Source organism: Shewanella marisflavi (assembly GCF_002215585.1).
Lineage (GTDB): Bacteria > Pseudomonadota > Gammaproteobacteria > Enterobacterales > Shewanellaceae > Shewanella > Shewanella marisflavi.
Map to the genome: position 1 here is coordinate 2,189,240 of NZ_CP022272.1, position 115,343 is coordinate 2,304,582.

The following is a 115,343-nucleotide window of genomic DNA, read 5'->3' on the forward strand; positions in this document are numbered from 1 at the left end:
TTCACCACGCTTCACTTCGATAACGATGCGCATACCGTCTTTATCAGACTCATCGCGCAGACCGCTAATGCCTTCAATCTTCTTATCTTTAACCAGTTCGGCGATCTTTTCGATCAGACGAGCTTTGTTAACCTGATAAGGTATCTCGGTAACGATAATCCGCTCACGACCATTATCTTCGGTTTCGACTGAAGCACGAGCGCGCATAACCGCTTTACCGCGACCAGTCTTATAAGCATCTTCTATCCCTTTACGGCCATTAACGATAGCGGCTGTTGGGAAGTCTGGACCTGGAATATGCTCCATCAGCTGCTCAATTGACAGGCTTGGCTCATCGATAAGCGCCAAACAGCCAGAGATCACTTCTGATAGGTTATGAGGGGGAATGTTTGTTGCCATACCCACGGCAATGCCCGATGAGCCGTTAACTAACAGGGCTGGAATACGGGTGGGCAATACGGCCGGGATCTGCTCAGTGCCATCATAGTTAGGCACATAATCGACGGTTTCTTTTTCTAAGTCAGCCAGTAACTGATGGGCTAACTTATCCATACGAATTTCGGTATAACGCATAGCCGCTGCAGCGTCACCATCGACCGAACCAAAGTTACCCTGGCCATCGACTAAGGTGTAACGCATTGAGAAAGGCTGCGCCATACGCACGATAGTGTCATACACCGCCGAGTCGCCATGGGGGTGATATTTACCTATCACGTCACCGACAACACGTGCCGACTTCTTGTAAGGCTTGTTCCAATCGTTCTTCAACTCGTTCATCGCAAAGAGTACGCGGCGATGAACCGGCTTTAAGCCATCGCGTACATCGGGTAACGCTCGGCCAACGATCACGCTCATGGCGTAATCTAAATATGAATTCTTTAATTCGTCTTCAATATTAATTGGTGTTATAGATGAAGCCAGATCAGTCATAAACTGCTCGATCCCTTGAAATTTAGCTGACAAAATACTGCTTAAAAACCAGGCAATATATCGTCAAGCCTGAAAACGTGATTTGGCATTCTAACACAGATATTTAAAGGCGCTAGACCCTATTGAAATTTCCCGCCAAATATCTGATTAGCGCGGTAAAGCCTGCTCGATTTAGCTTTAGATGAACGCTTTAACAGCAATCTCACCCCAGCGGTTAGATTTTCGATGGGATCTCCTTTGTTTATCTAGGGCTATGAGTATAATAGCCCTAACATTCTTTCCCCTTCAGAGGTTTGACCGTGCCTAACCAATCTGTGACTCACAATGTCAACGTTGATCCACAAGAAATTGCAAAATTTGAAAAGATGGCTGCTACCTGGTGGGATCCCGAAGGGGAATTTAAGCCTATTCATAAGCTAAACCCCTTAAGGTTGAATTTTATCGATCAGACAGTCGGTGGCTTGTTTGGCAAGTCAGTGCTGGATGTTGGCTGTGGCGGCGGGATTCTCTCTGAAAGCATGGCACGTCTTGGTGCCAAGGTAGACGGAATTGATATGGGCGCCGAGCCCCTTGATGTGGCGAAACTCCATGCCTTAGAAACAGGGGTTGAGATCAACTATATTCAGACCACTGCAGAGCATCACAGAGACAGCCATCAAGGTTTGTATGATGTGGTGACCTGCATGGAGATGTTAGAGCACGTGCCCAACCCAGCATCTGTGATCAAAGCTTGTAGCGACATGGTAAAGCCCGGTGGCTATGTATTCTTCTCAACCATTAACCGTAATCTAAGAGCCTATGTCGAAACGGTTATTGGCGCTGAGTACCTATTAAAGATGTTGCCTGTCGGCACCCATGACCATAAGAAGTACATAAAACCTGCCGAGTTGATAGGTATGGCCGAAAAAGTGGATCTAGAGTGCACTGACGCGACTGGCATTACCTATAACCCGCTGACCGATATCTTTCGTTATACCAAGAGCCTTGATGTCAACTATATGATTGCCACGGTTAAGCAACTTGATGACTAAAACCGGAATAATTAAAGCCGGAATGACTAAGCCGGAATGACTAAGCCAGAATGACTAAGCCAGAATTGATTAAAGGGGTGCTGTTCGATCTCGACGGCACCTTAGTCGATACGGCGCCCGACCTTGTTCAGGCGCTCAATTTGGCGCTGGCTGACTTTGGCTATCCGACTAAATCTTTGGTAGAGGTCAGAGACGCCGCCTCTAACGGCAGCCTTGCCCTGGTGAACGCCGCCGAGCCACAAATTGATGAGGCGGAAAAGACGGCAATTCAACAAGCTCTGCTGCACCATTATCACCAGGTCAATGGCGATCAAGCGCAGCTATTTGACGGTATAGCCCCCCTGCTTACCCACCTTTGTGAGCTAGACATTCCCTTTGGCGTGGTAACCAACAAGGCTGCACGCTTTGCGCGTCCCTTGCTTCACCGTCTCGAACTGGCCCATTTAATGCCAGCGATTATTAGTGGTGACTCGACAACCCAGAGCAAACCTAATCCCGCTCCGATGCGCTTAGCGGCCCAGCAACTTGGCGTACACTGCAATCGCATACTCTATCTTGGAGATGCCAGGCGCGACCTTGAAGCGGCGTGCAACAGTCAGATGCTCGGTGGGATCGCCCATTGGGGTTATATCGCAAACAATGACCAAGCAGAGCTCTGGCCCCATGATTATGGTTTTACCACCCCAATAGAAGTGATTGAATTGCTAAAGTAGAGTAAGTCGCTGTAAAAGGTGACAAATCGCACATCACCCTCTTCAGTTGTGTGAGTCTGACCAAATCTGAACTTATGGATGTGATTAAGATCCTTTTTCAACGGCGATCGATCCCAAGGATCTGAGCAATATTTTAGCTTTCGCGACACAACAAATCAGTCGCCTAAAAGTTGACCTAACGAGGCTATCGTAATTGAAAACAAGGGTTAAAGGTAAGCCGTTACTAACCCCATGCGTTACCCCCAAGATATCCACAACTTGTCCCCTAAAAACCCGCTTGCAATATCGCAGCAACCTCACTATCTTGTATCCTAACAAATAAAAAACACCATATATTGTGTATGGTCAGCGGTCGAAGCCACTAGAACAGCTGTAGTGCTCAGGTACTTTTTTAACATCTTCGATTGTTTTTACATGGAAACGTAGGGTGAACATCTCAGCTCACCCATAGCGATATTTAATTCAAGGCTTATCTTCAATGAACAGCAATATGCAAGTCACAAAGCGCAGTGGCGAACGTGAAACTATCGATCTCGATAAGATCCACCGAGTGATCACTTGGGCGGCCAAAGGACTGAATAACGTATCAGTATCAGAAGTCGAATTACGTTCTCACCTTCAGTTTTATGATGGGATTCCAACCGAAGCGATTCATGAAACCATCATTAAGGCTGCAGCCGATCTGATCTCTCCTGAGTCGCCGGATTATCAGTTCCTTTCTGCGCGCCTGGCAATCTTCCACCTGCGTAAAAAAGCCTTTGGCCAGTTTGAGCCGCCAAAGCTTTATGATCATGTCGTAAGACTGGTGGAGATGGGTAAGTATGACACGCATATTCTGAACGACTATAGCCGCGACGAACTTGACCAGCTAGACAGCTATATCGATCATTGGCGAGATATGAACTTCTCTTACGCCGCCGTGAAGCAGCTAGAAGGCAAGTATCTGGTACAAAACCGCGTCACCCACGAAGTTTATGAGAGCGCTCAGTTCCTCTATATTCTGGTGGCGGCCTGTCTGTTCGCTGACTACCCCAAAGAAACGCGTCTTCAGTATGTGAAAGATTTCTATGACGCGACCTCTACCTTTAAGATCTCGCTACCTACGCCTATCATGGCCGGGGTGCGTACACCTACGCGTCAGTTTAGCTCCTGCGTATTGATCGAGTGTGGAGACAGCCTGGATTCAATCAATGCCACGGCTTCATCTATCGTTAAGTATGTATCACAGCGTGCTGGTATCGGGGTCAATGCTGGCCGTATTCGCGCCTTAGGTAGTCCAATTCGTGGTGGTGAAGCCTTCCACACGGGTTGTTTACCTTTCTATAAGTATTTCCAGACCGCAGTAAAGTCTTGCTCACAAGGTGGCGTTCGCGGCGGCGCAGCGACCCTCTTCTACCCTATGTGGCACCTTGAAGTAGAATCGCTGCTGGTATTAAAGAACAACCGCGGTGTCGATGATAACCGTATTCGTCACTTAGATTATGGCGTGCAACTTAACAAGCTCATGTATCAGCGTCTGATCCAAGGCGGCATGATCACCCTGTTCAGTCCATCTGACGTACCGGGCCTATATGATGCCTTTTTTGAAGATCAAGCAGAATTCGAACGTCTGTACCTTCAATATGAGCAAGATGAGAGCATTCGTAAGAAGCAGATCAAGGCTGTCGAGTTGTTTTCACTAATGATGCAGGAGCGTGCCTCAACCGGTCGTATCTACATCCAGAACGTCGATCACTGTAATACCCATAGCCCGTTTGACTCTAAGGTTGCGCCCGTTCGTCAGTCAAACCTCTGTCTAGAGATAGCACTGCCGACTAAGCCACTCAACAACATTGACGATCCTGATGGAGAGATTGCACTTTGTACTCTGTCGGCCCTCAACCTGGGTGCGATAAAAAGCCTAGATGAGCTGGAAAACCTGTCAGATCTGGCGGTGCGCGCACTCGATAGTCTGCTTGATTACCAAGACTATCCCATCATTTCGGCGCACAAAGGCTCGATGAACCGTCGTACCTTGGGCATAGGCGTGATTAACTTTGCCAACTACTTGGCTAAAGAAGGCGTACGTTACTCAGACGGCAGCGCCAACGGCATCACCCATAAGACTTTCGAAGCTATACAGTATTATCTGCTGAAGGCATCGATGAACCTAGCGAAAGAAAAAGGTGCATGTCCAGCCTTCCACGAAACCAATTACGCTAAGGGTATCCTGCCAATCGATACCTATAAGCGGGACCTAGACAAGATCTGTGACGAACCACTGCACATGGATTGGGACGCGCTACGTGAGGAGATTAAGACTCACGGCCTGCGTAACTCTACTCTATCTGCACTGATGCCATCTGAGACCTCTTCGCAGATCTCTAACGCCACTAACGGTATCGAGCCACCACGCGGCTTGATCAGTGTTAAAGCCAGTAAAGATGGTCAGCTAAAACAGGTGGTTCCTGATTTCGACAAGTACCAATACAGTTATGAGCTGCTTTGGCAGATGCCAAGCAACGATGGTTACCTACAACTTGTCGGTTTAATGCAGAAGTTTGTTGACCAGTCTATCTCGGCCAACACCAATTATGACCCTAGCCGCTTCCCCGGCTCTAAGGTTCCTATGCAGGTGTTGCTTAAAGATCTGCTTACTGCATACAAATATGGTGTGAAGACACTTTACTATCACAACACACGTGATGGCGCGTCAGACAAATATGACGACATTACCGCCATCGAGAAAGAAGACGACAGTTGCGCAGGCGGCGCATGTAAGATCTAACTCTTAGTGTTTTAACCTTTTAACAGGGGGCAAGCGCCCCCTTTATCGGAAGATAGAAAAATGGCCTATTCTACATTTTGTCAAACACCTAATAATGCCCTGCTAGAACCTATGTTTCTCGGTCAGCCAGTTAACGTGGCTCGCTATGACCTACAAAAGTATGAAGTATTCGAAAAGCTTATCGAGAAGCAACTTTCTTTCTTCTGGCGCCCCGAAGAGGTAGACGTTAGTAAAGATAAGATTGACTATGCGGCGCTGCCAGATCATGAGAAGCATATCTTTATCTCGAACCTTAAATATCAGACGCTGCTGGATTCTATTCAGGGACGCTCGCCAAACGTGGCTTTCCTGCCGCTTGTGTCACTGCCTGAGTTAGAGACGTGGATCGAGACCTGGTCTTTCTCTGAAACCATTCACTCACGCTCTTACACTCATATCATTCGTAATATCGTCAACGATCCTTCTGTTGTATTTGATGACATAGTGCAGAATGAAGAGATCCTTAAGCGCGCCAGTGATATCGCCGATTATTACGACAAGCTGATTGAATTGAGCCAAGCCTATCACCTGATGGGCGAAGGCACCCACGAGATCAATGGTAAAACCATTATCGTCAGCAAGCGCGAGATAAAGAAAGCCCTTTACCTCTGCATGATGTCAGTTAACGTGTTAGAAGCGATCCGCTTCTACGTCAGTTTTGCCTGTTCTTTTGCCTTTGCCGAGCGCAAGGTGATGGAAGGTAACGCCAAGATCATCCGTCTCATCGCACGAGATGAAGCCCTGCACCTAAACAGCACCCAGCATATCCTCAAGATAATGCAAGGTGGCAAAGACGATCCTGAAATGGCAGAGATCGCCAAAGAGTGCGAACAAACAGCAATCGATATCTTCGTAAAGGCGGCCGAGCAAGAAAAAGAATGGGCTAAGTACCTGTTTAAAGATGGCTCTATGATTGGCCTGAACGAACAGATCTTATGTCAGTACGTTGAGTACATCACCAATGAGCGTATGAAGTCGGTCAACCTGACGAGTCCATACGCAGATCAGAGCAACCCGCTGCCTTGGATGAAAAACTGGTTAGAGAGTGATTCGGTGCAAGTCGCGCCACAAGAAGTGGAAGTGTCATCTTACCTGGTGGGACAGATTGACGCATCGGTAGATGAAAGTGAGTTCGCCGACTTTGATCTATAAAAACCTGGTTTATAAAGACGCGGTATTTAAGAAGGCTCCTATTGTGAGCCTTCAAGGACAACCCGTGCTCTTATACACCCAAGAACATCAGAGTCTGTTACAGGCATTGGAGCAAAAGAGCGTACGTATCTTTTCCGAGTGCCGTAACGGCTTTTGTGGTGCCTGTAAAACCAAGATCAACAAAGGGTCAGTTGTATATCACACTGAGCCTTTAGTCGAGCTCGAGGCAGATGAGTGTCTGCCCTGCTGTTGCCATCCAGAAGGCGATCTGGATCTCGCACTCTCGCCCCAAGGGGTTGACGTTGTGGTAAAATCGACGCCACACGCTTTAGCTGATTGCTCTGCCGATTGATCAAATGGCTTTCTTGGCCAGTTTGTGATGCAGTTTATTCACTTCCATCAAGGCAGCACTGCCATACCAAGGATGTAACTCCATCACCAACCTACCTGCTTTTATGGCCGGATCTGTTGCAGTCAGCGCTCTTGCCTCTTCGATATTGGTAACATTAAAAAGATAGATCCCTCGAAGCTCGCCCTCTTCGATAAAGGGTCCAGCAAGCACCAATTTACCTTCGTCGGCTAAGTGTTTAATGTTATCTAGATGTGCCCGCTGTAACCGTTTGGCCTCCTCTTCTGATTGACCGCGATTAGGGCCACGCTTTAAAAAGGCCATCACATACAGCTTCATGCCATATTCATCGGCGCCTACACGTTCGGCCAAAGCGGCATCGTAATCCTCAGCATACAGGGAGGACGCCGTAGCAAGACTCAGCACTATCCCAAGTGCCAGACCCATTAATTTTGTCATGTTCTTTTTCCTTGTTCTTTAAAGATTAAGGCTAAGGTAGGTCAAGGGCGAAAAAAAAGCTAACTCACTTGAGTTAGCTTTTTATCCTAAACCTGATGATGTTATATCTTGGCAGCAAGCTCGGCGCCTTGGCGAATCGCCCGTTTCGCATCAAGTTCTGCGGCCACATCGACCCCACCGATGAGGTGAACCGGCAGGCCTGTACTTTCCATCTCATCAACTAAAGTCCGATTCGACTCTTGACCGGCGCACAGCACCACATTATCGACCTCAAGGATCTGCGCCTGGTCACCTAGCTTGATGTGAAGCCCCTGCTCATCAAACTTCTCATAGCTCACACCGCTGAGCATCTCAACCTGATGGTGTTTCGCAACGGCGCGGTGGATCCAGCCAGTGGTCTTGCCTAGGCCCTTACCCATCTTGCTGGTTTTACGCTGTAACAGATAGATCTTACGACTCGTATGCTCAAGTTCAGGATCTGTCAATCCGCCGCGCTCGCCATAGGTTTTATCAATCCCCCACTGCTTGAGCCATTTCTCCGGCTTAAGTGTGGTTGACTCCTGCTCACCAAGGAAATGCGCCATATCGAATCCTATGCCACCTGCGCCAATCAAGACGACGCGCTCACCTACTTCAACCTCTCCACTGAGCACCTGCTGATAGTTAACAACTTTAGGATCGTCGAAACCTGGCAGCGTCAATGTGCGAGGGACAACACCAGAAGCAATCACTACTTCATCGAAAGGCTCATCTCTTACCACAGAAGCATCTAAGCGGGTATTCAGTCTCAGTTCAACCTGATGCTGTTTCATCTGCTCGGTAAAATAGCGAATGGTCTCATCAAATTCCTCTTTTCCCGGGATCTTGCGGGCAAGATTAAACTGACCACCTACCTCGGACTTAGCTTCAAACAGTACAACCTTATGCCCGCGACTGGCGGCATATATAGAAAACGCCATACCCGCAGGGCCTGCGCCCATCACGGCAATGCGTTTCTTATTAAGGGCCGGCGTGAAGTTTAATTCTGTCTCATAACATGCTCTGGGGTTCACCAGGCAGGTGGCACGCTTAAGGGCAAAGGTGTGATCTAAGCAGGCCTGATTGCAACCAATACAGGTATTAATAAGCTGGCTTTGGTCCGCCGCGGCTTTATTGACAAACTCGGCATCGGCCAAGAAGGGGCGCGCCATAGAAACCATGTCGGCCTGACCGGATGCGATGATCTGCTCACCTATCTCTGGTGTGTTGATACGATTGGTCGCAATAAGAGGCACTGTCACCTCTTTTTTAAGCTTTTCCGTCACCCAGGCAAAGGCACCGCGAGGAACACTGGTGGCGATAGTCGGTACTCTGGCCTCATGCCAACCAATGCCGGTGTTGATAATGGTTACACCAGCCGCTTCTAGCCATTTAGCCAGCTGCACAACCTCTTCCCATGAAGAACCATTGTCCACCAGATCCAACATAGAGAGTCTGAAAATGATAATAAAATCATCGCCCACCTTGCTGCGAATCGCTTTAACTATCTCGACGGGGAACCTAGCTCTTTGGCTGAAGTCACCACCCCACTCATCGCTACGCTTGTTGGTTCTACTGCAGATAAACTGGTTGATAAGATAGCCTTCAGAGCCCATCACCTCGACACCATCATAACCCGCCTTCTTGGCCAGCGAGGCCGAAGTGGCATAGTCTTTAATGGTTCCTTTTACCTGACGCGCCGACATCGCCGAAGGCGTAAACGGCGTGATAGGTGACTTAATCTTACTGGGCGCCAGCGAAAATGGATGATAACCGTAGCGGCCCGCATGGAGGATCTGCATGCAGATCTTACCGCCAGCCTGATGGACCGCCTGCGTCACAACCTTATGTTTAGCCACCTGCCAGGGAAAACTCAGCTGACAAGCATTTGGCGCCAAACGGCCTCTTAAATTAGGTGAAATACCACCGGTGACGATCAGACCAACGCCCCCTGCGGCGCGCTCTTGGTAAAATGCTGCCAGTTTCTCAAACCCGCCCTTTTCTTCTTCAAGCCCGGTATGCATCGAGCCCATGAGTACCCGATTCTTAAGCTGCGTAAAGCCGAGATCTAAGGGTTCTAATAAATGCGGAAACGACATTTAAACATCCTTTTTAAACAAGTGATTTAAATCAGCATACCCCGTGTTTCGATTTAGCTCAATACTCAAACCACTTCAGCCTTTAAGATTCATTTACAATTGTGTTTCGCCCCTCTGGTACTTTTCAGTTAGCATAGAGGGATCAGAGTCATAAAGGAGTGGATAATGTCCGCTAAACCCTCAATATTTAAACGGATCTTTTCTACCTTATGGAAAGTGCTCAATGGCACCCGTAAGGTGATCTTAAATCTATTCTTCTTCGGGTTCATTGCCCTGCTCGTGGTGATATTGGCAGGTGACGATGTGCCAACGATAGAAAACGGTTCGGCCTTAGTGTTAAACCTGTCCGGCAGTGTGGTTGAGCAAAAACGTCAGGTCGATCCTATCGAAGCGGCAATGAAGAGTGGAAATGGAGGAGATAGCGATGGCGAGATCTTACTCGCAGACCTACTAAGCGCAATCGATAATGCGGCCAGCGATCAGCGCATCTCCGCCATCGTACTCGATATTGGCCATCTGAGAATGACGGGGATCAGCAAGTTACAAAGCATCGGTGATGCACTTTCCCGCTTTAAAACTTCGGGTAAGCCAGTGATTGCCAAGGGTAACTGGTATGGTCAGAATCAATATTTCCTGGCGAGCTTTGCCGATACCATCTATCTCAATCCTCAAGGCTCAGTGGAAATTGAAGGCCTAAATCGCTACCGTCAGTACTTTAAATCGGCGCTGGATAAGCTCAAAATTAAGGCCCATGTGTTTAGAGTCGGTACGTTCAAATCTGCGGTCGAACCCTTTATGCGCGATGATATGTCTGACGCAGCAAAAGCCGCCAATAGTGAACTACTCGATGACATTTGGACCAGTTTTGAAGATACGGTAAGTCATAACCGCAGCATCAAACAGCAAGATATTATGCTCAGCGCCGATCGTTATATCGCCGAGTTAGATAAAGCCAATGGGCGCTCTGCTGAGATGGCCATCAATCTAGGTTGGGTCGATAAGCTGGCCTCAGCCGAACAGTTCCGTCTGGATATGGTGGAGCAATTAGGTCAAGCCAGTGAAGGCAACAGCTTCAAGCAGATAAGCTTTTATGATTATAACCACTTGATCCAAACCTTCCCGCCCATGCTGATGCATGATGCCGTCGGTATCATAGTGGCCAAAGGGAATATTCTTAACGGTCATCAGCCTGCGGGTCAGATTGGCGGTGAGAGTACCTCAGCCCTGTTACGCAAGGCCAGATTCGATGACAAAGTAAAAGCGGTCGTACTGCGAGTCGATAGCCCAGGCGGCAGCGCGTTTGCCTCAGAACAGATCCGTCAAGAAGTGCTTGCCCTCAAAGCCGCCAATAAACCGGTTGTTGTTAGTATGGGTACCTACGCTGCGTCGGGTGGTTACTGGATCTCAGCCAGCGCCGATTACATCTTTGCTACCCCAACCACGCTGACAGGCTCAATTGGCATCTTTGGCATGGTGGCGACTTTTGAAGACTCACTCGCCTCTCTTGGAATACATACAGACGGTGTATCGACCTCTGGCTGGACTAACTTCTCCAGTACACAAGGGATCAGCGAAGAGCTTAAAGCCATCATTCAACGTCATATCGAACGTGGTTATAAAGACTTCATTACTCTGGTGTCGACAGAGCGCGGCCTTGAGTTGAAAGAGGTTGATAAAATAGCCCAAGGGCGTGTTTGGTCAGGTAAGCGCGCCTTGGAAATTGGGCTGGTTGATGAACTTGGGGATCTACAACAAGCTGTCACGAAGGCGGCTGAGCTGGCCAAGTTAGAGAAATTCGATACTAAGGTGATCGAACAGGAACTATCACCGCAAGAGCAATTTATTCAGCAGATGTTTGCTCAGGCAGCCAGCTACCTGCCGCAGAGCAGCTTTCAAAACAGCGTGCTCGAGCAGTTACTTGGACAAGTCACTAAGGTCGTTGATGAACTCAATGCATTTGACGATCCTAACGGTGTCTATCTCTACTGTGATAACTGCAACTACTGATCGTCGATAAAGCCCGCATAAGCGGGCTTTTTTATTGTGCCTATCCCCAGTATAATCGCGCCACACCTGCAGCAACAAAGCTATTAGAATAATGAAAAAACCCTCAATCTATGTCGCCTATACTGGCGGCACCATAGGTATGCAAAAAACCAATAATGGTTTTGCACCAGTGCCAGGATTTCTCACCGACTGTGTTAAGGCAATGCCGGAGTTTTTTCACCAGGAGATGCCTGATTTTGTGATCCATGAGTATCACCCATTGATCGACTCCTCAAACATGGCACCGACAGATTGGCAGATGATCGCCAACGATATTAAAGCCAACTACGACAATTACGATGGCTTTGTGATCCTCCATGGCACAGACACCATGGCTTATACAGCTTCAGCGCTCTCCTTCATGTTACAAGGACTCACAAAGCCGGTTATCGTCACAGGATCGCAGATCCCACTTGCGCAGCTTCGCTCTGATGGCCAGACGAACCTGCTTAACGCCCTTTATATCGCCGCTAACTATCCGGTGGCTGAAGTCTGTCTCTTCTTTAATAACAAGTTATTTCGGGGCAATCGTACCACTAAGGCCCATGCCGATGGTTTTGATGCCTTCGCCTCACCTAACTTTCCCATGCTTTTAGAAGCGGGGATCAAAATTCGCCTAAAAGCCGGTCGCATCAGCGAGAGTAAAGCCAACACCCTGACGGTGAATAAGATCAGTCCTCAGCCAATTGGGGTTGTGACCCTTTATCCAGGGATCACCACTGAGATCATCGACAATATTTTGCAGCAACCGGTCAAAGCCCTCATCTTACTGACCTATGGTGTAGGTAATGCGCCGCAAAATCCTGAGCTACTTGATTGCCTGCGCCGCGCCAATGAGCGCGGTATCATCTTGGTAAACTTAACTCAGTGTCTACAAGGCAAGGTCAATATGGGGGGTTATGCGACAGGGAATGCCCTCGCCAAGGCTGGGGTGATCAGCGGTTTCGATATGACCACCGAAGCGGCATTAACCAAGTTGCACTATCTACTCTCTACCGATCTCAGTGCAACTGACATCAGGATTAGAATGCAACAGGATTTGTGCGGTGAACTGACCGAAGATTAAAAAAAGCCCCTGCATGCAGGGGCTTTCATTTTACAGATCTTGCTCTTTAAAAGCGGCGATGCTCTCGCCTTTAAATTGCCGTTTAAGTTCGGCCTTGGAGAGCTCGTTCACTTCACCTTGATTATTAATGGTGAAATGATCTCTTTGATCCAGTCGCCTTGCTTGGTAAAGCATAACAAGCTGTAGCGTCGATGCCTTTTGCTCTTCAGACAACACACTGCCATCTTCCCACTTACCTAGCTCAGCAGCGCTGAGCAATCTCTCATATACCTCTTGAGGCATATCATCGATCACTTTATTGATATCACTCATATGCTTTTCCGTTTATGTAATACGATTCGTATCCTGGCAATCAGATAACCCACGAAGCCAAAGACGAAACAGCCGCCGGCGACAGTTGCTCTTAGCCCCTGCGCTGGCTCGCCGCCCCAAAACCAGATGACAACGCCGGCAATAAACAGTGTCATGGCCAGGAAACTCTGATTCATTAACTGATTACTTCGCTTAATATGGCTGATTCGATTCAATGATTCTGTATTACCCGTCAGCCCTGACGCACAATGGGGGCAAGATTTCGCCACACTCGATATGCGCTTTTGACAACTAGGACACTCTACTAAGGCCATTGGCGTCTCCTATCGTAACTTGTCAACCACGGCGAGCATCGCCAGTAGTGACGCTTCACCTAGATAGATACAACGCTCTGGCGACCAACCCGACATAGGGTCAGGCATGTTAGCGTTATCTTTAAAAGGCATCTCCAGAGTATTAGAGAGACAACCGAATGTCTGTGCGACCCAGTTTGATGCCACGGTTAGGTTAGCTTGCCCTGGCTCATCCTTATCGTAACCAAACTCATCTTGAAAATCGGCGCTCGCCATCAGCAGGGCTTTGACAAAATCATCTTGTAAATTAGCCATCGCCTGAGTGTAACCCGGTACGCCTTCACAACCGGCAAGAAACACATAAGGCAAGCCTTCATCACCATGTACATCATAATAGAGGTCGACGCCCGTCTGTTTCATCTTATTAACCACATGGTACACCTCAGGGCTCTTCTCCAGCGATGGACTCTGCCACTCGCGGTTAAGGTTTACGCCCTTGGCATTGGTTCTTAGGTGGCCGCGCACGCCGCCATCTGGATTCATATTAGGTACTATATAGAAATTGGCTTTATCGAGCAGCGCCTTCGCGGTAGGACAATCACCATCGAGCAGATTGTTCAGCAGACCTTCAACCAACCATTCTGCCATGGTTTCACCCGGATGTTGACGAGCGGTGATCCAGATTTTAGCCTTCTCTTCATCGTCATCGCCAACCTTGACCAGAGTCATGTCGCGATCGTCTAAGGTACGGCCCAGATGTTCGATAGAGACCAGAGGATGCACCTGCACAGCGCTGATCAAATCTTGATGGCGCTCGTAGCTGTAGGGTGCAAAATAGGCAATCTGGATCATCTCGCAATCCAGCTCAACTTCTATGGTTAGCTTGCCATCTTGATATTGGGTCGGCAGGCGAAACCATTGCTGTCTGTCGTAGGTGGCGGCCGCTTGATAGTCTTCCCAGCCTTTGGTGTAAGAGGCGCTACCAGCATTAACTATGTTTAGGGTATAGCGCTGGCCGACTTCACCTTGTAAACGAAAATTAAACCACTGAAAAAATTCACCACCTTCATCGGGTCTAATGGCCAGTTGAACATCATTGATATCATCTTGATTGATAACTTCAATATTACCGCCGTCAAAATTGGCACTGATTAGCATATCCATTCCTTCATTGAGTTAATGCAGACGTCTTGGGTCTGCTGATCCCCTAAGGATAAACTAAATTGCCCCTTTTTCGCACCGCCAGAGCTAAATAAAACTCAGTTTATTTGCGACTGTCTTTTTGACTAGCAGATAAAGCTGTAACCCTGTCCCCTAACGGTATTGATGAGAGATTTGGGTAGACTAAAATTGGCCAATTTGCGCCGTGTGTTACTGATATGCATATCCAGATTGCGATCATACTGACCAAGATCTTTTTTCAGTACACTGCGCTGGAGCTCCTGCTTAGTGATCACCTTGCCCTTACGGTCTACCAAATACTTAAACAGCTTGAATTCGGTTTGGGTCAAGGCGACACGCCGCTCGGCGATCTCTACGCTAAAATCATTATGATTAAAGGTGACCTCCTTGATGGGCAAGGACTCTTGCTCAGCAACTTCGGCCTTAGCGATAGCTACCCTGCGCTTGAGTGCCTCCATTCTTGTCACTAACTCTCTAATGCTCACAGGCTTAGGTAAAAAGTCATCTGCGCCAAGTTGAAAACCCGTTACGCGTCGATCTTCATCATCTGTGGCAGAGATGAGAATAACAGGCAACTTGTCGCGGCGGGCTTGCAGAAAGGCAAAGCCATCGAAGTGGGGCATCTCAATATCTAAAATGATGAGATCAATGGCCTTCTCCCCAAGGAGTAAAAGCGCCTCTTGTCCATTGCTGGCACAACTGACTTGATAGCCATGGGCGACTAACCCTTGATATATGATCTCCCGGGCCATAGGATCATCATCAACCAGTAACACTCTTTCCATTTACAAACCTTAATGATAACGATTATCATTAAGGTTATATTAAACCTTTGTCACAATCCAGCCTTTTCGACGTTAAAGAATAAAATCTTGAACTAGATCGCGATGATCGCAATTGTCTCCCCTTAGCTGCCGTAAACCTTAACCCTCTTGAAAGATACAGCGTGACTCATAAAAGATCAGACTAAACGAATATCACTGTTCGCGGTGAGTGCAACAGCAAATAAATAGGGGCCTTTTAAGCGTTTATTGAGGGGAATAGAGTCTTACAAGAAAAAGGGCCGCATAAGCGGCCCTTTAATCCAAGTTACTCTTTGAGCATTAACTGGCGAATGTATTTCACCGGCGCACTACCGTAACTTAAGAACTGCTCATGGAATGCTTTTAAGTCAAAGGACTCTCCTTGCTTTGCTTTAAGCTCTTCTCGGAAGTCATAGATCTCACGATAACCGGTATAGTAACTGGTTAACTGCACCTGACTCAAAGTCGCTCGACGCCATTTTCCTTCAGCCTCAGCCGTCTGTTGAAACGCTTCTTCAGTCATCAGCTTTATGGCTTGCTCTTCTGTCATCCCCTTCACTTGAATGCTGTAATCCAAGAGGGTGTTGGCAATCACTCTGAGGTTCCATTTGTAATACATAAGCCACATCTCTGGCTCGAAATTACCATACCCCTCTTCCAGCATCATACGCTCAGCATAAACCGCCCAACCTTCTACCATGGCACCATTGCCAAATAGGCTCTTAATAAGACTTGGAGATTCGTTGGAGTAGACTAATTGAGTGTAATGCCCTGGGATCGCCTCATGAATATTGAGCACCTGCAAGATCCAATGGTTGTACTCTCTTAAGTAACTTTCAGCTGAAGCATCGCTCATAGCATCGAGTGGTGTCACGTTATAATAGGTGTTACCCGATTTTTCATAGGGTCCAGGTGCGCTAATGGAGGCCCCAGCAAAACCACGCATATATTCAGGAGTTTCTCTCACCACTAGGGGCTTGTTAGGGTCTAGAGTAATAAGCTGATTTTCATTAACGAATTTCACCAGCTCTGGGATCTGCGCCCTCACCTCAGCGACAAAGTCCTCACGCTTCACATGGCGAGATGACAGCTTATCGATCAACTGACGTGTGGCCACCTTGCTGTCACTTGGCATCTGTGAGTCAAAATATTTTGACCACAACTGCTGAGTGATCTTTGCCATCTCCCCCTGAACTCTCGCCTTGTCGGCTAGCGCCTTCTCATACAGTTCCTTGGCTGACATGCCAGATTGAATATCGAAAGCGAACTTTTGCTCATAGAGTTCCTCGCCAATCCTGAAACTACGGGCGCCTTTTTTTTGCAATTTCGCCTCTAAGGCCGTTAACCACTGAATATGTTGCTCAATGGCGGCAACAGCGAGCTTAAAACGTTCATTAAACAGTGCCTGCTCTTGCTGCGTTAAACCGGACGCCGCAACCTGCTTTAGTAAGTCATCAGAAAACACACTAAAGGCACCCTTATTTTGCATGATCGCCAGCTGGGTGTGCTCAAGTGTTGGCTGAGCAATATTGTCTTGCGCCGCGGCATAATAGGCAGGCACATTTTCCATACGCGCTAAGAAAGACCGCAGACGCTCGTCGAGTGGTGCAAAATTCTCATTGATCAATTGGGCGAAACCACCGGCTACATTATAATTGGCGGGGTTCCACTGCCAGGACTTAAAGGTCTCTATGTCCCATCGTTCCTGTAGCAACAGGTTTTCGATAAGCTTGTAATCAATCAGTTCGCTCGCCGTTAGGGCATTGAGATCATAACGCTTCAGAGCGCTTAGCTGAGCTGCAACAAATTCGAGTGATTGCTGACGGCTTTGCGCATCTGGCACCTTAAGCACACCATCATACTTGTGATAACCGCTATAAAGCGCCCAAGTTGGCGACTGTTGCCAAAAGGCATCGATAAATTGCGTAGAAAACTGCTGGAAGCTTTGTGCTTGTACCTCAGTCGCAACAATTTCTTGGGCTTGCTGAGTCTGACATGCGGTTAAACCACCCAAGCCAAACACTATGGCTGCGGCAATGACGCTTTTTTTCATAATGAGATTCCCTTAATTCTTATTATCACGCTTTGATTAAACGCGTTTTTCCTAATTGTTTTTCTTGTGGTAAAGCTGAACCATAGTAAATCATGTTGCAGAACAAAATGCAGCAAGGTGACAGAGTTAGACAAGCTTTGTTACAAACCTTGAGAAACTCCCTTGGCCAACCTCAGGACACGCTTTGACAAGCCATAGCTGACCACTACACTCAAATAATAGATCTAGTGAGGTACTTATGAGCTTAGGTCCTAGCTGGTTATCGTTTAATTGGCGCCATTGGGTAGTGCAATTTTTTTGTATCTTGCCGTTATCTCTCGGCGCGACTACGGCCATACCTTTTAAGGTAAGGGCTTTTGGCAATCAAAATAATTCATCACAAACCAGCCAACCAAGCCTAATCACTATCACGACTCAGGAGTGGGCCCCCTATCACACCCAGCGTAGAGATGATGCTGGCAAGTTACACACCCAAGGCTATGGGATCACAGCACTGGATTGTGTAATGGCAAAAATGAAGCAGCCTTATAAAGTGATTTTTCTACCTTGGGGCCGAGCACAAAATAGTGTTAAGAAACAAAAATATGATGCTTTCTTCTCGGCATCTCGAAACGAATGGCGTGACCAGTTTGCCGTACTCAGTAACACTTTTATCCAGCAGGAATGGAATTTCTACTTTCATAAGCATTATAAGATCCCCCAAACTGACTCACGCCTGAAAACCGATACAATCTTTGGCGCTCGAATCCACTCAAACAGTGCCCATTGGTTAATAAAACAAAAATTTCAGCGAGTTAAAACTTACCCGAGCATAACTGAATTGGTTAAACTCCTGATGGCAAGGCGTATTGATGCGGTAATGGAAAACGCCCTCTTGTTTGATGAACATCTGCGCCAATCGGGAATTGCATCGGACACCTTTGTGATGCGCCGCAATATACGTTTTGATTTAGGGGTCTATTTTGGTAAACATTTTCTGAAAAAATACCCAGACTTTCTCAGTCAATTTAACCGCTACACCAACGAATGTCGTTTTAGCTACCCTTAATGGACTGAAGGCTTGAGCCTAAACTCTGCCCAGATTGGATTATGATCGGAAGCCTGGCTATTAAGAGACTCGGCGGCAACCAAGTTCAAGCCACGATAATAGAGGTGATCAAGGGGCAAGCCAAACACGCGATGGCGTTGATCGACTTCGTAAACTGCCTCTTTCAACTTTAAGCTGTGGGCCAATTGATCAACATATGCCATACGTTGGCCTCGCCAGGTATTAAAGTCACCGCCTATGATCACCGGCCCATGATGTGAACTCACCTTGCGCACTATCTGCTGCCATTGACCCCGGAAGCTCTTCAGTTGCCAGTCGAAATTGATGCCATGTAGATTGACTACCAAAAGGGTTTGCCCATTAGAAAGACGATATTGTGACATGAGTGTGGATTTAGCAAAACGGATCCAAGGCTCAATTGCATGATAAGCACAGGCATCATGGGCCTGCTCAGTAGAAAGGTTCATCACGCCAACGGGTGACTTAAGCAATGAAAAGGCTTTGGCCATTACAAGATGTAAGCCTCCTTGTGTCAGGTATTGGCTCAACTTATCGTTAAGCTTAGCCTCTTGGAGTAAAAGCAAATCGCTGCGCTGCGTCATTTTACTGAGATCGGTCTGCCAACCCGCCTTTTGTTGCTTATAGATGTTCCAGACACCTACCCTCAGACGGCCATCTATATCTAAGGGTTTTGCCGTACCCGCAGCTAAACATTGAGAGACAAAAACCGGTTCAATCTCACTCATCATCACCTCTGGTTCGCCATTTAGGTAGCGCACTACAAACCCATAAACTGCTGCACTTACGAGTAATAATAGTAATGTTTTTCCCCCTAGCCGGATAAATGTTCGGGGCCGACCTGTGTTCAGAGTCACATATTCACCTTGTTGGAAATGAAAATAGCGCTTTAGTGCCAGCGAGATAGCCATTATGATATCAAACAGGCAAATTAAAGCCCTAGGCGATTATCACAGGCCTGGGCAACGACAATCTGGGCGCAAACCAAGTATATGGAAAATGTACATCAATTTCTCGCCATCGTGGGCGTTCTCATCTATTGGTTGCTTCTGGCGGCTATAGCACTGCGATTGGTGATCAAGCGCCGTACCATAGGTGTCTCTTTTTCCTGGTTACTGGTGATCTACTTCTTACCCTTGGTCGGTATTATTGCCTATATCCTCTTCGGTGAGCTGCATCTTGGACAAACCCGTGCCAGTCGTTCTAAAGCAATGTTTAAACCTTATAGCAAATGGTTTGCTGCCCTTTACCAACACCCCTTGCACACACCAGAGCGACAAAGCAATTATGCCAGAGCCATCAGCCAGTTATGTGACACCCAATTGGGGATCCCCTCCCTAAGTGGCAATCAACTCTGCTTACAACACACACCAGCCGATATTTTGCACTCTATCATCAATGATATTAACGCTGCACAAACCAGTATCGTGATGGAATTCTATATCTGGCACCCTGGTGGTATGGCCGACGATGTTGCTAAGGCCGTAATGGCTGCAGCCAAAAGAGGGGTTCATGTCAAACTCCTCTTAGATGCGGCGGGTAGCCGTACCTTTTTTAAATCCTCTTGGCCTTCTCAGCTTCGTAGTACAGGTGTCGAGTTATCTCAGGCCCTCACCGTCAGTCCACTAAGGATGTTTTTTCGTCGGCTCGATCTGAGGCTACACCGCAAGATAGTGGTGATCGATAATATCATTGCCTATACCGGGTCAATGAACCTGGTCGATCCAAGGTTCTTTAAGCAACGCGAAGGCGTTGGCCAATGGATAGATGTCATGGTGCGTATGGCCGGGCCCGCAGTGCCTGTGGTTAACGCTGTGGCCGCCTGGGATTGGGAGGTAGAGACTAGCCAGCGCCTACTGCCACAAGCTCCTGGAATCGCACATCAGTGTAATGGCGCGGATTCTTTAGTACAGGTGATCCCCTCTGGACCGGGTATGCCTGAAGAAGTGATCCATCAGGTACTGCTGCAAAGTCTTTACCAGGCACAGCACAAGATAGTGATAACTACCCCCTATTTTGTCCCGAGCGAGAATCTATTAGATGCATTAGTGACTGCGGCGGCTCGCGGTGTCGACGTCAACATAGTGATCCCACAGAAAAATGACTCAACCATGGTCAAATGGGCCAGCCGCTCCTTCTTTTCCGAGTTGCTTAAAGGGGGCGTTAAAATCCATAGGTTTAGAGGTGGGCTGCTACATACTAAGTCAGTGGTTGTGGATCAGGAACACTGCCTCATCGGCACAGTGAATATGGATATGCGCAGCCTATGGCTCAATTTTGAACTCACGCTGGCAGTCGATGATAAGGCTTTCGCCCAATCACTCAATTCACTGCAGCAAGAATACATGGCGAATGCCGAGACCCTTAACTACAAACGCTGGCAACAACGTCCCTTATATCAGCGATTCATCGAGCACTTGTTTTATCTGTTCAGCCCATTGCTATAGGGTCATTTGTTCTTGGAGATCTCTGGGTTATTGTTAGCCCAAGACAGCGCGCGGTAAAAACCAAAAGAGGGCAACAGCCACCAAGGACGGCCATCACTAACCTCGACATGTAGCGGGTTATCAATCTGTAACAATACAGGTTCATGCCATTTAGCTAGCGGAAATAGGTGGCCAGTTACCGGATGACGGCGCATTAACTCAAGAATTTCACCACTGTCGATGGCGCGCTCCAAGCCCAATTTCAAACGTTCCGCCAGATCAACGTTGGCTTTATCCACATAGAAGAACATATTAAAAGGATAGGCCAACAGCAGATCATCAAACAGCACTAAATCATTACCATTAATGACATGGTACTGTTCTATCTCGCTATACCCTTCATGTATCCCGCGTGGAAAATAGTCGCAGCGTCCTTTGGACAACATCAAAAAGTTAGATTCGAAACGGTTAACGGTTAACACAGGCAGCCCGGCAGACTTTAGAATATCGGTATCGGGCCAATGCTGCCCCTGACATGCCGTGTATTTGGCAAGATCCTCGATTGTTTGTATTTGAGTGAACTTGTAACGATCGCCTTTACGAATGATGAGTGAACGAACGCCCAAGATCCCGCCAAGGATATCAATAGGTATGGCACGATAATCTCTATTTCGCTGTGGCTGTGCACCAGCCCATACAACATCAAGATAGCGGCTATTTTCAAGCAGACGAAACCAACGCCCCTGAGTGATAGACTCGGTACTCACAACCAGTTGCGCCGGGCCAAATTCTGGCTCTGTCAGATCCAGTGATAAAGAAATTAATGCCGTAAAATAGGAATGTGCGGTGTCGTTAGCGGACTGTGCCGCACTGGTGCGGATAACCTGTGGTTGCAGTTGTTCGTCAGCACGAGAGTGTTTGCCCACCTCAATGACGATGAGCGACACAAGCAGCAAAAGGTAAACCCAGTAGTGCTTCATAACACTCACCCGTTATCTAATCTAGGGTTAATTTTAGACACGCTGTGTGGGTTTATCCATCGATTCGAAAAGAGTAGATAAAAAAATACCTACACACGGTAGGTATTTAGAGACGATCTGTGAAAACGCCTTAATTCTGTTTTCTAACAAACTTAGATTTCAGCATCATCTGGCCATGGCCATCAACCTTACAGTCGATATCATGGTCGGCATCAACAAAACGGTTAATCACAGCTTTGGTGCCCACTTTCAGCGTCAGCGAAGTACCTTTTACCTTAAGATCTTTGATCAGAGTAACCTTATCACCCTCTTCTAACAGATTACCTACGGCGTCTTTTAGGATGATGGCATCGGGATCGACAACCACTTCATTAGGGTTCCATTCATGAGCACACTCAGGACAGATCAATAATGAGCCATCTTCGTAAGCATAGGTTGACTCACATTTTGGGCATGGTGGAATTGTATCGCTCATAACTCTTTCTCTATTCATTAAAAAGGTAAGGATCAGTCGTGGCATTTGGCCCACTCACTATAAGTGGTGCAACCCGTGATGACACACAACTGGTCAAAATGATAATCGTATTATAATAAAATTATCATGAATCGGCTAGCTAAGATTCTAGCACGCACCTAGTGGCTACACTTTCACCTTGGGGTTCTTAGTAGGTTCAGCCTGACCATAACTGACCCCATGTTGCTCAAGATAACCGCGGATCAATTGCCTAACGACCTGGGATGGGGTTAGATCTTGAGAGGCGCACAGTTGTTCAAACGCCTGTTTCTTACTGGGATCAAGTAGTACGGTAAAGCGTGCTGTCTTATTTTCCATAGCCTATACCTTAAACAAACACATTATCATTTGATTATAATCATTAAGGCTATCTCTGCCTATAGTTAAGCATTCCAATTAAATAAGGTCATAAAGAAGAGATAGGAAAAACAGACACAAAAAAAGACGCCCTTAGGCGTCTTTCTCTTTGAATTTGGCGGTGAGTGAGAGATTCGAACTCTCGATACGTTGCCGTATACACACTTTCCAGGCGTGCTCCTTCAGCCACTCGGACAACTCACCGAATCGTCATTGCTTTTCCAAATGGAATCACATCAACGGAGCGGTACTTTACGCAAATCACTAAACAGGGTCAAGTTAAAAAACTGTCTGCTCAGGCATTTGCGTAATAGATAGCCAATTTGCCGACCAAGCGAGCTATTTAAACTTGCTTACCAGATCAGACATGGCGCTCACATCGTTAAGCAGTGACTCATTGAGTTGGCTGAGACGATCTGAGACCTCATGGGTATTGCGATAAATATCACTGATCTTCATCGCATTTTGGTTGACCTCTTCTGATACGGCCGACTGCTCATGTGTGGCCGCAGCGATCTGCTCGTTCATGCTATCGATCACGCTGACCTCACTGACGATACGGATCAGTTCCTCACCGGCTCGCTTAGACTCAAGTACACTTGTCTGTGCTTTACTTCGGCCACTTTCCATGGCCTTAACCGCGATCTTCGCACCACGCTCTAATCTTTCGGTCATGCTACGAATATCTTCGGTTGAGGTTTGCGCCCTTTGTGCAAGGCTACGCACCTCATCGGCTACCACGGCAAAGCCTCGGCCCATCTCACCTGCCCTCGCCGCTTCAATCGCCGCATTGAGCGCGAGTAAGTTGGTCTGCTCCGCAATACCGCTGATCACGCCAAGTACATCGACAATTCCCTTAATATCATCATCGAGGTTGTTAATGGCTTCGGCTGCACCGGCTATTTCATGTGCCAGTTCATTGATCGAATCTGCGGTGCGCTCTACCTCCAGGCTGCCCTCTTTGGCCTCCTTGTTGGCAAGCGCCGAGGCTTCTGAAGCTTGCACAGCGTTTTGTGCGATCTCTTGTACCGTGGCGCTCATCTCTGTCATCGCCGAAGCCACCTGATCCACTTCGCTATGACCACGAGCAACATCTTCTCGCATAACACGGGCGCAGCCTTCCATCTCCTGAGAGGCGGTAAGCAAGCCTTGCGTATTGGTTCGCACCATACCAATCACTTGTTCGAAATCGGCCATCATATGGTTAAATGCTTCACCAAGTTCACCAATCTCATCTTTACCATTGAGATTAACCCTCACACTGAGATCATAGTTTTTCTGAGATTCTGTCACCTTATGGTAGAGATGCCTGAGTGAGCCATGCAGATAGCGCCCTATAAAGAGAGATAACAAGATCACAACCAAGCCTGATACCAACATCACAATAATCACGCCAACCATGAATGATTGGGCTTTGGATAATGATTCACGGGTATCGCTAATCAGAATTTTGGATAACTTACCCTCAAACTCTCGAAGTGCATCAATACGGGCTGTCGACTTAGCGAACCAATCGGTAGAACTTTGAGAGCTGAGCGCGTTGGGATCTTGGCCCATAGCGGTTTCTCTTAGCGCAGAGACAGCCATAAAGGCAGGCGATGAGGCCACTCGCTGATAATCAGCCTTAACATCTTGGCTTGCGAGGGCCAAAAAACGCTCCTGATAGGTATTTTGCTCTGAAACCAGATTGACAAACTTAAGGTACATGCCGGGTTTAAAGGCGCTATTGCCGAAGGTAGAACTAAGTACAGCACGCTCGATACCCGCCCGCTCTTTCATCTGCAAATAGGCGGCAAAACTTGCCGACTCGACCGCAATTTGGCGACTTGCGCCTTGCTGGCTGGTTTGGTCAACAATGGCCAATAACAAGGCGTTGAGCTTAGAATAGTAAGCCACCTCTTCTGGCACAGTGATAGTCAAGCTATCAACCCGTCGGCGGATCTCACTTAACTGATCAATCATCTGATTGACTTGGCTCATTTGCTGAGTAAATGCTTTGGGTAAATCATGATTTGCTGTAAAGGTCTTAAAGTTATTGAGTTGCTCATCACTGAGCTGACGCTGCCTTGGCAGTTTATCGCCAAAGTTCTTACCCTTAGAGCCAAGGAACCCTGCACTCATGCCACGCTCTTTTTGCAATTCATGAACAAAATCACTGTTAACCACCGCCAACTCAGACAGGGTTTCAACCTGACGGAGCCCTTGATGCAGTTGATATTGGCCATACACAACAAACAGACCGAAAAACGTCGCCCCTAAAATAGGGGGTACAATCACCAGCAAAAGTTTGTTTCTTATTTTGAGATCACTGATCCATTGCATATTCATCTTACGTTATCCCTAACCGTAGCGGGTTGATATGACGATATCGAAAACCAATTAAGGCTTTCCAAGTAGCGTATATTTACAGTAGTAACACTAGCATAAAAAAATAATGTTTAAGCAAAAGTCGCTTTAAAACATGTACTAAAGGAATCAAATATTAGCAACTTTTGTTTTAGCATGACTCGTATGGCTTAACAATGCGCTTAAAGTCTAGTATAGGCTGTCGCTTACATGGTTAGAGATATAAAAAAAGCACCTTTAGGTGCTTTTATGCTGTTGTGTGAATGTGATCACACCCCTTTAGGCGTTGCCTTTCACCTGCATGTTAAGTGTTTTCGCAAAATCCAACATGCGATCAAGTGGCAGCAAGGCGCGCTCACGGAGCGACTCATCTACAAAAATTTCATGCTGCTCACTACCATCATTTAACAGCGCAGCTTCAATAGCCTTAAGACCATTCATCGCCATCCAAGGACAATGGGCGCAACTACGGCAGGTCGCACCATTTCCACCTGTAGGGGCCTCGATAAGCGTCTTATTAGGCGCCGCCTGCTGCATTTTGTAGAAGATCCCCTTATCTGTCGCCACGATAAAGGTGTCATTTTCTAGCGTCTGCGCAGCCTTAATCAACTGACTAGTTGACCCAACGGCATCGGCCATCTCTACAACGCTGGCTGGCGACTCTGGGTGCACTAACACCGCTGCATCAGGATACTGCTCTTTGAGTTGTTTCAGTGCCTTGGCCTTAAACTCATCATGGACAATACATTCGCCCTGCCACATCAGCATCTCTGCACCTGTCTGCTTAGCGATATAGCTACCGAGATGACGATCCGGTCCCCAAATAATCTTTTTACCCTGACTATCAAGATGTTCAACAATCTCAAGCGCAATACTAGAGGTCACCACCCAGTCCGCGCGCGCCTTAACGGCAGCAGAGGTATTGGCATACACCACAACCGTATGATCCGGGTGAGCATCGCAGAAGGCGCTAAAGGTCTCGATAGGACACCCTACATCCAGAGAACAGGTCGCGTCCAAGGTGGGCATAAGCACTGTCTTTTCTGGGCTTAAGATCTTTGAGGTCTCACCCATAAATTTAACACCCGCCACAATCAGTGTCTTGGCAGGATGGTCGCGTCCAAAACGGGCCATCTCCAGCGAGTCAGATACACAGCCGCCAGTCTCTTCAGCAAGAGCCTGGATCTCAGGATCTGTGTAGTAATGCGCCACCAATACCGCCTCTTTCTCTTTCAATAGCTGCTTGATGCGCGCCTTATAGGCCTGCTTCTCACTATCACTTAGGGGAATGGGCTTTGCTGGAAACGGGTATTGAATATTTTCGATGCTTGGTGCTACTTGACTCATGCTCAAACCAAAGAGTGGGACTAATTAGCGGCATTATACTTAATCTGGCGCGAAAGATTAACTCCAGATAAAAAAAAGAGCGCCATCGGCGCCCTTCTTAATAAGATTACGAAACAATTAGTACATCGCCAGCAGCATCTCTTGCGGAGACTCAAGGTACTGCTTCCACAGATTACAGAAGCGGGCAATGGTACCACCATCAATCACCCTGTGATCGCCAGACCAGCTGATCTGCATGATCTTACGCGCCTCAACCTCACCCTTGTCGTTAAAGCGTGGCAGAGTCTGCAGCTTACCCAGTGCGACAATGGCTACCTCAGGCTTGTTGATGATAGGTGTGGCCACTGTGCCGCCGAGCGCGCCAATGTTTGAGATAGAGATACTACCGCCTTTCAGGTCCGCAGGGCTTACACGTCCGCTTCGGGCATCTTTAGTCAAACGAGTGATCTCGCTAGCCACCTCAAGGATAGACTTTTGCTGCACATCTTTAACGTTTGGCACCAACAGACCCACTTTTGAATCTACCGCCATGCCGATATTGTGAGATGCGACGAAAGTCTGCTCGGTGCAATCTTGGTTCACTCGGCTGTTAATACCAGGGAACTGAGTAAGCGCCAATGACATCGCCTTCATAAAGAAAGGCATCATGGTGAGCTTAAGATCGTCACTCGAGTAACGCGCCTTCATCGACTCTCGCAGCGCGACTAGTTCAGTCAAATCCAACTCTTCACAGTAAGTAAAGTGCGGAATGGTAGACACAGATTCGGTCATCATCTTGGCCATCACCGCCTTCACGCCGCGGATAGGCTCAACGCGATCACCGGCTGAGGCCACTACAGACGCAGCGCTTGGCTCGCTTTGTATCTGCTCTTTTGCGGCTTTTGCTTTAACCGCCTCACCGCTGCGGAAACGCTCTACATCTTCTTTGTAGACACGACCGTGCTTGCCAGTGCCTGGAACCTGGCTTAAGTCAATATCATAGCTACGGGCTAAACGACGTACCGCCGGGCTTGCTAGCGCCTTACCGTTTGCTGCCGGTGCATGCAGTTCAGATTCGACCACCTCAGATTGCTCTGGTGCCTGCTCAGTCACTGGCGCAGCAACAGCGCCTTCTTCAGCATCGACTTCGATAGCAAACAGCGGGGTGTGCACCTGGGCAAGTTGTCCCTTACGGTAATGCAGTTTGACAACCTTACCGCTCTTAATTGCCGGGATCTGCACCAAGGCCTTGTCCGTCATTACATCGGCGATAGGCTGATCTTCGACCACCATGTCGCCCTCTTGAACTAGCCACTCGACCAGTTCACACTCGACAATCCCCTCGCCGATATCGGGCAGCAGGAACTCTTCTACACGCTTACCGGCAATGTTTTGCTGTGAATCAGATTGAACGGCTTTTTGATCGGCCGGTTCTGACGCTACGTCATCAGCGGCCTCTCCATCGATTTCAACCGAATACAGCGGCTCATGAACGATGGCGATATCACCTTTTTTATAGTGAAGTTTTTTGATGACACCAGCATGCACTGCTGGGATCTGAACTAAGGCCTTATCTGTCATCACATCGGCAATCGGCTGATCTTCAGTGACTGTGTCCCCTTCGGCCACTAACCACTCGACTAACTCACACTCAACCACGCCCTCACCGATATCGGGCAAAATAAAATCTTTAATCATGCCTGGGCTCCTAGTATTTCATCGATGCTTTGATCGCTTCAAAGGTCTTGAGCGCATCAGGCATATATTCTTTTTCATGGATCAGCGGATATGGCGTGTCTAAACCACACACACGACTAATGGGTGATTCAAGGTAGAGGAAACACTCCTGCTGAATGGTAGCGGCGATTTCGCCCGCAAAGCCACCGGTCAATGGCGCCTCATGGTTGATCACCAAACGTCCAGTCTTTTTCACCGACTCGGCAACCGTATCGACATCCCATGGTGCAAGAGTACGCAGGTCAATCACCTCGCAAGAGATCCCTTTCTTAGCCGCCATCTTAGCCGCTTCTTCGACGATCTCCATCTGTGCACCCCAGGCCAGTACGGTAATATCTGTACCTTCCTGAACCACTTCCGCCTTACCTAACTCAATTTCATAGGCTTCATCTGGCACCTCGCCGACGCTGGCGCGGTAGAGACGCTTAGGTTCGAAGAAGACCACAGGGTTTTTATCACGAATGGAAGCTAATAACAGCCCTTTGGCCTGATACGCGTTGCGCGGCACAACCACCTTTAGACCTGGTGTCTGAGTAAAATAGGCCTCTGGAGACTGCGAGTGGTAGTGACCACCGGCGATCCCACCACCATATGGGGTACGGTAGGTAATGCCACCCACATCGAACTCATTACCACTACGGTATCTGAACTTAGCCGACTCGTTCACTATCTGGTCGAACGCTGGGAAGATGTAATCGGCAAACTGGATCTCGGCAATCGCCGTCATACCATTTGATGCTAGACCATTGGCAAAACCGGCAATGCCCTGCTCGGTCAGCGGCGTGTTAAAGCAGCGATCGCGACCAAACTTCTCTTGTAATCCTGAAGTGGCTCGAAAAACGCCACCAAAATGGCCCACGTCTTCACCAAAGATAACCGCCTTATCGTCAGTCTCCATCGCGATGGTCAAGGCATCGTTGATGGCTTGTAACATATTAATCTTGGCCACGATTTAATCTCTCCCTGCACTGCGTGGATAGGAATCAGGATATTTCTTGATGTGCTGCTTAAGCTCGCTCAGTTGCTGCTTCAGTCTCGGCGTTGGCTCATCCAACACGTCTTCGATGATCTCCTCGATACGTGGCGCTGGTAGTTTTTCGGCCACCTTCACCGCTGCTAATACCTCTTCACGGTATTTCTCGTACAGCGTCACATCATCGCTCTCGGCGAGCCAGCCTTTGTTGATCAACCACAACTTGAAACGCTTCACCGGATCGTGTTGCTGCCACTTAGCCTCTTCATCCTTTGAGCGATACCCAGATGGATCGTCAGATGATGAGTGAGCACCGAGGCGATAGGTCATGGCTTCAATCAGTACTGGCTTGTTATTTTCCAGCGCATAGGCTCTCGCCTGCTGGGTCGCAGCCAATACGGCAAGCATATCGTTACCGTCCACGCGTATAGTATGCATGCCATAGCCCACACCGCGGCTAGCGATACCATTACCGGCAAACTGCTCGTTGGTAGGGGTCGAGATTGCATAGCCATTGTTACGGCAAAAGAAGATGGTGGGCGAGTTAAGCACCGCCGCCATGTTTAAACCGGCATGAAAATCGCCTTCCGAGGCAGCACCTTCGCCAAAATAGCAGATGGCAACATTGCGCTTGCCCTGCATCTTGAGGCTATAACCCACACCCGTTGCTTGAGGGATCTGTGTGGCCAGCGGCGATGAGATAGTCTGGTAATTAAGCGCTTCACTACCATAGTGAATAGGCATTTGGCGCCCTTTACCCAGATCTTTCTCATTGCTGAACATCTGGTTCATAAACTGTTCAGTGGTAAAGCCACGGTAGCGGATGGCCGCATGCTCACGATACTGAGCCAAGATCACATCGTCTTGCTCTAAGGCAGCGACACTGCCAACTACGGCGGCTTCTTCCCCGGTGCAGGTCATATAGAAGCTGATCCGTCCCTGACGTTGCGCGGCTAACATCCGCTCGTCTAACACCCGTGTAAACACACAGGTGTCATAAATTTTGGCAGCCAAAGCCTGATCGATCACAGGTAACACAGCATTTTCGAAGGTGGTACCATCGGCTTGGAGGATCTTCAAGATCGGGATCGATAATGAGTCCTTATCGAGAAAACTGACGCGATGGACAGTCTCTGTATTGCTCGTTGCGTTGCTCATACTATTCTCTTATCAGCTGAGTATTCTTGTTATCTGACTGTGAACACCCTAAGTTGTCCACTATTCTCTTTTATGACGCGGCCTTAAAGTTACGTTAACGTAAACTACCTAGCAAGTTAAAGCCTCCTTGTGCTGTCAACTAGCTAGCTTGCCTCATGTATCGCTAGCTTTACAAGCCGTACACTAAACCACGCGATAATCTTTTGCTGGCACTAAACACAGCACAGTACGCTGACCAACGGGTACATTGGCGTTAGGGAAAACGATAGACTCGGCGTCTGCCTCGACCTTAATTTCAGTCCCTCCCTCTTTTGCTAATATATAACCCTTTGGAAAAGCAGTAAAATTCTCTACATCACCCGAAAAGGTAAAACTAAAATCATCAAAATGCTTGTTGATTGAACGATTCACCTGATATAGATTCACCTGGCTTTCATCAAACTCGCCAAGCTCTAAAGCCTTGCCCGTCACCAGGCGAGTAAGCATCTCTTTCACCTCGATAAAGCGAGTCATATCGTTCTGACCAAATGGCATTACCTTGCCCAGTTCAATTGTAAAGGCGTGGGCCTGATAACCGTGGGCAGAAAAATAGCTAAAGGTGGTCGTCGGCTCATGATGAAACAACACAGTTTTAATGCCGCAGGCGGCCAGAAACATGATCTGTTCGCCGCTATAGGGCTCCCCGTGGGGATAAGGATAGATGGCAAACTTCTCATGCTTGGAAGCGCGAATCGCGGTATGCAGATCGTAGTGGTAACGACTGCCGCCCTCTGGGCCGGCATTAAAGAAGCTGTCCACATACTGCTCTAGTTGTTTCGCGCGTTCACGCTCCTGATTGACTAGGCCTTCGCCTCTAGAATGTGCGCCGCTAAACAGGCGGTTGAGATTCTCTTCAACAAAACGAGTGCCGTTTAGAATGGCTGGCGGATTACCAATTAAGAACAGCACCCGGTGGCGGGTGATAAGTTTTTCAGACAGGAGCGCTGTGATCAGTTGATCACACAGCTCAATAGGTGCCGTTTCGTTGCCATGAACTGCTGATGAAAGCACGATACTCTTGGTCTCTGCATTAAGTTCAGTTAGCGGCTCAAACAGTATCACCCCTGTATCCCATACCGAGACTTGGGTGTGTTGCCCTAAGCAAAACTCAAAGGGGGCATTAAGGCCATGTGGGTTGTCTAGGGTCAATTGCAAAAAGTCTTTCGACAACATCAGGGTGTCTTGCACAGAAAACTCCTTTATTGCATCGCCGTGCCAGGTCACTTAAGTGGCCAAGTTAGCGGGGCGACTCCTTGGATTTATTAGCATTATTATCAACTGGCAAGCATAGTATCACTTAAGGGCGCCATCGGCCACGCGCGCCAATGCCAGCAACAAGATTTTCCTGGTTGCATTCGTTAATCAGATAATACAGAATAAGGCCGTCTAGCCATCTAAACGTTTAAACGGATACGCGAGATGGACACAGGTTTAATCAATAAGAGGTCATACATGGCACTAGCAACATTTGGCGCAGGCTGTTTCTGGGGTGTTGAGTATTTTTTCAAGCAAATAGACGGTGTTATTTCCGCCACCTGTGGCTATATGGGTGGTAAGGACAGCGCCACAAGCTATAAAGAAGTCAAAACTGGCACCACTGGCCATGCCGAGGTGGTCCAGGTAGAGTTTGATGAGACTAAGGTGAGCTTTGATGATCTGCTGGCCGTCTTTTGGAGCAACCACAATCCCACCACTTTGAATATGCAGGGCGGTGATATCGGCAGCCAATACCGCAGTGCGATCTTCTTCCACGATAAGATTCAAAAGGAGCAGGCAGAGGCTTCTAAACTTGCTCTGGCTCGCAGTGGCAAGTGGGGATTAAGGCCAATCGTAACCGAGATAGTGCCCGTGCAAACTTTCCACAAGGCCGAAGAGTATCATCAGAACTATCTGGAAAAGAATGATCTACCTAGCTGTCACCTAACCTATTAAGCTAGCTAGCCGACCTTTCTCAGGAGTCAGCACACAAAAACTGAGCGTTTAACTGAGCGTTTAATTAAGGCGCTCAGTTTTTTACTTTAAGCGTTTCGCCTTATGACCAGGGCCTTTACTAACGCATGCCTCTTCAGTATCAAGCTGTAACACACTGTCCAATTGCTTGGATGAAAGCTTTAGACCGCTTAGATCATTCAGACCGCTTAGGGCATCCGCTAGCATTATTTTGAGCTGTGTCTCTTGGCCAGCAGCCTTAAATTCAGCTAATGACGCTTTACTATCAAATACGCAGATAACCTTAAAGCTCGATGGAAAACGGCCATAATCAACCTGATGCGTTAGCCACTGAAATCCAGCAAAGCATTCCTTAGCCTCGACACACATCTGAGTCAACTGCTCACGAAGTGCCTTATCCCGTTTCTTATCGGTTTTCGTCATGCTTCTCCTCTTTATAACGACAAAAGCCAGTGAAACACTGGCTTTACCGGGGCTAAATTCAATACAGGCTATATTTTTAATACAGCCTAAGTTGATAGCAAGTGCTCTATCATCTGCTGCGCCTGTGCTAATACGCTTTCAAGATGATCGTCGCTAACAAAACTCTCACCATAAAGCTTAAACAGGGCTTCTGTCCCCGATGGCCGCGCGGCAAACCAGGCGTTAGCGGTTACAACTTTCAAGCCGCCAATGGCTGCGCCATTACCTGGTGCGTGAGTTAGCACCTGCAGGATCTCATCATTTGCTAAGGTTGGGCTACCAAGATGGTAAGCCGGCACCCCTTCCGCGACCAATTGATTAAACTTGGCCTTACGCTTTGGGTTTACCGGAGAATCGATACGTTTATAAAAGCTTTCGCCATGGCGTTCAACCATCTCAGCGTAGAGCTGCGCAGGTGTGTTACCAGTTACCGCCAGGATCTCCGCTGACAGCAATGCCAAGATAAAACCATCTTTATCGGTACACCAGCTGCCACCGTCACGGCGTAAAAAGGCGGCGCCGGCACTCTCTTCGCCGCCAAAGGCAAAGCTGCCCTCGGCAAGACCGTCAACAAACCATTTAAAGCCCACAGGCACTTCACACAAACTGCGAGACTGCTCAATGCATACCTTATCTATCATGGCGCTGGAGACCAGTGTCTTACCTATCTTAAGGTCGGCCGACCATTGCGGGCGATGAGACAATAGATATTCGATGGCCACCGCCAGATAATGATTTGGGTTCATCAGCCCGCTACCCGGACAAACAATACCGTGTCTGTCGTAATCTGGGTCGTTACCGACGCAGATATCAAACTCATCCTGATGAGCTAGTAGCCCTGCCATCGCATAGGGTGATGAGCAATCCATGCGGATCTTGCCATCCTTATCCAGTGGCATAAATCCAAAGGTGGGATCGATACGATCATTGACTAAAGTAATATCCAGACCATACTGCTCTGCAATCTTGGCCCAGTAATGGATACCTGACCCACCTAAGGGGTCGACCCCGATACGTATGCCTGCATTTTTAATGGCCTGCATATCGATCACTTGCTCGAGATCCTTGACATAAGCAGCCATGAGATCCCGTGCTTCGATAAGGCTTGTGTTAATCGCAACCGAATATGCCAGTCGCTTTACCCCTTCGAGCTGTTTTGCCAAATAGTCATTGGCACGCTGCTCAACCCAAGCGGTGATCTGACCTTCTGCCGGGCCACCGTGGGGCGGATTGTACTTGATCCCCCCATCCTGAGGTGGATTATGGGAAGGTGTGATAATCAGACCGTCGGTGAGCTCTGCCCCCTGTTCTCTATTAGCCGCAATGATGGCATGCGACACTACAGGCGTTGGCGTATATTCATCATCTTTTGCGACAATCACCTTTACACCATTGGCCGTCAGCACCTCAAGTGCTGTGACATAAGCCGCTTGGGACAGCGCGTGGGTATCTATGCCCACTATCATAGGCCCGCAAATACCGGCATCGAGTCGATAGTCGACTACCGCCTGGACGATGGCCAAGATATGCCTTTCGTTGAAACTCTTATTAAAGGCACAACCTCTGTGACCCGAGGTGCCAAATGTGACCTTTTGTGTATCTTTGGTCACATCCGGTGAGAGCCGATAGTAATGGCTCATCAGTTTAGGAATATTAACCAAGTCCCTTTGTTGTGCCGTCTTACCGGCTCGCTCATGTAGCGCCAAAATGTACTCCTAAGTATCGGATAAATTGAGCTTTAGTGTGTCACCTAAATATGACCAATAATGGTTTCAATCTGTTTTTCTTGCACCCCAAACTGTCCTAACACTTCGCTCAATATGGTGCGTTTCTTGGCGGTATTATTGTTGGTAGTCACCCAAAAGCCGCTGTTACCAATCTCTTTTGGATTCGCCGACTTACTGGCCTTAAGCAATGACTCTTTTGAGGTAGCAAAATAGAGACGATCGCGCCCCTGGATCTGCAGCACCTGGTCAAACTGATTAGGCGTCGCTTTATAGATAGCCTCTAAGGTAAACAGGAAACGACCCACTGCGCCCTTTTGCTGGGCCAGTGCCGCCTTATCTAACAAGCTATCGGCATCGAGCGCTGCGACCTGCTGTGATTGGGTTGCCACCTCTTTATCCAGACCCGGCTGGCTGATCTGGCTGGGCGCCTCCATGGCAACTGTCTCTACGTCTAGGCCGAGTAAGCGTCGCAGGATCTCTGAAGCACTCTCTCCTATGCGCTCAGTCTTGCTGGCAATATGGCGATATAGCTCTTCATCAATCTCAATATATTTCATGACTAGAATCTTCCTTAGACTGTAAAGGTAATTAGGTTATTGTTAGCGCGTCGCGATCCGGATCCACACATGCCAGATCCGTTCAAGTGTATGCTATCTTTCCCACAGGAATAAAGACCGATCGCATTAAAAATCCACAACTTGGTTACAAGATCAATAAATTAGCCGTTAAGTGAACAAAATCCCAGCAGAGAATTGCCAGCGCCTGGGTTAGTACTGTCATTTAGCCGAGTTTACAGGCACAATTTGCCCAAGATCACTGATGTTGTTAACGCCATGACCAGCTTAAATTACACCCAATCGGGGCAAGGTAGCCCGGTTATTCTTATCCACGGACTCTTTGGTAACCTAGACAACCTAAAAACCTTAGGCAACTCACTAGATGGTTATCAGGTGATACGTATCGATGTGCCTAACCATGGCCTTAGCCCCCATTGGCCCAACATGGATTACCCCATGGTCGCCGAGGCATTAGTTGGCCTGATGGATGAACTCGAACTCGAAAAGGCGCACCTTGTTGGTCACTCAATGGGCGGTAAGATTGCCATGGCAACCGCCCTGCTTTATGCCGATCGCGTAAAGAGTCTGGTTGCCGCTGACATCTCACCGGTAGCCTATCAGCCTAGACATCAAACGGTATTTGAAGGACTGAGTCACATCAATCTCAGCTCGCTAAATAATCGTGCTGAGGCCCAAAAGCAATTACTCGATGCTGGCATTGACGAAGGCACGGCAATGTTTTTACTTAAAAACTTAGCCAAAGACGATCAAGGATTTATCTGGAAAATGAATCTTGCCGGGCTTAAGACTAGTTACCCTCATCTGATAGGCTGGCCATTACCCTTGAGCGAGCAACAATACACTGGCCCTAGCCTATGTATTCGCGGCGCCGACTCAGATTACGTTACGTCAGCCCATCGCCAGGCATTTGTCTCTCAGTTTCCTAAGATACAGTCAAAGACATTGGCTGGCACAGGTCATTGGTTACACGCACAAAAGCCAGCGATTTTCAATCGTATCGTTACCGAGTTTATTGCACAAAATGACTAAATCTTGTCTGTAAAGCGTGTAGCAGATAACGCTTAACTATGGTATATTCGCGCCTCTTTTTTTAGCCTGAGGGAACGCAGCATGTTATCTCAGTACATGGAACAGATAGAAGCCGTTGGCTTAAACCTGTTCTTTGCAGCGATATTCTTCTTTATAGGTATGGCAATTCATGACGTGCTCAAACAGGGAAATGTCCCTAAATTTGGCCGTTATATTGTTTGGTTAGTATTATTTCTCGGCTGTGCCGGGTTTGTAGCTAAGGGCTTGATCCAACTCTCTTGGGAGAGCTCAGGCATAGGTTAAATGAACATTCGATGGCAAAAGAATCTTCAGATAGAACAACGATAGACCTGTTTGCTACGGAAAAACGCAGAGGACGTCCTCGCAGTAATCCACTCCCCAGAGAGCAACAACTAAAGGTCAACAAACGAAATCAGATCCAGCGCGACCGTGCAGCCGGATTAAAACGAATAGAGTTAAAGGTGTCACAAGATTTGTATGACGCCTTGAATGAAAAGGCTTTGGCCAGTAACATCAGCCGCAGCCAATTAATCGAATCGATACTGCTTAAGCAGGTTACACGCTGATCTTAACTGGTATTGAAACAAACATTAGTGAACTAGATAAAGGAAAGACAATGGCAACTGTAGGTCTTTTTTTCGGCAGTGATACGGGTAATACCGAAGCCGTCGCCAAGATGATCCAGAAGAAGCTGGGTAAGAAGATGGTCGACGTCAAGGATATCGCCAAGAGTACCAAAGAACAGATCGCAGAATATGATCTGCTGCTATTCGGTATCCCTACCTGGTATTACGGTGAAGCCCAATGTGATTGGGATGATTTCTTCCCTGAATTAGAGCAGATTGATTTCGACGGTAAACTGGTCGCTATCTTTGGTTGTGGCGATCAGGAAGATTATGCTGAGTATTTCCTCGATGCCATGGGCATGGTCAACGAGATCGTCGAAGCACGCGGTGCCGTTGTTATCGGTCACTGGCCAACAGACGGCTACGACTTCGAAGCCTCTAAAGGTCTTGCCGACGACAAACACTTCGTCGGTCTGGGAATTGACGAAGACCGTCAACCCGAGCTGACCGAAGAGCGTGTCGATGCGTGGGTTAAACAGATCTACGAAGAGATGTGCCTTGCAGAGCTGGAAGACTAACTTCCCGGCCTGAACAGCATAAAAAGCGGCTAACAGCCGCTTTTTTTAGCTCTACGCCAGATTCATCCAAACTTGCTCGTGACGTCCACGATATAAACTGAGATCAGCCAAGTTTTCCATGTCAAATCAAGACCACCACAGCCACTGGGATATTTTTTGCGCCGTCGTCGATAACTATGGCGATATCGGAGTCACCTGGCGCTTGGCGAAACAGCTCGCCAAAGAATACGGACTTGAGATCCGCCTTTGGGTCGATGACCTTGCAAGCTTTGCGCATATCTTACCAAAGCTTGATCCCAACTGCCCTAGCCAATCCTTCGAAGGCGTGTGCATCAAACATTGGGATGAGCCGTTAAGTTTAGCCTATGTCCCTGGCAAAGTGCTTATCGAAGCTTTTGCCTGTGAGCTGCCTGCAAAGGTCATAAACAGTATCACAGCCCTGCACCAAGGTGGCGGCAAGGCTCCTGTCTGGCTCAACCTAGAGTACCTCAGCGCCGAAGATTGGGTCGAAGGTTGTCATGGGCTGCCCTCTTTGCAGCGTAGCGGCCTTAAAAAACATTTTTACTTCCCCGGCTTTACCCACAAAACAGGCGGTCTCATCTGCGAAGCCGATCTTTTGAACAAGCGTGAGCACTGGCAGACCACTAATCAACGTCTTGATTACTTTAACCAGTTAGGGCTTAAGGGCATAAATACTGATGATACTGTCATAAGCCTCTTTAGTTATGAAACGCCAAGCCTTGAGACGCTTTGTCAGCTTTGGCGCACAGGTGAGCAAAAAGTGCACCTGTTAGTCCCAGTGGGTAGAAGCCTAAACAGCCTAAAAACGTTAATCGGTGATACGGCGGCTTGCCAGCCTGGTCAGCAATTTACCCTAGATAAGCTAACAGTACACATTCTGCCGATGACAGATCAGCAAGGCTACGATAGATTGCTATGGAGCTGCGATTTTAATATTGTCCGCGGCGAAGACTCCTTCCTCCGGGCACAATGGGCGGCTCGCCCCTTTATCTGGCACATCTATCCCCAGGAAGAAGACTATCATCTGATAAAATTAGAAGCCTTTATGGCACTTTATTGTCATAATCTGGCCCCAGAAATTGCAAAGGCCTGGAAAATGCTCAATCTAGGCTTTAACCAAGGTGCCCAGGAGGAGCTCGTTCCCCTGTGGCAACACGTGACTAACGCCCACCCGGCCTTGACGCAACACGCGCAAAACTGGCCGAGTGACGCATTAAATGATGCAGATCTTGCAACACGACTAGTTCAATTCGTCAAAAATAGCTAAGATACTGCGTTGAAATAGAAACACCCTAAAATATAGGAAATAGAGAAATGAAAACTGCTCATGAAATCCGTCCTGGAAACGTGATCATGTTAGATGGCAGCCCATGGGTTGTTCAAAAAACTGAAACAACTCGTTCAGGCCGTAACGCGGCTATCGTTAAGATGAAACTGAAGAACCTACTTCAAGACTCATCTACCGAAACCACCTTTAAGGGTGAAGACAAGATGGAAGATATCATTCTAGACCGTCTTGATTGTACCTATTCATACTTTGCCGATCCTATGTATGTTTTCATGGATGCTGAATACAACCAGTATGACGTTGAAGCTGACAACCTGGGCGATGCAGCGGCTTATATCGTTGATGGTATGGAAGAGCAGTGCCAGGTTACCTTCTATGAAGGTAAGGCTATCTCTGTTGAGCTACCAACAACTGTTGTACGTGAAGTGACTTACACTGAGCCTTCGGCTCGTGGCGACACCTCTGGTAAAGTGATGAAGCCTGCAACAATTGCTGGCGGCGCAACGCTGAGTGTTGCTGACTTCGTTAAGACTGGCGATCTAATTGAGATCGACACTCGTACACACGAATTCAAGAAACGCGCTTAAACAAGCCGTTAACTTAATCATAAAAGCCAGCGTTTATCGCTGGCTTTTTTATACCTTTATCCCACCAAACCAGTATTTACCACCTATAAAGGCCGCCACGGCAGAGCAAAACACTAAATAGCAATTTAACAAGTTAACCACACAGAATATTCCTCTAAAAATATTTCCAAAATTGCGCGAAAGCCCCTTTTAAACAATACTTTTTTTCGTTATTGTTCGATAACTTACGAGCTTTGAAATAATCAGCTTTTCTTTTTGCATACTGGCAATCACGAGGTTTCGATGCGCCCTATCATTAAATCCAACAAACTCGATACCGTCTGTTATGACATCCGAGGCCCGGTTCATAAAGAGGCAAGGCGCCTTGAAGATGAAGGACATCGCATCCTTAAGCTCAATATCGGTAACCCGGCCCCCTTTGGTTTCGAGGCCCCGGAAGAGATAGTACGTGACGTCATCCTTAACCTAGCCAGCGCACAGGGCTACAGCGAGTCTAAAGGGCTGTTCTCCGCCCGAAAGGCGATTGTGCAGCATTACCAGAGCCGAGGACTATTTGGTGTCGACATCGAAGATATCTACATAGGTAACGGCGTATCCGAGCTTATTGTGATGGCGATGCAAGGTCTGCTCAACACTGATGATGAGGTACTGGTGCCCTCTCCTGACTATCCTCTGTGGACGGCGGCGGTGCATCTCTCTGGTGGCAAGGCGCAACATTATCGCTGTGACGAAGAGTCAGACTGGTTTCCCGATCTTGACGATATTAAATCCAAGATCAGCAGCCGCACCCGTGGCATAGTGCTCATCAACCCAAACAACCCCACCGGCGCTGTGTATTCGCGAGAGTTGCTGCTGGAGATCATCGAGCTGTGTCGCCAGCATGACATCATTTTGTTTGCCGATGAGATTTACGACAAGATCCTGTATGACGACGCTGTGCATATCCCCGCAGCCACACTGTCAGACGATATTTTAACAGTAACCTTCAATGGTTTGTCTAAATCCTATCGCGCAGCAGGTTTTCGCGTAGGCTGGATGATGCTCTCGGGTAACCTCAAGGCAGCCAAGAGTTATATCGAAGGCTTAGACATGCTGGCATCTATGCGTCTGTGTTCTAACGTGCCTAATCAGCATGCCATTCAGACCGCCCTTGGGGGCTATCAAAGCATTAATGAACTGGTCGCCCCTGAAGGCAGATTGACCGTTCAGCGCGACACCTGTTATGAGCTGCTCAATCAGATCCCAGGGGTTAGCTGTAAAAAGCCCAAGGGCGCGCTCTATGCTTTTCCTAAGCTTGACGCCAAGAAGTTTAATCTGCGTGATGATGAGCGCCTGGTGCTTGATCTACTTAAGGAGAAGAAAATTCTGTTGGTACAGGGCACGGCCTTTAACTGGCCGGAGCCCGACCATCTTAGGGTCGTCTTCCTCCCCCACAAGGAAGATCTGCAAAAAGCGCTGGTGGAGTTTGGTGACTTTCTTTCCAGCTATAGCCAGTAACCAATTACCAGCAAGGCCAATAAATCAAAGCGATCTTAGGATCGCTTTTTTTATTCTTAAGGCACTGTTTCTATTTACTTGCCCTGTGTTAATGTTATCTCATCTTAGTGTCAACACGGATAGCAGTATGAGTCATTTGTTTGCCCACCTGGCCAGGATGAAATTGATCCAACGCTGGCCACTGATGTACAACGTCCGCCCTGAAAACGTTCAGGAGCACTCGCTCCAAGTCGCCATGGTCGCCCATGCCCTGGTTATCATTGCCAACAAAAAATTCGATAAGCAACTCAGTCCCGAGCGCGCCGCCACCTTGGCCATTTTCCATGATGCCAGCGAGATCCTTACTGGCGATCTCCCCACGCCCGTTAAGTACTTCAACAAAGAGATAGAAGCCGAATACAAGAAAATTGAAGCTATTGCTGAGTGCCGCTTACTGGAGATGGTGCCAGAGGAGTTTCAAGAGGATTATCGCTCGCTGCTCCTCAGCGATCAGGTCGATGAAGAGTATAAGCAGATCGTCAAATCGGCGGACACCCTCTGCGCCTACCTTAAATGCTTAGAGGAACAATCTGCGGGCAACCACGAATTTAATACCGCCAAACGTCGCCTAACCGAATCCCTTAACCAAAACCCGGATCCGGCAGTGCGCTATTTTATCGAGACCTATATTCCAAGCTTCGAGCTCAACTTAGACGAGATCAATCGTCTGCTCTAAAGCACTTGGCTCGCCACAGAGGACACCTGCTATGACATCAGCCATCTGGCATGAAAGACGTTTAGGAGAAGATAAGCTCAGGCGCAACGATCATCGTAGTCCTTATCAGCGCGATCGCGCCCGCATTCTGCATTCGGCGGCCTTTAGACGCCTGCAAGCCAAGACCCAGGTATTGGGGGTTGGCATGAACGATTTCTACCGCACCCGCCTAACCCACTCGCTGGAAGTTTCGCAGATAGGCACAGGGATCTGCGCTCAGCTTAAGCAAAAATACCCTGAGCTTCATTCACTGCTAGATTCCATGAGTCTGATAGAGTCCCTCTGCCTGGCCCATGATATTGGTCACCCCCCTTTTGGACATGGCGGCGAAGTGGCCCTCAACTACATGATGCGCAGCGATGGCGGCTTTGAGGGCAACGGTCAAACCTTCAGGATCCTCACGGCGCTGGAGCCCTATACTCAGCACTTTGGCATGAATCTCACCCGGCGTACCCTGCTTGGGATCCTCAAGTATCCCGCTTGTCATAGTGAGCTATTTCAGTCGCCACCCAGACCGAAAGTCGACAGTTACCGCCAACTTAAACCTAGCCAATGGCGGCCGGTGAAAGGCATTTTCGATGAGGACAAGCCAATATTGGACTGGGTATTAGCGCCGCTGTCAGTTGAAGACAAGACGCTGTTTGTTTCGGCTCAAAGCACTGACAAGGATCAGCACAAGCGAACCCATTACAAGTCACTGGACTGCTCGATTATGGAGATTGCCGACGACACCGCCTACGCCATTCATGATCTTGAAGATGCCATCGTCATGGGCATAGTCACCGAGGCCATGTGGCAACAAGATGTCGCCAATCAGCTCGCGCAGAGTGACGATGAATGGATAGCAAAGGAGTTCGCCACCATTGGAAGCAAGCTGTTTGCACTGGAAAACCACCTGAGAAAAGATGCAATAGGCACCCTGGTCAATGGGTTCGTTACCGCCATAGTGATAGAAGAAAATTCAGCCTTTAGTGAGCCACTGTTGCGATTTAACGCTAACCTCGAGCCGCCTTTTGCCAAGGCGTTGCATGTGCTCAAGCAGTTTGTTTACATGCGGGTTATTCGCAAGCCAGAGATCCAGATGCTGGAATACAAAGGCCAGCAGATTGTGATGGAGCTGTTTGAGGCCTTTGCGTCCGATCCTGAGCGCCTGCTGCCACTCAATACCCAGGAGCGCTGGCAACAGGTGTCCCTGCAAGGCGGCAACTGCAATAGAGTTATCGCCGACTATATTTCGGGGATGACTGACGAGTTCGCCGCCCGTCTGCACCAGCACCTCTTTAGCGCCAAAGCTGGCTCCTTGATCGACCTACAGTAACAACATAAGGCAGCGAGAAAAACAGGCATAAAAAAACGCGCTCAAGGCGCGTTTTTTTATTGAATCTCCATTAGCCACCAATAAGGCTGGGGAACAAGCCCTTAAAGCCTGCTGCCATCACCTCGATGCCGATAGACAGCATCAGCAGACCCATCAGACGAGTGATCACGTTGATCCCAGTCTTACCCAGTAGCTTAAAAATTACTGGCGCCATACGGAACAGGGTAAAACTGGTCAAGCCAAAGATCACCACAGTAATCGACATACCAATCAGGTCGCTAACCGTATTGTGTTGCGCCGCCGAGACAATCACCGAGCTAATGGCACCAGGTCCCGCCATCAAAGGCAATGCCAAGGGCACCACGGCAACAGACTCCATACCAGAGGCTTCCCTATCTTCCTCTTGGTTACGCTTTACTTCGCCCAGTTTACCTTGCAGCATCGACATGGCGATAATAGCGATCAGAGTACCGCCTGCAATTCTAAACGCCGATAGCGAGATACTAAACATATTGAGGATATGCTGCCCCGCAATAATGGTCACCAACAGAATCACCACCACGGCAAAGTTTGCCACCTTCCCCGTATGATTACGCTCCGCCTCAGTCTGATGACTGGTGAGACTTACAAATACGGGCAGTAGCCCAATAGGGTTAATGATCGCTACCAAACCTAGAAAAAATTTAACATAGAGTGTTAAATCCAATGTCATGTCCTCAAGTGACGCTTATAGCCGGCTAAAAAGCAGTATGGTTGAAAAACGCATACTGTACAGTATTGCTCACGTTGGGAAAAACGACATTTTCTATCACAATTCACAACTTTGAATTAATTATTCTATTTTTACCCGACTAGAATTAACCCTACCAAGTCGGTCACATCATGTTCACCATGTTATTTTATTACATTAACAGGGGGCTTTGTGGCAGGGATCACGGTTAACGCCCCTATAAAAGTGTAATTTTCCTTCATAAAGAGAATTTAGCCAAAACCGATTTTCGCTAAATTTTTTTCGAGGAACTTATTATGACAGTAAGCAACCAGCAGGAACTCGATCAACTGGTAGAGCGGGTCGCCAAGGCCCAGGCAGAGTTTGCCAACTTTAGTCAGGAACAGGTCGACAAAATATTCCGCGCCGCCGCCTTGGCAGCGGCCGATGCCCGAATCTCCCTAGCCAAGATGGCGGCTAACGAGACCGGAATGGGTGTGCTGGAAGACAAGGTGATCAAAAACCACTTCGCCTCCGAATATATCTACAACAAGTATAAGGATGACAAGACCTGTGGCATCCTAGAGGAAGACCCCACCTTCGGCACCATCACCATCGCCGAGCCTGTGGGCCTCATCTGCGGCATAGTGCCCACCACCAACCCAACCTCTACCGCGATATTTAAAGCCTTGATCAGCCTTAAGACCCGCAACGGTATTATCTTCTCGCCTCACCCTAGAGCAAAAGTATCGACCACGACTGCTGCTCGCTTAGTGCTGGATGCCGCCGTCGAGGCTGGCGCACCAAAAGATATCATTGGCTGGATAGATGAACCGAGTGTAGCCCTCTCTAATCAGTTGATGACCCATGAGAAGATCAACCTGATCCTAGCCACAGGCGGCCCAGGCATGGTGAAGGCGGCCTACTCTTCTGGTAAGCCTGCCATTGGCGTGGGTGCTGGCAACACACCAATCGTTATCGACGAAACCGCCGATATCAAGCGGGCAGTCAGCTCTATCTTAATGTCCAAGACCTTCGATAACGGTGTGGTATGCGCTTCAGAGCAGGCTGTCGTAGTAGTCGATGCCGTCTATGACGCGGTCAAAGAACGTTTCGCCAGCCACGGCGCCTATATACTGTCAGCTAAAGAAGCCAAGGCGATGCAGAAGGTGATCCTTAAAAATGGTGCACTCAATGCCGACATCGTAGGCCAAAGCGCAGCGACCATCGCCGCCATGGCCAACATCAAGGTACCTGCCAGCACTAAAGTATTGATTGGTCAGGCAACTGAGATCAACGAAAGCGAAGCCTTTGCTCACGAGAAACTCTCTCCGCTACTGGCCATGTACCGCGCCAGTGATTTTGACGATGCGCTAGACAAAGCAGAAGCCTTAGTCACACTGGGCGGCATCGGCCATACATCTGGCCTCTATACCGATCAGGATACGCAGACAGAAAGGGTGAAAACCTTCGGCTATCGCATGAAAACAGCCCGTATTCTGATCAACACCCCAGCCTCTCAAGGGGGTATCGGCGATCTGTACAACTTTAAGCTAGCGCCTTCCCTTACACTCGGCTGTGGCTCTTGGGGCGGTAATTCAATCTCAGAAAACGTTGGCCCTAGCCATCTGATTAACAAGAAAACTGTCGCTAAGCGAGCCGAAAATATGTTGTGGCATAAACTCCCCTCTTCTATCTATTTCCGCCGCGGCAGCTTGCCCATCGCACTAGAAGAGTTAAGTGATAAGAAACGCGCCCTGATCGTGACAGACAAGTATCTGTTCAACAACGGCTACTGTGATGAAACCATTAAGATCCTAAAGTCTCAGGGATTGGAAACCGAAGTCTTCTACGAGGTAGAGGCCGATCCTACACTGGCCATCGTTAATCAAGGCGCTAGCGTCGCTAAGAGCTTCCAGCCCGATGTGATCATCGCCCTCGGCGGCGGCTCGCCAATGGATGCGGCCAAGATCATTTGGGTAATGTATGAACATCCCGATGTCGACTTTGCCGATCTGGCGCTGCGCTTCATGGATATCCGTAAGCGTATCTACAAGTTTCCAAAACTGGGTAAGAAAGCCAAGATGGTAGCAATCCCCACTACCTCAGGCACAGGCTCAGAGGTAACGCCGTTCGCCGTGGTGACCGACGAGCAAACCGGTATGAAGTATCCGATTGCCGACTATGAGTTAACGCCTAACATGGCGATCGTCGACCCTAACCTGGTGATGGATATGCCAAAGTCCCTTACTGCCTTCGGCGGTATCGATGCCATCACTCATGCACTGGAAGCCTATGTCAGCGTGATGGCCAACGAGTACAGCGATGGTCAGGCACTACAGGCGATGGATCTGCTAGTAAAACACCTTCCAGACGCTTACACTTTGGGTGCTAAGGCACCTGTCGCCCGCGAGAAAGTGCATAATGGCGCGACCATTGCGGGTATCGCCTTTGCCAACGCCTTCTTAGGGATCTGCCACTCTATGGCACACAAACTGGGCGCAGAATTCCACCTGGCACACGGATTGGCAAATGCCATGCTGATCTCTAACGTGATCCGCTTTAACGCGACCGATCTACCGACCAAGCAAGCGGCTTTCAGTCAGTACGATCGCCCTAAAGCCCTTTGTCGTTACGCAAAGATAGCTGAACATCTCAAATTAAAAGGCGCTATTGGCGAAGGTATTAGCGATGAACAAAAAGTGGAAGCGCTGCTCGAAAAAATCGATGAACTCAAGAAGACGATTGGCATTCCGGCTTCAATTAAAGACGCCGGCGTCGACGAAGCCGACTTCCTCGCCAAACTCGACGAACTTGCTGAAGACGCCTTCGACGACCAATGTACAGGGGCCAACCCAAGATACCCATTGATCGCAGAATTAAAAGCGATCCTTATCGCTAGTTTCTATGGTAAGAAGTATCAAGATCCCGCTTAATTTCCTAGATGATTAGTTAGTGTTAAAAGGTGCTCTCAGAGCACCTTTTTTATTTATCCAGTCAGTCCACCAATAGCTGTATCCGTCTGTTTTTAGTTGAATAAAGTCACACGAAAAGCTTTTTATCTTAACCACAAAAATTATTAGTTAGCCAGACTGTCAGCATAGGGATATAAGGCTTCACCCCTTATTAAGATCTCACGCCGTTGACTACACAATTAGATTTATCCCTAGACGACACCCTATTTGCCGACATCTGCGACCAGCTCGCCACCCAAGGCTATGTGGTGATGCATAACCTCTTGCCTCAGCCCGTGTTACAAGCCCTATTGGACGGCATCACTGCGCTTTCTCAGGAAGACTTTAAAGCCGCGGCCATTGGTCGTCTGCAAGAGCAACAGGTCATAGAGTCGATTCGCCGGGATAAGATCTGCTGGCTCAATGAATCAATGGACTTTACGCAGGACTATTTCGCCTGGTCGGAGCAACTACGCCTGGCAGTTAACCGTTATCTCTACCTGGGCCTGTTCGATCAAGAAGCTATGCTCGCCTATTACGCTCCCGGCGCTTTCTATAAACGTCATCTCGATGCGTTTCGCGGCCAGACCAACCGTAGGCTCACCAGCATTCTTTATCTCAACCCCGACTGGCAACCGAGCCACGGTGGTGAACTCCTGATGTATCAAGGAGACGAAACCAAGCCTTTCCAAGTAGTCGAGCCAAGATTTGGCACCATGGTGATCTTCTTAAGCGAACTCTTCCCTCACGAGGTCTCACTGTCACACCACGACAGATACAGCCTCACTTCCTGGTACCGCATCAACGACGGCATGCCCGGACATTAAAGATGAAGGCCAGAGTAAGTACTCTTGCTTGGCCTGATTGACTTATTGATATCTCGGCTATGAATAACGACGCTGATTAAGCCGGTGTCGTTATCACAAACCAATACCTGAAAAGCAAAGCTCGCAGATTTTTGGGTTTAGTGAACAGCTAATAAGTCATGCTGCGTTAAGCAGTTCAATGCAACACCACGTCTAAGCACTTAATCCATAAATGGCAAAACATGCTCGTCATTAAAACGGGTAAACATGCACTCGCCTGATTAACCTGACGCCTCAGACACTCTGCCCATTCAGCGACGAGTAGCATTTTGTAATAAGCTGCGGTTTTAGTTGTAAAAGGTGTAACACAACTGTAGTTTTTCAATTTATAGACTCAATCTAAAGGACAGATTTAATCGGGAGAGCGCCACTTTTTATGCCTGTTCTTCTCTGCTCAAGATTGGCCCGAATCGGGAACGCTGTAAATTTTAAGGATGATTATTGATGAGTTACCTAAGATTATTGCTACTCAGTGCGTGTATCGCGACCTGTTACTACGCCTTAACCATTGCTGCTATCGGTATCGCCGCGGCTCGTAAGGTGTTTTGGTGGCTTGAGTGGAACAACAACTTCGACTTTTATCATATTGCGCAAAATTTCATTGGCATTGGTTTGGCGGCGTTGATCCCAGCCTACTTGATCTCTACCTATGAACCGGCTAGAAAGTGGTTAGCCATTGGGCTTGTTATCGTCCTTTCCATGATGCTGCACGGTAATATCAATGCGGCACCTTGGGATCCCATGGGCTTTGTTAGGTTTATTGAGCAAACACTATTTTTCGGTGATATAGGTTCAATAGGGATATTCACTGAAATCCTATTATTACCCATCTTGTGGTTGATTATTTTCGAGCATTTTTCAAGCTCAGTCACAGCGCCAAGTACCCGTCATAGCACGACCTAAAAGAGTAAACACATTTCAGGACGAGACAGTCACACACAAAAAAGCCAGAACTCAGTTCTGGCTTTTTATTTCTATGATCGGGTGACTAAAATATCACCCGCTCTTTGAAGACACTGACGAAACTACTTTTCTGTCCAGCGATCCATCCAACCTAGTACATTGGCATACCATTGCTCTAGGTTATCTGGGTTAAGGATCCAGTGGTTCTCATCTGGGTAGATAAGCAGTTCAGATGGAATGCCCTTACGCTGCATGAAACTAAATGCGGCAAGACCTTGACCGTAAGGCACTCGGAAATCCTTCTCACCATGGATAACCAGCATAGGTGTCTGCCAGTTATCGACATAGTTAACTGGGTTAAACTTCTCGAACAGCTCCTTGTTATCCTGGTACGTACCGCCAAATTCAAATTCTGGGAACCAGAGTTCTTCGGTCACATAGTACATAGAGCGCATGTCGAACAGACCCGCATGGTTAACCAGACACTTAAAACCGTCGTTCCAGTTACCTTGGATCCAGTTCATCATGTAGCCACCGTATGAGCCGCCCAGAGCACAGGCACGATCGCCGTCAAGCCACTTCTGCTGCGCCGTCACCGCTGCTAGGCCTTTCTGCAGATCTTCTAGCGGCTTGCCGCCCCAATCTTTAGAGATAGAGTCGGTAAAGGCCTGGCCGTAACCGGTTGAGCCGTGGAAGTCGATCATCACCACGCCGTATCCGGCACCAGCCCATAGCTGAGCGTTCCAGCGGCTGCTGAACGAGTTACCGAATGAGCCTTGTGGACCACCGTGTACCAGGAAGGCAACAGGATACTTCTTGCCTTGCTTGTAGTTAGCCGGTTTTATCCAGTAACCGTAAACTTCTTCGTTGTTCCAACCCTTGAAGCTGAACTGCTCAAACTCACCAAACTTGATCTTGGCTAGGTTGTCCTTGTTCACTTCGGTCAGACGATTTAGGTTTTGACCGTCGAGAGACATGGTATAAAGATCGCCCGGCTCAACCAAACTCTTATGGTTGAAGACAATCTTGTCGCCAGTCACACCAAGAATGCTGTTGCTGCCGTCGTTGTTGAGCGTCTTCACATCGCCAAACTGGGTGTTAATTTCGAAGATACTGACCTGACCCACATCTTGAGCTGTTACATACAGCGTGCGGTTGTCGGCGCCGAATGTCAGCGAGCTTGGGCTGCGATCCCAAAGCGGTGCGACTTCTTTCTCTTGACCTGTAACTGTGTCACGCAGCATGACGCGGTAACGATCCGCCTCGAAGCCCGGCTTGGTCATGGCAAGATAAGCCAAGTAACGGCCATCGGCCGAGAAAGTCGGCTGCGCATCCCACGCCTTGTTGCTCTCGGTCAGGTTTTTCGCCTCACCACCGAGCACTGACACCTGCCATAGGTCATAGTTGGTTTCCCATGCCTGTGATTTGCTTGGCGCCTTGGCGCTATAAACCACATACTTACCGTCTGGGGTAAAGGTTACTTCTTCCATACCCGAAAATGGCAGTGGCGGAGTTTCGGTATCCAGCCCCTTGGTGACATCTACCGCATCCTTAATGATTGTGCCGTTAAGCTGGGCAACAAACAGATGGCTGCGAGTGTGATCGCTCCAGGTATCCCAGTGGCGTACCATCAACTGCTTGTATTCGCGACCGGTAGATTTACGCTCGGCTTCATTATCGCGCTTGTCTGCGGTGCACTTTAAGGTGTCACACTCAGGGTAGACACGCATATTCATCACAACCTGAGCCCCATCTTGAGATAACTTAAAGCCTTCAACATCCAGCGGAAGATTAGAGATCTTGACCGCTTCACCACCATCGAGTGCCAACTCATACAGCTGTGAACTACCATCGCGCGCGGCTAGGAAGTAGATCTTCTTATCATCTGCGCTAAAGGCCACGCTATGCTCTGTACCCTTTGCCGAGGTCAGACGTTTTACTTTGCCTTCACCGCTTAGTGACTGAAGATAAAGGTCAGATTGTGCCTCACCTTTATCATCAAATTTTTTGACTGCATAGACGATTTTTGTGCCGTCGTTAGACAAAGCACTGGAATGCAGTTTATTCATTTTAACAAGATGTTGTACCTTGAAAGGCTCTTGAGTAGCGGCATGAGCGCCAGAGACCAGTCCGGCAGCCGCCAAGGCAAGTATGATTGCAGTTTTTTTCATTGTTATTGTCATCTTTGTGGTTGAACGGCAAGGCGAACACGCCTAAGCCCAAAAAGTATCACCTAAAATATCGCAACAGACACTAAACAAAAATGGGGGTTTAAGCAAGTCGCCTGACTCACCTAAAACCCACCCATTCTTCATGCTTTACTTTATGTTAGGCAAGTCTCACACGCCAGGTCGCTGGGCCCGTTTCATGAGCATTGACCCCTTCGCTGTCTACGGCGACGGTGACAGGCATATCGGTCACGTCAAATTCATAGATGGCTTCCATACCTAAGTCTTCGAAGGCCACCACGCGAGACTTCTTGATAGCCTTAGAAACCAAGTAGGCGGCGCCGCCCACGGCCATTAGGTAAACCGCTTTGTGCTTCTTAATAGACTCAACGGTGGCTGGGCCGCGCTCGGCCTTACCTATCATGCCCATCAGGCCTGTCTTATCCAGCATCAGGTCGGTGAACTTATCCATACGGGTCGCCGTCGTTGGGCCTGCAGGGCCAACCACTTCGTCACCCACAGGATCGACCGGACCCACGTAGTAGATAAACTTACCGGTAAAATCGACGCCCTCAGGCAGGCCTTCGCCACTCTCAATCAGAGTTTGAATGCGCTTGTGAGCCGCATCACGACCGGTGAGCATCTTACCGTTTAGCAGCAGCACGTCACCGCTCTTCCACTGCTCAATGTCCGCCTGAGTTACAGTGTTTAGGTCGACACGGCGCACGCCCTCGCCCGCTTCGCGGGTGATCTCTGGCCAATCTTCCAGCTTAGGTGTTTCTAGCTCGGCAGGGCCTGAGCCATCGAGGTGGAAATGAACGTGGCGCGTTGCAGCGCAGTTAGGGATCATCACCACAGGCTTTGAAGCCGCGTGGGTTGGCGCCGATTTGATCTTGATATCCAGTACGGTTGTCAGACCGCCAAGGCCCTGTGCACCAATACCCAGCTTGTTGGCACGTTCGAAGATATCCAAACGCAGCTTTTCTTCTGCAGTTTCGGCGCCTTTGGCTTGCAGCTCATGAATATCGACAGGGTCCATCAGAGCTTCTTTGGCCATTACAGCCGCTTTCTCGGCGGTGCCGCCAATACCTATGCCCAACATGCCTGGTGGACACCAGCCAGCGCCCATTGTCGGTAGTGTCTTCTCGACCCACTCGGCGATATCGTCTGAGGGGTTTAGCATCACCATCTTAGATTTGTTTTCCGATCCGCCCCCCTTGGCAGCGATGGCAACTTCAACATGGTTGCCTGGCACCATCTCAACGTGTACCACAGATGGGGTGTTGTCTTTGGTGTTCTTGCGGCCACCGGCAGGGTCGGCAACGATAGAGGCGCGCAGCGGGTTATCAGGGTTGGTGTAGGCGCGTCTTACCCCTTCATCCACCATCTGCTGCACTGTCATGTCTGTCTTATCCCACTTGACGCCCATGCCTATCTTAACGAAACAGGTCACAATACCTGTATCTTGACATAGCGGACGCTTGCCTTCGGCAGACATGCGCGAGTTAATCAAGATCTGCGCGATAGCATCTTTTGCCGCCGCACTTTCTTCACGCTCATAGGCTTCTGCCATGGCATCAACGAAATCTTTAGGGTGGTAATAGGAGATATATTGTAGTGCGTCGGCGACACTCTCGATGAGGTCCGCTTGCTTGATGATGGGCTGTTCTATAGTCACAGACATTTCCTTACTCACAGTTTGGTTATTCACCGCCCTTTTGCAGGGTCGCGTATTTTTTTTTAATCCGTTCACAATATGATACTCTTTCGCGACTTTTAGGGGAACATCACATTTTAGATAAGGGTTATCGATGGATTTTTCGTCGACTCAAGGCGTTGCAGTGCAAAAATTAGACTGGCAACTCACCACCACTGAAGTATTTGGCCGCTTCGCTCACCTGCCCTGGGCCATACTTTTAGACTCTGCCAGCGCCGATCATTGTGATGCCCAATACGACATCATCAGCTTCGATCCTCTTGCGACCATCACCAGCCAAGACGGTGTCACAGCAATAGATCACACGCGCTCATCGTTACAAGGGAGCAGCAAGGCTCACGAAACCCACAGTGGCGATCCCTTTTTGACACTGCAAGGGACCATTGCACACTATTTCCCACAGCAATATGACACTGACCTGCCCTTTAGTGGTGGAGCGCTGGGCGCCTTTAGTTATGATCTGGGTCGGCGTATCGAAAAGTTGCCTGAAATTGCTGAGAAAGATATTAGCCTGCCCGAGATGAATGTTGGCCTCTACGATTGGGCGCTGATCTTTTGCTACCAAAAGCAAGAATGGTCTCTGGTTCACTACCATGGCGAGCAGGCCTTAGCCGAGCGACTAAATACAGTCAACGCCTTTCTCAATGCTCAAACAGAACCAAGTAAGGCATTTAAGTTAAGCCGTGACTGGCAAGCGCAAATCACTCAAGCAGCGTACAAAGACAAGTTTGATCGCGTGCAGGAGTACCTGCACAGCGGCGATTGCTATCAGATCAATCTGACCCAGCGCTTCGAGGCCGAATATCAAGGCGATGAGTGGCAGGCTTACCTCAAACTCAGGGCGAGCAACAAGGCGCCCTTCTCTGCCTTTATACGTTTAGAAAAGCACGCCATCCTCTCTATCTCGCCCGAGCGCTTTATCAAACTTAAGGGCGATGCCATAGAAACCAAGCCCATCAAGGGCACCATGGCCAGAGCAAGTGATGCAGTAGCAGATAAGGCCGCCGCCAAAGCCTTGGCTGCATCGGAGAAAGATCGCGCCGAAAACCTGATGATCGTGGATCTGCTGCGAAACGATATCGGTAAGGTGGCGAGCCCAGGTAGCGTGCGAGTGCCGCATCTATTTGCCATCGAAAGTTTTCCGGCGGTGCATCACCTGGTCAGCACGGTAACCGCCAAGCTCGCAGCGCCAAACAGCCCTTGCGATCTGCTCAGAGCAGCATTTCCCGGAGGCTCCATTACGGGCGCACCTAAAATCCGCGCCATGGAGATCATCGAAGAGCTGGAGCCCTCACGTCGCAGCCTTTACTGTGGCTCGATAGGTTATATCAGCCAAGATGGCCAGATGGATACCAGCATTACCATACGTACCTTAGTCGCCGAGGCCACCCGCCTCTATTGTTGGGCCGGTGGTGGCATAGTGGCCGACTCCCAGGTCGATGCCGAATATCAGGAAAGCTATGATAAGGTAAGTAGAATATTACCTGTGCTGAGTCGCTAGTTAGGTGACGAAGAGGCTTTATGAGATTGGACGAGTTTAAACAGCGCTATAATCTGCATCAGTTGCCCACTGACACTGGGCCGCAGACCCATCGCTCTTTGCGGCAAGCTGCCGTACTCGTCCCTTTGATCCAAACTGGCAGTGAACTTGAGTTGCTGCTCACTCGCCGTCCCGACCATCTCAGAGCCCACCCAGGGCAGATAAGCTTTCCCGGTGGTAAGGTGGAGCAAAGCGATCTCAACTATACCGACACCGCCCTGCGCGAGGCTTTTGAAGAGATCGCCCTGCCAAGAGACAATGTCGAGGTGTTAGGTCAGTACCCTATGTTTAACACCTTTACCGGTTTTGCTATCGCTCCCATCATAGGAGTCGTCAGAGAGGAGTTTCAGCCGATATTAGATCCCGGCGAGGTGGATGAGCTCTTTAGGGTCCCTTTAAGCTTTCTGATGGACCCGGCTAACCGCATCAAGAAACAGTTCTCCCGCCGCGGCGTGCACTATCCCGTCTACTTTATTCCTTACGAAGATTATTTTATCTGGGGCGCCACCGCTGCCATGATAGACAGGCTTTGCCGCCAGATAGCCGATTAGATAGAGACAAAAAACTTAAGATAGAGGCCGGCAGCGGTTGAGGTTAACAGCAGCAAGGGGATATTAAACCAATAGCCCATGCGGCTATGGTGAGCCACATAGAAGTTAAAAGCTAAGTTGACCAAGCTGATGGCGGCGCAGGTCCAGATCACATACTCAAGCCTTAAAGTAATCGTCGGGTCCCAGGTCAACCTTACGCTTGCGCCCTTACTGAGAAAATAGCCCACGGCGCGATCCGGTCTGGCCTCACCAAAGAGTATCAAGGCATATACCGCCAGGGACCAACCCAGGATCGACAAGGTGCCTAAAAAAATCTGGAAAATTTTGACTTTTTTCATCTAGCCCTCTGACATCTAGCCCACTGAATTAGCTGGCCATATTTTAAGCATAACAAGCTTTCCACCCTAGCACCAACAGCAGATAAGCGAGCGATAAAGGCCGCTTTTTTATGGCGCATAGGCCTGGCTTAGCGCAAATGCCCATTTTATTTGCTTTTAAGCCAGTTTATCTGCTGTTTTTCCCTTGAGAAAAGCCACCAGCAAGGTAATATAAACCTCCAAAATTTTTAATAAAACGTTTCGTTGGAGAACTAAGCAACAATGAGCACTGCATCTGTCGCTTCTGTATTTAAAGGTGATTTTGCGATCGGTTCGCAAGTTACCGTACGCGGTTGGGTAAGAACTCGCCGAGATTCCAAGGCCGGCATCTCTTTTCTTGCCGTATATGATGGTTCCTGTTTTGATCCCATCCAGGGCGTTGTGCCAAATAGCTTAGACAATTACGATGACGAAATCTTACGCCTAACCGCTGGTTGCTCTGTCATCATGACAGGTGAAGTGGTTGACTCACCGGGTAAGGGTCAAGCGTTTGAGCTACAAGTGACCAAGGTTGAGGTCACAGGCTGGGTTGAAGATCCTGATACCTATCCGATGGCGGCTAAGCGCCACTCTATTGAGCATTTGCGCGAACTGGCTCACCTGCGTCCACGTACCAACATTATTGGCGCGGTAGCCCGCGTGCGTAACTGTTTGTCTCAGGCGATTCACCGCTTCTACAACGAAGAAGGTTTTATCTGGGTTTCAACGCCACTGATCACTGCTTCTGACTGTGAAGGTGCTGGTGAGATGTTCCGTGTATCGACACTGGATCTTGAAAACCTGCCACGCACCGACGACGGCAAAGTCGATTTCAGCGAAGACTTCTTCGGTAAGGAATCTTTCCTCACCGTATCGGGTCAGCTGAACGGTGAAACCTATGCTTGTGCCTTGTCTAAGATCTATACCTTCGGCCCAACGTTCCGCGCCGAAAACTCTAACACCAGCCGCCACTTGGCAGAGTTCTGGATGGTTGAGCCAGAAGTGGCTTTTGCCGATCTAAACGATGTTGCCGGTCTGGCCGAGCGTATGCTGAAGTACTGTTTCCGCGCCGTGCTTAATGAGCGCCGCGACGATCTTGAGTTCTTCGCCCAACGTGTCGACAAGACAGTTATCGAGCGTCTAGAGAACTTCGTTAGCAGCGATTTCGCTCAGGTTGATTACACAGATGCCATCGAGATTCTAAAAGCATGTGGCAAGCAGTTCGAATTCGACGTTGAGTGGGGTATCGACCTGCAGTCTGAGCATGAACGCTACCTGGCTGAAGAGCACTTCAAGGCGCCTGTCGTCGTGAAGAACTACCCGAAAGATATCAAAGCTTTCTACATGCGTCTTAACGAAGACGGCAAAACAGTTGCCGCCATGGACGTATTGGCACCTGGTATTGGTGAAATCATCGGTGGTGCTCAGCGCGAAGAGCGTCTGGACGTACTAGATACTCGCTTGGATGAGATGGGTCTGAGCAAGGAAGATTACTGGTGGTATCGTGACCTGCGCCGTTACGGCACAGTGCCGCACTCAGGCTTTGGTCTGGGCTTCGAGCGTCTGGTTTCATACGTGACTGGCGTATCGAACATCCGTGACGTGATCCCATTCCCACGAGCACCAAAATCTGCGAACTTCTAAAGCAAGTTCTGCAATAAAAAACGCCCTACGGGGCGTTTTTTTATGGGCGCAGGTTTCAGGTAGCAATTTATATGGAATAACACCCGCTTAAGCGGACGGAAATAGTTGACTAAATTTGTTAGAAACGAACAATAGCCAACTGTTGACGTTCCGTTTAACGCGCTTGCTATGTGTGCTCTTTAAGGTTTTTAGCAGTGATCTGTTTACCATTTACCTCAAATTCTAAATCTATCTTCTTATCGTGAACAACACTTAAAAACAAACTTACAATTTTAATTAGTTGAACATAATAAACCTGATTTTTACACTCACTATCAGATGCAAAGAAGAAACCCATGCACCCTAACCCACAAGGAACAAACGGTGAATAAATTTTACTGTGCACAAATTGGTCACATAAAACTTTTAAAGGTAAAGTTTTATCGTCGCTTTGCCCCATATTATATTTTTTAGACCAATGTTCACCTTTATTAGATGACACAGCTTTCCTCGTCGGGTGTGATATTAAACTAGTATTTAACCCGCAAACTACGTTACTTAATAACTTACTTTCTCTAAGTTTACGTATTGCGTAAAAACCCAGAAATACAGCTTTCTCGGTTTTAAATTCAAGTTCATTATCCCAGACAGTTGTTCTATATAAGCTTTCTAAGAACTCAGCAGAGCCCTTCAATTCATTTAGCCAAAAATTTTTAGTATACGATTCAATCACGGCTAAACTCCTGTACACATAACATTTTATTAGTGCGCATGCGCCTCTATTTGGCAAAACGCGCATGCACATTGAGTAAAGCTATTATTGATGACTTACTAAACTAAAGTCATTGATTTATAAACACTCTACCAGAGTCATGCCGGATAAACGAGCACCAGAAAGGGCAAAGTGAGCATCAATATTGACTCGATCCCGCAACTCGAATACCTGAAAAGCGAGCCATGAAAAGCTAGCCACGGATAATATGATGGACGACGCCCTGACTAGAAAGGAAGGCTTCTGCCTCTTGTCCCTGAAGCATAGCCAAGGTGGCCAACATGCCCGCTACTACGCACTGAGGCGCAAACACACTGACCGACAAGGGCGCTCCCTTTACGGGATAGCCTGTACTTGGGTCGATAATGTGGCCGTAGCGTTTGCCCTCATGAATAAGATAACGTCGGGAATGACCACTGGTGGCCAGCGCGCCTTCATTAAGGGTCACCACCCGCTCGGCCGAATCCAGCGCCTTGGGATCTTCGATCCCTATCTGCCAGCCATGGGCGGGCGCTGGTGACGTGATCATATCGCCACCAAGATTCACCAGCAGATCGCAATCAGGCAGTGCCTTGGTCAGAATCGCCATCGCTCTATCGGCGGCGTACTCCTTAGCAAGCCCACCAAAATCGATCCCCATCTCCTCAGGTAACCATAAACGCTTGTCTTGGATATCGAGGTTGTTAAACCCTACCCGTTTGCGAGCGGCTTGAATAACTTGCTTACTTGGCGGGCAGGCATGACGGTCTCCAAATGGCCAAAGCGCAATCACAGGCTCGGAGGTGATATCAAACTGTCCCAGACTCAATTGGTAGCAATGCTCGGCAAACTTTAACAGACCTAAGGTTTCATCATCTAGGGGTTGCCACTCACCGGCGCGGCGATTGATCTCACTAAGCAGGCTTTCGCGGTCAAAACGGCTGTATTTAGCCTCTATGCGCCTGACCTCATCAGTCGCCTCGATGATGGCGCGCTCTATCTCTGAGTTCGCTTTGCTATAAGCTTGCTCTTCAACTGCACCAACCTTATGCCTGACTAAGATCTCACAGCGACTCGCCATGGCGATAAATTCTGCTTTAACCCCGAGGGGCGCAAGCTGGCCGTGATGCTGACCATATTTAGGCTTTTCTACGCCGGGCAGCGGCGACAGGCTGATCTCATAGGTTTGCGGATTCAAAATCGCATTCCCAACTGCAGCACTATGGCATCTAGACGGGGGAATTGATCATAGCTTGCCAACTCACCAGGTAAACTGATACCCGGGTTTTGTGGCCGCTGTTGATAGTAGGCTAATCTGATGCTGGCGAGCTGACCTGCATCTAACTTGTGCGCGTATTTCACCCCTAAGGTATAGGTCTCAAGCTTTCCGAGGCGATGATCGGCCGAAGCGAACTCGGGTAAGGCTTCTCCCTCAGTCAGATAGAGGCGATAAAATTCGGCGGCCTGTTGAAGATAGGCTCTGAACTGCCATTGCCAATAGCCACCATCCGTTAAATTGTATCGGTAACGCGCATCTAGGGTATGCGCCTGAATTGACCAGTCATCGTCACTATAGCGATAGGAAAAGGTCAGCGTGCCTGAGGTTAATGCGCCCTTTGCCATGGCAAACAGGTTATGTTTGAGTCGCTCATCCGGACGCGCTTCATAATGATACCCCTGCGCCTGACCAACACCATCGATACGGCTGACAACCTTATAAGCATCACTCAGATACCCAGATACAGCAGAGAGGCTATAACTTAGCTGCGCCTGCCAGTGAGTATTCAGTGTCTGTGTCACGCCAAGGTTAAGATCTAAGGTGCGTTTAAGGGCGCTGTCGTAACGGCGGGTGGCGTCAAAAGCCTGTCTAAACGCCTCCTCGCTGGCAAAGTCCTTTCTAAACACCATCTCGCTAAGTCCCACAGGCCTGCCGCCGACGGGATCCACTATGTCGAAGTAATAGGCTGAGCCAAAGAACACTTGAGTATTGCTTTGATTAAAGGAATGCTCGCCGCTGCCATTAACGCCAATAGAGGTATAGTCGTATTCCCGCGACAGATAGCCACCGAGATTCATTTGCCATTTAGCAGAAAAAAGATGCTGCCAGTTGGCACTTAACTGTAAGCGGGTATCTTTAAAGGTATCGTCCAAGGGCAATTCGCCCGCTCGCGCCTGATAGACGCCGGTTCCTGAAGGTCGGGTAAAACTCTGGGGCCTTGCCTGGATCACCGCGCCATTGGCTGAGGCGCCTGTTAGGGCATCGAGGGCTATCTTTGCCCTTAAGGTATTGCTGTCATCCAAGGCCTGTCGATAATGTATGATCCCTTCGGCTGCGGTTACTCGATCGCGCTCTTGGTAGTAGACTAAGGCGGCCTCTATCTTGGCTCCAGCGAGCGGATCCGTCTCTGACCTGCTCTCATATTTGGTTGTACTTACCTGAGCTTGACTCGCTTCTCGCTCCTTGGCGACTATCTCGTCTGTGCCTGTCTCGTCTGTGCCTGTCTCGTTAGCCCCTAACTCAGTGGCCCCAGCATCATTAGTAAGCACCTCTGTGGCGTTTACATCTCCGACGCCAAGAAACAAGCTACTGGCCATCAAGAGTGAGGCCATCACAGTATCGCCCTGCTGGGTAGCGGTTGGCTGATGACGCTGTTGTTTTACCCTATGGTTCACGCTATATCATTCCTTTGCTTGCACTGTCTCACCGAGCTGACTTATCGCCGACTTGGCTTATGCCCTAATTACAGCCGCAACCACCACCTGCCAGGGTGCGGCCGCCACTGGACGCCTCCTTACTGAAATAGATATGATCTTCTATCGACATATCCATCTCATCGGTATCAGGCTGCATATCCTCTCTGGCAAACTGACCGCGCTCCCATGGCTGTACGCCAAGGCTGGAACATGCTGGCAATAATAAGAGCGCGAGGATAAACAGAGCGCTTTGACTATTTTTCATTAGCGTTCCTTTGTCTCAGCAATGCCTTAATCTCCTGTTCGACGGCCGGCTGCTTAGATTTAAAAAAGCCCAGATGTTCACTCACCAGTTGTCCCTTGGCATCAAACAGGTAGCTGCTCGGCATCCCCTGCAGATTGAAATGGCCCGCGACCTCACCTTTAGGATCGTAAAGAATATCGAAGCTGGTGGCAAAATCGGCCAGAAAGGGTTTAGCCATCTCACTGTCGCTATCAAGATTGATCGCGACGATCGCCAGACCTTGCTTGGCATAACGCTGGTGCATCTGTTCCATCCAGGGAAAAGAGTCACGACATGGCGCGCACCAGGATGCCCAAAAATCCACATAGACCACCTTGCCTTCATACTGCTTGAGTGAGCGAAGTTCACCTTGTAGGGTTCTCGCGCTTAGATCTAACCGCGGCTCGGCGTAACTGGTTCCTATAGGTAAGGCGCCAAGTAGCGTAAGCAGCGCTGCAGCCAGACTGGTACCGAGCAGTCGCTGCTTAGTCTGTGCCATTAAGCTTGTCATCTTATCCTCCTGCACCGGGTATGAGCGATTCTTTGTTACTGCGCCATTTAGCGCTATAACGCGACCAGACGCTTTGAATTCTTACTATGCTGCATCTTATTCACAGGATTAGCAAAAAAATTGATCGTCAAAATAAGTAGGCTTAAAGCATCGCCTTAAAAGCGGCTCCATTATCCTTCCCAGGAAAGATAGCAGACACTGGCCTTAATCCCGTGTCGATTAAACCAATCTAGCCATATCAGCTGATTATCTCGCAGGCTGTCGCCTGGCCCCTTGACCTCAATAAGCTCGGCGCTCACCATGGCGCCTATTTTAGTTGTGGCACTATCAAGGTCTGTCTTCAAATGAAAACGAATCAGATCGGGAAATCCTGCGCGGTAGTAACGTAGATCGAAAAGCATCTGACGAAATAGCTTGGCCAGCATCGGCCCACTAAACGCCTGCAGCGCCAAGTTAAGCAGCAGCGGCAGCGCATCGTCACCCAAAGGCAAGGCTAAACTCCCTCCTTCTGGAACACTTGAGACCTTTCCATCTAATACAAAACTATCGACTAGTTGACCCGCAAGATAACCAATGCCTTGTTCAACCTGAGAGGCATCCTGAGCATCTCCCGGATTTTTAACCACTGTCGATCTACCCTGATTAATAAACTCATAAGGCATGAAGAGCGGCCAGTGAACCCAGTCGTTAGTGAGGCCAAATTTCTGATGAAAATGACGGGTGATGGACTCTGTGTTACCCGCGTTTAACTCCTTAAGACGTGCCTCGATTGCCGCCCTGCGCTGAGGATAAAAACTCGAGTAATACATGTCGCTAGGCCGACTCTGGTATGGATTGGCAAAAGCGCCTTTAACATCTGAGAAGATGATGTCCCAAAACGCCAGACCAAACAGGCTGCAAAACAAGCGGTTTTCAACCTCAAAGCAAAAAACCGTCTCTGTGATCTCCCCGCGCACGCTATTAACCGCCTTTTTGTCATTCACAACAGCCAGCTTCATCGCCGCGCTTTGCTCAACCCTATGGCTTGTGCGCTCAGTGGCGAGATGCAAAGTTTCAAACTGGCCTTGCCATCTATCCGGCGCTGGTAGCTTAAGGTTTCGATGCAGCGCCTTTTGCATGCGCCTGGCCACCAGTCGCTCACTCTCTTCAAGAGGCGAGTCAATCATCTCGCCAACCAGCTCAAGTGCCTGCCGATCTTTTGCCAGCTTTTGCAGGCAGCGGACGCGGCGCTCGCGGCTCGGCGGGCGATCACAAACCTCATAGAGGTTTAAGGCGGTTTCAAATTCGTGCAAACGTTCATATTGGCGGGCTATCTGCAGCATGAGTCCCTGGTGCAGACGTACTAATCTCTGATGGGTTAAGCAGACAAAAGCGGTCAAACCAACACAGAAAGCATCAATTTTTTTGACAGACAAGCCCGTCTGTTTAACATCTAAAGACAACTCATCAAACTGCTGATATAAATCATTTAAATGATAGAAAGCCTCTATTTCTTCTCGAGTAATAAAGCTGCGGCTTGCGCAATTTACCAAATAAGCATCAAATTGATGGATACCTAAATCGGCCAAAATAAACTGGCTGAGATTCTGACTTAAGCGTTCGAAATAAAGGAGTTCAAAACGCCGATACGGCGCCTTGTCTGTAAACCTAAACCAGTGTTCACCTGGCGCGAGTCGCTGCAAGAGTGTGGCGATAAACTCATCAGACGCTGACTGTTCCCCGTGCTGCTGATTCTGCGTAGAACCCGAGTTTGCGACAGACGTATCGGCGCATGCCAACGACATTATCAGCGAGACCAACTCACTCTTTTTAAGCCGCTTAAGCTGCTTTACACTGAGTCTGGCGACTCCATCCTGTGGGTGCGAGATGATAGATGCTTGAGCTTGGGCTTGGGCATGAGCTTGGGTATGAACTTGGGTTTGGGCTTGGCCTGAGCCTGGCTCAGATGCTATTACGTTTTCAGGCTTCGCCCCTGAGTCTGGATGTGCTACTGAGTCTGGCTGTGCGACTAAATGTGGCTGTGCTACTGGGTCTGACTGGTGTTCTTGGCCCACCTCAGCAAGATGCCGGACAAGTTCAGTTTTGGTCGTTTGCTGTAATAGCCAGCTTAGCTCAGGCTGACCATAGTGAATAAAACCTGCCTCAAGCAGTGCCTGTATGGCGCCTTCGGTATCGTTTATCTCAAGGTAATTGAGTTGTGGGCGACAAAACCATGGGCCTTTGCGCGTTATCAATCTGACCAATAGACATTGAGCGTCACGGTGAAGCAGGTTAAACGTCTGAATAAAGTCACTTTCAACCTTATCGAGTAGATCGCCATAGCGCTGCTCTACCCCAACCAACATCGCCTTGAAATTCTCAAGATAATAGTAGGGCCCTAGCGCATTTACCTGCCCGGTTTGATCACCAGGTTCTGCGCTTTGTTGAGCCTTAATGAGCATGGCTTTTGCCTCGCTTACCACACTGCCACCCTTATTACTCCTATTACCCAATTTGTTTACTTGAGCCCTTTATTTAGCTGTAGGCCTTAGGGATCTGGCGCTATGCTTTTGCTCTGTCGGCGTAACAGCCCAGCACTGACTTTCTGCCCCTGACACCAGGCTTTTTCTCTGCCTTTATCGCGCCCACTAACTATGCTTACCTAAACAGACAATCGAGTGTGAGCAAAGCTCCTTTGCGGCACTTTTACATTTTATACAGTCATTGATTTAAAAGTCGCTTTACAAAGATGAGGCTGTTAGCGCACTCTTAGCACGATAACAAAAAGTGCCCTGATTGGGCGATAAAATAGCGTAGGAAAACCTAACATGTGGATGCAAGTTGAGATTAGTTTACCAGCCAAAACCCGCGGATTTCATCTGATCACCGAAGAGATCTACCGCGCTGCTCCCCAATTGCAACAGATAAAGATAGGTCTCGCCCATCTCTTGCTGCAACACACCTCGGCCGGACTGACCTTGAACGAGAACGCCGATCCCAGTGTGCGCGAAGATTTCGAACGTTTCTTCAATCGACTAGTGCCTGAAAACGAGCCCTATTACACCCACACCTATGAGGGCTCAGATGACATGCCTGCGCACCTTAAATCATCGATACTGGGCAGTGAACTTACCTTGCCCATCACAAACGGCGAATTTAATCTGGGGACCTGGCAAGGCGTCTACCTGTGTGAGGCCCGAAACCGCGCCAGCTCACGCACGCTTATTCTTACCATTCAAGGCGAGTAAAGCAGCTTAATCTGTGATTGGCTGCTCTGTGATAGGTTGCAGCAGGGCCAGCCAATCATCCTTATCCATCTCTGCCGCCGTCAAACTCTCGGTCTGATACATACTTTGGGCCAGTGCATGTTTGCTCTGCTGCAACTGCTGAATTCGCTCTTCCACCGTGTTTTGGCAGATCAACTTGTAGACAAACACAGGCTTTTGCTGACCGATACGATAGGCTCTGTCACTGGCCTGCTCTTCGGCGGCAGGGTTCCACCATGGGTCAACATGGATAACCACATCAGCCTCGGTAAGATTGAGCCCCGACCCTCCCGCCTTGAGGCTGATCAGAAATACATTAACCTCCCCGCGGCGAAAGCGATCTATGATCTTATCTCTATGTCGGCTACGGCCGGTGAGCATCTCATACCCTATCTGCTGGCGATCGAGCTGCTCGGCAATCAGATCCAACATAGTGGTAAATGATGAAAAGATTAAGATGTTACGCCCATCTTCTATCATGCTGGGTAACTTATTTTCTAACCAGGCCAGCTTAGATGATTCACTTTGGGTTTCGACATCTGCGATTGTATCTGCGCCCTCGACAGCCCCCTTGATTTCATCTTGCTGACCAAGTTTGAGCATCGCCGGATGGCAACAGACTTGTCGCAGTTTCAGCAGCGCATTGCTGATCATCAAACGATTCGCCTTGGCGCCGGTTTGCAAAAGCGCCAGTTGCACCTGCTCAGCCACCGTCAGGCGTATGGTCTCATAGAGATCCGACTGGCTCTGACTGAGCTCAATAAGGGTATTGATCACCGTCTTTTTCGGCAACTCGGTAGCCACCTGGCTCTTGGTACGTCTGAGCATAAAGGGCGCCAAACGCTGAGCTAAGCGCTGTCGACTGGTGTCACAGTTATCTTTCTCTATGGGCTGCTTGAACTGGCGCTGAAACTGCGTCGCCGTGCCGAGAAAGCCCGGCATAAGGAAATGAAACAGCGACCACAGCTCGCCCAGATGATTCTCCATCGGCGTGCCGGTCAAACAAAGACGGTGGCGTGTCTGGAGTCGATTAACCAATTTAGTCACCCGACTACGGCTATTCTTAATGGTCTGGGCTTCATCCAGAATCACCTGATGCCAGTTGTGCTTGGTCAGCCGCTCGGCGTCCTGAGCTAAGATCCCATAGCTGGTGATCAGAATATCCACGTCATTGAGGGCCTGCTCATTTTCGTGGCGCAGACGACCGCTCCAGACAAAACTACTGAGCTCTGGGGTAAACTGAGCGATCTCACGCTGCCAGTTACTCAGTAAACTGGTGGGCGCCACCACCAAAACAGGCGCCTTAATCACCCCGGCCTGTTTATCAAGCAAGATGCTGCACAGGGTCTGTAAGGTCTTACCCAGTCCCATATCATCGGCCAAAATCCCGCCAAAACCCTGCTGCTTGATAAATTGCAGCCAGATCACGCCTTGCTCCTGGTAGGGGCGTAATACGGCATTTAGCCCTGTCGGCGTGACAAAGGTCTGCTGGTCTCTGCCTACGCGCTTGATATATTCACCCAAGGCGAGTGCATGGCGTCTTAATTTGGCTTCACCCAGCCATTTTAGCGACTGGCTATCCTGGCCATTTGGCGCCATCGCTTCGTCCAATAGTGGCAGACGCCCCAGATGGTGCTTGGCTAATCTAAGCTGCTCGCGCTGATCCAGCGGCTGAGGCGTAAACAACTCATCTAATACCCCAAGAATACGTCGTATCCGATCGGCGGGCAGGGTCAAAATGGCGCCGGATTCCAGCTCTAAGGCCACCTCTTTGGTCATACCGTCACGGCTGAGTTTGCCTTGACGAATAAGGTTTACCAGCAGTGGCAGCAGGTTTACCCGCTTGCCTTCGACCTCAACGCCCAGACTTAACTCGAACCAATCTTTATCGCCGCTATTAACCTCTCCATACCAGGCATTGGCCGCCACCTTAACAAACCGCTGCTTGGCGACCAGCTCTATCTGCCATCCGAGCAAAGAGAGATAACGGAGCAAGACCACATGCTCGCTTACCTCGCCAGGGATTAGGCGCAGCCCATCGGATAACATCTGAGTTAGCGCAGGTTCAAACTGGCTGGTGAGCAAGGGAAAGCCATTAAGCAGCAACTGACACTTGGCAAATTGGGCCATAAACCCTTTATGTCCAGCACCAAGATAGCTTAACGATTCAAAATCATAGGAGCCGCCGCGATGCACCATGCTAAAACGGGCCACATCGATTGGCGCCATCACGACATCGCTCCAGTCATATTCCAGCGACTCTCGAACGATCTCAAGCTTGGGCAGCCAGTCGCCATCGAGATCTACCTGCTGAAGCAGGCTCTGGTTGACCCTGTTATCGGCGCGCTTATCGACAATCCCTGTACCAGAGCAGGTATCTAACCAGCAGCCAGGACAGAGATTAACCAGGTAGGCTTCATCTAAGTAATCTTCATCATAATGGGTCACCAGTTCCAGTGGCTTGGCGCCCACCTTAGCGTAAAAGCAGCGACCCGTTGCAAGCAGCAAGCTGTAGAAATCTGCGCCAAGGGCGAGCTTTTCGCTATGACCTTCACGTGGCAGCGGGATCACCATAGCGTCCTGAGCACGGCTCAACTGTTCTGTAGAGAGCGCTTGGCGCAGCAGATGGAATAACTTGAGATCGGACTGACTGACATACTTGGGCACGGGCTGACTCTGTAACAGGTCAAAGCCTAGCGGCCCTTTAAGATGATAGCGTCCATTCTTATTGAGATACCCTTTCTCGACCCTGAGCAGAAAGCCCTCTTCTATGGGCTCGAGCAGATAAAGAATACGGTGGCGCGCCATAGCGGGGAAAGGATCGAACTTCTGGTTTTGATCGCTACGAAACAGACGGATGGCAGTGTCGGAACGTCTTGAACGCTCACGTTTATCTAATTGGCTTCGCGCCGCTTGCTCGATAACCAAGGCGGCTTGATGGACGCAGTTTGCCTTGCCACAACTGCAGCTTGCCTTAAATTGCCCGCAAGCATTCAGGTTAACACGGCAATCGATAGGCGTATCACCGGCAAATTTACCATTTAATTGATGGGCAGTTAGCTGGCACTCAAGCAACCGCCCTGCGAGCAGGAGTTGGAGCGCCGCAAATCTTTCCTGATGAGAGAACTCTTGTACAGCCGTTTGCAATAACATCATCCGAGAAAAAGCAATTAGACCTGATTAAACGATCGAAAGGATCCATCATATCACTTTTAATTGGCGATGGTGTAGCGGCCTTAAGCTAAGTGTCGGCTTAGTACTCAAAATTGTGAGCCTAATGCCGACTTAGAGTAGCCCCAAGCCTAGGCTTGATTACGTTTCATACGCGCCAGGTAGAAACCATCGAACCCTGTCTCGGCAACACTGACGGTTTCGTCATCAATAAAGCTGAAATTAGGATTCGAGCTAAGGAAGGCATCGACCTGCTGGCGGTTTTCCTCAGGCATGATAGAACAGGTGGCATAGATCAAGATGCCATCGACCTTAACCATACGGCTATAGCTCTGTAAGATCTCTTTTTGCAGTGCAACCAGCACAGGCAAGCGCTCTGGGGTATCGCGCCATTTCGCATCAGGGTTGCGCTTAAGCACCCCAAGACCCGAACAGGGGACATCCAGCAGCACTCTGTCGGCGCTCAGCTTCAAACGTTTAATCGTCTTACTGCTGGCGATAATGCGTGTCTCAACGTTATGAGCAGCGGCGCGGCGCGCACGCTGCTTTAAATTGTCTAATTTCCACTGCTCCACATCCATGGCCAGCAAGCGCCCCTTGCCCTGCATCTGGGCAGCAATGGCCAGCGTCTTACCACCGGCGCCAGCGCAGGCATCGATCACCCGCATGCCGGGCTCGGCTGCAACAGCCGCCGCCACATGCTGAGAGCCTGCATCTTGCTGCTCAAATAGCCCTTGCTTAAAGCACTCGGTACGAAACAGCGCCGCATCAGAGATAACTTCCAGAGCGCTCGGGACTCCTGGCACTTCGCGGGCCTCAACGCCTTCCTTAGCGAGTTGCGATAACAGGTCTGCTGCCGTGGTCTTTAAGGCATTTACCCTTAGGTAGCGTTTCGGCGCCTGGGCCAATGCGGCACGCTCTTTCGGCCAGGCTTCACCTAATTGGGCTGTTCCCAACTTATCCAGCCACTCGGGACAACCGTCAAACAACGCAGGATCTTCCTTGGCGCTGGCAAGCCGCTTGGCAAAATCTTCTTCATCGATAGCTAAGGTGTATTGCAACTTAGGGATCGGCAACTCGTAAAACATGTGCCAGGCGTTTAACAGACGTGAGCCCATACGCTCTATATCTTCGGTGCTGATATCGGCTAGATAGCAATAGAGATTGAGACGGCGCAAAATATCGCCGGTGACACTCGTGATCCTGGCTTGCTCAGACGGCGCCAGTTTCAGCCCGGAAAAGTGGTGCGAATAGGCGCGATCCAGGGGTTTCCCCTGCTCGAGTACCATAGCAAGCACATTGATAACTAATTCGGTTGAACTTGGAGACAGCGACGCATTAATCATGATAAAGCCTAGATAGTAAAAATCGCACGGATCATAGGAGTTAAACCCCTGTGACGCAAGCGATACCCAAAGATATGCCAATAAAAAAGGCAAGCATTGCTGCTTGCCTCCTATTCTTAGGGCTTGCTGTTAGAGCTTAGAGCCCTTCAAGCCATAAAACAGAATGAAGAGATAACAGATGATCGGCAGGAAGAAAGCCTGTTGGATCCCGATATTATCGGCTAATACGCCTTGTATGAGCGGTAAGATAGCACCACCAACAATTGCCAGACACAAGACACCTGAACCCTGCGAGGTGTGCGGACCAAGATCTCTCAGTGCCAGACTGAAGATAGTTGGGAACATGATAGAGTTAAACAAGCCAACACCTAAGATAGCCCACATGGCGACCGCACCAGAACTGGTCATCGCCAGCGCCACCAGTAATGCAGCCATCATGGCATTGAAACCCAGCACAGTACCGGCAGGTACCTTCTGCATCACGGCGCTACCGATAAAGCGTCCCACCATGGCGCCGCCCCAGTAGTAAGTGATATAGCCCGCGGCGCTCGCCTCGGTCAATCCGGCAATGTCATCCTGGGCCAAGAAGTTGACCAGGAAGCTACCAATCGCCACCTCAGCGCCCACATAGACGAAAATACCCACAGCGCCAAGCACCAGGTGAATCGACTGCAGCGCACTGGTTTTGCCATTGTGTACCACCTCACCCTGCTCGCTGCTTTGGCAGTGCTCTTTGATCTGTGGCAGATCCAACTTAGCAAAGATCAGGGCAAGCAGACCCAGGGCGCTAGCTAGGATTAAGTAAGGCAGTTTAACCACCTCGGCTTCAGCCTGAGCCTGGCTCAGTGTCTCGGTCGCTTCCACGGCCACAGAGAGGATCAATACCGCGCCAAAATATGGCGCCACGGTAGTCCCCAGAGCATTAAACGCCTGGGTGAGGTTCAAACGACTAGAAGCCGTTTCAACACTGCCTAGTGCGTTCACATAAGGGTTGGCTGCCACCTGCAAGATAGTGATCCCAGAGGCCAGTACAAACAAGGCGCCTAAAAACAGACCGTAGGTGGCCAGCGCCGCTGCCGGATAGAAAAGCGCACAACCTAAGGCGGCGATCAGCAGCCCGGTTACTATCCCCTTTTGATAACCGAGAGCCTTTACCAGCTTACCAGCCGGCATAGACACCAGAAAGTAAGCACCGAAGAAGCAAAACTGGATTAACATCGCCTCGGCATAGCTAAGGGAAAACGCCGCCTTGAGATGTGGAATCAAGATATCGTTCAGACAGGTGATAAACCCCCACATGAAGAACAGTGAAGTGAGTGACACTAGAGCAAAACGATAATTTTCGTTTTGTCCGCCAACCCCGGTAGCCGTGCTAGTTTGCTGCATTATTGCCATCTTTAGGTTCTCAGTTATTTTTGTTGTTAAAATTTTTCAATCAAAGCTTACTGCTTCCACCCATAGAAGCAACCAAAGGCCTCGAAATGAATTTGCGGCGCTTGCCACTCAGCATTTGGCAGCCCATGCCCATCAAGCGGTGTCAGTTCACAGGCCTCGGATAGCCTATAGGCTTGTGGCTGATTACTTAAGTTAAAGGCAACCAAGAGCGTCTTGTCGTCTAAGGTGCGCTCAAATAGCAAAATTTCATCGGTTGCGTCGATAAATTTAATATCACCCGTGACCAATATCGGATGCAGTTTACGCCAGGCCAACACATGACGGTAGTGATTTAAAATCGATGTTGGCTCGGCTTCCTGAAGATCCACCGCCAAGGCTTTATGACTTTGGGGAACAGGCAACCAAGGCGTATTGGGGCTAAAGCCGGCATGAGCGGCGTCATGTTGCCACGGCATAGGAGTACGACAACCATCACGTCCCTTAAACATAGGCCAGAAGGTGATACCAAACGGATCTTGCAACTGCTCATAGGCAATTTCTACCTCGCCTAACCCCAGCTCTTCCCCTTGATAGCTGCAGACACTGCCGCGTAGTGAACAGAGCAGGCCATTAAGCATCTTGGCCATATCACCATTAAAGGCTTCTCGCCCCCAACGGGTGGCAACCCGCTGAACATCGTGATTACCAATGGCCCAACAAGGCCAGCCATCACCTATGCTCTGTTCCAGCTCCTCTACCGTCTGGCGGATATAGCCAGGACTAAAGTCATCGGTGAGCAGCTCAAAGCTATAGGCCATATGCAGACGCTCTTCGCCCTGAGTATACTCAGCCATGGTCGCAAGCGAGTCTTCAGACGAAACCTCGCCTAATGTAACCACACCAGGATATTGATCAATCAGTGCCCGCAGCTCCTCGATAAAGCCAACGGTCTGCGGACGCGTATTATTGTAGTAGTGATACTGATAGGCATAAGGGTTATCTTCACTAAAGCCCCTGCCCTGACGCTTGTCCGCTGGCTTAGCTGGATTGTCTCTAAGCTGCTCATCGTGGTAACAGAAGGTGATCGCATCCAAGCGGAAGCCATCGACACCTTTATCTAGCCAGAACTTAACATTGTCCAGCACGGCCTGACGGACTTCAGGATTATGGAAGTTAAGATCTGGCTGACTGGCTAGGAAGTTATGCAGATAGTATTGCTGACGACGTGGCTCCCACTCCCAGGCGCAGCCACCGAAAATAGCCAACCAGTTATTGGGCGCTGTGCCATCTTCTTTAGGATCGACCCAGACATACCAGTCCTGTTTAGCATTATCGCGACTTTCGCGACTCTCGCTAAACCAAGCGTGTTGATCTGAGGTGTGGCTTAACACCTGGTCGATAATCACCTTAATACCCAGGCGATGAGCCTTGTCGATCAACTCATCGAAGTCATTCATGGTGCCAAACAGTGGGTCGATGGCACGGTAGTCACTGATGTCGTAACCAAAATCTTTCATCGGCGACTTAAAGAAAGGTGAGATCCAGATGGCATCGACATTCAAACTGGCAATGTAGTCCAGCTTACTGATGATACCCTGAAGATCCCCAACGCCATCGCCATTAGAGTCCATTAAGCTGCGAGGATAGATCTGATAGATGACGGCGCCGCGCCACCAGGAGAGTTGGTTCATTATCGCCCCTATGTCATCAACGACTATATTAAAGACTGTAAAGCCTCTGGGTTGCATACCTGTTACCCAATCGTTGTCGACGAACAATTGTTATTAGAATGAAACGAGCATACGTCATCCATGAAATCGGGTTCAACATCTCTGCATACGTATGCAAAACCCACAGGTACAAAGCACCTTCTTAAGCGACAATATGTATTCTATAAAAAACAATTAGATAGTAAGATTTTGGGAGGCGATTTTGTGACCCTGAGCAGGCCAATCAATCCCCTTTGTGAGGCCTGAGTCACTTTTGAATACGTATGCATAATATTGTTACAGCAACAAGTGCAAGAGTAGTATCGGGTCTGCTACATAACAACTTAGAAACAAGTACAATAACAAGCACTCTCATTCACCTATATAGTTGTGAACAAGGGAACCCCCCTTTATTCACACACAAGAAGTAATACAGCATGAATAGAGTGAAAAAAGGGGAAGATGGATGTTTCAATTTAAACCTAACCTGCTCACGTTAGCCCTGCTTTCGGCTGGCGTTTGTACCCAAGTCTATGCAGCTGACAATGAGGTGGCTAACACTGAATCAACTGCAACGGCTCAAGAAGAATCGATTGAAGTCATTGAGGTTCGCGGCTTTCGTACCAGTGTGATTAAATCGCTTAATAACAAACGCTTTGCTGACACGGTATCAGAAACTATTTCTGCTGATGATTTAGGCGCCCTGCCAGATCAGTCAATTGCCGATGCACTTACTCGTTTGCCAGGTGTTACCGCCGTACGTACCGGTGGCCAGGCAAGTGGTCTTAATATTCGTGGTTTAGACGGTGACTTTGTTTCAGCAACCTTAAACGGTCGCGAGCAAGTGACCACAGGTGGTAAGCGAGCGATTGAATTCGATCAATATCCATCTGAGCTGATTAACCAGGCGCAAGTCTATAAATCACCAAAAGCATCTCTAATAGAAGGTGGTGTGGCTGGTACGGTAGAACTCAAAACAGCCGATCCCCTACAAGCACCAAAAGAGCACAACTTCACCGTTAATGCCCGTGGTAGCTTTAACGACCGTGCTGGTGAAGTGTCTGACGCTGAGGAGTATGGTAATCGCCTAAGCTTCTCTTACCAAGGTAAGTTCCTTGAAGAAACGCTAGGTGTTGCCGTTGGTTATGCCCACCTTTATCAACCTTACGTATCAAGTCAGTTCATTGGTCTTCGTTTTAACGATGACAGACGTGATGTGAACGGCGATGGCAATCTAGAGTCCATCAGTGAAGGCTTCGAGATGCAACAGAAAGGCGGCACCGATACTCGTGACGGTTATATGGGCGCCATCCACTGGCAACCAAATGATAATTGGAGCATCAAAGGCGACATTTTCCATTCTAAGTTCGATTCAGAAAACTTTGCCCGTGGTTTCAGAGTTAAATCACTGAAAAATGGTCAAATCAGTGATGCTATCGTAGAAGATGGCTCAATGGTTGGCGGCACAGTTTCAACCGACGGCACTGATAACTTTGCCGTATTTGTGGTAAACGACAACGATTCTAAATTTTCTGAGCTGACCTCTGGCGCTGTCAACATTGAATGGAATAACGGTGAAAACCTGACTATCGCGGCCGATATTAGCTATTCTTCTGCCGACGGTGAATTTGTTAACGGCGGTACCCGAGCGGTTATCTATGACGATATTGGCAATCAGGTTAGATCGGCAGAGTCTGTTACTTACAAACTTAATGGATTAAACCCAGCGGATATCGCTTTCGCAAAAGACTACACAGATACCTCAACATTAGGTCTTAGAGAAGTGGGTATGTGGCCATATGATCAGCAAAACGACCTGATTGCCTACAAACTTGACCTGAACTACCAACTGGACAACAGCGTCTTCTCTTCTATTGATGTAGGCGTGAGATATTCACAGCGTGAGTTTAATGCCCAGCGTTCTCAAGCGGGTTACGGCTTTGAGTTTGGTACCAACCCAGAGAATCAACCTGTAATAGCGCTTACCGATGATATGACACGTGTCGTTAATTTCGGCGGTGAATTATCAGGATACCCAAGTTTCCTAGCTATCGATTTCGATAAGGCAGTGGATCTGGTTAACGCACAATTGGCCGCAACCGGACAAGATCCTTTTGCACCGACAGCTAATTGGGCAAACAACTGGACCATGATCCAGAGCGGTTCGGTCAATGAAGATGTACTGGCTGGATACGTACAAGCTAACCTTGATTTTGCCATAGGCGATCTGCCTGTGACCGGTAATATTGGCCTGCGTGTTGTTAACACTGACCAATCAAGCACGGGTTTGCAGCAAGTTGGCTTTGGTTTAGGTGAAGAGATTGTCGATGAGAAAGGTGTGGTCAGCACAGACTATATCCGCAACGAAGTGGGTAAGTCTTATACCGACTACCTACCTTCAATCAACTTAAACTTCCACCTGACACAAAACGATCAGATCCGTTTTGCTGCCGCATCGGTTATGGCTCGTCCACCTATCGACAAGCTAAAATCAGGTATGGGTTCTTGGTATGACGATGCGTCGACTCCTGGCTATAAGAAGTACAATGCCTGGGGTAACACCAGTCCGCTACTGGATCCTTTCTACGCCGATCAATATGACCTGTCGTATGAGCACTATTTTGAAGAGTCTGAAGGTGCGATTGTTTTAGCCGTGTTCTACAAAGATATTAAATCTTTCATCAACAACTTTACCATTCAGCCTTTTGACTTCGAAGAAGCGGGCTTTATCGTGCCAGACACTATTGTCGATAACGGCGTAGAGTTCCCTGTTGTTAAAGATGAAGGTCAGTATCAAACGGCAATCAACAATGATAACGGCGGTTACATTCGCGGTGTGGAGCTTGCATATACTCAAGTGTTTGATTTCTTACCCGGAGCTTTGAATGGCTTAGGCTTTACAGGCAGTTACTCATACTCAGACAGTGAAGTTGAGTTCGAAACTGATTTAAGCGGTCAATCGTTATCAATACCACTGCCAGGCTTATCAGAGCATGTGTTGAATACCACCTTGTTCTACACCTTAGATGGTTTCGATACTCGCTTAAGCATGCGCTATCGTAGTGAATATGTGTCTGAGCAGGTTGCGGTTGAATCTCAACTGGCCTTCTTCGATGCTGAAACAGTCTTCGATTATCAGGCGTCATACGCGATGGACAACGGCCTTAAGTTCCTGTTCCAGGTTAACAACCTAACGGATGAAGCCAACAAGACTTACTTTGGTCAAACCCATCAAACAGGTACGATTCAAAGCTTTGGTCGCCAGTACTTCCTAGGATTTAGCTACACTATGTGATCTTAGGTCATTGCTGATAAACACCTGCTTTAGTCAAATAAAGCAGGTGTTTCTATATCTGCCCTATAAAAAACTAGCAAGGTCAGATTAAGCTTAAACGCTACCTGATTTAAGCCCTAATGTAATTTCAAACGCTAATCTACTTTTAAGCGCGAAACCAATAAGCGCGAAAGGACAGCCCATGAGACGTCTTCATAGCAAGTTTACCAGCACACTCATTGCTACATCACTCATACTGTTAACACCAGTCACGCATCACACTTTGGCAGCTCCCCTTCCCTTAAACCATGATACAGCACTTCGTATCGAGCCCCTTAACTGGTGGGCAGACATGCACCATAGCCAGCTGCAGCTGATGGTTTACGGCAAAAATATCGCCAAGGCCAAGGTAAGCATCACCGCCGATGGCGTGGCCGTTAAAGGCGTTGAAACCACAGAGAACCCCAACTATCTGTTTATTAACCTGGACACCCAGGGCGCGAAGGCCCAGACCTTTCAGCTGACATTTGACCAAGCCGGCGAGGCGCAAATTAGCGTGGCTTATGATCTCCTTAAGCGCGATAAAGGCAGTGCAGAGCGCCTCGGCTTTAGCAACAAAGATGTTATCTATCTCATCACCCCAGATCGCTTCGCCAACGGCGATCCGGGCAACGACAATCATCCTGATATGATAGAGCGCGCCGATCGCAGTAACCCAGGTGGTCGTCATGGCGGTGACATTCAGGGGATCATCAACAGCTTGGACTATCTGGCCGACCTCGGCGTCACGCAGCTGTGGATCAACCCGCTAACGGAGAATAACCAGGGCGAATACTCCTATCATGGTTATTCAGTGACAGACCATTACCGTATAGACCCAAGATTTGGCAGCAATCAAGACTATCGTCAGCTAGCCCTGAAGGCACAAGAGAAAGGCATTGGCGTCATCGCCGATGTGGTGGTTAACCATATCGGTTCTAACCACTGGTGGATGCAAGATCTGCCGACCAACGACTGGGTCAACCGGCCTTCATCTCCATTAGCGAATGGCAAGGACAATGCGAAGGCGCTTACCTTTACCAGCCACAGACGCACAACCTTACAAGACCCCTATTCTGTAGACAAGGACACACAGGAGTTCACTGATGGCTGGTTTGTCGAGTCGATGCCTGACCTTAATCAGCGCCAACCTCTTCTGGCTAATTATCTGATCCAAAACAGTATCTGGTGGGTAGAGCATGGTCACCTAAGTGGTATCCGCGAAGACACCTACTCCTACGCTGACAAGGCCTTTCTGGTAGATTGGACCCAGGCCATCATGGCCGAATATCCACACTTTAACATTGTCGGCGAAGAGTGGACGGGTAACCCAATCACCATCTCTTACTGGCAAAAAGGCAAGAACAATAAAGATGGCTATCGCTCGGCGCTGCCCAGCCTGATGGACTTTCCACTATATGAAACCCTGCTTAAGGCGCTTAGCGAAGAGGAAGGCTGGAGCGAAGGCCTGATACGCCTATACGAATTTCTGGCCAACGATGTGGTCTATGCGGACCCAACCCAACTGGTACTGTTCGAGGGTAACCATGACACCAACCGCCTCTACAGCCTGCTAGGCGACAATCTGGCCCTCACTAAAATGGCCCTGGCCTATGTGCTGACCAGTAACCGTATTCCACAGATATTTTATGGCTCAGAAATTTTGATGCAAAGCCCCACTAGGGATCGTAATGACGGCATCACACGCTCTGACTTCCCTGGCGGGTGGCAAGATGATGCTATCTCTGTTTTTGATAACAAGGGACTAAGTGAAGACCAAGCCTCTATGCTGAGCTTTACCCGAAGCTTATTAAATTACCGCAAACAGGCAGGCTTTATTCACAATGGCGGGCTGCGTCACTATGTGCCCCAAGATGGCGTGTATGTGCAGATGCGCTGCGCTAAACAAGATTGCAGTGACAAGGCGCGCCTCATGGTGGTCTACAACAAAAACGATAAGCCAGTAACGCTTCCCCTCGCCCGCTACCGCGATCTGCTCGCAAGCGCTGGCAGTGCCCGCGATGTGATCAGTGGCGAGACCGTCGCACTTGGGAAAACACTAACACTTAACGGGCAAGGGGTTACCCTGCTTGCCATAGAGGAAACCAATTGATGCCCACACATGCATTAGTTAAACACTGCAAACAGCCCTATCAACTGCTACTGAGTAGCGCTGCACTGCTGTTATCGGCGCAGGTGGCGGCGCTGCCATCGGCGTTGCAGCCTGAACTTGGCGCTCAGCACGCCGTTGTGCCTCAAACAACTGCTGGGCCACAGCCAGCTTTCGTTAGGAGTGAAAAGCCTGTGATCTATCAGGTCTTCACCCGTTTGTTTGGTAACACTCAAACCGCCAATATTCCATGGGGTACCAAAGCGCAAAATGGTGTCGGTAAATTCAGTGACTTTACCCCGGCGGCGCTTGATAGCATAAAGTCATTAGGAGCAAGCCACATCTGGTATACAGGGATCCCACACCATGCCTTGGTGGGTGATTATACCCAATACGGCATAGACAATGACGATCCCGATGTGGTCAAGGGGCGTGCAGGCTCACCCTACGCGGTAAAAGACTACTATAACGTCAACCCGGATCTGGCAGACGATCCCGCCAAGCGTCTGCAGGAGTTCGAAGCCCTTATTGCACGAACTCATGAGGCGGGCATGCAAGTGATCATAGACATAGTGCCCAACCATGTGGCGCGTCATTACAAATCGCTATCGGCGCCAAAAGGCGTCAGAGACTTCGGCGCAGATGACAATACCCAAGTCAGTTATGCTAAGCACAACGACTTTTACTATGTGGTCGACACTCCCTTCAAGGTGCCCTTGCTTTCAGATGCGATAAAGCCCCTTGGCGGCGAGTCCCATCCCCAGGTTGATGGTAAGTTTGATGAGTTTCCCGCCAAATGGACAGGCAACGGCGCCCGCGCCGCCCAGCCAGATGCCAACGACTGGTATGAGACAGTAAAGATCAACTATGGCATCACGCCAGACGGCCGCATCGACTACCCGCAGCTGCCCTCAGGCTATGAGACGAAGTCTGTTGCTGAGCACTACGCCTTCTGGCAACAGGTGCCTGACAGCGAGATCCCAGGCGCCTGGCACAAGTTTAACCAGATAGCCCAATACTGGCTCGACAAAGGCGTAGACGGCTTTCGTTTCGATATGGCCGAGATGGTACCCGTAGCCTTCTGGAGCTATCTGAATAGCCATATCAAGCACACCAATCCCGATGCCCTACTTCTGGCCGAGGTCTACACCCCGAGTCGTTATCGCGACTATATTCACCTTGGCAAGATGGACTATCTCTACGACAAAGTTGGGCTCTATGACAGCCTCAAGGCGATCATTCAGGGTAAGGCCGACACCCAGGCGATCGAGCGCGATCGTAAAAGTGTCGCGGACATCGCCGAGCATATGCTGCATTTTTTGGAGAACCACGATGAGCAGCGTATCGCCAGCCCGGAGTTTGCCGGCGATCCCACCAAGGCACTGCCTGCCATGGTGGTGTCCACCACCCTGAGCCAGGCGCCTACCCTGATCTATTTTGGCCAGGAAGTCGGCGAAGATGGCAGTGAAGATGCAGGCTTTGGCAAGCCAAGTCGCACCAGTATCTTCGATTATATTGGAGTGCCCGCCCACCAGCGCTTTATGAACATGGGTAAATTTGACGGCGGTCAGTCATCAAAAGAAGAGTTGAGCCTTCGAGCTTACTACGCCAAGCTACTAAACCTTAGCCACAGCCTCAGCGCTCTAAGCGGTGAGTATGGCGATCTGCACAAGGTCAATGTTGCGCAAGAGAAGGGTTATGACACAGATCTCTTTGCCTTCAGTCGCTTCAACGAGACGCAAAAGCTCATCATCGTCAGCAACTTCTCATCCACTGAGACAAAAAGCCTGACACTAGCACTACCCGAGACCTTGGTTAACCAATGGCAACTCAATCCCGGCACCTACCCGCTTAAAGAGATGCTAAGTGATAAGAAGCCAACAACGCCGCTAACACTATCGGCAAAGGGAGCCCAAGTCACGCTAACCCTAGCACCACTGGAATCTAAGGTACTCCTTGTCGGAGAGAAATAACCCTACAGGCTCTTCATTTCAAGATATCAAAGCGAGTAGATTGAGTATTCACCACGCTCAGCCTACTCGCTTGGACATCAACAAATTACGTAAGATATACCAACCTCTTGTTAACCGTCATTTGGAAACACTCTCTCAACACGAGCAGGAATAATATATGTACCTTCGAGCATGTGTTCGATGATTTGAAGAGCTAGTTCAAGTTGCCTTGAGTCATGCGCTTTTACTTCATGTGCCGCTGAGTTCCCTAAAACTCTTAGCTTATGCAATGTGTCTGCGCCCTCTTTAGTGACAATTGATCTAGTTTTTAGAGTGTTTATTTTACGGTATAGATCGCGACCTTCAGCTTCAAGGTCTTTACAGATAGTTTCGACAATTGCTCTTATACCAATACCCGCCAAAATAAACTGATCATTTTCTATCGATAAAACGGTTTCTTTGTATATCTGCTGAACAGTATAGGGGAGCAAATGTGATTCTAAAGATTTAACTCCTTCCACACGCCCCGGATAATACTTAATAGTTTCGGGGTAATATGGAGCATCATGGTTATATTCAACATCTTCAGAAAAAGTAGAAACAGTTCTAAAAGATACTGTTTGACAACCTAAACACTGAATTGTCTGATTCTTGCAATGCCAATCAACATAATGACCACCGCCGCAGTCTTCATTACCACTTTCATCAAAGGATGACACTATTGAGTGCAGTGTAAGTCCAGAGCACTCTTTACAGTACACACGTGGTTTATTTTCTTCGTCTGTAGACAATTTATACGTTCGAGTAATTTCACCCATCGATACCTCTGTTTTTGACGGCTAACCCCTGCTGGCCTTGTCAGCATTTTTTAATTTGACGTATATATTTTTCCTTCAATCAAACCGCCATTTGAAAGTGTTATCTATAAACGCTTAAACAACGCCAAGAAATCAGCAATGTTCATATCGACGCGAATTTCTTTAACTTGAATGGGCTCGCCAGAGGCCTCAAGCATTTCTAGAATATTGTCGTAGCCAACTAGTTCTGTGACAAAGAATTTGACGCTTACAGGATCTCTATGTGCTCAGTGGTTTTCACCTGCCCACATTGAAATCCCTACAACAAACTCGTCATTGATATGTCCGATATCCTTTAACCACTTTGTGGCATCAGCCATATCGGCGCGATCAGCTGCAGCGCTGCCTTTAAGATCGTTGTAATGAACTGACGCTTTGAAAGTTTACATTAAATTCTCCTTAGTTTGATGATTTGGAATGCTAACGCCCGCTTAACTTGCTGCCAACTGCACCACTCTCAAACAGGCCACCGTAATCGCTAAAGTCAAACCGAACAAAAAATGCCATAGGTTGGCAGTCAGGTTTAAGCGATTGTTATATTTTGATTACATTTGGTATCTCATCAAGGGGACCACGATATAATTCATGATGCATTGCTTCATGAACCCTCTCACGAGTGAAGATATCAATGGAATCCCAAAGGTCTGGTCCCAAACAAATATCCTCTGACTCACAAATCGCTACATAGTTGATAAACTTTTCGAGTTCTGTTTCCATTACCCCATCAATCCACTCATTATCATCATGATGTTCAGCTAACCAAGAAACAACGACATGGGTTTCATTATCAGTTGGAATAAGGTTAAAAGTGGACATAACTTGAGGACACGCCATTGCTTGATGATGAAACCTTTCATTAGTATCTCGCATCGGTGAAAAAACCGTACAGCTAGAAGCTTTGATGACCTTGTCTATAACAACCCATTTAGTTTTAATTATTCCCGAGTCAGGTGAGTTATAGACAGAGTATGCCCTGTCAAGGTAGAACGGTAAGTCATTCTCTATGAACTTTTTGCGCCCCAAGTTTTGAAGCTTAAAATGTTTCAAGACCTCTTCGGGTAGTAGCTTAGAACAATTTTCGATAATTTTCTGAGTTTTGAAGTGCACCAATTTTTTCCTAGTGACTTCATATGTAATTGTTCTGAGAAATAACGTTGCTGCTTGCAGAGAGTCACCAAACTGGAGAGGGCGTTTTTCTACCGGAGCAAAAACCTGTCCATCATGGTTTTGGCAGAAACCTGGGTATATCGAAGCATTCTTTATCCGAGTTTTAATTAAAGAAAATGCACTTTCACCTTTAGTTAAAACCTCATACATATTGAAGTTCATCGCATAGACTTCGTCATTTCTACTTATGACTTTGAGTTGTCCACCTCGCTGCTGTGAATGCGAGCCAATTGACATTTTTGAACAATGTGGAAAAAGACACTCGAATTTTTTGTTTTTCTTCAGTTTTTCAATTTTTCCGATTTCTTTTTTCAGTTTATGATCCACTGAAGCCTCCTAAAAAATATAACGCCCACATTTACGGCTGGTTTGGAACGTTGCGGAAAACCAGTCCGACAACATGTGCTTGTTAGGCATTTATAGTCTCCGCTCGATTAAACGTCTTACTAAGTCTTCAGTTACTTCATTAGATAGCTCGAAAGCATCAACCACCTTAAATAATTTGCTTATTATTTGATGACGTACCCTGCCAAGGATCCGGTCGCTGTATCAACCGGCACATCGACAGTAGTTACCACTTCATTTTGAGAAGCGAATAAATAGGGTCAGAGTTAACTTCTTAAGGGAGGTGATTGGCGTGTGGATATTGGCTTTTTCATTCCCTGGATGGCTTGGTCGATGTTTGATTCGAGTAGGCCTAGCTCTGTCCTTGATGGATTACACATTAAGCTATTGGTCAAGTAGTATTCAATAAGTTCTGTCACATTTTTGTACGTTTTTTTTAAATAATCAATTGTCTCAATACCTGTCCAATGAGGTTAAATCGAAGAGACGTTAGATACTGGTGTAAGCACACTTTTGGCTCTCGGCGGCATGGACGCCGCCGCGAAGCCTCCAGGGATGATGAGATGGACACCTCTTGTAAAGTCGGCGTCAAAAGCGCCATATTGAATTTGCGAGTTCAATATCAACAAAAGGTGTCCACTATGAAAGTTACTCTAATTGGTATCGATTTGGCAAAAAATGTCTTCCAAGTTTGTGGTGTGAATCAGGCTTGTAAATCTGTATTTAATCGTGCACTTCGTCGACATCAACTTATGGCGTTTTTAGCCCAATACCCTGATGCAATCATAGCTATGGAGGCTTGTAGCGGGTCAAATTACTGGGGAAGAAGCTTAAAAGCTCAAGGTTATCAAGTAAGGTTAATTCCCCCTCAGCATGTGAAGCCTTTTGTCAAAGGTAATAAAAACGACCGTAATGATGCCTTCGCTATTTGTGAAGCAGCGTATAGACCTAATATTCAATTTGTAGAGCCTAGAACGTTAGAGCAGGTTGATATGATGTTGGCGCATCGAATCAGAGAAAGGCAGGTCGATGCCAGAACAACATTGATTAATCAAATCAGAGGCCTGCTAAATGAGTATGGTATCGTTATTGCTCAAGGCAAAGAAAGCCTTAAAGCAGCATTACCTGACTTAATTGAAGATGCAGAAAATGAATTAACCGAAAGAGCTCGAGTCCACTTTACTCTGCTACACCAAGAGTGGAGCGCGATTGATGAAGCCATAAAGTCATCAGAAAAGGATATCAAACAGCAGGCCCAGGCTTCCGAAGGAGCTAAACTACTAATGCAAATAAAGGGAATAGGAGAAATTACGGCAACAGCCGTAGTCTCGTTTGCAGGTAATGGTTCGTCCTACAAAAACGGTAGACATTTTTCAGCAAACATTGGCTTAGTGCCAAAAGAGCATTCAAGCGGTGGAAAGCAGAGTCTTGGCGGGATAACGAAGCGAGGTAACCGTTACCTCAGGAAGCTACTTATTCAATGTGCTTGGTCGATTATAAGACACTGTAAAACAGCGCAAGACAGGCTGTCTGTTTGGGTTAAAACGCTTATCGAACGGCGAGGCAGTCACAAGTCTGCAGTCGCACTGGCTAACAAGTTAGCAAGAATTGTTTGGGCTATTCTATTTAAGAAAACGGAGTTCAGAGCGGTTTGACCTGTAAGTAAAACAAACCATGTACTGCTAAAAAGTAATGTAACAACAGGTAATACCGGCCTCTACAACACCTGAGAGAGTCCATGAACCTAAGAGTTCGGAGGGACGGTTAAGGCGTAGAGGCGCGGTTCTCATTAAGGCCAGAGCCTCTAATTGCTCATAAACAGGTCGGATATACGGACGCAGTAATATCTTTTGTTACTAACAAATTAGCTATTGAATCTATCGAGGTGTCCATATACGGAACCTCGGCGTGCCAAAAGAGTGCTTGCACATCCCCGCGCCGGGCAGGCGTTAGGTTGCCATGAAGGTATGACCTTCAAAATTCCATAAAATGCACAAACTGGTAGACGCTACAACCCGAAAGCATTCCCACATCCCCCCGCCGGGCAGGCGATAAATTACAGTGAAGGTTTGACCTTCAATACCCCCTAAAACATCTACGCAGCGCAGATAACAAAACCACCTGCCACAAAAAAGCCCTCGACGAGAGGGCTTTCTATTTTAACCTTACTCCTTCGGAGGCCGGCTATCCGTCCAAGGATTAAAGGCTGGCTTTTGTGCAGCCTTAGGCTCTGAGCTTTGATCTTTACCACCGCGATCATCAGGCGCTGCTGATTTAGCTTTAGCAGGCCTAGCCTTCTTGTCTGTAGAATTACCTTTATAGGATGATGCCTTAGCTTGAGGCTTAGACTGCCCGCTAGGCTTAACCTCGCTGCGCTTATCCTCTTTGGCCTTATCTTGGACCTTCTCACCCCGGCTGGTCGATGCATCAGGCCCCTTTTCACCTTGCTGCTCACGCTTGGCCTTAGGCACATAATTGAGAATTGAGATAGGTACAGGCTTTCTCGGCGCAAAGCCCTCAATTTCACGGCGCTCGAGTAGATGATCGAGACGACTCTCAATCATGCAGAGGTTCTTAAAGTCATCTTTTGATACCAGGGAGATCGCCTCCCCCTTGGCACCAGCGCGGCCGGTACGTCCGATACGATGCACATATTCGTCCGCAGGAAACGGCAGGTCATAGTTAATCACCAGCGGCAGGTTATCGATATCGATACCGCGCGCCGAGATCCCGGTCGAGATAAGATAGGCGATCTTACCGGCCTTAAAATCAGCCAGAATCTGCTCACGTACCGCCTGAGTGCGGCCGCTGTGAATACACTCCGCCTGAATCCCCCGCTTCTCAAGCTGACTCACCAGCTTGGCGGCGCCATGTTTAGTCTCGATAAAGATCAGCGCCTGAGGCCAGGCATTCTCTTTGATCAGCTGACTGAGCAGCGCCGACTTCTTATCCTTGTCGACTGTGGTGATCCACTGCTCAATATCAGGCTGACTCTCTTCATTTCTAGTCACCGACAGGTGGATCGCCTTAGGTACCGCCTGTTTTGCCAACTCGCGAACTGGACGCGACAATGTGGCGGAAAACAGCAGGTTTTGTCTCTCTTCGGGCAGGGTATCGATGATCTTAGTAATATCTTCAATAAAGCCCATATCCAACATGCGGTCGGCTTCATCGAGCACCAAGAACTCAACTTCATCGAAGCGAATCGCTCTTTGGGTATAGAGATCCCGCAGACGCCCAGGCGTCGCCACCACGATATCGACCCCTTCTATCAACTGCTGTTTTTGCGCCGCGGCATCGACGCCACCATAGATGGCCATAGAGACCAAACCAGAACCTTTACCATACTCGCTAATTCGGCCATTTACCTGACTCACTAGTTCGCGAGTCGGCGCTAAAATGATGGCTCGGGCGCGCTTCTTACGCTGAGTCTCACCTTGCATAAGCTTGGACAACATGGGCAACACGAAACTGGCCGTCTTACCACTGCCGGTCTGCGCCGCCGCGATCAGGTTTTTCCCCTTGAGCGCCAACGGAATCGCTTCCTGCTGAATAGGTGTGGCTTGCTGATACCCAAGTTCGGCTAGATTGGATAACAAGGTGGCCGGCAGGCCAAGGTTGGCAAAGGTCATGTGTACTCTCTAATGGTGGCTAAGAAGGGCTAAATGCAAACGCCGAGCCAGGCGACAGGCAAATTAGGCGCGCTAGTATAACAGAGCTAACTACTAAGACTAGCACGACATAACTCAAATAAGACTTAATGGTTTGCCAGACAAAGACTTTCCCGCCGCTATGCTAGCAGCCTGGTCATTAGCCTGTCGCCTATGCTGTTCACGACTGTAGGCTTTGTCCTGAGTCAGCTAGGCTAAAAAGCCTCTCCGACCGATAAATAAAGCGCATCATTGCTATTGGATGAACGCGCATAATCTAAACGTAAGTTAATTCGCTCGGCCGGTTGCAGCATAAAACGCAAACCAATACCGTATGACGGAATAACATCATTGGATTTATCCACGTGATTTACATCATCCAACTTACCTGCGCCAACAAAACCGACCAATCCCCAACGTTTATGAAAACGCCAACGGGCTTCTGCCTCAGTTTCTATCGAGCCTAACGCCATGTATTCAGTTGAAGAAAAACCACGCAGACCTAAGCGACAGGCGGCCCATAAGGGTACGTCGCCCTCTTTTAGACACCCTTTTAATTTATAGGCAACCGTGACAGATTCATTAACCGGGAAGTAACCATCAAACTCTAAAGAATAAGATTCAAAGTCAGTATCACTACCAATGGCGTCATTAAACACTGTGCCATTAAGCTTGAAATAGTAGCCATCGTAGGGGTTTGTCGGCACATCTCGGGTGTCATAAATGATCCCTGCTCCCAGCCCAGCAGAGACGATTTCGTTGCGTAAATCAAAGTGAATCGAACTGATGTCTACATTAAAATCTTGTTCAAAATCAATGAAAATGCCATTAACACCGACAAACCAGTTGCCACTAATACGTCGCTCTAATTCTAACAATGCGCCGTAACCTGTAATGTCCCAATCGACATCAAGGGGTACGCCGAGTAACTCGCTTGATACCAGTGGCAACTTAAGGTCGGCATAGGCGACTCCGCCTTTTAAATGCCAGTTATTATTATCCCAATAACTGGCGTGGCCAACTGCGGCGCCCCAACTTTTATTGCTAGAGTAAAAACCCGCTACCCCGGTAACTGATGGCGGTTGAACCGATTTTTGCTCAGCGGTTTGGGGATAAAAGTAACCAACCACACCACCTAAACCTGAATCAATGGTGGGATTTGAAAACGGAATTGGCGCGGCAACAAAATTGCCTTTGTTGACCGTTAAAGGGGCTTGGTTTTCATTTAAATTAGGCACTAATGAACTCGGCTCGTTGGCAGCACCAGTTTTTTCTCCACTATCACTGACCATGTCATCATTTGCTGCAAACGCTGGCGCCAACACCATTCCCAACAATCCCAAAACAATAGGATTCAACCTGATAGTTCCCATATATATTCCCTTGAGTCATTCGCCATCATTTAGCGGGTAAGTTCAGCATAGCACTACCTACAACATAGTCAGCTTTAATTGCCTAAAAATTAACCCCTCTATTATACTGAAAGATATTACAAATTTATTAGTTACGCCCATTTCCGTCACGGTGTTGCAGTAGTAGTCAGCCGCAAGGTAAACCTTTAATAGCAAGATTGCGGTTTGTAGTTAGGCGACTAAACCACTAGTCATAAAGACTCAGCTCCCCTTTCAAGCATGCCACCTGTCACATTTTCGTAGGAAAGATCAAGTTTAGCGAAAGGTTAATTAGCTCTTTTCTAGCTGATAAGGTAATAATGTAGTAGGAACTCGGCATTTAGCCCCACTTCTGGCATGGCAAAGGATTGACTATGACTGGGCACTTTTTCTCGCTTTCACAGCACAATGATCTCAACGATACCCTTCCCGTATGGCGCGAGTTGATCTTTAAACGCCTATTTGGACTCTTGGCCATCTTATGCGTGCCTGTATACCTCAGCAGCATCTACCTCTGTATCCAGATGGGGCTGCTAAGCATGGCGGCGTTTGACACCCTGGCTTACCTGTTACTCCTCTACATACTGCTCGCTAAGGGGTTAAGTGAGCAAAGCCGCTACTGCATCGGCTGTATCATGTTCTTTATCATAGGGGTTGCCTTTCTGATCACCATTGGCCCAACGGGTGCGGGCTTTTTCTGGTTGTTCATATTTGCCCCGCTCACCAGCATACTGATCGGCAAGCGCGCCAGTCTTTATGCTCAGTTGCTTAACGCAGCGGCGCTATTGGCAATCGGCTTAGCCTTTCAACAGCAATGGTTTAGCTGGCCCCTGACCCAAGGTTACAATACTGGCATCTGGTTTGTGGTCGCGATCAATTTTATTGTCACCAACGCCATTGTGACCCAATCGACCGCCTTCTTATTGGGAAAACTCACCCAATCGCTACGTTCTACCTTAGCCTCGCGCCGGGCCACAGTAATGGGGCTGGCCAAATTAGCTGAATATCGAGACAACGAAACAGGCGATCATCTTATTCGCATGCAGCACTATGCCAAGATACTGGCGAGTCAAAGGCAAAAGGATGAAGATGCGCCTGAGGAGCTGACCGATGAGTTTATTCAGGAGATCTCTCTATCGTCGATCGTCCATGATATCGGCAAGGTTGGCATTGCCGATGCGATATTGTTAAAGCCAGGGCGCCTAACTGAGGAGGAATTTGAGCAGATTAAGGCACACCCGGTTATCGGCGCCAATGTACTGGAAAGCTTGCTCAATTATGCGCCGCAGTGCCGTTTTATAAAGATGGGACGAGATATTGCGGGCGGGCACCATGAAAGATGGGACGGTAGCGGTTATCCAAAGGGAATATCGGGCGAAGCTATCCCACTCTCCGCCCGAATAGTGGCTTTAGTGGATGTGTATGACGCCCTGACCTCGCCGCGCTGTTATAAAAGACCTTTTAGCCACCAAGAAGCGCTAGAGATAATCCTCGAAGGCAAAGGTAGTCACTTCGACCCGAAACTGGTAGAGAGTTTTCTAACGATCAATCACAAGTTCGAGTTGCTCTCAAGGGCTTCTCTGTATGACATACGGCCGGACAAGATCATCAGACCCCCTACACAACTAGTAACAAAGCCCGGCTTGGAAACCAGCTAGATTTTTAGCGCTCCTGATTAACCAAGATTTGTTAAGAAGCAATGATAAGGAAACAATGATTAGGAAACAACGGTTAGGAAACTCTGGTTAGCCAAGCACAAAACCAGTTAATTATGGCCCAAACTTGGGCCCAATCGACTAATTAACTTGGCTATTCGTTGGCTTGGCTATTAACAAACTTAGCTATTAACAGACTTGGCTATTAGTTGGCTTGGTTAATCATCAGCATGGCTATTGATAGCGCCGACCGCCATGGGTGAGCCATCCATCTATGTGCTGACCTTTAGGATCATCATGCGTCCAGTGGATCACGCCGCCCTTGGCACTCCACTCATAGACCCCATAGAACCCCACACGATCGCCAACCTTTAGATCTTCAATACGTGGCGCCAGATCGATATTGTGCGCCACCAGCAAGGTTTGCCCACTGGCCAGCCGCAAAATAAATCTTTGATGCTTACTCCCTTGAGTGTCATCTGCAAGTAGACGCACCACCTCTCCTTGCCCTTGGATCTGAAGCTGACTCTGCCTTTGCTCGAACGCCTGACTGAGCTGCGCATCATTCGCCGATACCGAAAGCGTTAAACTCAACGCCAATACAAGCGCGGTAATAACTCTGCCGACAAACAATAAACCTTTATCTTTCAATGCCATCAACTTCATCTCTTGCCCGCCATACGAATGACTTCAGCCGTCATCAAGACTTTGACGGGCTTATGTTCAGGGTTAGTCTCGCTAGCGACATAGCTTGCCTTTGGCATCTTATCTAGCTTAGCCTGGCTCATCCAGCCTTCGGGGGTCGAGCTAACCAGCGTCTTGCTGACCTCTTGGCCCTGCGCATCAATCAACACATGGTAACTGAATTTTCCAGCGCCTTTGGGTAACCAGTTAGGGCGACCATATAGTTTGACAGGCTTTGTCGGTTTTGCCTGCCAATAGGCAGAAAGGTTATCGGCCCCAATCTCGACAGGATTTAACACCGCCAAGGTCTCAGTCGTTGGCGCTTGATCCGTTGCTGTGTTGGTACTGCTATTGGTATGGCTACACGCGGCTATACCTAAGGTAAAGAAGGTGGCAATCAGTAGAGTAGGTTTCATTATTCATCCTTGTATTGTTTTGACTTACTTTTCCCTAATCCAAAATGGCCTAGTTCCAAATAGTTTAATCCCAAAAGCTCAATCAAAAAAGCTTAAGTATCATCACCTTTAAACGTAGAAGTATCATAGCGCTTAACCATAAAATAGCGCGCCGGACTCCCTTCAAAGGCTGGCACTTGTCCCGCTAGGTTAAATCCCAGCTTTCGATAGAAATCGGGCGCCTGAATGTCCAGAATATCGACCTGAGCCTGCAAACATCCCCTTGCCTTCGCCAGCTGCTCGGCTTGGATCATCAGCTGCCGCCCAAGCCCAGCCCAGCCCAGCCCCGCGGCGATTGTCATCGACCCATAACACATGGATCAAAAAGTTTTTATATATGGTTCGGCCATGGACGCCGCCAATCAATTTACCAGCCTGGTCATGGGCCACTATCGTCAGTGGCTGACTCGTCTCCTTGCCCAACTTGTCAATGTTGTACTGACGAACACCATCAATTAAGGCTTCGACCAACTCGCTATTCTCCTGCTCTATTTGGCTGAAAGCCACTTTCTGTCGGTCATCTATTGTCTGCATTCGATTAACTCTTTTTTTATGTTTAATATTTGTCTTTGTGTTTGTCTTTGCATTTGTGATTGCTTTAGTGACTCTTGTTCGCTTAGGCCTCCATCAACGCCAAGGTGAGCGCTTGAGCCGAGATGCGGCGACATGCACCAAGGTTTTGACCACACCACAGCGGGGTAAAGTCGGCCTTTCCCCTTGCTTCAGCTTCCCGGCGAAGCTGCGCCATCAAGGGGGTCGCATAGGGAAAGGTGGGAGCCAGTTCGCTCAAACAGCCAAGCTCATTCATCGCTCTATTTCGCAATCCTCTGGCTGGCCTCCCCGAAAACAGGTTCGTCAGTGCCGTCTCTTCTGGCGTGGCGCCTAATATCGCTTCTCTGTGTAGCCTGGAGGTATTGGCCTCATCGCATAACAGATACGCGCTACCCACCTGCACGGCGCTAGCACCCAGGGCAAAAGCGGCTTGAACGCCGCGAGCATCACCTATGCCACCAGCGGCTATGACAGGCACCGAGACACGATCAACAATCTGAGGCACCAGCGCAGCAAGCCCTAGTTGAGTATTGAGATCGCTGGAGAGAAACATGCCTCGATGGCCGCCTGCTTCCAGTCCCTGGGCAATAATGCCATCGACACCACGCTCACTCAGCCAGATGGCTTCAGCCACTGTGGTGGCGCTAGAGACCAGCTTAGTCCCCCAGGATCGCACCCGATCGAGCAGATCTTTGGCAGGTAAACCAAAATGAAAGCTGATGAATTCGGGTTTAAAGGGCTCTATGGCGTCGGCTATCTCGTGATTGAACGGCAAGCGACTGGCGCCCACTGGGGCAAGTTCGGCCGTTATCTCAAGCTCCTGAAAATAGGGTAATAGCTGCTTGTGCCAGACTTGCTGAGCCCCATCATCCCACTTGGGCATCTGGTGGCAGAAAAAATTAAGGTTTAATGGCGCACTAGATGCTGCCTTAAAGGCTTGGATTTCACTGGTGATCTGCGCTGCATTTAACATGCCGCAGGCAATAGAGCCGAGCCCACCAGCCTTAGCAACGGCAATGGCCAGCTTGCTATCTTGTACACCCGCCATGGGCGCCTGAATGATTGCCAGCTGAGTACCCAGTAATGCTTTGACGTTTCTATGATTCATCACCTTTCCTTATGTGATTCAGCCGAGGCTGTTATTTTCCATGTTCATCTGGTGTAAAGGAGTCTTAGGCTCGCGAGCTTTCATGTTGGCCCGCGAGCCAGAGCAGAGAGTTACCTACCTGGCTCATGACCCTCATACCAAGGTAATTTAGCATCCATCTCCTCCCAATTAGCTTTGGAGGTGACAAAATTATGGGAGATGGGACGCTCCCTTATCGCGGAGTCCAATATGCCCAGGCGCAACCGAATACGCTGACTATCCTGCTCATTGGCGCTGTAGATAGGAGAGGCGCAGCGGCGACAAAAATAACGCCGCTTTCCTGGGGAAAACTCAAAACTGGCTAAGAAATCGGCTTCATCCGATAGGTTAAAATCCACCAGCTCGACAAAGCCATTAGTGGCAAATGCAGTGCCGCTCGATTTACGACACAAAGAACAGTGGCAATGAATGATCTGACTAATGGGGCCGCTGATGGCAACTTTGATACCACCACATAGACAACTTCCGTGATACATGATTTTCCTGATCCGACTCTATGTTACTGCACTATTGCAATCTGCCTCTATGCTGCCATAAGTTGTGGCGGCATATCAGCACTATTTTCCACTACAAATTGCTAAATTCGGTAACTAAATGTGCCAAGCGTCCCTTTAGGTTGAATACGTATGCAGCACATTGCCCCATCCTACCTATAACTTCTACCATGGCTGACGCAACACCTTAACCCTAACAAAAACCTAGAATAAAAAGGTACACGGAATGTCTTGCAATCCTTCACACCCAAGGGCGTCTGCCCAACGACGCTTATCGGTACTGGCAATGGCTCTCGCGCTCACAGGCGTAACACTGCCAAATAGCACCATGGCGAAAACCGTTTCGGTCGCCTCACCAGATAAACAGATTGTCGTGAGCCTAAGCGATGATAATCAGCGGCCCGAATATCGCGTCAGTTTTCATGACAAAGTGGTTATTCAGGAGTCCAAGCTCGGCTTAGTGTTTCAGTCCCTTGGCGAATTTGGTCATGACTTTAAGATTAGCGAGATCAAACGTTCTCAGGTCGATAGCCAATGGCAGCAACCTTGGGGCGAGCGTGAATGGGTAGTAGACAAGCACAATGGTCTTACCGCCACCTTAAGCAACGGCCAATATCAATTTCTTATCGACATCAAAGCCTTTGACGACGGTATCGGCTTTCGCTACCGGGTACCTAAGCAGGGCACACTGGATAAACTCAATATCACCAATGAACTCACCGAGTTTGTGATCCCGCAAGCTGACAAAGCCACCGCCTGGTGGATCCCTGCCCGCGGTTGGAACCGTTACGAATACCTTTATAACAAGACACCGCTCAATCAGATTGACCGGGTACACACGCCTTTCACCTTTAAGCTGGACAATCAGGTACACATGAGTATTCATGAGGCGGCGCTGGTGGACTATGCGGCCATGACACTCGATCAGCGCCGTGATGGCACACTTAGAGCCGATCTCACGCCATGGTCTGACGGTATCAAGGTGAAAACACAGGCGGGCTTTGCCACGCCCTGGCGCACCATTCAGATTGCCGATAAGGCCACTGGACTGCTGAACTCAGATCTGATCCTTAATCTCAATGAACCCAACAAACTGGGAGATGTCGACTGGGTCGAGCCAGGCAAGTATGTCGGGATCTGGTGGGGCATGCACCTTAACGAGACGACCTGGGGATCAGGTGACAAGCATGGCGCCACCACCGACGAGACCAAACGCTACATGGACTTTGCCGCAGACAATGGTTTTGCAGGCGTGCTGGTTGAAGGCTGGAACATCGGCTGGGACGGCAGCTGGTTCCATAATGGTGATGTGTTTAGCTTTACCCAGACCTATCCTGATTTCGATCTACCGGCGATCTCCGCCTATGGCGCCAGCAAAGGGGTGCGGCTCATCGGCCACCATGAAACCTCGGGCTCGGTCACCAACTACCGCAATCAGATGAGTGATGCCTACGATCTCTATCAGCAATATGGCGTGACCCAGGTAAAAACTGGTTATGTGGCCGATGGCGGCGATATCAAGCGTGTTGACGATAAGGGGATCACCCGCCACGAGTGGCATGATGGTCAATTTATGGTAAACGAATATCTGCATAGCGTTACCGAAGCCGCCAAGCGCCACATCAGCATCAATACCCACGAACCCATTAAAGACACGGGTCTGCGCCGCACCTATCCAAACTGGATCAGCCGCGAAGGCGCCCGCGGACAAGAGTTTAACGCCTGGGGCACGCCGCCCAACAATCCATCTCATACCACCACACTTGCCTATACCCGCATGCTGGCAGGTCCGATGGACTTTACGCCAGGGATCTTCGACTTGGCACCTAAAGGGTTAGATGCCGTCAACCGGGTACAAACCACGCTGACTAAGCAGCTTGCCCTGTACGTGGTACTCTACAGCCCAATCCAGATGGCGGCCGACCTGCCGCGCAACTACAAAAAGCATCCCGATGCCTTTAAGTTCATTCAGGATGTCCCAACCGATTGGCAGCGCAGCATCGCTCTGGCCGGTGAAGTCGGTGAATATGTGGTCTTTGCCCGTCAGGAACGCGGCGGAAAGAGTCAGGGAGAAGATTGGTACCTGGGTGCTATCACAGATGATACCGCCCGTGAGGTCAGCATCCCGCTTGACTTTCTCACCCCAGGAACAAGCTACCTGGCAGAGATCTACCGTGATGGCGACAAGGCCAATTGGCGCAGCAATCCCTATGACTATGTGATTGAAAGCCAGAAGGTTGACAGCGAGCAACATCTGACTCTCAAGCTCGCCAGCAGCGGCGGTACCGCAATTCGCTTCAAAGCGTTGCAAAAGTAAGCCCAGCTATAATCCCCCACTTGCATGGCGCGCGTTAGTCGTCGCCATGCAGGTGGATCTGCAAGTGATTATCAGCAACATTTATTTACCTTTTTCTTGCCCTCTCCTCCACTTTTTTACGACTAAAGCCGACATTGCTCGCCCAAGCTGTGCTGTTATTCTGCTAAGGTATTTTCTCCATGGTTACCGCTAAGGCGTCCCCATGGCTCGTTCAAGCCCTAACAACCACAAAAAGAATAAGAGATGACAATGAAAGCCACTCCTTACCTTAAGCTACCGCTCTTGCTGCTTGCCACAATGACTGCCAGCAGCTTTGCCGCGCCGCCAGCAGCGACGCCGTTAAACGCCGCCAGTTACACGGCGCCTTCAGAAGAAGATCTCCGTCTGTACGATATTGCCAGCGCGCCCCAGGCCTCAAGGATCTTGAAAGATATACAAACCCTGGTCGATTTCGGCACTCGTCATACCCTCTCCAGCCAAACCGATCCTCAGCAAGGAATAGGTGCGGCCAGAAACTGGATCAAGGCAGAATTTGAACGTATCTCAGCCGACTGTGGCCACTGCCTGGAAGTGATTGAAGTGGGCGCCACGGTATCGGGAAGACGGATCCCAAATCCAACCAAAGTGGTGAACATCATTGCGATTCAAAAAGGAACGCTAGACCCTAATCGCGTGGTAATGATGAGCGGCGACATCGACTCGCGTGTCAGTGATGTCATGGATGCCACCTCTGCTGCCCCCGGCGCCAACGACAACGCCTCGGGTGTTGCAGGCACCCTTGAGGCGGCGCGCGTACTGAGTCAATATCAGTTTGGCGGCACCATAGTGTATGCCGCGCTTTCAGGTGAAGAACAAGGGCTATACGGCGGCGCGGGTCTGGCCGATTTTGCCAAAAAGCAAGGCTGGCAGGTCGAAGCCGTGCTTAACAACGACATGATAGGCAACATTGCGGGGATTAATGGCGTTGTCAGTAACCATACGGTACGGATCTTTTCTGAAGGCGTGCGGATCGCCGAAACAGAGAAGGAAGCTAAAGAGCGATATTTTAGCGGTGGCGAAAACGATTCGGCGTCACGCAACTTAGCCAGGCACATCAAGCAGCTGGCAGATCAATACATGACTAACCTAGATGTGCAGCTCATCTACCGTCTCGATCGCTTCGGCCGCGGTGGCCATCACCTGCCCTTTAATAAGGCAGGATACCCAGCGGTGCGCATCATGGAGACCAACGAGAACTATCATCGCCAACACCAAGATATTCGTGTTGAAGATGGTATCGCCTATGGTGATGTCATAGAGGGCGTCGATGAAGTCTACGCGGCTAAGTTAACCGCTCTCAATGCCATTAGCCTGGCGGCTATGGCCTGGGCGCCAGCACCGCCAACCCAAGTGGCGATCACAGGCCAGGTGTCGGCCGATACCAATATAAGTTGGCAGGCTAATCCGACCGCCGAAGTTGCCGGATACCGCATCTACTGGCGTAAAACCACTGAGCCAGAATGGACCCACAGCCGCTTTGTCGGCAAGGTCGACAGCTTTACCCTGAGCAATATGGTGATCGACAACTACCTTTATGGGGTGGCTGCTGTCGGCTATAACGGCAACACCAGCCCTGTGGTGTTTCCCGGCGCAGCTGGCGCATTCTTTCGCCAAGTGACCGAGAACGCCAAACCTTAAGCCCTTATCGAAAAGCACCTCAACTTGGAAAAACGCGGGAGAAACACTTTCGCGTTTTCCTTTTTATCCCCCCGCTGCGCTATGTTACAAAACTGAATCCACGCTAAAACCACCCAGGCACAAAGTTAAGCTAACACCCTGGTAATAATAGAATAAAACCTAAGCCCCAAGACGCCCTGCAGGTTAACAGCAAGCTACGTAAAGGTTAATGCGCCTTGATGAATACGTATGTAATCGGTTGTAGGTCAAATCGGCTCAGGGTTAACATGCCATGGTGTTTAATTTCATGTGTTAACTCTCTATGAAATTGGCCAGGTCGACGCTAGCCCATCAGGCACTGAAGGCATGATGAGGTTAGCACTAGAGTCTCTATCTACTCATCAGGGCTTAAGCATAGTGAATAAGCCTAGAGAAGTAGAACCCTAGCTTTTGGCGAATACCCGTTTGAGGGAAGCGTGTATTCGCCACTTTTTTCACTCGACCGACTTCCATACAATAGATTTGGTACCCACCCTTTCAGGGCGTGGCAAAAACGATAAATAATTATAAAGAGAAACATTGGATGTCACAGAACGCCCCATCAGTACAAAGCCCCCTGACTGTCAAACCGGCCTTAAGTTTCTGGCAGATCTTCAACATGTGTTTTGGATTCCTTGGCATCCAATTTGGTTTTGCCCTGCAAAATGCCAACGTAAGCCGTATCTTTCAAACATTAGGCGCCTCTATCGATGATATCCCTATTCTGTGGATCGCCGCGCCACTGACCGGTTTGCTAGTGCAGCCACTAATCGGTCATATGAGCGACAACACCTGGGGCCGTTTGGGTCGCCGTCGCCCCTATTTCCTGATTGGTGCTATCTTCACCACACTGGCCATCTTTATCATGCCTCACTCGCCTGTGCTCTGGGTTGCCGCAGGTATGTTGTGGATCATGGATGCCTCAATTAATATCGCCATGGAGCCTTTTCGCGCCTTTGTGGGTGACAACCTGCCGAGTCGACAACGCCCCCTTGGTTATGCCATGCAAAGCTTCTTCATCGGTGTGGGCGCCGTGGTGGCCTCGGCCTTGCCTTATCTGCTGACCAATTACTTCGATGTGGCCAATACCGCGCCCGAAGGTGAGATTGCCGATTCTGTCCGTTACGCCTTCTATTTTGGCGGCACAGTGTTACTACTGGCGGTCAGTTGGACCGTCTTCACCAGCAAAGAGTATTCACCAGAAGAACTGGCCCGCTTTGAGCAGTCAAGCAGCGAGCAGATAACCCTTAAACATGATCGCAGCTGGCAGGCTTACCAAAAAGGCGCACTCATCTGGACTGTACTCGGCGCCCTGTTTACCGCAGTGATCTTTCTACAGTCCCTGGATAAGCAACTGTATCTGCTGGCGATCGGCATATTTGCCTTCGGCCCGTTGCAATGGTTTTGCGCCATCACTTTAAAGCGGATCGCACCTGAGGCCAGACACAAGCAAGGCATGGTATTCAGCGTGGTCGATGCGCTGTTTCATATGCCAAAGGCGATGCGTCAACTGGCAGTTGTGCAGTTCTTCTCATGGTTTTCGCTGTTTTCTATGTGGATCTACACCACGGCGGCTGTCACTGACTATCACTATGGTACTCAAGATGTGCTGTCTAAGGCCTATAACGATGGCGCCGATTGGGTCGGGATCTTATTTGCCTCTTATAACGGCTTTGCCGCCCTAGCCGCCTTAGTGATCCCGTTGCTGGCAATGGCGGTAGGCCTCAAGGTGACACACCTGATCAATCTTTGCTGCGGGGGGTTGGGCCTTATCAGCTTCTACTTTATTCAGGATCCGGCTCTGCTTTGGCTGCCCATGATAGGTGTCGGTATTGCCTGGGCATCTATCCTCTCTATTCCCTATGCACTGCTGTCCAATGCACTGCCTGCGGCGCGAATGGGCGTTTATATGGGGATTTTTAACTTCTTTATCGTGATCCCACAGTTGCTAGCTGCTAGCGTACTTGGGGTGATCTTAAATACCTTTTTCGACGGCCAACCTATCTTTGCCTTGATCATGGGCGGCTGCTTTATGATTTTATCCGGGATCAGCGTGCTCTTCGTGAGCAATCAATCCCGCCTAGCATAACCGCATTTACCCATAACAATAAAACAGATGAGAACCTAATCATGACGTCTAAGCCTGCACGTTTTACTCGCACCTTAATCGCCCTCTCCTTAGGCACTCTGCTAAGCGCCTGCGGCGGTGCGGATCAGCCTGCGCCAAAGCAAGTGGCTGCGGCCGCAAGCCTCAACATAGCACCAGGTGCACCTGGCGCCGAGCCAACCTGGGCCTTCTCGGGTAAAACCGGCATAGGCACATCCTATGAACCCTATGTCACCACAGAGCAAAGCGCCGGGCGCTATCTAGACACCCAGGCCAACCCGGTCAGCCGCGTCTGGTTTTCTCTGGCTCAAGGCGTGCTGACCGAAACCATGTATGGCCTTATCCATAACGCCCAGCTAAAAGAGGCACAATTTATCATCGCAGGTAATGGCTTTGTCGATACCGAGAAAGAGAACACCATCACCAGCATAGATTATCTGCATAAAGATGACGCAGGTCGTCCCCTGTCATTAGCCTACAAGGTGGTTAACAAAGATATCGAAGGCAAGTATCAGATAGAGAAACACTTCTTTACCGATCCCGATCGTGACAGCTTAGTGATGAAGGTGTTCTTTACCGCCTTTGAGCCGGGCATTACCCCCTATCTTTATGTAAACCCGCATATCGATAATAGCGGCGCCAATGATATTGCCAGCGTGAGCGCCGATGGCAATAGTCTCTATGCCTATACCGGCAACCAGGATTCCAGCGTGTTGACCGTGCGCGCCGACCTCCCCTTTAGCCAGACCAGCGTCGGGTTTGTCGGCGTATCGGACGGCCTGAGCGATCTCAAGGCTAACGGTGAGTTAAACAACCTTTACAGCCACACCAGTGCCGACAAACAGACTTTGGGCAATGTCGCCATGACAGCTGCGCTGCCTACGCTTAAGGTCGGCGATGCCGAAAATCCCAGCCTGAGCACTACCTTTGTATTCGGCTTTGGTCAAGATCAAGCCAGCAGCGAGCAAACTGCCCAGAAAACTCTTGATGCGGGCTATGATGCGGTGCTGGCGGCCTACAACGGCGAGGGAGATACCATTGGCTGGCAGGACTATCTGCAGCAACTCTCTGGGCTTGAGGCGATGACAGCCAACACCGCCGATGCGGGGAAACTCCTGTATGCCAGCGCGCTTGTTCTTAAGGCTCAGGAAGATAAAACCCATGCCGGCGCCCTTATCGCCTCCTTGTCTAACCCTTGGGGCGACACTGTCTCTGCGGTCAAAGGCTCGACCGGCTACAAGGCCGTCTGGCCAAGAGACTTCTATCAATGCGCCATGGCTTTCTTAGCCATGGGCGATACCCAAACCCCTAAGGTCGCCTTTGAATACCTTAAAAAAGTGCAGGTCAGCGAAGCGACTCCTGGCTATGAAGGCGTTCCAGGCTGGTTTTTGCAAAAGACTCATGTCGACGGTCAAATCGAATGGGTTGGCGTACAGTTAGATCAAACCGCGATGCCTATCATGCTGGGATGGAAACTCTGGCACGCTGGAGTATTAAGCGATCAAGAAATTAGCCAGTGGTATCAAACCATGCTTAAGCCTGCGGCCGATTTTCTGGTAACGGGCGGTGAAGTAAACCTTGACTGGAACCATACCCAGATAGTCCCGCTAAAGACACAACAGGAACGCTGGGAAGAGCAGCAAGGCTACTCGCCTTCGACAGCCGCTGCCGTGATTGCAGGTCTGATTAGCGCCAGCGATATCGCCAAACAGGCGCAAGATCTCGCCGCTGCCGAGCGCTACCTGGCCACCGCTAAAGAGATGGCCGCCAAGCTGGACACCCTTATGGTGACCCAAAGCCCCATGCTTAGTGCAAGTGACGGTACCCAGGCACCTTACTATCTGCGCCTAGCGCCTAATGGCACACCGGATAAGGCCGATAAGCTTGCCGATAACAACGGCAGAGCCGGACTGGATCAGCGTCTCATATTAGATGGTGGTTTCCTGGAGATGGTGCGCTATGGGGTTAAACCGGCGACCGATGCCAGGATCAATGCCACCCTTAAGCTTATCGACAATACAAAGCTCGAAGATAACCTCAGGGTGCGCTACGAGTTTACCGCCAAAGATGGTACTCGCTTCCCAGGATTTCGCCGCTATGGCAATGACGGCTATGGTGAAGATACGCAAACCGGCGGTAACTACGCCGAAAATGGCAGCAATACGCCTGGGCAACGGGGCCGGGTATGGCCTTTCTTTACCGGCGAGCGCGCCCATTTTGAACTGGCTAAGGCCATTGCAACAGACAGCCTGGATGAGGCTAAGAAACAGCAACTTATAGACACCTATGTAAAAGGGATGGAAGCTTTTGCCAACAAAGGCCTGATGCTCCCTGAGCAGGTTTGGGATGGCGTTGGCGACAGTACCCGCTTTAACTATCAGCTTGGCCAAGGTACTAACTCAGCCACGCCGCTAGCCTGGACTCACGCCGAATACGTCAAGATGGTGCGTTCCTTAACCGATGCAAAAGTCTGGGACCACTATCCAAGCGTGACCGATACCCTTACCTCTCACCCTTAAACCCATTCATAAAAAAGCCAGTCTCATCGACTGGCTTTTTTATTTGGCCGCCACTTATTGATAGACGATGACATTCAGTCAGATTAAAAGCGATACAACCAAAAGGCGCCTAAGGAGTCAAAGTCGTTACCAAATCGAGTGAGCACACCAGTGCTGGCATTGAGCTTTATACTGCTTCGCGCTGTAAGGGCCAGGGAGTAAGTTAAGCCAAAGCGGGAATTATTTTGACCATCCCCGGAGGATAAGCCGTTTTTGCTGGTTTCCCCGCCAAAAAAATAGTTAGCGTTTAACGCCAGCCAGTGCCCGGGCGAAAAAGTATAGATAAGATGCGCTTGCAGGTTGGTCTGCGGTTCCTGCGCTAACCTTGTATCGCCCAAATAGGATGCGTTATCGCCATAGAGGCGAACCGAAGCGCTTAGATTGTAATACCAGCGACCTAGCTTATGGGAAAGGCCCAGCCCTGGGCGAAATATCCAGCGGTTGGCGCCGGCATTAAGGAGATACTCAGACTGGTAACTGCCCAAGGGTGCCGTGATCTCTAGGCTTGTGCCCAACACGATTCCCTGCTGCCAAGAGGCAAAGGCTTTAGCGTCCATGGCCGGTGCACCATAAAAGTTCCAGGTCAGTTTAACACTGGGATCGTTATAGCCACAGCGATCGGCCTCGACGCGCTCACCATTAAGCATGGCGCTGCCCTGAAAACAGCTGCGTGCAAGAGCAAGATCCAACTTGGCACTTCGTTCAGCCAACGAAAAGGTTCTGGCATAGGCTAAGACGAGCGTATCGATCGTCAAACTGGCATCTGAGATTGCTGCACCGGGAGATGGCGATACCTCCCCTTCAGAATGAAGATAACCAAGGGCAGCAAAATTTAATCCAATCGGAAGATTCGTATAGCTGCGCGGCTCAAGATCTTGTGCCTGTACGGCGCTAATCACCCACAACAATGAGATGCCAAAGGCTGCACAGCGAATAATAAGATGTCTGGTATTTAGCGCACAGACTCTTAAAGCCTGCGCCTGAAAAACGAAAGCAGATAAAACGTGAGCCTTGATCTTATGGAACGCAAAGCTGTGAGCCGTTAAACGCCTAAGCAACGAATTTACCATGCATTTCTCCAAACTTTTGCCTTCTCCTTGATTAACTTAGCACGACAAATACACCTTTGCTTAACCCATAAATGGGTTGAGTTCGTTTTAGCCCTCCCACACAAACACAGGCTATCTAATCCTATACCGCAGTAAGCTGGGGAAGAATGTCTTTCTTAAAATAAACCAAGCGCGGATTATTTCTGCCCAGCACAGCAACATATAAAAAGATATAACGAATTTTCGGGTTATAACATCATGTTCTTTTTATGACCGAAAACCAGTCCCGCTATGGGTTTGCTTCAGGGGGAAGACATCAAAGAGTGGGTAATTTCTCGAGATAAAGATGATATTTCAGCAAAATTGATAAAAATGAATAAAAAAATTTGAAAAGTATTGATATACTTCCCCCCGAATTTTAGAACGTAACTCCAATAGAGTAGAAAAATGACTGATTTATCAAAGTACAGAAACATTGGTATCTTCGCTCACGTTGATGCGGGTAAGACCACCACAACAGAGCGTATCCTAAAGCTAACCGGTAAGATTCATAAGATCGGTGAAGTTCATGATGGTGAATCTACAACCGACTTCATGGAACAGGAAGCTGAGCGTGGTATTACCATTCAGTCTGCTGCTGTAAGTTGCTTCTGGAACGATCACCGTTTCAACGTCATCGACACCCCTGGCCACGTTGACTTCACAGTTGAAGTTTATCGTTCTCTAAAAGTACTAGACGGTGGTATCGGTGTATTCTGTGGTTCTGGTGGTGTTGAGCCACAATCAGAAACCAACTGGCGTTATGCAAACGAATCTGAAGTTGCGCGTATCATCTTCGTAAACAAGTTGGACCGTATGGGTGCCGACTTCTTGCGCGTTGTTAAGCAAACTAAAGACGTTCTTGCGGCTAACCCACTCGTTATGGTACTGCCAATCGGTATCGAAGATGAGTTCAAGGGCGTTGTCGATCTACTAACCCGTAAAGCATGGGTTTGGGACGAATCAGGACAAGCTGAAAACTACAGCATCGAAGATGTTCCAGCTGACATGGTTGACCTTGTTGAAGAATACCGTGAGCAACTGATCGAGTCTGCCGTTGAGATGGACGACGACCTGATGGAAGCTTACATGGAAGGCGAAGAGCCATCTCTAGAAGACATCAAGCGTTGTATCCGTGCTGGTACTCGTACCATGCACTTCTTCCCAACATACTGTGGTTCTGCGTTTAAGAACAAAGGTATGCAGCTTCTACTAGACGCAGTTGTTGATTACCTACCTTCTCCACAAGAAGTTGATCCACAGCCTCTGACCGACGAAGAAGGTAACGAGACTGGCGAACACGCTATCGTTTCAGCTGACGAGCCACTAAAAGCGCTTGCGTTCAAGATCATGGATGACCGTTTCGGTGCCCTGACCTTCGTACGTATCTACTCTGGTCGCATCAACAAAGGCGATACCATTCTTAACAGTGCAACTGGTAAGACTGAACGTATCGGCCGTATGTGTGAAATGCAAGCAGATGAGCGTAACGAACTTGAATCAGCTCAAGCTGGTGACATCATCGCTATCGTAGGTATGAAGAACGTGCAAACTGGTCACACTCTGTGTGATGTTAAGCACCCTTGTACTCTTGAAGCCATGGTATTCCCAGAGCCAGTTATCTCTATCGCTGTTGCGCCAAAAGATAAAGGCGGCTCAGAGAAAATGGGTATCGCTATCGGTAAGATGATCGCAGAAGATCCATCATTCCGCGTTGAAACTGACGAAGATTCAGGCGAAACCATCCTTAAGGGTATGGGTGAACTTCACCTAGACATTAAGGTAGACATCCTGAAGCGTACTTATGGCGTTGACCTAATCGTTGGTGAGCCTCAAGTAGCATACCGTGAAACTATCACTCAAGAAATTTCTGATAGCTACACGCACAAGAAGCAGTCAGGTGGTTCTGGTCAGTTCGGTAAGATCGACTACACCATCCGTCCTGGTGAGCAAAACTCTGGCTTCACGTTCAAGTCATCTGTTGTTGGTGGTAACGTACCTAAAGAATTCTGGCCTGCTGTTGAAAAAGGTTTCGAGAGCATGATGCAGACTGGTACCGTTGCTGGCTTCCCAGTACTAGACGTTGAACTAGAACTGACTGACGGTGCTTTCCACGCAGTTGACTCGTCAGCTATCGCGTTCGAAATCGCTGCTAAAGGCGCATTCCGTCAATCTATGCCAAAAGCTGGCGCGCAACTACTTGAGCCTATCATGAAAGTTGACGTATTCAGCCCAGAAGACAACGTAGGTGACGTAATTGGTGACCTTAACCGTCGTCGCGGCATGATCAAAGATCAGCAAGCTGGTGTGACTGGTGTTCGTATCAAGGCTGACGTACCGCTTTCAGAAATGTTCGGTTACATCGGTTCTCTACGTACAATGACCTCTGGTCGTGGTCAGTTCTCTATGGAGTTCTCACACTACTCACCATGTCCAAACAGTGTTTCTGAGAAAGTTATCGCTGAAGTTAAAGAAAGAGAAGCTAAGAAGTAATATTACTGCTTAACTAAACCTTCTTTACCAAAAACCCTAACAATGTAAGTTGTTAGGGTTTTTTCTTATTTCGTGCTCGACACCATCAGAGGATCAGTTATGTCAGCCGCGTCATCTATAGTGGTACTGGATTTCGAAACCACAGGTCTCTCCCCCCAACAGGGCGATCGCGCCATCGAGATAGGTGCGGTAAAACTCAAGCAAGGAGTCGTGGTCGATAGGTTTCAAGAGTTGATGAATCCCGGGTTTCGCATCAGCAGTTTTATCGAACAATATACCGGGATCAGCAATCAGATGTTGGAGCAGGCACCAAGCGTGGCCAGTGTCATGAGCGACTTTGCCGACTTTATTGATGGCAGTCACCTGGTGGCTCACAATGCCAGTTTCGATCAGAAATTTTTGGCGGCAGAACTTGCCCGCATTAACCTAGAGCAATCCCAACCATTTGCCTGTTCACTCCTGCTGGCAAGACGCCTGTTTCAAAACTCACCCAACCATCAGCTTGGCACCTTAGTCAGTTATCTCGCGATCGAAAACGATGGGGTGTTTCACCGCGCCCTCAATGATGCCGAGGTGACAGCCTCGTTGTGGCTGGCGCTCAACGATGAGGTCATAAACAGATGGAGTTGCCCTGCTCCCAGTTTTGAGCTGATGCTAGCCCTTCAGCGCCAACCTAAACAACAATTAGATCAATTTATGCGTAGGTGGCAGGGCTAACGGGATTCGCCGCAAGACTCCCGTTCAATTAAGCTGGTGGGGATCAACTGGTTACTCACCTCTTGGCCCTTGATCATCTTCAGCAGACTCTCCACCAAGATCTCACCAGCCAACTTAGTATTTTGCTTGATGGTGGTCAGCGGCGGATTGGCAAAGCTTGCCACGGGAATATCGTCATAGCCTACGACGGCCACATCCTCTGGCACCCTAAGTCCTTTTTCCTTAAGCGCACGTATGGCACCTATAGCAATGAGATCGCTGGCGGCAAAAATGGCATCAAAGGGACGCTTTTGCGCTAACAGCTGATTGGTCGCCTCGAAACCAGAACTTTCTGTGCTGATGGCATCAAACTGTAGGCTTTTTTGCAAGGTGACACCCGCCGCCTTAAGCGCCTGTTGATGACCAAGATATCTGGCCTGAAACTCAGGGCTATGGCTGGACGCATCGCCAATAAAGGCGATGTGACGTCGGCCCTTTGCCAGCAGATGTTCTGTGGCGAGCATGCCCCCCTGACGATTATCACAGCCAATGGAGAGAACTGAGGACTTGTTTTGCGCTGGCCCCCAGATCACAAAATGGGTATTTTGCGCCGCGAGTTTGTCCAGTTTCTCCTCATAGTCCATGTAATCACCGTAACCCAACAAGATAATGCCATCGGCTTTATTGCTGTCCTCATAGTCAGCATGCCAGTCGCTGCTAAGCTGCTGAAAGGAAACTAATAAGTCATAGCCTTGCTGAGCGGTGGCCCGGGTAATGGAGCCTAGCATGGAGAGGAAAAAGGGATTGATTAACGAATCATCGTTGGTGGGGTCTTCACACAACAACAAGGCCAGTGTCAGGCTGCTTTGAGTACGCAAATTACTGGCATTCTTATCGACCTTATAATTGAGTTCTTTGGCAATGGCCTGAACCCTAAGGCGGGTCTCTTCATTGACCAGAGGGCTGTTTCTTAGCGCGCGTGACACGGTTGATTGCGACACACCCGCACGGTATGCGATATCGATAGAGGTGGCTTTGGTTGTCATAATTATTGGCGACCTTGTAAAAAATCAGCAGGACGAGCCAAGACTCGTCCCCTTAGACCCTGAATTATATCCCAAGCTCCTTCATCAAATCATCTGAATCGTCCACCACCACGGCGCTATTCACTGCAGCCGACCAAGAGCTGTCATTTGCCTTACTGCCTTGACCATGCTGGGCCAGCAAAGCATCGGGATCATCCTCCTCATGCTCAAACTCCGCCAGTTTGATGAACTCAGTCTTATCCATGGCAAACTCGAGATAGAAGATATGATTTCTAGCGGTTTTAAAGGCGACGCGGCGAGCCACGGCTTCATCCAGATTAGTATCAATAGAGATGGTCAACTCTTTGTTGATGGTCAGCATCTTAGGCTGACTCTGATTAATCGAGGTTTGCAGCTCCTTGTTCATCTTCACGATGAAATACCCCAGGATCTGGTTCATCAGTTCGCCCATGACGTCACCCACCTCATCAGAGGTATGTGAAAACGCCAGCTCAGACTCAGGCATCCCCATCTGTTTCATATAAGCCTGATAGATCTCGACCGCCGCAGGGGCTGAGAAATTGATCACCACCAGACCAGAGAAGCCACCATCGAAGATGGAAAAGCAGCCTAAATCGGGCTTCAAACAGGTCTTGGTGATACTCTGCACCATGGCCGCATGGCTCACTTCACTGGCAGTCGTACTAGATAGCACATGGCACACTGAGTTACAGAGTTTAAGTAAAATATCGTCGGATGTGATCACTTGTGAAGTCATAAGCTCATAATAAGTAAAAAAGAGTCATACTCCATTCTGCGCTCTCTTATGATAAAAATCAAAATCAAAACAGAGGATTAGTTGATTCTCACTCAGAGGTCACAAAAACCGCAAGTTTATTGACTCATTAGCCCCCTTAGATGGCCTTAGAAACTGGCGCTGTTGGCGTCAGTAAATTGATTACAAAAACGTCAAAAAAACATCATAAAAGTGCTAAAAAATTACCTTCTGTTTACATATTTACGTGAGCCACGTCCAACTAATTAACATTAGGTATTCAATGGATTGACTATTGATTCTAATCATCTTGGTTAGCCTGTATATTTGCAACATTCAACTGGACCGTAAGTAGGACGTCACATGCTAGAGCTCCTCAGAAGGTTTACCATACTTCAACGTTTGATCTTTATGTTAGTGCTTGCCGCGATAGGCACTTTTGTATTTGCCAGTTTTTCGATCAACGAACAACGCAATAACCTGATCGAGCAGAAATGGGTACAAAACGATGCGCAGCTATCAACACTCTTAAGTATCATCGCAAGCCATCACAAGCAGGTAGAGCAGCAGCAACTGTCTGCCGATGCGGCCAAAACCGAGGCAGCCAATCTGGTCAACCAGATCCAATATGGCACGACTGGTTACTTCCTACTATTTGATAAAGACCATACCCTGCTCGCCAATGGCGCCAGCCCAGATAGGCTCGGGATGAAGGCTTCATCCCTTGCCGATAGCATGGGAGGCAGAGCCTTTGACAGACTCTTGAATACTGCTCAGGCAAAAGGCGTCGCAAAAGAAAGCATAGAAATCCTCAATCCCATCACAGGCAAACAAGAACAAGCCTTGGTAGAAGCGCGTACCTTCCCCGCTTGGCAATGGACACTGGTCACAACCTCCCAAATGAGTGATGTCAACGACACCACCTACAGTGTGATGTTTGATTACCTAGGTATCATGGTCCTGATTTCGGCGCCTATCTTTGCCTTCTTCTTGGTGCTAAATCACTCCATCAGTTCACCACTGAATCAGGCTATCGATGCCATGAAAGATATCGCAGAAGGTGAAGGCGACCTCACTAAAAGACTGCCGACGAAAGGCAAAGATGAGGTCGTTTCTCTCGCCATCGCTTTCAATAGTTTCGTAGGAAAGATCAATAAGATGGTGGCTGATTTACAGCCTGTTGGACAATCACTGAATCAAGATGCAGACCGTCTGTTTGATGCCGTAGGCGAATCCAACGCCAGCGTTGACCATCTGCACCAGGAAACCAGCAGCGTAGCAACCGCCATCAATCAGATGCTGTCTACGACCCATGAAATGGCCACCAACACACAACAAGCTGCCGATGCCGCCACCAGTGTCAAACAGCAGGCACAAGAAAGTAAAAAGCAGATGGATGGCACGGTACAGAACACTCAGCGTCTGGTACAGGAGCTGAAAAATGCCGAAAGCATCACTCAACATCTGGGCGTCTCTTCTGAGCAGATAGGCAGTATCTTAGATGTGATCCGCGGTATTGCCGATCAAACTAACCTGTTAGCACTAAATGCCGCCATCGAAGCCGCCCGCGCCGGTACCCATGGTCGCGGCTTTGCCGTGGTGGCAGACGAAGTGCGCGCCCTAGCCAATCGCACCCAAGACTCCACCAATGAGATCCAGAAGATCATTACCGATATACAAAACGGTGTCGCTAACGTCATGCATAGCAACAGCGATACTCAAACTCAATCGGTTGAACTACAGCATCAAGCCCAGGCCGTTGGCGAGTCACTATCGACCATCTTGGAACTTATTGCCCACATTAGCGATATGAATACTCAACTGGCCAGTGCTACCGAAGAGCAATCTCTGGTAACAGAAGAGATCAATCGCAACATCTGCAGCATTACCGAACTGTCAGAAGTGTCAGTCGCCGCCAATGAAAGCAATCGTCTTGCGGCCGAATCTCTGCGCCAAATCAGTCAAACCAGCGCCAAAATATTAGGCCAGTTTAAGGTGTAACCTTAACCGGTAACGATTGAATTAAGGGGAGCCAAACGGCTCCCCTTTTTAATCCTCAAACATCAACAACTCATCAAGGTCAGTGCGGGTAAAAATCCACGCGCAAAGCTCGACAGAGGGGATTAAATCTGTGATAAGCTTAACGACATTAGAATTTTCAGCATCGATGGGATCACATTACCATGGCTCGAATGACGTTAGCGGTTCATCCTCAGCTATACAGTATTCACAGCTTTAGCCCGGACAGCGAGTTAGCGCCAGAGGTATTCAGTCAGCCCATGTTTTTCATCGGTAAAACCAAAGATGAACTCTCTGTGGTGGTCCCTGCCGAGTTGCCTCTGGACAGCCTGGAAGAAGAGAGCGATTGGCGCTGTCTTGAGGTCGTCGGTCCGCTAGGGTTCTCCATGACGGGGATCCTCGCCAGTGTCTCTGGCACCCTGGCCGAAGCTAAGATCAGTATTTTCGCCATCTCAACGTTCGATACCGACTATATACTGGTGAAAAAGGATAAGCTGCAACAAGCCATTACTGCGCTCAAAAAAACCAACTATCAAATCATTCATTATCAGGCGTAAAACCCGTCTTATCTAAGAGCACGTTTATGTACCAAAAGACTGTCACCATCATGGCCGAACATGGCATTCATACCCGTCCAGCAGCCCTGCTGGTTAAGGCAGCAAAAGCCTATGATTGTGATATTATCGTTGAATGTCAGGGCAAGCAGGCTAGCGCTAAGAGTCTGTTTAAACTGCAAACTTTAGGTCTATATCAGGGTGTTGAGGTCACGGTCAGTGCCAACGGCGAGCACGCACAGTCGGCGGTGGATACCGTCGCAGAGCTCCTCATCACCTTAAGCTAACAGGAGTTATGATGACCATTCGAGGCATAGCGGTATCAGCAGGCATCGCATTTGGACAGGCAAAGGTCCTACGTACCCAAGAAAGTAAACTCGATTATCATCTTCTCCCTCCTGATCAACTTAGCCGCGAACAACAACGTCTCAACCGAGCGCTCAAAGCCCTGATAAAGCAGAGCCAGTCCAGCGCCGATAAGTTAGATCCCGACTCAGAAAACTACCAGCTAATCCAAGCGGATTTGATGTTACTGGAAGATGAAGAGTTATTGGCTGAACTCAGCGATACCATTGGCCAGCGACAATTTTCAGCGGCCCTGGCAGTCGAGCATACTTTCGCCAAACAGGCGCAGGCAATGCAAGAGATCGACTCTCCTTATATGGCCAGACGCGCAGAAGATGTGTTGAGCCTTGGCCAGCGATTGATCCGAATTTTGCTTACGGGTCACTGTGATAATCTCAGTCGACTACCTGAAAACGCCATCGTACTGGCAAAAGATATCACCCCGGCAGAATTTGCCACCTTGCCCCTGGAACGCGTCAGTGCCTTAGTATTACAAACTGGCGGGGTGACCAGTCATACGGCTATCTTAGCGCGCAGCGCCGGGATCCCGACCCTGATGAGCTGTCCCTGGCAAACCTTGGAGGTGACCGATGGTCAGGCGCTGGCGGTTGATGCCATCAATGGTGAACTCTATCTCGCCCCCAAGCCGGAACAAATTGAATATCTAGCGGCGCAAAAGCAACAGGCCGATGAGCGCAAGTCGGCGCTGCAGGCACTCAAAGGCAATGTGACCCAAACTGCCGATGGCCGCCCTATCCCACTGCTTGCCAATGTGGGTTGTATCAGCGAGGTCAATCATTTAGCTGATGTTGGCGCCGAAGGGGTCGGCCTGTTTCGCACCGAGTTTATGTTCATGAATAATCATGAACTCCCTGACGAGAACAGGCAGTATCAACTCTACTGTGACGCCTTACAACTGCTCGATGGAAAGCCGCTGACCATCAGAAGTATGGATATTGGCGCCGATAAAGAGGTGCCCGCCCTCGCCATGACCGTAGAGGAAAACCCCGCACTTGGGCTAAGAGGTGTACGCTATACCCTGGCCCATCCAGAGCTTTTTGCCGCCCAGTTACGCGCCATTTTAAGGGCAGCCAACCATGGCCCCATCCGCTTGATGTTCCCTATGGTCAATCAAGTAGAGGAACTAGAGGCGATTCTCACCTTGCTTGAACAATGTAAGCAGGCGCTCGTTGAGGCAGAGAAAGGTTATGGCGAATTGGAGATCGGCATAGTGGTAGAAACACCCGCTGCCGTTTTTAACCTGGAGTCCATGCTGCCTATGCTCGACTTTGTCAGCATAGGCACCAATGATCTTACGCAATATACCATGGCAGCCGATCGCAGCAATCCGTTGCTGATTGACCAATACCCTGTGCTGTCACCGGCCATTATACGCCTTATCGCTCAGACAATAGAGTGCGCCAAGGCGGCCAACGTCCGCGTATCCATGTGTGGCGAGCTCGCCAGCAACCCTAAAGCCGCGGCGCTTTTAGTGGGTCTTGGGCTAGATGAATTCAGTGTCAACCTAGCGTCTTTGCTTGAGGTAAAAGAAGAACTCAGTCGTTGGTCCCACCAAGATTGTGTGACCTTGGCGCAAAAAGCCCTACAAATTTCGCGGATAGACGCCTTAAATCAATTATTAACACACTGTCACTCTTCATAATTTTTGAGTATGCTAAGCATAAAATAAAAATGACTCACCAGCGTGGAAGCACAGAGGCAAATCTATGGGATTTTTAAGCCGCATAAGACGTTTAATTTCTGGTCAACCGCCTGTCACAGGTGGCATTGATGTGTTCGCCCCTGTCTCAGGCGAAATCGTGGCCATTGAAAAGGTACCGGATGTGGTTTTTGCCGAAAAAATTGTCGGCGACGGTATTGCCATTGCACCTAAGGGCAAGCAGATAGTGGCCCCAATCGATGGCACCATAGGCAAGATATTTGAGACCAACCACGCCTTCAGTATCGAGTCGCCCCAAGGGCTAGAACTTTTCGTGCATTTTGGTGTTGGTACGGTCGAACTCAGAGGTAATGGCTTTACTCGCCTTGCCGAGGAAGGCCAGCAGGTAAAAGTCGGTGAACCCATCTTAGAGTTTGATCTCGAGTACCTAAAGGCCCATGTGGAAAGCCTGCTAACCCCAGTCGTGCTGGCAAACATGGAAGATATTCAGGGACTAGATAAGCGTCACGGCAGCATCGAAGCCGGTAAAGATGTGATCTTTTCGGTTCAGCTATAAACCTTTCATCAGTTACCGGCGCTTAGCCTTGCTATCGCCGGATCACTTATACCCTTGAGTGATTTTTTTTCAAATAACCACTCATCCCATAACCGCCACTTGAGACAGGCACGACTCGGTGCCACAATGACGGCAAAGTGATGGTGGCCTTTGGCGTACAGCGAAACGGCCCAAACAAGGAGAATCAGATTGTGACCCTATACGGCATTAAAAATTGCGACACAGTAAAAAAGGCACTCAAATGGCTTGAAGCCAATCAACAGAGCGTGACCTTCCACGATTTTCGTGTCGATGGATTAACTCAGCAGCAGATTGAGTCATGGACTGAGCAAGTCGGCTGGGAAAACCTGTTTAATAAGCGCAGCACCAGTTTTCGCAATTTAAGTGACGCAGAAAAGGTCGATATCGACCAAACCAAAGCAATCGATCTCATGCTCACCTATCCTACTCTCATCAAACGTCCTGTGCTGGAACATCAAGGCAAGGTGAGTGTCGGTTTTAAACCGGCACAATATGAGGAGATCTTCCGCTAATGAGTCAGGATGTCCTTACACTGGCACAAGACCTTATTGCCAGAGCCTCAGTAACGCCCCTCGATGAAGGGTGTCAGCCTTTAATGGCTGATCGTCTTAAGGCAAAAGGGTTCAACATAGAATCTATGGTGTTTGAAGACACCACCAACATGTGGGCACGACGTGGCGATCAAGGCCCAGTGTTCTGCTTTGCCGGTCACACAGATGTAGTGCCTGTTGGCGACCTTAATCGCTGGCATACGCCACCATTCGATCCCGTTGTGATCGACGGTTACCTTCATGGGCGTGGCGCCGCCGATATGAAAGGCTCTCTTGCAGCCATGGTGGTGGCCACAGAGCGATTTGTCGATAAACATCCTGATCACAAGGGCTCTATCGCCTTTCTGATCACCAGCGATGAGGAAGGTCCTTTCATCAATGGTACGACCCGAGTGATAGACACCTTAGAAGCGCGCAATGAAAAGATCACCTGGTCGCTGGTCGGTGAGCCCTCCTCCACCCATAAGCTGGGGGATATCGTTAAAAATGGTCGCCGCGGCAGCCTGACAGGCAACCTGACGGTCAAAGGCATACAGGGACATGTTGCCTATCCACACCTGGCCGACAACCCTATCCATAAGGCGGCGCCAGCCCTTGATGAACTGGCAAAAATGAAGTGGGACAACGGTAATGAGTTTTTCCCACCCACCAGTTTTCAGATAGCCAATATCAATGGTGGTACCGGAGCCTCTAACGTGATCCCGGGCAACCTAGAGGTGATGTTTAACTTCCGTTATTCCACAGAGGTTACCGCCGAGATCTTAATTCAACGTGTGCTGAATATCCTCGATGCCCACGGACTGGACTATGAGATCAGCTGGATTTTCAACGGCCTGCCTTTTCTCACCGATGCAGGCCCGCTGCTCGATGCCACTCGCGATGCGATTAAGGAGATCACCGGCACTGACACAGACCCTCAAACCTCAGGCGGCACCTCAGATGGACGCTTTATTGCCCCCACAGGCGCCCAGGTTATTGAGTTAGGCCCAGTCAATGCCACCATCCACAAGGTCAATGAGTGCGTTAAGGTTGATGATATCGAACAACTTGCCCTCGTTTATGAACGCATCTTGGAAAAACTGCTTTGTTAAGTGACAAGCTTTATGGCGAAGGTGAATTGCCCCTGAACGATTATCAGGGGCATAGACTCGCCCCGGAGTGCGCCGAACAGTTTGCTAAGATGCAGGCCGCGGCCGCCAAAGACAATATCGCCATCGCCATCTGCTCTAGCTACCGCGACTTTGAGCGTCAACTTGGGATCTGGAACGCTAAAGCCAGTGGCCAGCGCCCGGTACTCAATCACCAGTCCCAGCCCATTGCCATCGACGCCCTGAGCGAGGCTCAACTTGTTGACGCCATTCTCTGCTGGTCGGCGCTGCCTGGCATGTCACGCCATCACTGGGGAACAGATCTGGATCTATTCGACGCCAATACCATTACCCGTGAGAAGCTACAGCTCATCGCCAGCGAATATGACCCCCAAGGCCCTTGCCACAAACTGAATCTCTGGCTTAAGCAGTACGCAGCAGACTTTGGTTTCTATTTGCCCTATCAAGCAGGCCTGAGTGGCGTTAGCCCAGAGCCTTGGCACCTGAGCTATTTTCCACTTGCGGATCAATACCTCAAAGCCTTCGACAAAAAAAAGCTTGAGGCACAACTGCAAAAGGCACCTATTCTTCTTAAAACAGCTATTCTCGCTCGCCTTGACGAGCTGGTAGCCCAATACGTGTATTATGTAGCCCCCTCTCCTCATGGGCTCAATGCAAGCACACTGACGAGTGATCATCAATGAATTTAGAAACTTACCGACACAGTTTTACCCTAAAAGGCCAGCAGATGAGTTATCTGGATATCGGCCAAGGGCCGGTACTCCTGCTTGGCCACAGCTATTTGTGGGACAGCGCCATGTGGGCGCCGCAAATCGCCCATCTCAGTCAGCACTACCGCTGTATCGTGCCTGAACTTTGGGGCCATGGAGCGTCGGATCCCCTGCCGAGCGACTGCCGTTCTCTTAAACATCTTGCCGAGCATCATCTGGCGCTAATGGACAATCTGAGCATTGATGAGTTTTCAATCTTGGGGTTGTCGGTTGGCGGTATGTGGGGCGCAGAGCTGACCCTGATGGCGCCGCGTCGCGTAAAGACACTGGTGATGATGGGCTGTTTCCTCGGTTTTGAGCCTGAGGTTAGCCGAGCGAAATACTATGGCATTTTAGATACCATGGTGGCCGCAAAACACCTACCCACGCCGCTCATCGAACAGGTAGCACCGCTATTTTTCGCCGACGATGTTGAGGCCAAACAACCCGCACTTATCGACGGCTTTAAGGCCTCACTGGCAAGCCTGCCACCGGAGCGACTCGACAGCATAGCGCGCCTGGGTCGCATTATCTTTGGTCGCCGGGATATCATGGAAGAAGCCGAGCAACTCACCCTGCCCGTACTGATTATGACAGGGACTCAGGATAAACCCAGACCTGTGCTGGAATCCTATTTGATGCACGATGCCATCGACGGCAGTGAGTTTTTGCATATTCCTGATGCCGGCCATATTTCGACCTTAGAGCAGAGCGACTGGATTAATCAGCAATTAAGTAGTTTTTTTGCAAAACATTTGCGCTAACTCACAACACTGACTGACAAGCGATACTGAGTAGACCAGCAGGGAAAAATTTTGGTGCTAGAATGAGTCCCTGCAAAATCTTCTTCATAGACATGATTTTAACTAAATGAAATTACTTAAACCTTTGTTCGACAACAATCGCCGCTGGGCCAACCGCATCCTGGAGGAGAACCCTAACTTCTTCCAACAGCTCGCCCAGCAGCAAAACCCCGAGTATTTGTGGATAGGCTGTTCGGACAGTCGGGTACCTTCAAACCAGATCATCGATCTTATGCCCGGTGAGGTTTTTGTACATCGCAACATCGCCAATATGGTGATTCATACCGATCTTAACTGTCTGTCAGTGCTGCAGTATGCGGTGGAAGTGCTCAAAGTGAAACATATCATGGTGGTGGGCCACTATGGCTGCGGTGGCATTAAGGCCTCGATGGGTAATGAGAGACTCGGGCTTATCGACAACTGGCTGGGTCACATTCGTGATATCCACCGCTTGCATGCAAAGGAACTTGCCAAACTGGATGAGAAAGCCCGCTTCGATCGCCTGTGCGAACTGAATGTGGTTGAGCAGGTGCACAATGTCGCCAGTACCTCCATAGTGCTAGATGCCTGGGAACGAGGCCAGGATGTATCAGTACACGGCTGGATCTACAGTGTCGAAAACGGCCTACTCACAGATCTTGATGCCACCCTAGATATCGATTCTTTAGGTAAGCGTTAACCCGCTTTTGCTCCTAAAGCTCGTCTGCTTGGCGCATGATGGTTAAATCATGCGCTATCTTAAGTTCCCCTCGAACAAAAGCAAAAAAAAAGCCGCTAAATTCAGTAAATATTCCTTAATAAACATCGCAGTTTTACACCCATCGCGTTTATAATTCGCATTGATTTATTTTTCGCGCCGCGGGCGCAGCGAATGCTAAGGAACTATTCCATGCCTGGTTTTGAATTATTTGGTCCTGAAGAGAAACAGGAAGTTGCTGACGTAATGGAAAACGGTTTTACCTTCCGTTACAACTTTGATCACATGCGTAATGACCGCTGGAAGACGCGTGAGATGGAGCAACTGCTCTGCGAGAAGATGAATGTCAAACACGCCCACTTGCTCTCTAGCGGTACCGCTGCGTTGCAAACGGCGATGGCCGCTGCAGGCATTGGTGCTGGCGATGAAGTGATCGTGCCTCCTTTTACCTTCGTCGCCTCTGTCGAAGCTGTCTTCATGGCTGGCGCCATTCCTGTGTTCGCTGAGATCGATGAAACCTTGTGTCTATCGCCTGAAGGTATCGAAGCCGCCATCACACCTCGCACTAAAGCAATCAACCTGGTTCATATGTGTGGTTCTATGGCTAAGATGGATGAGATCAAGGCCATCTGTGAAAAGCATAACTTAGTG

Annotated in this window: 96 protein-coding genes and 1 tRNA gene (2 of these 97 running past the window's edge); 48 read left to right on the plus strand and 49 right to left on the minus strand. The window is 49.0% G+C overall.

Features of this window, described 5'->3' with window-relative positions:
- Window positions 1-930: the 5' portion of a DNA gyrase subunit A gene (gyrA, locus tag CFF01_RS09590; RefSeq protein WP_033540542.1), read on the minus strand. Its footprint begins 1,698 nt before the window's first position; 930 of the gene's 2,628 nt are visible here — the first part of the coding sequence; it begins with the start codon at window positions 928-930; its stop codon lies beyond the left edge, outside the window.
- A 314-nt stretch (window positions 931-1,244) separates the two neighbouring features.
- On the opposite strand from gyrA, the gene ubiG reads away from it, so the two are divergent.
- From ubiG to yfaE, 5 genes are all read left to right on the plus strand, one after another.
- A complete protein-coding gene (gene ubiG, locus CFF01_RS09595) occupies window positions 1,245-1,961 on the plus strand; it encodes a bifunctional 2-polyprenyl-6-hydroxyphenol methylase/3-demethylubiquinol 3-O-methyltransferase UbiG (RefSeq protein ID WP_088905922.1) in 717 nt (238 codons plus the stop codon).
- Window positions 1,962-2,011: 50 nt separating this feature from the next.
- On the plus strand, window positions 2,012-2,674 hold the full coding sequence (locus tag CFF01_RS09600; RefSeq protein ID WP_088904644.1) for an HAD family hydrolase: 663 nt from the start codon (window positions 2,012-2,014) through the stop codon (window positions 2,672-2,674).
- A 478-nt stretch (window positions 2,675-3,152) separates the two neighbouring features.
- Complete coding sequence (nrdA, locus tag CFF01_RS09605) at window positions 3,153-5,441, plus strand: class 1a ribonucleoside-diphosphate reductase subunit alpha (protein WP_088904645.1); 2,289 nt, start codon at window positions 3,153-3,155, stop codon at window positions 5,439-5,441.
- A 60-nt stretch (window positions 5,442-5,501) separates the two neighbouring features.
- Window positions 5,502-6,632 (plus strand): class Ia ribonucleoside-diphosphate reductase subunit beta, encoded by a 1,131-nt coding sequence (gene nrdB / locus CFF01_RS09610; RefSeq protein ID WP_088904646.1) that lies wholly within the window; start codon window positions 5,502-5,504, stop codon window positions 6,630-6,632.
- Window positions 6,601-6,984, plus strand: coding sequence for a class I ribonucleotide reductase maintenance protein YfaE (gene yfaE / locus CFF01_RS09615; protein WP_088904647.1), 384 nt, complete (start codon window positions 6,601-6,603; stop codon window positions 6,982-6,984). Before nrdB ends, yfaE begins: the two co-directional genes overlap by 32 nt.
- Here yfaE and CFF01_RS09620 read toward each other — a convergent pair whose 3' ends face one another.
- Both CFF01_RS09620 and CFF01_RS09625 read right to left on the minus strand, forming a co-directional pair.
- The gene (locus CFF01_RS09620; protein ID WP_088904648.1) at window positions 6,985-7,440 is read right to left on the minus strand and encodes a YciI family protein; all 456 of its coding nucleotides are present in this window, start codon (window positions 7,438-7,440) and stop codon (window positions 6,985-6,987) included.
- A gap of 101 nt (window positions 7,441-7,541) precedes the next feature.
- A complete protein-coding gene (locus CFF01_RS09625) occupies window positions 7,542-9,557 on the minus strand; it encodes an oxidoreductase (protein ID WP_088904649.1) in 2,016 nt (671 codons plus the stop codon).
- A gap of 165 nt (window positions 9,558-9,722) precedes the next feature.
- Here CFF01_RS09625 and sppA point away from each other — a divergent pair, with 165 nt between their 5' ends.
- Both sppA and ansA read left to right on the plus strand, forming a co-directional pair.
- Window positions 9,723-11,564: a signal peptide peptidase SppA gene (gene sppA, locus CFF01_RS09630; RefSeq protein ID WP_088904650.1), complete on the plus strand. Its 1,842-nt coding sequence runs from the start codon at window positions 9,723-9,725 to the stop codon at window positions 11,562-11,564.
- Window positions 11,565-11,655: 91 nt separating this feature from the next.
- Window positions 11,656-12,669, plus strand: coding sequence for an asparaginase (gene ansA, locus CFF01_RS09635; protein WP_088904651.1), 1,014 nt, complete (start codon window positions 11,656-11,658; stop codon window positions 12,667-12,669).
- 30 nt (window positions 12,670-12,699) lie between these two features.
- Here ansA and CFF01_RS09640 read toward each other — a convergent pair whose 3' ends face one another.
- The 5 genes from CFF01_RS09640 to CFF01_RS09660 all read right to left on the minus strand — a co-directional run bounded on the left by CFF01_RS09640 (window position 12,700) and on the right by CFF01_RS09660 (window position 17,312).
- Window positions 12,700-12,981, minus strand: a complete 282-nt coding sequence (locus CFF01_RS09640) for a YeaC family protein (RefSeq protein WP_033540531.1) — start codon at window positions 12,979-12,981, stop codon at window positions 12,700-12,702.
- A complete protein-coding gene (locus CFF01_RS09645) occupies window positions 12,978-13,295 on the minus strand; it encodes a hypothetical protein (RefSeq protein WP_033540532.1) in 318 nt (105 codons plus the stop codon). The genes CFF01_RS09640 and CFF01_RS09645 overlap by 4 nt, the downstream gene beginning before the upstream one ends.
- 9 nt (window positions 13,296-13,304) lie before the next feature.
- Window positions 13,305-14,432 carry a M14 family metallopeptidase gene (locus CFF01_RS09650; RefSeq protein ID WP_088904652.1) on the minus strand — a complete coding sequence of 376 codons (1,128 nt, stop codon included), beginning with the start codon at window positions 14,430-14,432 and terminating at the stop codon, window positions 13,305-13,307.
- A 128-nt stretch (window positions 14,433-14,560) separates the two neighbouring features.
- A complete protein-coding gene (locus tag CFF01_RS09655) occupies window positions 14,561-15,241 on the minus strand; it encodes a response regulator transcription factor (protein WP_088904653.1) in 681 nt (226 codons plus the stop codon).
- A 304-nt stretch (window positions 15,242-15,545) separates the two neighbouring features.
- Window positions 15,546-17,312 (minus strand): DUF885 domain-containing protein, encoded by a 1,767-nt coding sequence (locus CFF01_RS09660; protein ID WP_088904654.1) that lies wholly within the window; start codon window positions 17,310-17,312, stop codon window positions 15,546-15,548.
- 238 nt (window positions 17,313-17,550) lie between these two features.
- Between CFF01_RS09660 and CFF01_RS09665 the strand changes: the two genes are divergently transcribed.
- Window positions 17,551-18,360, plus strand: coding sequence for a substrate-binding periplasmic protein (locus tag CFF01_RS09665; protein ID WP_088904655.1), 810 nt, complete (start codon window positions 17,551-17,553; stop codon window positions 18,358-18,360).
- Here the strand turns inward: CFF01_RS09665 and CFF01_RS09670 are convergent.
- Complete coding sequence (locus CFF01_RS09670) at window positions 18,357-19,139, minus strand: endonuclease/exonuclease/phosphatase family protein (RefSeq protein WP_232479417.1); 783 nt, start codon at window positions 19,137-19,139, stop codon at window positions 18,357-18,359. The two genes, CFF01_RS09665 and CFF01_RS09670, sit on opposite strands and share 4 nt — an antisense overlap.
- A 231-nt stretch (window positions 19,140-19,370) precedes the next feature.
- Here CFF01_RS09670 and cls point away from each other — a divergent pair, with 231 nt between their 5' ends.
- A complete protein-coding gene (gene cls / locus CFF01_RS09675; protein ID WP_088904657.1) occupies window positions 19,371-20,825 on the plus strand; it encodes a cardiolipin synthase in 1,455 nt (484 codons plus the stop codon).
- A 2-nt stretch (window positions 20,826-20,827) separates the two neighbouring features.
- Here cls and CFF01_RS09680 read toward each other — a convergent pair whose 3' ends face one another.
- From CFF01_RS09680 to astE, 10 genes are all read right to left on the minus strand, one after another.
- A complete protein-coding gene (locus CFF01_RS09680; RefSeq protein WP_088904658.1) occupies window positions 20,828-21,784 on the minus strand; it encodes a type 2 periplasmic-binding domain-containing protein in 957 nt (318 codons plus the stop codon).
- Between the two features lie 130 nt (window positions 21,785-21,914).
- Window positions 21,915-22,259, minus strand: coding sequence for a zinc ribbon domain-containing protein YjdM (locus CFF01_RS09685; protein ID WP_033540538.1), 345 nt, complete (start codon window positions 22,257-22,259; stop codon window positions 21,915-21,917).
- Between the two features lie 165 nt (window positions 22,260-22,424).
- Window positions 22,425-22,616, minus strand: a complete 192-nt coding sequence (locus CFF01_RS09690; protein ID WP_033540539.1) for a ribbon-helix-helix domain-containing protein — start codon at window positions 22,614-22,616, stop codon at window positions 22,425-22,427.
- Window positions 22,617-22,771: 155 nt separating this feature from the next.
- Window positions 22,772-22,859 (minus strand) — tRNA-Ser (locus CFF01_RS09695).
- Window positions 22,860-22,994: 135 nt separating this feature from the next.
- Window positions 22,995-24,983 carry a methyl-accepting chemotaxis protein gene (locus CFF01_RS09700; RefSeq protein WP_088904659.1) on the minus strand — a complete coding sequence of 663 codons (1,989 nt, stop codon included), beginning with the start codon at window positions 24,981-24,983 and terminating at the stop codon, window positions 22,995-22,997.
- 297 nt (window positions 24,984-25,280) lie between these two features.
- Window positions 25,281-26,348, minus strand: coding sequence for a quinolinate synthase NadA (gene nadA, locus CFF01_RS09705; RefSeq protein ID WP_033538436.1), 1,068 nt, complete (start codon window positions 26,346-26,348; stop codon window positions 25,281-25,283).
- 117 nt (window positions 26,349-26,465) lie between these two features.
- Window positions 26,466-28,025, minus strand: coding sequence for a dihydrolipoyllysine-residue acetyltransferase (locus CFF01_RS09710; RefSeq protein ID WP_088904660.1), 1,560 nt, complete (start codon window positions 28,023-28,025; stop codon window positions 26,466-26,468).
- A 10-nt stretch (window positions 28,026-28,035) separates the two neighbouring features.
- On the minus strand, window positions 28,036-29,013 hold the full coding sequence (locus CFF01_RS09715; RefSeq protein WP_088904661.1) for an alpha-ketoacid dehydrogenase subunit beta: 978 nt from the start codon (window positions 29,011-29,013) through the stop codon (window positions 28,036-28,038).
- A 3-nt stretch (window positions 29,014-29,016) separates the two neighbouring features.
- Window positions 29,017-30,195: a thiamine pyrophosphate-dependent dehydrogenase E1 component subunit alpha gene (locus tag CFF01_RS09720; RefSeq protein WP_033538433.1), complete on the minus strand. Its 1,179-nt coding sequence runs from the start codon at window positions 30,193-30,195 to the stop codon at window positions 29,017-29,019.
- A gap of 183 nt (window positions 30,196-30,378) precedes the next feature.
- Window positions 30,379-31,407 carry a succinylglutamate desuccinylase gene (gene astE, locus CFF01_RS09725; RefSeq protein WP_198387157.1) on the minus strand — a complete coding sequence of 343 codons (1,029 nt, stop codon included), beginning with the start codon at window positions 31,405-31,407 and terminating at the stop codon, window positions 30,379-30,381.
- A gap of 279 nt (window positions 31,408-31,686) precedes the next feature.
- Between astE and msrA the strand changes: the two genes are divergently transcribed.
- Entirely contained in the window at window positions 31,687-32,166 is a 480-nt protein-coding gene (gene msrA, locus CFF01_RS09730) for a peptide-methionine (S)-S-oxide reductase MsrA (protein ID WP_088904663.1), read from the plus strand.
- An 81-nt stretch (window positions 32,167-32,247) separates the two neighbouring features.
- Here msrA and CFF01_RS09735 read toward each other — a convergent pair whose 3' ends face one another.
- The 3 genes from CFF01_RS09735 to seqA form a co-directional block, all read right to left on the minus strand.
- Window positions 32,248-32,607: a Fis family transcriptional regulator gene (locus CFF01_RS09735; protein WP_088904664.1), complete on the minus strand. Its 360-nt coding sequence runs from the start codon at window positions 32,605-32,607 to the stop codon at window positions 32,248-32,250.
- Between the two features lie 86 nt (window positions 32,608-32,693).
- Entirely contained in the window at window positions 32,694-34,352 is a 1,659-nt protein-coding gene (gene pgm / locus CFF01_RS09740) for a phosphoglucomutase (alpha-D-glucose-1,6-bisphosphate-dependent) (RefSeq protein ID WP_088904665.1), read from the minus strand.
- Between the two features lie 44 nt (window positions 34,353-34,396).
- Window positions 34,397-34,930, minus strand: coding sequence for a replication initiation negative regulator SeqA (gene seqA, locus CFF01_RS09745; protein WP_088904666.1), 534 nt, complete (start codon window positions 34,928-34,930; stop codon window positions 34,397-34,399).
- Window positions 34,931-35,206: 276 nt separating this feature from the next.
- Here seqA and CFF01_RS09750 point away from each other — a divergent pair, with 276 nt between their 5' ends.
- From CFF01_RS09750 to CFF01_RS09790, 9 genes are all read left to right on the plus strand, one after another.
- Window positions 35,207-35,980, plus strand: a complete 774-nt coding sequence (locus tag CFF01_RS09750; protein WP_088905923.1) for an alpha/beta fold hydrolase — start codon at window positions 35,207-35,209, stop codon at window positions 35,978-35,980.
- Between the two features lie 81 nt (window positions 35,981-36,061).
- The gene (locus CFF01_RS09755) at window positions 36,062-36,283 is read left to right on the plus strand and encodes a DUF2788 domain-containing protein (RefSeq protein ID WP_033538429.1); all 222 of its coding nucleotides are present in this window, start codon (window positions 36,062-36,064) and stop codon (window positions 36,281-36,283) included.
- An 11-nt stretch (window positions 36,284-36,294) separates the two neighbouring features.
- Complete coding sequence (gene ybfE, locus CFF01_RS09760; RefSeq protein ID WP_033538428.1) at window positions 36,295-36,567, plus strand: LexA regulated protein; 273 nt, start codon at window positions 36,295-36,297, stop codon at window positions 36,565-36,567.
- A 50-nt stretch (window positions 36,568-36,617) separates the two neighbouring features.
- Window positions 36,618-37,145, plus strand: coding sequence for a flavodoxin FldA (fldA, locus tag CFF01_RS09765; RefSeq protein WP_033538427.1), 528 nt, complete (start codon window positions 36,618-36,620; stop codon window positions 37,143-37,145).
- 118 nt (window positions 37,146-37,263) lie between these two features.
- Window positions 37,264-38,433: an elongation factor P maturation arginine rhamnosyltransferase EarP gene (gene earP / locus CFF01_RS09770; protein ID WP_088904667.1), complete on the plus strand. Its 1,170-nt coding sequence runs from the start codon at window positions 37,264-37,266 to the stop codon at window positions 38,431-38,433.
- A 47-nt stretch (window positions 38,434-38,480) separates the two neighbouring features.
- On the plus strand, window positions 38,481-39,041 hold the full coding sequence (gene efp, locus CFF01_RS09775) for an elongation factor P (protein ID WP_033538425.1): 561 nt from the start codon (window positions 38,481-38,483) through the stop codon (window positions 39,039-39,041).
- A gap of 282 nt (window positions 39,042-39,323) precedes the next feature.
- Entirely contained in the window at window positions 39,324-40,538 is a 1,215-nt protein-coding gene (locus tag CFF01_RS09780) for a pyridoxal phosphate-dependent aminotransferase (protein ID WP_088904668.1), read from the plus strand.
- 127 nt (window positions 40,539-40,665) lie between these two features.
- On the plus strand, window positions 40,666-41,253 hold the full coding sequence (gene yfbR, locus CFF01_RS09785; RefSeq protein WP_033538423.1) for a 5'-deoxynucleotidase: 588 nt from the start codon (window positions 40,666-40,668) through the stop codon (window positions 41,251-41,253).
- Window positions 41,254-41,284: 31 nt separating this feature from the next.
- Window positions 41,285-42,610 (plus strand): anti-phage deoxyguanosine triphosphatase, encoded by a 1,326-nt coding sequence (locus tag CFF01_RS09790; protein WP_088904669.1) that lies wholly within the window; start codon window positions 41,285-41,287, stop codon window positions 42,608-42,610.
- A gap of 70 nt (window positions 42,611-42,680) precedes the next feature.
- Here CFF01_RS09790 and CFF01_RS09795 read toward each other — a convergent pair whose 3' ends face one another.
- Window positions 42,681-43,316: a YchE family NAAT transporter gene (locus CFF01_RS09795; RefSeq protein ID WP_033538462.1), complete on the minus strand. Its 636-nt coding sequence runs from the start codon at window positions 43,314-43,316 to the stop codon at window positions 42,681-42,683.
- 320 nt (window positions 43,317-43,636) lie between these two features.
- Here CFF01_RS09795 and adhE point away from each other — a divergent pair, with 320 nt between their 5' ends.
- The 3 genes from adhE (at window position 43,637) to CFF01_RS09810 (ending at window position 48,042) form a co-directional block, all read left to right on the plus strand.
- Window positions 43,637-46,255, plus strand: a complete 2,619-nt coding sequence (adhE, locus tag CFF01_RS09800; RefSeq protein ID WP_088904670.1) for a bifunctional acetaldehyde-CoA/alcohol dehydrogenase — start codon at window positions 43,637-43,639, stop codon at window positions 46,253-46,255.
- A gap of 206 nt (window positions 46,256-46,461) precedes the next feature.
- The gene (locus tag CFF01_RS09805) at window positions 46,462-47,100 is read left to right on the plus strand and encodes a 2OG-Fe(II) oxygenase (RefSeq protein WP_232479418.1); all 639 of its coding nucleotides are present in this window, start codon (window positions 46,462-46,464) and stop codon (window positions 47,098-47,100) included.
- 483 nt (window positions 47,101-47,583) lie between these two features.
- Entirely contained in the window at window positions 47,584-48,042 is a 459-nt protein-coding gene (locus CFF01_RS09810; protein ID WP_088904671.1) for a hypothetical protein, read from the plus strand.
- Window positions 48,043-48,164: 122 nt separating this feature from the next.
- Here CFF01_RS09810 and CFF01_RS09815 read toward each other — a convergent pair whose 3' ends face one another.
- Together CFF01_RS09815 and CFF01_RS09820 are read right to left on the minus strand one after the other, a co-directional pair.
- On the minus strand, window positions 48,165-50,225 hold the full coding sequence (locus CFF01_RS09815) for a dipeptidyl-peptidase 5 (RefSeq protein WP_088904672.1): 2,061 nt from the start codon (window positions 50,223-50,225) through the stop codon (window positions 48,165-48,167).
- 145 nt (window positions 50,226-50,370) lie between these two features.
- The gene (locus tag CFF01_RS09820) at window positions 50,371-51,894 is read right to left on the minus strand and encodes a fumarate hydratase (RefSeq protein WP_033538417.1); all 1,524 of its coding nucleotides are present in this window, start codon (window positions 51,892-51,894) and stop codon (window positions 50,371-50,373) included.
- A 127-nt stretch (window positions 51,895-52,021) separates the two neighbouring features.
- Here CFF01_RS09820 and pabB point away from each other — a divergent pair, with 127 nt between their 5' ends.
- The gene (pabB, locus tag CFF01_RS09825) at window positions 52,022-53,428 is read left to right on the plus strand and encodes an aminodeoxychorismate synthase component I (RefSeq protein ID WP_088904673.1); all 1,407 of its coding nucleotides are present in this window, start codon (window positions 52,022-52,024) and stop codon (window positions 53,426-53,428) included.
- 20 nt (window positions 53,429-53,448) lie between these two features.
- Complete coding sequence (locus CFF01_RS09830; protein ID WP_088904674.1) at window positions 53,449-54,018, plus strand: CoA pyrophosphatase; 570 nt, start codon at window positions 53,449-53,451, stop codon at window positions 54,016-54,018.
- On the opposite strand, the gene CFF01_RS09835 is transcribed toward CFF01_RS09830, so the two are convergent.
- Window positions 54,015-54,356, minus strand: coding sequence for a hypothetical protein (locus CFF01_RS09835; protein ID WP_033538414.1), 342 nt, complete (start codon window positions 54,354-54,356; stop codon window positions 54,015-54,017). The genes CFF01_RS09830 and CFF01_RS09835 overlap by 4 nt on opposite strands.
- 261 nt (window positions 54,357-54,617) lie before the next feature.
- Here CFF01_RS09835 and asnS point away from each other — a divergent pair, with 261 nt between their 5' ends.
- Entirely contained in the window at window positions 54,618-56,018 is a 1,401-nt protein-coding gene (gene asnS / locus CFF01_RS09840) for an asparagine--tRNA ligase (protein ID WP_033538413.1), read from the plus strand.
- Window positions 56,019-56,184: 166 nt separating this feature from the next.
- On the opposite strand, the gene CFF01_RS09845 is transcribed toward asnS, so the two are convergent.
- From CFF01_RS09845 to CFF01_RS09870, 6 genes are all read right to left on the minus strand, one after another.
- Window positions 56,185-56,730, minus strand: coding sequence for a hypothetical protein (locus CFF01_RS09845; protein ID WP_088904675.1), 546 nt, complete (start codon window positions 56,728-56,730; stop codon window positions 56,185-56,187).
- A gap of 232 nt (window positions 56,731-56,962) precedes the next feature.
- The gene (locus CFF01_RS09850; RefSeq protein ID WP_232479419.1) at window positions 56,963-57,946 is read right to left on the minus strand and encodes an FAD:protein FMN transferase; all 984 of its coding nucleotides are present in this window, start codon (window positions 57,944-57,946) and stop codon (window positions 56,963-56,965) included.
- Window positions 57,943-59,421: a DUF3570 domain-containing protein gene (locus CFF01_RS09855; protein WP_232479420.1), complete on the minus strand. Its 1,479-nt coding sequence runs from the start codon at window positions 59,419-59,421 to the stop codon at window positions 57,943-57,945. The genes CFF01_RS09850 and CFF01_RS09855 overlap by 4 nt, the downstream gene beginning before the upstream one ends.
- A 64-nt stretch (window positions 59,422-59,485) precedes the next feature.
- Entirely contained in the window at window positions 59,486-59,707 is a 222-nt protein-coding gene (locus CFF01_RS09860) for a DUF4266 domain-containing protein (RefSeq protein WP_052125515.1), read from the minus strand.
- Window positions 59,697-60,236 (minus strand): TlpA disulfide reductase family protein, encoded by a 540-nt coding sequence (locus CFF01_RS09865; protein WP_088904676.1) that lies wholly within the window; start codon window positions 60,234-60,236, stop codon window positions 59,697-59,699. The genes CFF01_RS09860 and CFF01_RS09865 overlap by 11 nt, the downstream gene beginning before the upstream one ends.
- 170 nt (window positions 60,237-60,406) lie before the next feature.
- A complete protein-coding gene (locus CFF01_RS09870; RefSeq protein WP_157704975.1) occupies window positions 60,407-62,677 on the minus strand; it encodes a VRR-NUC domain-containing protein in 2,271 nt (756 codons plus the stop codon).
- A 366-nt stretch (window positions 62,678-63,043) separates the two neighbouring features.
- Between CFF01_RS09870 and CFF01_RS09875 the strand changes: the two genes are divergently transcribed.
- Window positions 63,044-63,463 carry a secondary thiamine-phosphate synthase enzyme YjbQ gene (locus CFF01_RS09875; protein ID WP_088904678.1) on the plus strand — a complete coding sequence of 140 codons (420 nt, stop codon included), beginning with the start codon at window positions 63,044-63,046 and terminating at the stop codon, window positions 63,461-63,463.
- Between the two features lie 6 nt (window positions 63,464-63,469).
- On the opposite strand, the gene CFF01_RS09880 is transcribed toward CFF01_RS09875, so the two are convergent.
- The 4 genes from CFF01_RS09880 to CFF01_RS09895 form a co-directional block, all read right to left on the minus strand.
- The gene (locus tag CFF01_RS09880) at window positions 63,470-66,637 is read right to left on the minus strand and encodes a DEAD/DEAH box helicase (RefSeq protein ID WP_088904679.1); all 3,168 of its coding nucleotides are present in this window, start codon (window positions 66,635-66,637) and stop codon (window positions 63,470-63,472) included.
- A gap of 146 nt (window positions 66,638-66,783) precedes the next feature.
- A complete protein-coding gene (locus CFF01_RS09885; RefSeq protein WP_088904680.1) occupies window positions 66,784-67,998 on the minus strand; it encodes an RsmB/NOP family class I SAM-dependent RNA methyltransferase in 1,215 nt (404 codons plus the stop codon).
- 129 nt (window positions 67,999-68,127) lie between these two features.
- Window positions 68,128-69,393 (minus strand): sugar MFS transporter, encoded by a 1,266-nt coding sequence (locus CFF01_RS09890; protein ID WP_088904681.1) that lies wholly within the window; start codon window positions 69,391-69,393, stop codon window positions 68,128-68,130.
- A 47-nt stretch (window positions 69,394-69,440) separates the two neighbouring features.
- Entirely contained in the window at window positions 69,441-71,063 is a 1,623-nt protein-coding gene (locus tag CFF01_RS09895; protein ID WP_088904682.1) for an alpha-glucosidase family protein, read from the minus strand.
- A 484-nt stretch (window positions 71,064-71,547) separates the two neighbouring features.
- Here CFF01_RS09895 and CFF01_RS09900 point away from each other — a divergent pair, with 484 nt between their 5' ends.
- From CFF01_RS09900 to CFF01_RS09910, 3 genes are all read left to right on the plus strand, one after another.
- Window positions 71,548-74,376: a TonB-dependent receptor gene (locus CFF01_RS09900; protein ID WP_088904683.1), complete on the plus strand. Its 2,829-nt coding sequence runs from the start codon at window positions 71,548-71,550 to the stop codon at window positions 74,374-74,376.
- A gap of 181 nt (window positions 74,377-74,557) precedes the next feature.
- Window positions 74,558-76,507 carry a glycoside hydrolase family 13 protein gene (locus CFF01_RS09905; RefSeq protein WP_088904684.1) on the plus strand — a complete coding sequence of 650 codons (1,950 nt, stop codon included), beginning with the start codon at window positions 74,558-74,560 and terminating at the stop codon, window positions 76,505-76,507.
- Window positions 76,507-78,477, plus strand: a complete 1,971-nt coding sequence (locus CFF01_RS09910) for an alpha-amylase family protein (protein ID WP_088904685.1) — start codon at window positions 76,507-76,509, stop codon at window positions 78,475-78,477. Before CFF01_RS09905 ends, CFF01_RS09910 begins: the two co-directional genes overlap by 1 nt.
- A gap of 110 nt (window positions 78,478-78,587) precedes the next feature.
- On the opposite strand, the gene CFF01_RS09915 is transcribed toward CFF01_RS09910, so the two are convergent.
- Both CFF01_RS09915 and CFF01_RS09925 read right to left on the minus strand, forming a co-directional pair.
- A complete protein-coding gene (locus CFF01_RS09915) occupies window positions 78,588-79,274 on the minus strand; it encodes a DUF4145 domain-containing protein (protein ID WP_088904686.1) in 687 nt (228 codons plus the stop codon).
- 573 nt (window positions 79,275-79,847) lie between these two features.
- The gene (locus CFF01_RS09925) at window positions 79,848-80,807 is read right to left on the minus strand and encodes a hypothetical protein (protein WP_088904687.1); all 960 of its coding nucleotides are present in this window, start codon (window positions 80,805-80,807) and stop codon (window positions 79,848-79,850) included.
- Between the two features lie 659 nt (window positions 80,808-81,466).
- Between CFF01_RS09925 and CFF01_RS09930 the strand changes: the two genes are divergently transcribed.
- Window positions 81,467-82,480 carry an IS110 family RNA-guided transposase gene (locus CFF01_RS09930; RefSeq protein ID WP_088905927.1) on the plus strand — a complete coding sequence of 338 codons (1,014 nt, stop codon included), beginning with the start codon at window positions 81,467-81,469 and terminating at the stop codon, window positions 82,478-82,480.
- Window positions 82,481-82,990: 510 nt separating this feature from the next.
- Here the strand turns inward: CFF01_RS09930 and CFF01_RS09935 are convergent.
- Window positions 82,991-84,457 (minus strand): DEAD/DEAH box helicase, encoded by a 1,467-nt coding sequence (locus CFF01_RS09935; protein ID WP_088904688.1) that lies wholly within the window; start codon window positions 84,455-84,457, stop codon window positions 82,991-82,993.
- Window positions 84,458-84,690: 233 nt separating this feature from the next.
- Window positions 84,691-85,848, minus strand: a complete 1,158-nt coding sequence (locus CFF01_RS09940; protein WP_088904689.1) for a BamA/TamA family outer membrane protein — start codon at window positions 85,846-85,848, stop codon at window positions 84,691-84,693.
- A gap of 392 nt (window positions 85,849-86,240) precedes the next feature.
- Between CFF01_RS09940 and CFF01_RS09945 the strand changes: the two genes are divergently transcribed.
- Entirely contained in the window at window positions 86,241-87,524 is a 1,284-nt protein-coding gene (locus CFF01_RS09945; RefSeq protein WP_088904690.1) for an HD-GYP domain-containing protein, read from the plus strand.
- A 231-nt stretch (window positions 87,525-87,755) separates the two neighbouring features.
- Here CFF01_RS09945 and CFF01_RS09950 read toward each other — a convergent pair whose 3' ends face one another.
- The 6 genes from CFF01_RS09950 to CFF01_RS09970 all read right to left on the minus strand — a co-directional run bounded on the left by CFF01_RS09950 (window position 87,756) and on the right by CFF01_RS09970 (window position 90,835).
- A complete protein-coding gene (locus CFF01_RS09950) occupies window positions 87,756-88,187 on the minus strand; it encodes a DUF3465 domain-containing protein (protein WP_332459589.1) in 432 nt (143 codons plus the stop codon).
- The gene (locus CFF01_RS09955) at window positions 88,184-88,621 is read right to left on the minus strand and encodes a hypothetical protein (protein WP_088904691.1); all 438 of its coding nucleotides are present in this window, start codon (window positions 88,619-88,621) and stop codon (window positions 88,184-88,186) included. The genes CFF01_RS09950 and CFF01_RS09955 overlap by 4 nt, the downstream gene beginning before the upstream one ends.
- 92 nt (window positions 88,622-88,713) lie before the next feature.
- Window positions 88,714-88,875 carry an N-acetyltransferase gene (locus CFF01_RS19400; RefSeq protein ID WP_332459642.1) on the minus strand — a complete coding sequence of 54 codons (162 nt, stop codon included), beginning with the start codon at window positions 88,873-88,875 and terminating at the stop codon, window positions 88,714-88,716.
- Window positions 88,811-89,194, minus strand: a complete 384-nt coding sequence (locus CFF01_RS09960; RefSeq protein WP_232479421.1) for a hypothetical protein — start codon at window positions 89,192-89,194, stop codon at window positions 88,811-88,813. Before CFF01_RS09960 ends, CFF01_RS19400 begins: the two co-directional genes overlap by 65 nt.
- Window positions 89,195-89,276: 82 nt before the next feature.
- Window positions 89,277-90,320 (minus strand): NAD(P)H-dependent flavin oxidoreductase, encoded by a 1,044-nt coding sequence (locus CFF01_RS09965; RefSeq protein WP_088904692.1) that lies wholly within the window; start codon window positions 90,318-90,320, stop codon window positions 89,277-89,279.
- 110 nt (window positions 90,321-90,430) lie between these two features.
- Window positions 90,431-90,835, minus strand: a complete 405-nt coding sequence (locus CFF01_RS09970; RefSeq protein ID WP_088904693.1) for a GFA family protein — start codon at window positions 90,833-90,835, stop codon at window positions 90,431-90,433.
- Window positions 90,836-91,079: 244 nt separating this feature from the next.
- Here CFF01_RS09970 and CFF01_RS09975 point away from each other — a divergent pair, with 244 nt between their 5' ends.
- From CFF01_RS09975 to CFF01_RS09990, 4 genes are all read left to right on the plus strand, one after another.
- Window positions 91,080-93,170, plus strand: coding sequence for a glycoside hydrolase family 97 protein (locus CFF01_RS09975; protein ID WP_088904694.1), 2,091 nt, complete (start codon window positions 91,080-91,082; stop codon window positions 93,168-93,170).
- A gap of 243 nt (window positions 93,171-93,413) precedes the next feature.
- Entirely contained in the window at window positions 93,414-94,847 is a 1,434-nt protein-coding gene (locus tag CFF01_RS09980; protein ID WP_088904695.1) for a M20/M25/M40 family metallo-hydrolase, read from the plus strand.
- Between the two features lie 562 nt (window positions 94,848-95,409).
- The gene (locus CFF01_RS09985) at window positions 95,410-96,954 is read left to right on the plus strand and encodes an MFS transporter (protein WP_088904696.1); all 1,545 of its coding nucleotides are present in this window, start codon (window positions 95,410-95,412) and stop codon (window positions 96,952-96,954) included.
- Window positions 96,955-96,995: 41 nt separating this feature from the next.
- Entirely contained in the window at window positions 96,996-99,491 is a 2,496-nt protein-coding gene (locus tag CFF01_RS09990) for a glycoside hydrolase family 15 protein (RefSeq protein ID WP_088904697.1), read from the plus strand.
- 83 nt (window positions 99,492-99,574) lie between these two features.
- Here the strand turns inward: CFF01_RS09990 and CFF01_RS09995 are convergent, their stop codons facing one another.
- Window positions 99,575-100,600, minus strand: a complete 1,026-nt coding sequence (locus tag CFF01_RS09995) for a transporter (RefSeq protein WP_088904698.1) — start codon at window positions 100,598-100,600, stop codon at window positions 99,575-99,577.
- Window positions 100,601-101,026: 426 nt separating this feature from the next.
- Between CFF01_RS09995 and fusA the strand changes: the two genes are divergently transcribed.
- Window positions 101,027-103,111 (plus strand): elongation factor G, encoded by a 2,085-nt coding sequence (fusA, locus tag CFF01_RS10000; RefSeq protein ID WP_088904699.1) that lies wholly within the window; start codon window positions 101,027-101,029, stop codon window positions 103,109-103,111.
- Between the two features lie 99 nt (window positions 103,112-103,210).
- Complete coding sequence (locus tag CFF01_RS10005) at window positions 103,211-103,828, plus strand: 3'-5' exonuclease (protein ID WP_088904700.1); 618 nt, start codon at window positions 103,211-103,213, stop codon at window positions 103,826-103,828.
- Here CFF01_RS10005 and CFF01_RS10010 read toward each other — a convergent pair.
- Window positions 103,825-104,853: a LacI family DNA-binding transcriptional regulator gene (locus CFF01_RS10010; protein ID WP_033538390.1), complete on the minus strand. Its 1,029-nt coding sequence runs from the start codon at window positions 104,851-104,853 to the stop codon at window positions 103,825-103,827. The genes CFF01_RS10005 and CFF01_RS10010 overlap by 4 nt on opposite strands.
- Before the next feature lie 64 nt (window positions 104,854-104,917).
- Window positions 104,918-105,610 (minus strand): DUF3334 family protein, encoded by a 693-nt coding sequence (locus CFF01_RS10015; RefSeq protein WP_033538389.1) that lies wholly within the window; start codon window positions 105,608-105,610, stop codon window positions 104,918-104,920.
- Between the two features lie 360 nt (window positions 105,611-105,970).
- On the opposite strand from CFF01_RS10015, the gene CFF01_RS10020 reads away from it, so the two are divergent.
- From CFF01_RS10020 to kdnA, 11 genes are all read left to right on the plus strand, one after another.
- Window positions 105,971-107,608: a methyl-accepting chemotaxis protein gene (locus CFF01_RS10020; RefSeq protein WP_088904701.1), complete on the plus strand. Its 1,638-nt coding sequence runs from the start codon at window positions 105,971-105,973 to the stop codon at window positions 107,606-107,608.
- A gap of 182 nt (window positions 107,609-107,790) precedes the next feature.
- Window positions 107,791-108,183: an ACT domain-containing protein gene (locus CFF01_RS10025; protein ID WP_033538387.1), complete on the plus strand. Its 393-nt coding sequence runs from the start codon at window positions 107,791-107,793 to the stop codon at window positions 108,181-108,183.
- 26 nt (window positions 108,184-108,209) lie between these two features.
- Window positions 108,210-108,467 carry an HPr family phosphocarrier protein gene (locus CFF01_RS10030; RefSeq protein ID WP_088904702.1) on the plus strand — a complete coding sequence of 86 codons (258 nt, stop codon included), beginning with the start codon at window positions 108,210-108,212 and terminating at the stop codon, window positions 108,465-108,467.
- An 11-nt stretch (window positions 108,468-108,478) separates the two neighbouring features.
- Window positions 108,479-110,188, plus strand: coding sequence for a phosphoenolpyruvate--protein phosphotransferase (gene ptsP / locus CFF01_RS10035; protein ID WP_088904703.1), 1,710 nt, complete (start codon window positions 108,479-108,481; stop codon window positions 110,186-110,188).
- A gap of 64 nt (window positions 110,189-110,252) precedes the next feature.
- Window positions 110,253-110,762, plus strand: coding sequence for a PTS glucose transporter subunit IIA (crr, locus tag CFF01_RS10040; RefSeq protein ID WP_033538384.1), 510 nt, complete (start codon window positions 110,253-110,255; stop codon window positions 110,760-110,762).
- A gap of 140 nt (window positions 110,763-110,902) precedes the next feature.
- Window positions 110,903-111,295: an ArsC family reductase gene (locus CFF01_RS10045; protein ID WP_088904704.1), complete on the plus strand. Its 393-nt coding sequence runs from the start codon at window positions 110,903-110,905 to the stop codon at window positions 111,293-111,295.
- A complete protein-coding gene (dapE, locus tag CFF01_RS10050) occupies window positions 111,295-112,425 on the plus strand; it encodes a succinyl-diaminopimelate desuccinylase (RefSeq protein WP_088904705.1) in 1,131 nt (376 codons plus the stop codon). Before CFF01_RS10045 ends, dapE begins: the two co-directional genes overlap by 1 nt.
- The gene (locus CFF01_RS10055; protein ID WP_088904706.1) at window positions 112,419-113,126 is read left to right on the plus strand and encodes a M15 family metallopeptidase; all 708 of its coding nucleotides are present in this window, start codon (window positions 112,419-112,421) and stop codon (window positions 113,124-113,126) included. Before dapE ends, CFF01_RS10055 begins: the two co-directional genes overlap by 7 nt.
- Window positions 113,123-113,956 (plus strand): alpha/beta fold hydrolase, encoded by an 834-nt coding sequence (locus CFF01_RS10060; protein WP_088904707.1) that lies wholly within the window; start codon window positions 113,123-113,125, stop codon window positions 113,954-113,956. Before CFF01_RS10055 ends, CFF01_RS10060 begins: the two co-directional genes overlap by 4 nt.
- Window positions 113,957-114,062: 106 nt before the next feature.
- Window positions 114,063-114,674 carry a carbonate dehydratase gene (gene can / locus CFF01_RS10065; RefSeq protein ID WP_088904708.1) on the plus strand — a complete coding sequence of 204 codons (612 nt, stop codon included), beginning with the start codon at window positions 114,063-114,065 and terminating at the stop codon, window positions 114,672-114,674.
- A 210-nt stretch (window positions 114,675-114,884) separates the two neighbouring features.
- A protein-coding gene (gene kdnA, locus CFF01_RS10070) for an 8-amino-3,8-dideoxy-alpha-D-manno-octulosonate transaminase KdnA (RefSeq protein WP_033538380.1) crosses the window boundary here: on the plus strand, window positions 114,885-115,343 show its 5' end (the start). The gene runs 729 nt beyond the window's last position; the window shows 459 of its 1,188 coding nt (coding positions 1-459); the start codon lies at window positions 114,885-114,887; its stop codon lies off the right edge, out of view.

Excerpts from the sequence above, each read along its gene's own strand:
- CFF01_RS09600 (WP_088904644.1), top strand. The coding sequence starts at position 2,012 with ATGACTAAGCCAGAATTGATTAAAGGGGTGCTGTTCGATCTCGACGGC.
- nrdA (WP_088904645.1), top strand. The coding sequence starts at position 3,153 with ATGAACAGCAATATGCAAGTCACAAAGCGCAGTGGCGAACGTGAAACT.
- nrdB (WP_088904646.1), top strand. The coding sequence starts at position 5,502 with ATGGCCTATTCTACATTTTGTCAAACACCTAATAATGCCCTGCTAGAA.
- yfaE (WP_088904647.1), top strand. The coding sequence starts at position 6,601 with ATGAAAGTGAGTTCGCCGACTTTGATCTATAAAAACCTGGTTTATAAA.
- CFF01_RS09620 (WP_088904648.1), bottom strand. The coding sequence starts at position 7,440 with ATGACAAAATTAATGGGTCTGGCACTTGGGATAGTGCTGAGTCTTGCT.
- CFF01_RS09625 (WP_088904649.1), bottom strand. The coding sequence starts at position 9,557 with ATGTCGTTTCCGCATTTATTAGAACCCTTAGATCTCGGCTTTACGCAG.
- sppA (WP_088904650.1), top strand. The coding sequence starts at position 9,723 with ATGTCCGCTAAACCCTCAATATTTAAACGGATCTTTTCTACCTTATGG.
- ansA (WP_088904651.1), top strand. The coding sequence starts at position 11,656 with ATGAAAAAACCCTCAATCTATGTCGCCTATACTGGCGGCACCATAGGT.
- CFF01_RS09640 (WP_033540531.1), bottom strand. The coding sequence starts at position 12,981 with ATGAGTGATATCAATAAAGTGATCGATGATATGCCTCAAGAGGTATAT.
- CFF01_RS09645 (WP_033540532.1), bottom strand. The coding sequence starts at position 13,295 with ATGGCCTTAGTAGAGTGTCCTAGTTGTCAAAAGCGCATATCGAGTGTG.
- CFF01_RS09650 (WP_088904652.1), bottom strand. The coding sequence starts at position 14,432 with ATGCTAATCAGTGCCAATTTTGACGGCGGTAATATTGAAGTTATCAAT.
- CFF01_RS09655 (WP_088904653.1), bottom strand. The coding sequence starts at position 15,241 with ATGGAAAGAGTGTTACTGGTTGATGATGATCCTATGGCCCGGGAGATC.
- CFF01_RS09660 (WP_088904654.1), bottom strand. The coding sequence starts at position 17,312 with ATGAAAAAAAGCGTCATTGCCGCAGCCATAGTGTTTGGCTTGGGTGGT.
- CFF01_RS09665 (WP_088904655.1), top strand. The coding sequence starts at position 17,551 with ATGAGCTTAGGTCCTAGCTGGTTATCGTTTAATTGGCGCCATTGGGTA.
- cls (WP_088904657.1), top strand. The coding sequence starts at position 19,371 with ATGGAAAATGTACATCAATTTCTCGCCATCGTGGGCGTTCTCATCTAT.
- CFF01_RS09680 (WP_088904658.1), bottom strand. The coding sequence starts at position 21,784 with ATGAAGCACTACTGGGTTTACCTTTTGCTGCTTGTGTCGCTCATCGTC.
- CFF01_RS09685 (WP_033540538.1), bottom strand. The coding sequence starts at position 22,259 with ATGAGCGATACAATTCCACCATGCCCAAAATGTGAGTCAACCTATGCT.
- CFF01_RS09690 (WP_033540539.1), bottom strand. The coding sequence starts at position 22,616 with ATGGAAAATAAGACAGCACGCTTTACCGTACTACTTGATCCCAGTAAG.
- CFF01_RS09700 (WP_088904659.1), bottom strand. The coding sequence starts at position 24,983 with ATGAATATGCAATGGATCAGTGATCTCAAAATAAGAAACAAACTTTTG.
- nadA (WP_033538436.1), bottom strand. The coding sequence starts at position 26,348 with ATGAGTCAAGTAGCACCAAGCATCGAAAATATTCAATACCCGTTTCCA.
- CFF01_RS09710 (WP_088904660.1), bottom strand. The coding sequence starts at position 28,025 with ATGATTAAAGATTTTATTTTGCCCGATATCGGTGAGGGCGTGGTTGAG.
- CFF01_RS09720 (WP_033538433.1), bottom strand. The coding sequence starts at position 30,195 with ATGAGCAACGCAACGAGCAATACAGAGACTGTCCATCGCGTCAGTTTT.
- astE (WP_198387157.1), bottom strand. The coding sequence starts at position 31,407 with ATGTTGTCGAAAGACTTTTTGCAATTGACCCTAGACAACCCACATGGC.
- msrA (WP_088904663.1), top strand. The coding sequence starts at position 31,687 with ATGGCACTAGCAACATTTGGCGCAGGCTGTTTCTGGGGTGTTGAGTAT.
- CFF01_RS09735 (WP_088904664.1), bottom strand. The coding sequence starts at position 32,607 with ATGACGAAAACCGATAAGAAACGGGATAAGGCACTTCGTGAGCAGTTG.
- seqA (WP_088904666.1), bottom strand. The coding sequence starts at position 34,930 with ATGAAATATATTGAGATTGATGAAGAGCTATATCGCCATATTGCCAGC.
- CFF01_RS09750 (WP_088905923.1), top strand. The coding sequence starts at position 35,207 with ATGACCAGCTTAAATTACACCCAATCGGGGCAAGGTAGCCCGGTTATT.
- CFF01_RS09755 (WP_033538429.1), top strand. The coding sequence starts at position 36,062 with ATGTTATCTCAGTACATGGAACAGATAGAAGCCGTTGGCTTAAACCTG.
- ybfE (WP_033538428.1), top strand. The coding sequence starts at position 36,295 with ATGGCAAAAGAATCTTCAGATAGAACAACGATAGACCTGTTTGCTACG.
- fldA (WP_033538427.1), top strand. The coding sequence starts at position 36,618 with ATGGCAACTGTAGGTCTTTTTTTCGGCAGTGATACGGGTAATACCGAA.
- earP (WP_088904667.1), top strand. The coding sequence starts at position 37,264 with ATGTCAAATCAAGACCACCACAGCCACTGGGATATTTTTTGCGCCGTC.
- efp (WP_033538425.1), top strand. The coding sequence starts at position 38,481 with ATGAAAACTGCTCATGAAATCCGTCCTGGAAACGTGATCATGTTAGAT.
- CFF01_RS09780 (WP_088904668.1), top strand. The coding sequence starts at position 39,324 with ATGCGCCCTATCATTAAATCCAACAAACTCGATACCGTCTGTTATGAC.
- yfbR (WP_033538423.1), top strand. The coding sequence starts at position 40,666 with ATGAGTCATTTGTTTGCCCACCTGGCCAGGATGAAATTGATCCAACGC.
- CFF01_RS09790 (WP_088904669.1), top strand. The coding sequence starts at position 41,285 with ATGACATCAGCCATCTGGCATGAAAGACGTTTAGGAGAAGATAAGCTC.
- adhE (WP_088904670.1), top strand. The coding sequence starts at position 43,637 with ATGACAGTAAGCAACCAGCAGGAACTCGATCAACTGGTAGAGCGGGTC.
- CFF01_RS09810 (WP_088904671.1), top strand. The coding sequence starts at position 47,584 with ATGAGTTACCTAAGATTATTGCTACTCAGTGCGTGTATCGCGACCTGT.
- CFF01_RS09815 (WP_088904672.1), bottom strand. The coding sequence starts at position 50,225 with ATGACAATAACAATGAAAAAAACTGCAATCATACTTGCCTTGGCGGCT.
- CFF01_RS09820 (WP_033538417.1), bottom strand. The coding sequence starts at position 51,894 with ATGTCTGTGACTATAGAACAGCCCATCATCAAGCAAGCGGACCTCATC.
- pabB (WP_088904673.1), top strand. The coding sequence starts at position 52,022 with ATGGATTTTTCGTCGACTCAAGGCGTTGCAGTGCAAAAATTAGACTGG.
- CFF01_RS09830 (WP_088904674.1), top strand. The coding sequence starts at position 53,449 with ATGAGATTGGACGAGTTTAAACAGCGCTATAATCTGCATCAGTTGCCC.
- CFF01_RS09835 (WP_033538414.1), bottom strand. The coding sequence starts at position 54,356 with ATGAAAAAAGTCAAAATTTTCCAGATTTTTTTAGGCACCTTGTCGATC.
- asnS (WP_033538413.1), top strand. The coding sequence starts at position 54,618 with ATGAGCACTGCATCTGTCGCTTCTGTATTTAAAGGTGATTTTGCGATC.
- CFF01_RS09860 (WP_052125515.1), bottom strand. The coding sequence starts at position 59,707 with ATGAAAAATAGTCAAAGCGCTCTGTTTATCCTCGCGCTCTTATTATTG.
- CFF01_RS09865 (WP_088904676.1), bottom strand. The coding sequence starts at position 60,236 with ATGACAAGCTTAATGGCACAGACTAAGCAGCGACTGCTCGGTACCAGT.
- CFF01_RS09870 (WP_157704975.1), bottom strand. The coding sequence starts at position 62,677 with ATGCTCATTAAGGCTCAACAAAGCGCAGAACCTGGTGATCAAACCGGG.
- CFF01_RS09875 (WP_088904678.1), top strand. The coding sequence starts at position 63,044 with ATGTGGATGCAAGTTGAGATTAGTTTACCAGCCAAAACCCGCGGATTT.
- CFF01_RS09880 (WP_088904679.1), bottom strand. The coding sequence starts at position 66,637 with ATGATGTTATTGCAAACGGCTGTACAAGAGTTCTCTCATCAGGAAAGA.
- CFF01_RS09885 (WP_088904680.1), bottom strand. The coding sequence starts at position 67,998 with ATGATTAATGCGTCGCTGTCTCCAAGTTCAACCGAATTAGTTATCAAT.
- CFF01_RS09890 (WP_088904681.1), bottom strand. The coding sequence starts at position 69,393 with ATGGCAATAATGCAGCAAACTAGCACGGCTACCGGGGTTGGCGGACAA.
- CFF01_RS09895 (WP_088904682.1), bottom strand. The coding sequence starts at position 71,063 with ATGAACCAACTCTCCTGGTGGCGCGGCGCCGTCATCTATCAGATCTAT.
- CFF01_RS09900 (WP_088904683.1), top strand. The coding sequence starts at position 71,548 with ATGTTTCAATTTAAACCTAACCTGCTCACGTTAGCCCTGCTTTCGGCT.
- CFF01_RS09905 (WP_088904684.1), top strand. The coding sequence starts at position 74,558 with ATGAGACGTCTTCATAGCAAGTTTACCAGCACACTCATTGCTACATCA.
- CFF01_RS09910 (WP_088904685.1), top strand. The coding sequence starts at position 76,507 with ATGCCCACACATGCATTAGTTAAACACTGCAAACAGCCCTATCAACTG.
- CFF01_RS09915 (WP_088904686.1), bottom strand. The coding sequence starts at position 79,274 with ATGGGTGAAATTACTCGAACGTATAAATTGTCTACAGACGAAGAAAAT.
- CFF01_RS09930 (WP_088905927.1), top strand. The coding sequence starts at position 81,467 with ATGAAAGTTACTCTAATTGGTATCGATTTGGCAAAAAATGTCTTCCAA.
- CFF01_RS09935 (WP_088904688.1), bottom strand. The coding sequence starts at position 84,457 with ATGACCTTTGCCAACCTTGGCCTGCCGGCCACCTTGTTATCCAATCTA.
- CFF01_RS09940 (WP_088904689.1), bottom strand. The coding sequence starts at position 85,848 with ATGGGAACTATCAGGTTGAATCCTATTGTTTTGGGATTGTTGGGAATG.
- CFF01_RS09945 (WP_088904690.1), top strand. The coding sequence starts at position 86,241 with ATGACTGGGCACTTTTTCTCGCTTTCACAGCACAATGATCTCAACGAT.
- CFF01_RS09950 (WP_332459589.1), bottom strand. The coding sequence starts at position 88,187 with ATGAAGTTGATGGCATTGAAAGATAAAGGTTTATTGTTTGTCGGCAGA.
- CFF01_RS09955 (WP_088904691.1), bottom strand. The coding sequence starts at position 88,621 with ATGAAACCTACTCTACTGATTGCCACCTTCTTTACCTTAGGTATAGCC.
- CFF01_RS09960 (WP_232479421.1), bottom strand. The coding sequence starts at position 89,194 with ATGCAGACAATAGATGACCGACAGAAAGTGGCTTTCAGCCAAATAGAG.
- CFF01_RS09965 (WP_088904692.1), bottom strand. The coding sequence starts at position 90,320 with ATGAATCATAGAAACGTCAAAGCATTACTGGGTACTCAGCTGGCAATC.
- CFF01_RS09970 (WP_088904693.1), bottom strand. The coding sequence starts at position 90,835 with ATGTATCACGGAAGTTGTCTATGTGGTGGTATCAAAGTTGCCATCAGC.
- CFF01_RS09975 (WP_088904694.1), top strand. The coding sequence starts at position 91,080 with ATGTCTTGCAATCCTTCACACCCAAGGGCGTCTGCCCAACGACGCTTA.
- CFF01_RS09980 (WP_088904695.1), top strand. The coding sequence starts at position 93,414 with ATGACAATGAAAGCCACTCCTTACCTTAAGCTACCGCTCTTGCTGCTT.
- CFF01_RS09985 (WP_088904696.1), top strand. The coding sequence starts at position 95,410 with ATGTCACAGAACGCCCCATCAGTACAAAGCCCCCTGACTGTCAAACCG.
- CFF01_RS09990 (WP_088904697.1), top strand. The coding sequence starts at position 96,996 with ATGACGTCTAAGCCTGCACGTTTTACTCGCACCTTAATCGCCCTCTCC.
- CFF01_RS09995 (WP_088904698.1), bottom strand. The coding sequence starts at position 100,600 with ATGGTAAATTCGTTGCTTAGGCGTTTAACGGCTCACAGCTTTGCGTTC.
- fusA (WP_088904699.1), top strand. The coding sequence starts at position 101,027 with ATGACTGATTTATCAAAGTACAGAAACATTGGTATCTTCGCTCACGTT.
- CFF01_RS10005 (WP_088904700.1), top strand. The coding sequence starts at position 103,211 with ATGTCAGCCGCGTCATCTATAGTGGTACTGGATTTCGAAACCACAGGT.
- CFF01_RS10010 (WP_033538390.1), bottom strand. The coding sequence starts at position 104,853 with ATGACAACCAAAGCCACCTCTATCGATATCGCATACCGTGCGGGTGTG.
- CFF01_RS10015 (WP_033538389.1), bottom strand. The coding sequence starts at position 105,610 with ATGACTTCACAAGTGATCACATCCGACGATATTTTACTTAAACTCTGT.
- CFF01_RS10020 (WP_088904701.1), top strand. The coding sequence starts at position 105,971 with ATGCTAGAGCTCCTCAGAAGGTTTACCATACTTCAACGTTTGATCTTT.
- CFF01_RS10025 (WP_033538387.1), top strand. The coding sequence starts at position 107,791 with ATGGCTCGAATGACGTTAGCGGTTCATCCTCAGCTATACAGTATTCAC.
- CFF01_RS10030 (WP_088904702.1), top strand. The coding sequence starts at position 108,210 with ATGTACCAAAAGACTGTCACCATCATGGCCGAACATGGCATTCATACC.
- ptsP (WP_088904703.1), top strand. The coding sequence starts at position 108,479 with ATGACCATTCGAGGCATAGCGGTATCAGCAGGCATCGCATTTGGACAG.
- crr (WP_033538384.1), top strand. The coding sequence starts at position 110,253 with ATGGGATTTTTAAGCCGCATAAGACGTTTAATTTCTGGTCAACCGCCT.
- CFF01_RS10045 (WP_088904704.1), top strand. The coding sequence starts at position 110,903 with ATGGTGGCCTTTGGCGTACAGCGAAACGGCCCAAACAAGGAGAATCAG.
- dapE (WP_088904705.1), top strand. The coding sequence starts at position 111,295 with ATGAGTCAGGATGTCCTTACACTGGCACAAGACCTTATTGCCAGAGCC.
- CFF01_RS10060 (WP_088904707.1), top strand. The coding sequence starts at position 113,123 with ATGAATTTAGAAACTTACCGACACAGTTTTACCCTAAAAGGCCAGCAG.
- can (WP_088904708.1), top strand. The coding sequence starts at position 114,063 with ATGAAATTACTTAAACCTTTGTTCGACAACAATCGCCGCTGGGCCAAC.